Below are 115,343 nucleotides of genomic sequence, written 5' to 3' on the forward strand. Positions count from 1 at the left end.
GGCACCTTCAGGTTCGCCTCGCTGCAATCTGAAATCAGCAAACAATTGCTGGCGAATCGGGGGTTTGAATTCTCCGAGTTGAATACCCTGGTACTCATAAAAGATCAAAAGATTTTTACAAAGAGTGATGCCGCTCTTGAAATTGCGCGCAACCTTACCGGGTTGTGGCCTCTTTGTTATGTTTTTAAAATTATTCCGCGGGTTATCCGCAATCCGGTTTACGACTGGATAGCGCGTAACCGGTACCGGTGGTTCGGCAAAAGAGAAACGTGCTGGCTGCCCTCAGTGAAATGGAAAGACCGATTTTTAGATCAGTGATCCGATCGCTATTTTGCCTGTTTAAATAATTCTTATGAAAGCATACATTTTTCCGGGCCAGGGTGCGCAGTTCAGCGGCATGGGTAAAGACCTGTACGAATTGAACCCCAAAGCAAAATTCTATTTTGATAAAGCAAACGAAGTGCTGGGTTTTGCTATTACCCAAACCATGTTTGCCGGTACTGCCGAGGAACTGAAGCAAACCAAAATAACGCAGCCGGCCATATTTATTCATTCGGTTGCTGTGGCGCTATCGAGCGACTCCTTCCGTCCGGATATGGTGGCAGGCCATTCGCTTGGCGAGTTCTCGGCTTTGGTAGCAAACCGTTCGCTTGGGTATGAAGACGCTCTGGCCCTGGTTTACAAACGCGCTATGGCTATGCAGAAGGCCTGTGAGATTACTCCTTCAACTATGGCGGCTGTGCTTGGACTGGATGATAACGTTGTTGAAGAAGTGTGTGCTTCGGTAACAGGCGAAGTAGTGGTGGCGGCAAACTATAATTGCCCGGGGCAATTGGTTATATCGGGTTCTATTAAAGGAATTGAACTTGCTTCCGAAAAATTAAAGGCAGCCGGAGCCAAACGCGTATTGCCCCTTCAGGTAGGCGGTGCTTTTCATTCGCCATTGATGGAACCGGCCCGTAAAGAACTTGCTGCAGCCATTGAGGCGACTACTTTTCATAAGCCGGTTTGCCCGGTATATCAAAACGTAAATGCAATGCCGGCTTCGGATGTTGATACCATTAAAAAAAACCTGATTGCTCAACTTACGGCCCCGGTTCGTTGGACACAGTCTGTTCAGCAAATGGTTAAAGACGGAGCAAAAACATTTATCGAATGCGGTCCGGGCAAAGTGCTGCAGGGCCTGGTTAAGAAGATAGCGCCCGAGGCGGAAGCCATGAGCCTTTAGGTAATCCGGGTAACCGGCAGGTTATCGGTACATTCAGCAAGCAACTGGTTTACAGATTTACCAATTACCGGATGCATAAAATCCGGTGCAATTTCATTGAGCGGCTCAAGAGTAAAGCGCCTGCTTTGCAGTGCCGGATGTGGAAGAGTTAGTTCGGGCGTGTTAAGTATTTCATCATTATAAAACAACAGGTCTATATCAATTACACGCGGGCCGAATTTATCGTTGCTCCGAATCCGGCCCAGTACAGTTTCAATAACCAAAGTATTGGCAAGCAACACCCGGGGCTGTAACGTAGTGTTTATTTCAACCACCTGGTTATAAAACATCCCCTGGTTTTCATTGCCCCAGGGTGCCGTTTCGTAAACTGATGAAGCTGTAACTATTGGCCCTACCTGCCGACTGATATGCTGCCGTGCGTTTTCGAGGTTTATCAGCCGGTTGCCCAGGTTGCTTCCTAAAAGCAGGTAAGCCTTGTTCATGGCACCAACTTACTTTTTAAATCTGTTGTACGTAGTTTTGAGCCTCAATAAAATTTAGGATATGAACTTTTTTAAAACGTTTCTGGCCTCTATGCTGGCCCTTACCGTGTTTTCTATTATCAGTGTGGTTTTATTTTTTATGGTGCTGGGAGTTCTTTCAGCGGATGAAAAGGTCGTACTGAAGAACAATACCGTGTTACACCTGAAACTTGATGCTGAAATTACCGAACAACAAGTGGAAAATCCGTTTGAAGGAATGCCGGTTTTTGGTAATGAAATTCCAACCATCGGTCTGCTTCAACTGAAGGAAGCCATTAAGCATGCTGCTGCCGATGACAAAATTGCCGGCATTTACCTGGATGTAAACTACCCGATGGCCGGCTTTGCCACCATCGAAGAGATTCGCCAGTCGTTAATGGATTTTAAGGCCAGCGGCAAATGGATAGTTGCTTATTCGGAAGTGATGTCGGAGAAAGCGTACTACCTGGCCTCGGTAGCCGACCGTGTTTATCTGAATCCGGAAGGAGAGTTGGAGTTTAACGGACTTACCGTTGAAATCAGCTTTTTTAAACGACTCTTCGATAAACTGGAAATTAAACCCGAGATCTTTCGGGTGGGCGATTACAAAAGCGCGGTTGAGCCTTACCTGCTCGACAAGATGAGCAACGAAAACAGGCTTCAATTAACCGAATTGGTTCATTCTATTTATGGGTACATGCTTAATCAGATCTCAAAATCCAGAAATGTGCCGGTCGATCAGCTAAAAACTATTTCGGATAAAATGCTGGCCCGCAATGCCCGTCTGAGTCAGGAATACGGTTTGGTTGATTCATTGCTTTATTACGATGAGGTTTTGAATGATCTCCGGAAACGCCTGAACCTTAACGAGACTGAAAAAATCAACACCATCGGGTACAAGCGGTACAGTAAAAGTTACACTGCAACCGGGTCATCGCCTAATGAAATTGCTGTAATCGTAGCCGATGGAGCCATTTTGCCCGGTAAAGCCGATGAGGGTGTAATTGGCTCCGAAACATTTGCTGAGACCATTCGGAAAGCGCGCGAGAATAAACGGGTGAAGGCCATTGTATTACGCATTAACTCGCCAGGAGGAAGTTTTCAGGCATCGGATGTAATGTGGCGTGAAGTGACCCTGGCGGCAAAGCAAAAACCGGTAATTGCCTCTATGTCTGATTACGCAGCATCGGGCGGTTATTACCTGGCTATGGGCTGCGATACCATTGTGGCCCAGCCGCATACCATTACCGGTTCGATTGGTGTATTCAGTGTGCTGTTTGATGCCAGCGGATTTCTGGGTAACAAACTCGGTATTACCTTCGATGAAGTAAATACCGGTGAATATGGTGAAATGGTAACACTCAGCCGGCCATTAACACCGGGCGAAAAGAATGTGTGGCAGCAACGCACCGAAGAAATTTACGAGACCTTTACGGGTAAAGCGGCCCTGGGCCGGAATATCAGTAAGGATCAGATTAAACAGGTTGCCAGCGGCCGCGTGTGGACAGGCCAACAGGCAAAAGATCGCCAGCTTGTTGACGTGCTTGGCGGCTATGAACAGGCCCTGGCTATTGCAGCCGATGCAGCCGGCTTAGGCAATGACTATAAGGTACGCTATTATCCCGCCCGTAAGTCAATTATCGAGCAGTTCCTTGGTTCGCTTGAGGATAACGCCAAAACACAACGGTTGAAACAGGAAATGGGTGCTTACTATGTGGTATTTAAGCAATGGCAGGTCTTAAGGCAGCATAAGGGCGTGCAGGCCCGCATGCCTTTTGAATTGCAGATTAATTGAACCTTCCTTTTTTATTCAAGGTGAAAAAAATGTCAAAAACAGCCATTTTTTGATGTAAGGTTTATCCCTGTTTTTGACAAATAACATGGCGGAAGTAACACTTTAATGGGCCTGATTACATTGTTATCAACAGGTCTTCATTACGGCTGACCTAAAGGTAATGGATATGAGTTGACAATTAGAGCACGTGAGCCGATCGGAGTTGCTGTATTCGGAGCATTAGAACGCTTTTAATTTCAATGCAAGTTATAGGATGGATACCGCTACCAGGGATTTGATTCCAAAGATTGTTACCGCTGGACTCGTCTAGTGGGTGTTGTCGGTATTGAGTGAGGTCCCTCTTTTATCTTAGAAAGAAGGTGGTTACAGCTTGGTAAATGGGAATTAAGGGAGGTTACATGAGAGTTAAGAGGGCCGGGTGTGTTTCTCTGCAAACCGGAATAATTGCATTTTGAACTACCCTATAAGAGGATAGGCAGATTTTGTGTTTTACACCATTAGCGTTTGTGCTCCCCAATTGCGGTTAGATAAAAAAAACACACCCCGCTGTTCAGCGGGGTGTGTAACTAACTGATTATCAGTTAAATCAGTACTTATCTTCTGCAACAAACCCACCGATGGGTTCATTTTGTACGGCAGCCTGTTCAGCAGCGGGTGCAGTTTCAGTTTTGTTTCCCGTATGCCGTACCGAAATCAGGGTAAACGACAGGGTTACCAAAGTAGCCACCGCCAGGAGGGTGATGATTTTTGTTTTCATAATAACAATGTTGATAGTTATTAATCTGTTATCAACTGACTTTAGGATAATAAGGACTGCTATTAATGGCCTCCTGTGTTAGGATTACCACCACCGTTCTCAAGCGTGGTTGAGGGAGCAATTTCTTCTTCAGCACAGGCGGTAACAGTAAGTGAAACAGTCATGATGAACATTACGATGTAGAATAACTTTTTCATAGTAGTGGGGTTTATGGTTTGTTAGTTTTTGTTTTTGTTTTGTTTAAATTGTGAGCCAAAGATGGTTGGCTGAAATGAATCTTTTTCATGTAATAATTTTCTTTAATTACGCGTGTACCAAATAAATTTTGTTTGTTCTGCCATTCGCAGCCTGGTGTTGGTTGCGCTATTTCTTTCAGCCTTTAAATCGGTTGCCCAACCTCAGCATCAGGTTGATTCGCTTAAAGCCAAACTGCGCAGCAGTTCGGATGAACAGCGGTTTGAGATCTTGGCTGAATTATCCCGGTTACACTTCGATACGGATTACGAAGCAGCGCTGAATTATAATAACATGGCCTATGCATGGGCTTCGGAACGGGGCGATAGTTTAAAAATGGTAACAAGCGCAAGGCGTATCGGTCAGTTATATAACCGGATGGGTAAATCTAAGGAAGCGTTGGAGACACTATTGACGGCCTTGGGGGTAGCTCACCGAAATAATTTTGCAGAAGAGTACAAAAGAATATTGAACAATATTGCAGTCGCTTACTCTTATCGTGCTGAGTATGACAGGGCATTAGAATATCACTTTAAAACCCTTGCCTTGCGCGAAGAAGACGGGGATATTGGAGAAATTGCTGTTTCTCTGAATAATGTCGGGTTTGTATATTTTAAGTTAAGAAATTATCCCAAAGCGCTTGAATTTTATACCAAAGCTTTGGAGTACCTCGAAAAGTCAACCGATAAGAGTTTTCTTGGTCAGCAGCTAATCAACATCGGGTTGTGCCATAACCAGTTGAAGAACTTTAACCAGGCATTCGAAAGTTTTCAAAAGGCTTTCGAATCGTGTGGTAGTAATTGCCAGGATGTTATTAAGGTCTCCGGTTGGTTTGGTATGGGTGTGGCTAACTTTGGCCTCGAAAAGTATACCGAAGCCGTTGAATACTTTAATCTGTCACTGCAAACAGCAAAAGCCACCGGCAACACCCGGTATGAAGGCGAGAACCTGGTTTATCTGGGTAAGGTTTATATCGAGTTGAATAAACCGGCTGAAGCCGAAAATGCCCTGCGCCAGGCCGAGCAGATTGCCTCGAAAAATATATACAATGAGTTATTAATTGATACCTACCGGCAGTTCTCTGTATTATATAATCAGGTGAACGATCATGTTAATGCCTCGGCTTATCAGCGAAAATACATCACACTCAAGGACAGTGTGTACAGCGAACAACTGATTGATAAAATAGCCGAGCTGCAAACCGACTTTGCCGAGCGAGAAAATCTGGCCACCATTGCCGCCAAAGAGGAAGTCATCATCCGGCAGCGAACACTCAATTTTTCCATCGGTATCATCGCAGTGCTGGCGGCCCTGCTGGTGTTTGTTCTGTATCGCAGTAACCGTACGGTGCGAAGGGTTAACATGGCGCTCAGCGAGGCTAAAACCGAATTACAACTACTCAATGCCGACCTGGATAAGAAAGTGAAGGAGAAAACGGCCAGCCTGCAAAAGGTTAATGAAGAGTTGGATAATTTTATCTACAAAACTTCGCATGACATCCGCGGGCCGCTTGCCAGCCTTAAGGGCATCTGTAACCTGGCCATTATGGAATCAAAGGACCCGGTTACGCTGGATTATTTAAAGAAACTGGATGAAACTGCAGAGAAGTTAAATAAAGTTTTAACCCGGTTAGTTACTGTAAACCAGATTAACAGTTCAAGATTTGACTTTGAATCCATTAACCTGGGCGCTCTGGTGGATGAAATCATCATGGCTGAATCTAAACGTGGACTGCCGCCCCGGTTTGTTATTAAAAAGGAAATTGATAAATCATTAACCTTCTTCAGCGACAGGGAACTGGTGCGGATTATATTGGAGAACCTTATCGATAATGCCATCAAGTTTTATAATGATTCCGATCGAATTGATCCTTTCGTTAGAATTAAAATTAATCAGCATAACGGGCACCTGCAGGTATTCGTCATCGACAACGGTGTTGGCATTTCGCGTGTTGACCCCGACAAGATTTTTCAGATGTTTATGCGTGCCTCCGAGCGTTCAGAGACCGGGGGAATTGGCCTTTACCTTACCAAACTGGCTACCGAGCGACTCGGAGGTTCCGTCAGCCTGGGGATGACGTCCGAAGGCTACACCGAATTCCGGGTGAACCTGCCTGTTGCTGCGCAACCCGCTGAAGCGTAACCGGATTTTTATTCTCCCATTCAATTCTCATCTTTGCACACCCGTTTTTACGAGGTTTTATGACCAAGATTTACAAACGCACAACTGTAACGGCTGCTTTGCCGTATGCCAATGGCCCGCTTCATATCGGGCATATTGCCGGTGCGTACCTGCCCTCCGATACGTATGTGCGTTACCTTCGGCTGAAAGGTGAGGATGTGATTTTCATTTGCGGTTCCGATGAACACGGAGTGGCCATTAACCTGGGCGCAAGGAAGGAGGGTGTGTCACCAAAGGCTTTTGTTGATAAGTATCACGAATTGATGAAGAAAGCATTTGATGATTTTGGAATTACTTTCGATATCTATTCCCGTACCTCCAATTCGGTTCATTATAAAACAGCTCAGGATTTTTTTACTACCATCCATCAGAAAGGAATTTTTCTTGAAGAAGTTTCCGATCAGTATTATGACGAGCAGGAGGGGCTTTTCCTGGCCGATCGGTACATTACCGGCACCTGCCCAAATTGCAAACACCCCAATGCCTATGGCGACCAATGTGAGAAGTGCGGCTCAAGCCTTAGCCCCCGCCAACTGATTAACCCCCGTTCAACCATCTCCGGAAAGCCACCGGTGCTCAAACCAACAAAACATTGGTACTTTCCGCTGGATAAGTACGAAACGTGGCTGAAAGAATGGCTCATTGAGGGACATAAAGCGGATTGGAAAACCAATGTATATGGTCAATGCCGCTCCTGGATCGACCAGGGCCTGCAGCCACGTTCCATTACCCGCGACATGGACTGGGGAATACCCGTGCCGCTGCCCGATGCAAAAGGCAAGGTGTTGTACGTGTGGTTCGATGCGCCCATCGGCTACATATCGGCCACCAAAGAACTAAAAGGTACCGACTGGGAAAAATACTGGAAGGATCCGGAAACGCGGCTCATTCATTTTATCGGCAAGGACAATATTGTCTTTCATTGCATCATCTTTCCGTGCATGCTTCGGGCCGAAGGCAGTTTTATTGTGCCTGATAATGTGCCGGCTAATGAGTTTCTTAACCTGGAAGGCGAAAAGATTTCAACTTCGCGAAACCATGCAGTGTGGCTGCACGAGTACCTTTTGGAATTTCCGGGCCGCAGAGATGAGTTACGCTATGTACTCACATCCATCAGTCCCGAAACCAAAGATGCCGACTTTACCTGGAAGGATTACCAACAACGGGTGAACAGCGAACTGGTGGCCATTCTTGGGAATTTTGTAAACCGGGTAATGGTGCTTACCTGGAAGTATTTTGATGGAGTGGTGCCATCGGATAAAGAAATTGCGGGTACAACACCGGCCAGAAAGAAAATTTTAAATGCGTACCAGCAGGCACATACCGAATTGAATCAGTCGGTTAAGGAAATTGTCCGTGGACTTGAAGAATTCCGCTTTCGCGAGGCCCAGTTTCACTTAATGAACCTGGCGCGCATCGGTAACAAATTTCTGGCCGATACAGAACCCTGGAAACTGGCCAGCCAGGATAAGGAGGCTGTGGGCGCTATCCTTAATTATGCACTTACTGTTGTTGGAAACCTCGCGGTGGCCTGTCAACCGTTTTTGCCTGACACAGCCAAGAACATGCTGCGCCAACTTAATGGTGTTGATATGGTTAAAAAATGGAATGAATTATGGAAAAAAGGTGAGTTGGTAAACACAGTTACCGAGGGTCATAAACTCGGCAAACCTGAGTTGTTGTTCCGAAACATTGACGATGCGGAAGTTGAACAGCAAATTGAAAAACTTAAAAAGCCGAAGTCAGCCATGACCGAATCAACAGAATTAAAGCCCCTAAAGCCTGAAATTACTATTGATGATTTTGCTAAACTGGATATCCGCATTGGTAAAGTGTTGGCCGCTGAACGGGTAGAGAAATCCGATAAGTTGCTGAAGCTCACCATTGATACGGGTGTCGATCAGCGCACCGTGCTTAGCGGAATTTCCAAACATTACACGCCCGAGGAAATTGTGGGCAAACAGGTTACCCTGATAGCCAACCTGGCACCTCGTAAAATGATGGGCATGCAATCGCAGGGCATGGTGCTGATGGCCATAGACTGCGATGGCAAACTAAAACTGCTGCACCCGGATGCGGTTGTGACTCCCGGCTCCACAGTCAGTTGATTTTTATAGCCGCTTTTTTCTGATAAATTCAGTCATTATACAGGCTCATCGTTTTTGCCACTCCAAGGGTAATGAATGACAGTACCATCTCGCAGGCTTTGTCAATACAGGCGGGCAGTTGCTTGAACTCTTCTGGTGTAAAGTTGCTCAGCACGTAGTCGGCCTGGTGTCCGCGCGGATAGTTATTGCCAATACCAAAGCGGAGCCTCGGATAATTCGGGTGGCCCAGTAATTCTTCAATATTCTTTAATCCGTTATGCCCAGCTGCACTGCCCTGTGCCCGCAGGCGCAGGCTGCCAAAGGGCAGGGCGATATCATCAACAATTACAAGTAGTCGTTCCGGTTCCACCCCAAGATTGTTGAGCCAGTATAAAACAGCTTTGCCGCTGAGGTTCATGTAGGTAGAAGGCTTGATTAAATGGATTTGCTTCCCTTTAAACCGGAACTCAGCTTTTTCGGCATAACGCACCACTGCAAAATCAGCATTGTGCTTATCAGCAAGCTGGTCAAGTACCAAAAAGCCAATGTTGTGGCGGGTTAATTCATACTCCGGACCAATGTTGCCCAGGCCGGCAATCAGGTATTTCATGTTGTAAAGCAATAAAAAAATCCTGTCTCTTTTCAGCGACAGGATTTTTGGTTTTTGGATTTAACTCTGAATTATTTCTTGCCCTCGTCTTTTTTAGGAGCTTCGGCTTTTTTAGTCTCAGCACCGGCAGCAGGGGCAGCGTCCGCGGCACCGGCAGCAGGAGCGGCAGCACCTTCAGCAGGGGTTGCAGCGGCAGCAGCAGCGGCCTCTTCGGCAGCCATCTTGGCGGCACGCGGCACTTCAACAGCGGCAATAGCCGATTGCTTGGGATCCAGAAACTCCAATCCTTCCATTTTCATATCGGCTACTTTAATGGCGTGGTGGAAGTCAAGTGTGGAAACATCCACATCAATGTGGTCAGGCATATCTTTCGGGTAGCCGTACACTTTGAGGGAGGCTTTCTTGCGCACAAGCGTACCCCCTTTATCTACTCCGGGTGCTTTACCAACCATCCGGGTAGGGATGTTCATTTTAATTTTGCGGCCTTCTTCAATCTGCAGAAAATCAGCATGTAAAATGATTTCACTTACCGGGTGAAACTGTACTTCCTGCAGAATGGCTTTGCATTCATCTCCCTCAATATTCAGGTGTACAAAGTGCGCTTCGTTGGTATACACCAACTCGCGGAATAAAATCATCGGGGCATAAAAGTGAACTTGCTTGTCTCCACCGTACAACACGCAGGGAACATTTCCTTCGTTGCGCAGTTGTTGTGCTTGCGACTTGCCGAGATTCGCTCGTTTATACCCTACAATCTCAACAGTTTTCATGGTTTTATATAGTTTAGTTTTACAATAGTTTACAAACGGATAAATAATGAACTAATCGATTCGTGATCGTGGATTTTCCGGATAGCCTTAGCAAAGAGATCGGATACGGTGAGCACCCGGATTTTTGGTGAGGTTTGTTTTAACGGCAGGGTATCGGCCACTACAATTTCTTCCAACACCGATTTTTCAATGTTTTCGTAGGCTTTGCCCGACAATACGGGGTGCGTGCAGGCAGCCCGTACGGATCGGGCACCTTTTTCTTTAAGCAGTGCAGCGGCTTTGCAAATGGTACCGGCTGTATCTACCAAATCATCTACCAGCACAACATCTTTACCTTCTACTTCACCTATCAGGCGCATGGACTCTACCTGGTTAGCTTCTTTGCGGTACTTATCGCAAACAGCCAGTTCGGCATCAAAAAATTTGGCAAAACTGCGGGCGCGTTTTATGCCGCCCACATCGGGCGTTGCAAACATAATGTTGGCTAAGCCAAGCGATTTTAAATAGGGTACAAAGATGTACGAGCCATCCAGGTGGTCAACGGGAATATCAAAAAAGCCTTGTATCTGGTCGGCATGTAAGTCGCATGTCATAATCCGGTCGGCACCGGCTGCGGATATCAGGTTGGCAATGAGTTTGGCTGCAATGGAAACACGCGGCTTGTCCTTCCGGTCCTGCCGGGCATAGCCAAAGTAGGGGATAACCACATTGACACTCGAAGCGCTGGCCCGCTTGGCGGCATCCACCATCAATAATAGCTCCATCAGGTTATCCGATGGCGGAATGGTTGACTGGATGATGAACACTTCGTGGCCGCGAACCGATTCAGCAATGTGGGGTGACATTTCACCATCGCTGAATTGCTGATAGTTAACCACGCCCAGCGGTTCGCCATACGCATGCGCGATTTTTTCTGCCAGGTAGGTGGTGGCTCTGCCGCTGAAAATTTTTACTGCCATGAAGTAATTTAAAAACCCGGCTTTAACCGGGTGCTTTGTTGTCCGACAAGGATTCGAACCCTGACTAAAAGAACCAAAATCTTCTGTGCTACCGTTACACCATCGGACAATCCAACCGGGCCAAAAGCCTCAAAAAAGGCTAAAACCCTTAAATTTTGGATTGCAAAGGTAGAATTATTTTTGTGAAATACGACCCCGGGTATCAGAAGATTTTCGACCTATAAATCCGATGGTTTTGATGAGGCCGTGCCCTCAATAAATCCCTCGGCCCAGAAGCGATATTTATCCAGAATTGAAATGACTGCATTACGGAGCTGCCGGTTGTTATTGTAATCAATCGAACCGTAAACGGAAGTGGCATATCCCTGCCAGATGGACCGGTTCTGTCGCCTGTCAAAAAACTGGATGAGCAACGTGCCGGTGTTCATGTTGAATTTCTTCGGATCGTATTTGAGATTCTCGTCCTGCGATTTTATCCATTCTTCAATTTCGGGCTGTATGTAGCCATTAAACCGCAGGCTGTCAGGGAACATTTTAAAGCTGATGAGCAGATGAGGGCGGTTGTCGGTTTGGCGATACCCCAAAAACTTCATCCGTGAGATAATTGAGCTTTCAATGATGTTGTTGGTTAAATTTTCATCGGGTTGGCCGGTGGGCCGCATGATTTCGAACGTACGGTATTTTTTAAACTGGCCTTTATAGCTATAGTCGTACTCTACGGGTAATTCCTTATACCCCAGGCATGCGCCAAGCAGGAAAACAATACCAACAGAAATGCTGGTGATTTTCATACCCGCTGATGATTTTATTGATACCAAGGTAGACTATCAGACACAGCCTGCCAAACGGAATGTCACTTAGTTTTACCGGTGTTCGAAGCAATCCAGTTTCTGGCATTTACAAAGGCTTCCAGCCAGGGCGAAATCCGGTCGGTTTTCCGATCGGCCGGATAACAGGGCCAGTTCCACGGAAATAATGATCGTTCAATATGCGGCATAATGGCCAGGTGGCGGCCATCCTTCGAGCAAACGGCAGCAACTGCCCCGTCCGAATCGTTTGGGTTGCCCGGGTATTCGGCATAAGAATAATGTGCAGCCGGTATATAGGCCGGTGCATCCGAAAGTTGGAAACGGCCCTCACCATGTGCTACCCAAACCCCCAGGCGGCAACCGGCAAGTGAGTTGAGCATTATGGAATTGGTTGATGGAATGGTAACATTAACAAAGGCTGATTCAAATTTTCCGGAACCGTTCACCTGCATTTTCGGATGCTTTTCTCCGAGTTCCGGATAGATTAAACCGAGTTCCATCATCAACTGGCAGCCGTTGCAAACGCCAAGGCTCAGGGTATCCGGGCGGTTATAAAAATTATCCAGCGCCTTTTTGGCTTTTTCATTGTACAGAAAGGCACCGGCCCATCCTTTTGCCGAACCGAGTACATCGGAGTTTGAAAAGCCGCCAACAAAAACAATCATGTTTACATCGCTGAGGTCTTCCCGTCCTGAAACCAGGTCGGTCATGTGCACATCTTTTACATCAAAGCCGGCCAGGTATAACGAGTAGGCCATTTCACGGTCGCCATTAACACCTTTCTCCCGGATGATGGCCGCTTTGATTCCGGTGCGGTTGTGTTTGGTTGCCGCAATATTGTAACCTGTTAACTGGCCATCAAACTTTAGCGGAAATTGGTAGTGAAGGGGTTGGTGTTTATAATTTTTAAAGCGTGTGTCGGCATATGAGACCGGACGCTGTTTTTGATCCAATAAGCAGGAAGTCTGGTACCAGGTATCACGAAGGGTATCAATTTCCAGGTGCAGGGTGCCCTGGTGATGCAAGATGGAAAGGGTTCGATTCAGGTTCAGTGTGCCAATTCGTTCAAACCTGATACCCTGCTTTTGCAAGAGAAGTTCAACGTCCTGGCTGTTGTTAACCTGTATGACAACACCCGGATTTTCAGCAAACAAAATTTTTACCAGGTCATCGTGTGTTGAACGGAAGTCAAGATCCAGTCCAACTTCTGGAACCGCGAAGCTCATCTCCAATACAGTAGTTATCAGGCCACCTGATGAAATATCATGGCCGGCCAGCACATAACCTTGCGTAATCAAATCCTGCAAGGCGGTAAAGCATCGAACAACATAGCCTGCATCGGTTATATCGGGTGTTTGCGTACCAAGTTGATTAAGCACCTGGGCCAGTGCACTTCCACCCAAGGCCCGCTGGCAATTTGAAAAGTCAATATAAACAAGTTGCGTACCCTGAATTGGGCGGAGAGCCGGGGTTATGGTTTTGGTAATATCGTTTACCTCGGCTACGGCCGATATGATAACCGTGCCGGGTGAGAGTACGGTATTACCCTCAGGGTATTTTTGGGTCATCGAAAGCGAGTCTTTGCCGGTGGGGATGTTAATTCCCAGTTTTATTGCAAAGTCGCTCACTGCACTTACTGCTTCGTACAGCCTAGCATTTTCACCGGGTTGCCTTGCCGGCCACATCCAGTTGGCGCTTAGCGAAATGCCTTTAATGCCGTAAGTTAACTGAGCCCACAAAATGTTTGTTAACGCTTCGGTAATGGCCAACCTGCTGCCGGCAGCCGGGTTAATTAAGGCAGCCGCAGGTGCATGACCGATAGCGGTGGCAACACCTTTCAGGCTGGTGAAATCAAGCGCCATAACCCCCAGGTTATTGAGCGGTAGTTGAACCGGCCCGCAGGTTTGCTGGGTGGCCACTTTGCCGGTTACTGAGCGGTCAACCTTATTGGTGAGCCAGTCTTTACAGGCCACCGATTCAAGTTGAAGTACCTGGTGGAGGTACTCGGTAATATTAGCAACGTAATAGGTGATTTCTGCAAAAAGAGCCGGCTGTCTGGTATCGGTTAAAACGGTTTTAGGTGAAGAACCCAGCAGGTGCCTTACAGCGAAATCAATTGTTTTTTTATCAGCGCCTTGCCTTATAAAATGCAGGTGGTTATCGCCCGTGGCATGGCCGATAACATACATGGGGGCGCGTTCACGTTCGGCAATTTGTCTGAGCGGTTCCAGGTGTTGTTCCTGAATGGCCAGCCCCATACGTTCCTGCGATTCGTTGCTGATGATTTCTTTATCCGAAAGGGTAGGGTCGCCCACCGGAAGTTTATCAATGAAAATGGTGCCCCCGGTTTCTTCGAGCAGTTCCGACAAGCAGTTGAAGTGTCCGCCCGCGCCATGATCATGAATGGAGATGATCGGGTTGTTATCCATTTCAGCCAGTGCGCGTATGGCGTTCATCACACGCTTTTGCATTTCGGGATTTGAGCGTTGGATGGCATTCAGTTCAATGGCATTAGCGTACTCGCCAGTGGCTACAGACGACACCGCCCCGCCACCCATGCCGATGCGGTAGTTGTCGCCACCGAGCATAACAATCTTATCACCCGGCTTTAGCGAATCTTTCTTGCTGTCTTTCAGTTTACCAAATCCGATGCCTCCGGCAAGCATAATTACTTTATCGAACCCGAACTGACGGGCGTTTTCAAAGTGCTCAAATGTGAGCACACTGCCGTTGATCAGGGGTTGGCCGAATTTGTTACCAAAATCAGAAGCGCCATCCGAGGCTTTAATCAGAATTTCTTCCGGAGTCTGGTAAAGCCAGTTGCGTTCAGGAAATTTCTTTTCCCACGGTCGCCCATGATTCAGGCGCGGGTAGGAGGTCATATACACAGCTGTTCCGGCAAGCGGCAACGCACCCTTTCCACCAGCCAGGCGGTCGCGTATTTCGCCACCCGAGCCGGTGGCGGCACCGTTAAAGGGCTCAACGGTGGTAGGAAAATTGTGCGTCTCGGCTTTTAACGAAATTACAGAGTCAACATCTTTTATTTCGAAGAAGCCGGCTGCATCCTGCCGTTCGGGTGCAAACTGTTCAATACGCGGGCCTTTAATAAAGGCCACGTTGTCTTTGTAAGCCGATACGAGGTAATTCGGGTTTTGCTTTGATGTTTCTTTAATAAGTTGAAAAAGTGTTGCTGGTTGTTCCTTTCCATCAAGAATAAAGGTGCCATTAAAAATTTTATGGCGGCAGTGTTCAGAGTTAACCTGCGAGAAACCGAAAACCTCGCTGTCGGTCAGTTTGCGTCCAAGTTCCTTGCTCACGTTTTCGAGGTAGGCCACTTCTTCGGGGCTAAGTGCCAGCCCTTCTTTTAAATTATAGGCCGCAATGTCATCAACGTCCTGTACGGGCTCGGGCACATGTTGGATGGTAAAAATTTCCTGATCGAGACCCTTATAAAGTACCTGCAGCATCCGGTCGTGCTGCGCCTGACTTGATTTTACTTCGGTGAATTCTTCAATACGGGTTATTCCTGCAATGCCCATGGTTTGGGTTATTTCAACAGCATTGGTGCTCCAGGGCGTTACCATCTCCTTTCGGGGACCGATGAAATAGCCCTGCAGAACTGATTCGGTTAGCGGCAACGCATCCCCGAATAACCATGTAAGTTTTTGAATATCAGTATCTTGTAAAGGCGATGTCAGACCAACTGCATAAATTGTGTTGGGGGCCGACCGGAAGAATGAAACCATCGAAGCGGGGTGGACTTTTGGAAAGCCCAAAAATAACGGTTTTGGTTTTTCTGTTATGATTTATTTTCAACCGATTACTGACTACATGCACTAAATCCACCTCATATTCGTCTCTATCGAAAAGCGGATGGTCGATGGACCTGACTATGCACCTTAAGGAAGAAGCATTTATTAAAGAACGCAGCCGACTTTTAAGCTTTATACGCCATCGCGTTGCAAGTCTTGAGGATGCCGAGGATATTCTTCAGGATGTTTTTTACCAGTTTCTTGCTGGTTTTGAAACCATCCAGTCGGTGGACAGCATTACAGCATGGCTCTTTTCTGTTGCCCGTAATAAAATCATCGACCGATACAGGCGCAATAGCAACCAGCCTTTAAAAACTGATTTTACGGGTAATGGAGGTACTGATGAGGAAGGTCCGCTTTTGCTCCTGGAGATTCTTCCTGATTTTGGTAATTCTCCGGATGAGGTAATGATGCGTGAAGTACTTTGGGATACGCTGACAGACGCATTAGCTGAATTACCGACCGAACAGCGGGAAGTTTTTATTCAGAACGAACTGGAAGGAAAAAGCTTCAGGGAAATGGCTGAAGAAACCGGAATTTCTGTTAACACCCTGCTTTCACGAAAGCGCTATGCCGTGCGGGCTTTGCGCCATCGGTTGCAAACCATTTATAATGACCTATGAATTAGAACAATAATGCAAGTTGGTATGAAAAAATTTGTGAAAATACTCTTGATTATACCCCTGGTGGCAATTGCCGTGGCTGTGTTTGGCTGGCTTACCATGATTCTATGGAACTGGCTGATTCCTGTGTTGTTTGGCGGGCCGGTTGTTACCTTTTGGCAGGCCCTGGGCCTGCTGGTATTGTCCAAAATTCTCTTTAGCGGACTTGGCAAGGCTGGCGCACCTCACTGCGGTTATCGGAAGCGGGATTGGAGAAAAAAAATTGGCGACATGACACCGGAAGAGCGGGAGCGGTTTAAAAGAAAATTTGAGGATCGGTGGTGCAGAGGTACACCTCCTCAGGCAACTGATAATCAGGAAGGTTAACCAATCCGCACTGGCTTAACAAAAACTTTTTTTGGCAAAACCTAAACCCCGGGCTTTTGTTTGGCGTTAAAGGAAACGTTGGAAACTTTTATAATACTAATAGTTTCCATAGTTTTGCACCCCGTTATGGAAGAAAAAGACATTAAAGATAAAATTCTCAAAGGCGCAGAGGATTTATTTATGCGCTACGGGGTGCGGAGCATTTCCATGGATGATATCGCGCGCCACCTTGGGGTTTCTAAAAAAACGCTGTACCAGCACTTTGCTGATAAAGATGAGCTGGTGCTGATGGTTTCACGCAGTCACCTGGAGCGCAACATTACTCAGTTTGACGGTATTCGCGATGACTCAAAAAACCCGATTGAAGAATTGGCGCGGATTTCTGTATGCCTAAAGCAAAGTATGGAGGCACTAAATCCAACCCTACTGTTCGACCTGCAAAAGTTTCATCCAAAAGCCTGGAGTGAGTGGATCAATTTTAAGGGTAAATACCTGCGCGAGTCCATTGTGCGTAATCTGAATCAGGGAATTACAGACGGTTACATCCGGCCGGATGTGAACCCCGAAGTGATGGCCGCGATGCGCATTGAATTGGTACAACTTGCCTTTAACCCCGATATTTTTCCTTCAAACCGTTTCCGGCTGGCCGAGGTGCAGGAGCAGATATTCGACCACTTTGTTTATGGGCTGGTTACTGACAAAGGAAGAAAACTCTATCAGAAACTAAAGGATATAAATTATCAACCCGCTGCCACATGATAAAGAACCATTTACTTATTGCCGCCTTTACATTAGTAAGCCAGGCCTTGCCGGCCCAGCAAACACTAACGCTGCAACAGTGCATTGATTATGCGCTTGAAAACAACCCGAACATTAAAAGTGCACGTGCCGGTGTTGATGCTTCGCAGGCGAAAGTGGGCGAGTACCTTTCCAGCGGTTTGCCGCAACTTACCGCGGCCGCTGATTTAGGCGATAATTTTGTAATCCCAACCACGTTTGTACCCGCTCAGATATTTGATCCGGGCGCACCGGAAGGTGCTTTGGCACCTGTGCAGTTTGGTACCAAATACACCGGCCGGGCAAGCATCGACCTGCAGCAGATGATTTTCAGTGGTTCCTACTTTGTAGGGCTAAAGGCAGCGCGTACCTACACCGAATTGTCCAGGCGCGAACAAGCTGCTACCGAAATTGACCTGGTGGCCAATATTAAAAAGGCTTACTACTCAGTTCTGGTAAACAAGGAGAGGAATGAACTGGTGAAAAAAAACTACCAGCGCCTTGATTCGCTACTGCGCCAAACACGCATTATGTACGAAAACGGATTTGCCGAAAAGATTGATGTGAACCGGATACAGGTGCAGTTCAATAATATCTCACAAGCCATCAAAACATCAGCTACTGCCCTGGATATCAGTTTAAAACTGCTTAAATTTCAAATGGGCATGCCGGTAAACGAACCGCTTACTCTGGCTGACGATCTGCAGACGATACATTTTGAAGCGCTTCGTGAAGATTTCAGTTCGAACTTCAGTTACCACAACCGCATAGAATACAGTCAACTTGAAATTAACAAGGCCCTGGTGGGTCTGGATATCAAAAATACCAGGGTCCAGTATCTGCCCTCGCTTGATTTTTACGGAAGTTATGGCGCCAGCTATGGTACGGCTGTGTTCAGCAACTTTGTGGCATTTGGTGAAAACTGGCGAACGTTTGGCGTTTATGGCCTGCGGATAAACATGCCTATTTTCGATGGCATGCGAAAAAGCAAGATCATCCAGCAAAAGAAATCGCAAATGCGGCAGGTTGAAAATGCCCAGCAGTTGCTGAAGAGCCGGATTGACCTTGAACAGGCACAATATAGCCTGGAGTTTGAAAACAACCTGACTGCGCTGAAGGCACAGGAAGAAAATATGAAGTTGGCGGAAGAAGTATATAACGTGGCTGTGTTAAAATATCAGCAAGGAGTTGGTTCAAACATTGAAGTAATTGATGCAGACGCGGCCTTTAAGGAGGCGCAAACAAATTACTTCACGGCTTTGTACGATGCCCTTATTTCCACTGTTGACCTTGAAAAAGCGTACGGTAAAATTGTAGTACCCACAACCAAAAAATAAACAACAACCCGGATGAAAAGCAGAATATACATTGTCCTGATTACTCTCTTTGCTGTCGCCTGCAGCAAACCTAAGGTTTCTGATTTGGAAGCAAAGAAGACAGAACTGGAGGCCGCCAGACGACAAGTGGCCAACCTGAATGAAACGATTGTTAAACTTGAGAAGGAGATTAGCGCCTTAGACCCGGAGTTTGCCCGGCAGAACAGCAAAGCAATAATGGTATCGACCTTCGTGGCTGAAAAACGCCCGTTTGAACACAAAGCCGAAATGCGCGGAACTGTTGAGTCGAGAAAAAATGTACTCATTGCTGCCCAAACTGGCGGTGAAATAAAGCGCGTGCATGTTCGCGAAGGGCAACATGTTACCAGGGGGCAGACTCTCATTTCGCTTGATGCCGAAATCGTACTGAATACCATTGCTGAATTAAAAACGGCACTTGAACTGGCCACTTCCGTTTACGAGCGGCAGGCAAAGCTTTGGGAACAGAAAGTAGGCACTGAAATTCAATACCTGCAGGCCAAGAATAACAAAGAATCGCTGGAGCGTAGATTAGCTACCGCAAACGCACAACTCGACCAAGCCATTGTAAAAGCTCCGTTTGCCGGAACGGTTGACCAACTGCCTGCAAAACAAGGTGAAATTGCTTCGCCTGGCATGCCGTTGGTTCGATTGGTTAGCCTTGATGATAATTACATTAAAGCCGATGTTTCCGAACGCTACATTGGTAAATTCAAAGCCGGTGATCCGGTAGAGGTTTACTTCCCCGCCAATAACCAGCGATTGAAATCCACCATCTCATCGGTCAGCCAGGTTATCAACCCGGAAAACAGAACCTTTGTGGTAGAAGTGCACCTGCCTAAAGTAAATTTTGTGGTAAAGCCAAACCAGGTGGTGGTTCTGCAACTTCGCGATTATGTAAGCGAAGCAACGCTGGCTGTGCCTACTCGCATTATTCAAAAGGATGACGAAGGCCAGTTTATTTTCGTTGTCGACAGCCGTGGCGATAAAATGCTTGCCCGTAAAGTACACGTAACAACAGGAATTACATCTAAAACCGAAACCGAAATACTGGAGGGCCTGGAAGGCAACGAGATGATTGTAAATGAAGGTTACCGCGATTTAACCGAAGGCGTTGAAGTAGTGTTGGCCGGTACCACCAAAAATCTTAACGGAGTTGCCAAAAACTGATTTTGACCTTACGTTATGAGCGATAGCAATAAACAACTTAAAGTTGATAAAGAGTTTGGCCTGTCAACACTGGCGCTGAACAACCGTACCTCGGTCATGTTCTTGGCCTTTCTGATTACAGTCATGGGTATCATGACCTACATCAGCTTACCCAAAGACAGCTACCCTGAAATTGAGCAGCCGGTGGTGTATATCGGTACCTCTTATCCGGGCAATTCGCCCATTGATATGGAGAACCTGGTAACCCGGCCCATTGAAAAGGAGCTTAATACCATTTCGGAAGTGGACAACATCAAATCCACTTCCGTACAGGATTATTCAACTATTATCATTGAGTTTGATCCTAAAACTTCGGTGCAAGATGCACTGACCAAAGTAAAAGACGCGGTTGATAAGGCCAAGCCCGAACTGCCCAACGACCTGCCTGCTGACCCGAACGTTTTTGAATTAAACTTTTCGGAGTTTCCTATTTTTAATATTAACCTCTCCGGAAATTTTGAATTGGAAGAACTAAAGCGCTATGCCGAGTACCTGGAGGATGAAATTGAAAAGCTTTCCGAAATCTCGAAAGTAGAGATAAAAGGTATTGATGAAAAGGAGGTAAAGATAAAGGTTGATCCTTACGAGTTGGAGGCGCGCGAACTGAACTTTGGTGATATTGAAAATGCCATACAGGCTGAGAATGTTACCCTTTCAGGGGGCAATATCCTGGATGACGGTATCCGCAGAAACATCCGGGTGGTGGGTGAGTTTAACGATCCGCGTCAACTGGAAGACATCGTGGTTAAGCACGAAAAGGGAAACATTGTTTACCTGAAAGATGTGGCCCATGTGGAATTTGATTATAAGGAGCGGCAGAGCTATGCCCGCCTGCAAAAACAACCGGTGGTAATGGTTGATGTAATTAAACGAAGCGGCCAGAACCTGCTGATAGCCACCGAGAAAGTAAACGCCATCCTGGCCAAAGCCAAAGCCGAAGTATTCCCGGCCGGGTTGAATGTTACTATCACCAACGATCAATCATCCTTTACCAAGGAAATGGTAAGCAGCATGGAGAACAACATTATTTCCGGGGTAATTGTAGTGGTAGGTGTGCTTATGCTTTTCCTCGGCATCCGCAATGCCTATTTCGTAGGTATTGCAATTCCTTTATCCATGTTCTTATCGTTCCTCATCCTGGGCTTTATCGGCTACACCATTAATATGATGGTGCTGTTTGGCCTGATCATGGCGCTGGGTATGCTGGTGGATAACGGTATTGTGGTGGTGGAAAATGTGTACCGCTTGTACGAAGAAGGATACGATTTGAAGAGTGCGGTGCGGCTGGGCACCGGTGAGATAGCCTGGCCTATTATCTCCTCAACTGCTACCACGTTGGCTGCCTTTTTACCGCTTGCGATGTGGCCGGGTATTATGGGTGAGTTTATGAAGTACCTGCCCATTACGCTGATTGTTGTTCTTAGCTCATCGTTGTTTGTAGGGCTTGTGGTAACCCCGGTAATTGCTTCGCTGTTTATGAAACATGAAAGCGACAGTGCTACCAAAAACCGGAAGGTGACACACCGCATTGTGTTGGCTCTAGTAGTTGCTGGCGCACTTTTTATAGCACTAAAGGTGTATTGGTTCGGTAACCTCCTGTTGATTGGTGCTGCATTGACCTTGCTTAATATCTATGTATTTGCTCCGTTAACCCATGCTTTTCAAACCCGCCTGCTCCCCCTGTTAGAAAGGCGATACGCCAAGCTCATTCAACATGCCTTGAAGGGCTCTAATCCCAAAACTTATTTAATAGGCACTATCCTGTTGTTGTTTCTTTCTATCGGGTTACTGGTTGTTTTTCCGCCCAAGGTTATCTACTTCCCCATCAACGAACCAAAGTATATCAATATCTTTATTGAGTACCCCACCGGTACCGACATTGAAGTAACCAACAAATTAACCGAGCGGATTGAGGACCAGGTAATTGAATTGGTTAAACCTTATGAATCTATTGTTGAATCGGTAATCGGTAACGTAGGGCAGGGCACGGGCGATCCGAATGATCCATCCAATATCGGCATGTCGGATACGCCCAACAAAGCACGTATAACGGTAAACTTTGTTGATTTTAAATACCGTAATGGCCAAAGCACAAATGCCATTATGGAAGAAGTGCGTAAGGCCATCGGGCAGTACCCCGGAGTAACAGTAACAGTTGATAAAAATTCGGACGGTCCCCCGGCCGGAAAGCCCATTAACATTGAGATTTCCGGTGATGATTTTCCGACACTGGTGCAGATAGCCGAAGATATGCGCAACAAAATCAATGAATCAGGCATACAAGGAATTGAAAAACTCAAGTCTGACCTGGAAACCGGAAAACCTGAACTGGTTATTGATATTGACAGGGAAAAAGCCAGGCGGTTCGGGCTCTCTTCCTACTCTGTTGCAAATGAAATACGCACCTCGCTTTACGGTAAGGAGGTATCGAAGTTTAAGCAGGGCGAAGAGGATTACGACATCCAACTTCGGCTTGACGATAAATACCGCTACGATTTGGATGCGCTTATTAATAAAAGCGTAACCTTTCGCGATCAAAGTACCGGTAAAATCTCTCAGGTGCCAATCTCCTCTATTGCGAAAACTGAGTTGAGTTCTTCTTATGGCTCGGTTCGAAGAAAAGACCTGAAACGGGTAATCACCTTAAGCTCGAATGTATTGGGCGGTTATAATGCAACCGAGATCAACAACCAGATAAAGGAATTGCTGGCCGACTACCGGATGCCCCCCGGGTATTCATTTAAATTCGGTGGCGAACAGGAAAAGCAAATGGAAGAAATGAGTTTCCTTACGGGCGCATTGGCAATGGCTGTGTTCATTATCTTTTTAATTATCGTTGCACAGTTCAACAAAATAACAGCCCCGTTGATTATCATGACTTCCGTACTCTTCAGCACCATTGGGGTATTTTTAGGGCTGTTTATTTTCAGGATGGACTTTGTGGTAATCATGACCATGGTGGGCCTGATTTCATTGGCCGGTGTAGTGGTGAACAACGCCATCGTGCTGATTGACTTTATTGAACTGAAGAAAAAGCGGTTGAAAGAAGAGCTGAACGCAGATAAGCTGCCGATGCCGGTGGTAATTGATGCTATTGCCGAAGCCGGTAAAACACGCCTGCGCCCCGTGTTGCTAACAGCTATCACTACCATTTTGGGGTTAATGCCGTTGGCTATCGGTATCAATATCGACTTTATCAAGTTCATCACCAGTTACGATGCCGATTTTTACATTGGCGGTGACAGTGTCATCTTCTGGAGCCCGCTATCGTGGACGATTGTGCACGGCCTGGCCTTTGCCACCTTCTTAACCCTGGTGGTGGTGCCGGTTATGTACCTGCTGGTTGAAAAACTTAACCGCAGGCTGGGCATTGGTTAACCAAACGTAATGGTAAAGTTCATGGCACTGTTTTTCATTCTGGTTGTTCTGGTGTTGATTGATCTTTACGTCTACCAGGCTGTTGCAACCATCAGCAAGGAGTGGACAGCAGGATGGAAAACTTTTGCAAGGCTCGGTTTCTGGTTTTTTACCGCACTTACCCTGCTGGCCATATTGTGGTATGCCTATGGTGATCCATATAGATATGGATCGCAATTGCGTAACCTGGTACTTACCGGAATTTTTATTGTTTATTTCTCCAAAATCTTCGGGGTACTTTTTGTTTTTTTTGATGATGTTCAACGGAGCATCCGCTGGCTGGTAAACTACTTTAAACAAGACGCCCCATCGCATGGTGGTAAAGTCATCCCACGATCTGAATTTTTAGCCAAGGCAGCAGTTATAACGGCAACCATTCCGTTCGCGGCCATGACCTACGGCATTATTTCAGGTGCCCATGATTACCGCATTCGCAGAAGGACAATTAGGCTGCCCAACCTTCCGAAAGCCTTTGACGGTATTCGCATCGGCCAGCTATCCGATATTCATTCGGGTAGTTTTTTTAGTAAGACATCCGTAAGGGGTGGCATTGAAATGTTTTTGCGCGAGAAGCCTGATTTGATTTTTTTTACCGGTGACCTGGTAAATAACGAAACCAGTGAAGTAGCTGATTACATTGATTTGTTTGCTAAACTAAAAGCCCCGCTGGGTGTATTTTCGGTTACAGGCAATCACGATTATGGCGATTATAAATCGTGGGTGAGCCGGGAGGCCAAGCACAAAAACTTTAGTGATTTGATGGAAGCCCACCGGCTGATGGGATTTGACCTGCTAATGAATGAGTACCGGCTCATCAGGGAAAACGGTGAAGCATTGGCCATTATAGGCATTGAAAACTGGGGAGCCGGCCGGTTTGCCAAGTACGGAAAACTGGATGAGGCCTATCGTGGCAGTGAAGAGGCGCCTGTAAAATTATTGCTTTCGCATGATCCCAGCCATTGGGACGCCCAGGTAAGACCCAACTACCCGGATATCGATGTAGCTTTTGCCGGGCATACTCACGGCTTTCAGTTTGGTGTAGAGATTGGCGACTTCAAATGGAGTCCTTCCCAATATGTGTACAGGCAATGGGCCGGTTTGTATCAAGAAGGTAACCAGTACCTGTATGTGAATCGCGGTTTTGGCTACATTGGTTATCCTGGCAGGGTCGGGATTCCCCCTGAACTCACTATCATTGAATTGAAGCGTGCTTGAGTACGATACTCAGGTGCCTGGCTGTGAGGCCTCCATCTCGCGCCTGCGTTTGGCATCAATGGAATATTTGCCGGCACCAAAAATGGTAAAGATGATAAGCCCGGCCAGCACAATCAGTGAGATTTCAAGCTCCATGTGATTGCCCACGCTCAGAAAGCCTTTGGGTGCATTCACAAAAACTACTGCACCAATCAATACCGGCAGGTTAATAATACTTACGATGCGGGTAAACAACCCAACAGCAATCAGCGGCCCGCCAAGAATGTGTGCAAAAACTACATAGTGAGCCAGCGTTGCCCCTGCAAACCAAACATTGAAACCGGAGGCAGTCATTTCCAACTCATCCATATTAGTGATAAACTCAAGGCCCTTGTAGGTAATAAACAGGCCGAGAATAATCCGGAAGAAGTCAAGAAAGCCGGGGCGGTGAGCGTTACCCCATTTTTCAACATCGGTAACTACACTCATACGGGTAATTGGTTGGTTTATACAAAGTTTAAGAAATGTTTTGCGAAAGGTCAATTCCGGGTTCTGTTTTCTTTACAGCCAAATAAAAAAGCCCGGCTTGGCCGGGCTTTTTTAATGGTTATCCTGAAATCCTAATAATCGTCCCGATTAAAATTTTTTCTGAATCCACCGCCACCCCGGTTTCCGCGAGGGGCATCGGTACGCGGACGGGCCTCGTTTACCACCAGGTTTTTGCCCATAAAATCGGCACCGTTTAACTGGTTAATAGCGCTTTGGGCCGATGACTCATCGGCCATTTCAACAAACCCGAAACCGCGGCTTCGGTTGGTAAATTTGTCAAGGATGATTTTAGCTGAGCTAACCTCACCAAACTGTTCGAAGAGTCCCTTCAATTCTGCTTCCGTTGCTTTAAAAGGGATGTTGGCAACATAAATGTTCATTTGTTAACTGATAAAGTGAATAATTAATTGTTGTTTGATGAATCTTTCTGAAACTCAGTTCGGTAAGAAGATGGGCTCCGGATTAATTGATCAAATCAATGTAAAAATAACCAGAATATGTTATGGTTCAACGGGTACAGGTTGTTTTGAAGTTGCTTACCGGGAAAAAGGCTTTAAAATGGTTTTTATGAGGTATGGTCAGCAACGATAACCCACTTGCCTTTAATTTTTTTCCATAATAAGGTAAAATGCCCGCCCGGATTGTCATGTGTGCGTTTCAGTTCCCATTTTCCAATAACAAAGGCTGTAGTTGGCGAAAGTATCTCCACGGATAGGAGTGTAAAGGTAAGTTGTCCCATGGCCTCGGGTGTTGGGTACCCCTTCTTGTAATTCTCCAGGGTGGTAGTCCAGCCATAGGTAATGCCGTTCCTTCCGATAAATTTCAGGCTGTCGGATTTCCAGTAGCCTTCCATAAATGCTTCAATATCGGCCCGGTTCCAATCCGCTTGCTGTTTTTGCATAATGTTTCGGATGATTTCTGCATCATTTGGTTTTTTTTGTGCGGCTGCGAGGGTGTAATTCAGAAGCAGAAGTGTTGCAAGTAAAAGTTGTGTTCGGAAAGTAAACATGAAATGGTGATTTGGTTTAATTATGATCTTTAACGAAGGTAATGAATTTGAAAATGCATTATAATCCGAAACCACAATCAATACGGGTCAACATCCACCACGGTGCGTACATTCCTGAAGGCACTGTTTTCGCTTAGTGTGCCGATACCGGCTGTCAGTATCCGTTTTATATCCTGCAGGTTTCCGGTATGGCGGGGAATTTTGATGAGAATACTCATCAGATACTGGTTTCTGATTTTTGATACCATGGGTTCACCAGGCCCCAGTATTTTTACCCCGGTAAGTTCATGGCGCAGCAGTTCGGCCAGTGCAGCAGAGGCTTCGTTAACCGTTTTTTTATCAGTGTGCTTAAGAGTCAGTTCAATCAGGCGCGTAAAGGGCGGGTATTGGTGTGCTTTTCGATCGTCCAGTTCAAGTGTATAAAATTCGTTTACCCGGTGGTTAAGCACAACGTTAAGTAAAGGGTGTTGTGGTTGCGAGGTTTGTATAATTACCGTGCCGGGTTTATCCTTTCGGCCGGCCCGTCCGCTAACCTGGGTGAGCAGTTGAAAGGCCCGTTCGTGTGAGCGGAAGTCGGGGAAATGAAACATCCGGTCGGCATTAAACACTCCAACCAAACTAACGCGGCCGAAGTCAAGTCCTTTGGTAACCATTTGGGTGCCGACCAAAATGTCGGTTCGGCCCGCTTCAAATTCGCTGATGATATTTTCGTAACCGGATTTTGAGCGGGTAGTTTCCAGATCCATACGCTGGATGGCGGCTTCCGGGAAATGCAGGCGAAGCTCTTCCTCCAGTTTTTCGGTGCCATAGCCTGACGTGAGCAGTCGCCTGGACGAACAATTACGGCATGCCGTGGGCATTGGCTCTCTGTATCCGCAGTAATGGCAAACCAACGCACTTTTATATTGATGATACGTTAGGCTTACCGAACAGTTGGTACACCGCGGTATCCACCCGCAGTCTTCACATTCCAGCAACGGTGCATAACCCCTGCGGTTTTGAAAAACAATTACCTGTTCTTTACGTGCAAGCGTTTCTTCAATGGCCTTGAGCAAGGCAGAGGTAAACTGCCCTTTGTTCTTCTTTTCTCTCCGTTCCCGGCTCAGGTCTGCCAACGCAATTGTTGGAAGCCGGGCCTCACCAAACCGGGAGTGTAATTGTACCAGCCCGTATTTGCCGCTGTGCGCCAGCCAGTACGACTCCAGCGAGGGAGTGGCCGAGCCGAGCAGTACGCGTGCATGGTGCAGCTGGCCCATAATCAACGCCACATCGCGCGCATGGTAGCGGGGGGCCGGCTCTTGCTGTTTAAAGGAAGTATCATGCTCCTCGTCAACTATAATCAATCCCAGATTATCGAAAGGCAGAAAGACAGCTGAACGCACACCCACTACGAACTTAACCTTTCCGCTCAGAATGCCCCGCCACACTTCCACGCGTTCGTTATCGGAAAAACGGGAATGGTAAACGCCCATCATGTTGCCGAACACTTTTTTCAGGCGCTGAACAATCTGGGTGGTCAGCGCTATTTCCGGCAGCAGGTAAAGTACCTGCGAGCCTGCATCCAACGCCTGCTTTATCAGACTGATGTAGATTTCGGTCTTACCGCTGCCGGTAATGCCGTGAAAAAGTGTGACGTTGCTTTTTTCAAACGACTGCAGAATTTCATCACGTGCGCGAAGTTGGTCATCGCTAAGAGTATTTTCAGGTTGTTCTCTGCTGGTGTCTTTATCAAACCTCGAAATAATAACCTCAAACTCTTCAAAGATGCCGTGCTTGATCAGCGTATTAAGCGATGATTCAGATGAATGGCCCTCCAGTAATTTTTTGCGCGAAAGGCCGGCTTTATTTTGCCCGGCATCGTGCATTACCGGCACTTCCTGCAGGTATTTCAGCACCAGTGCTTCCTGCTTTGGCCTGGAAGCCAGCGTGTTGAATAGTTCATGCAGTGCATCGTTCGACAGGTAATGTTGGGCTAACCGTACTTTCCGCTCGGTTTTAGGTTTATATTTTTCATGCACTTCTTCAAATAGGATGACGGCTTCCTTTCTTACCAGTGATTTAAGAATGGCATAAATCGTTTTTACGCCCAGTAATTTTGATATTTCCGAATAGGTCATCGGGCCGTGCTGAAGCTGCTTTAGCAGCATCTCTTCTTTTTCGGTAAACTCAAACAGTGTTTCACTCCAGTCGAAGGCGGGGTGGAGTTGTGCCTTGGATTCGCTGGAAAGTTTTAACCCGGAGGGCAGGGCGGCATTCATTACTTCACCCGGAGCGCACAGGTAGTATGCGGCAATCCAGTTGAAAAGGTTTAACTGGAGTGAATTTACGGTGGGCTCGTCATCGAGCAGTTCCAACAGGTATTTTACTTCATACTCCCTTGGCGGATTCTGATGAACAATGCTGATGATACCGGTGAGGATTTTACGGTCGCCAAACGGAACAATGGCACGCTGCCCCGGGGCGATACGTTCGTTAAATTCCAGTGGCACGCGGTAAGTGAATAGCTTGGGTACGGGTACCGGCAGAATGAGTTCGGCAAAAAGTGTAATCCGTTCGGGATTTTCTAAAGGGAGCTGCTTGGTCATTGAAAGCCTTCCGGCAAATCTAATGGAATCGGATTCAATTTTTTATACCGTATAATCAGCAGCCACTTGCCTGATGGCATCATTTACTGAATGAACAGGCTGCTTGCAGGTTTTGTTGTAGCACACGTACACCGTGGTTTTAATGCCGGTTTCCTTACCCTGAAGGAGTGGCAGGCGGCTGGCAACTGCAGTGCCCGTGACGAGTGAAATCGGATGAAAGTGCTTTTTGAACTCATTTTTATATAACTGGTATTCTTTTCCGACAAAGGCTACCTCGGCAATTTCCTTATTGGCCCATAACCAGGCCATCGCCCAGTTGCTCATGTAGTTGGGCTCTTTCAGAATCAGTTCATGCATGCCGTCCACCATGTTTTTGCCGAGGGCTATCCAGTCTCCACGGTCGAGTAATCTTCCAAGCCACAGAAGATTTTGTGCCATTACGCTGTTTGATGCAGGGATTACGTTATCGAACAGTTCTTTCTTTCTGGCTACAAGTTGTTTGGCATTTTTTGAGGTGTAAAAGAAAAAGCCATCAGCCGTATCGTAAAAGTCGGCAATTACCTTTGTTGCAAACTGTTTCGCCTTTTCGAGCCAGTCTTCATCAAAGTCGGCTTCGTATAATTTCAGGTATGCCTGGATTAGGAAAGCGTAATCGTCTAAAAATCCCCCGGTGGCTGAACGTTTTGTATTCCAGGTACGGTATAGTGTGTTGCCCTCAATTAGTGTATTTTCAATAAAGCGTATGGCATTTCGGCCCAGTTCAAGAAAGGCGTTATCTGTAAAGGCGTGATAGGCATCCACCAGGGCGCTGACAGCCATGGTGTTCCATCCGGATAGAATTTTAGTATCAAGGCTTGGCTTTATCCGGTGGTTTCGTTGTTGAAGCAGTTTTTCTTTATAACGAACAAGATTTTCCGATGGTGGTAATTCTCCGGCATTTCGGTACAGGATGTTGGTGCCATGCTCCCAGTTTCCGTTTTGTGTTATGTTGAAGTGCCTGCACACTTCGGCTGCTGCGTTTCCCAGGATGTCCGAAACCTCCTGATATGTCCATACATAAAATTTTCCTTCAACCCCTTCGCTGTCGGCATCCAGGGCTGAATAGAAGCCACCGGAAGGATGAGCCATTTCGCGTTTAAGCCAATTTACAGTTTCGTACACGGCCTGTTTATACTCCTCATCACCGGTAACCTGGTACGCTTCAGCGTACAGACTGATGAGTTGCGCGTTATCGTAAAGCATTTTTTCAAAGTGAGGCACAAACCACCGGCTATCCACCGAATAGCGGGCAAAGCCCCCGCCAAGCTGGTCGTAAATGCCGCCATAAAAAATGTGTTTCAGGGTGAGATTAATTTGATTGAGCGCCTGTGGATTTTTGGTTAAATAATAGTACCGAAGCAACCAATGCCAGATGGAAGGCATGATGAACTTGGGAGCTTTTTCAAGGCCGCCATCGTGGCGGTCAAAGGTCGCTTCTATATGCCGGTAGATTTGCTGCAGGCTGTCATTGAAAGCCTCTTCTGCCTGCTTTTTGAATTTCGATACTTCCGATACGGCCAGCAGCCGTGTAAGTTCATCGGCAGTTTGGATGACTTCGTTTTTTCGTGATTGGTAAGCCTTATGGATATTGGTAAGCACCTGCGCCCAGGTGGGTGGCGGAAAATAGGTGCCGCCATAAAACGGTTTTTGGTCAGGTGTCAGGAACACGTTCAACGGCCAGCCCCCGTTAATACCCATGGCCTGTACGGCTTCCATGTACACCTGGTCGATGTCGGGCCGTTCTTCACGGTCAACTTTAATGCACACAAAGAATTCATTCATCAGGGCAGCGATGTCGGCATTTTCAAAACATTCGCGCTCCATAACGTGGCACCAGTGGCACGCGGAGTAGCCGATGCTGACCAGTATAGGCTTATCTTCCTGCCGGGCTTTGGTAAGGGCCTCGTGGCCCCACTCATACCAGTTAACCGGATTGTAGGCATGTTGCAGTAAATACGGGCTGGTTGCCCGGATAAGGCGGTTGGGTATGCGCGAAGAGTCACTCACAGTAACTGGGCTTTAAGCTGATTCAATTCTTTTTCAACATTCACCAGGTTTGCCAGGGGCTCTAATTTTTTTAAAGTGTCTTTTACAAATTGCTGGTGGGCTGCACTGGCCGGATGAAAGGGCTTATGCCCAAGCGCCTGCAGTATGCCGGTCCATTCTGCGATAAATTTTTTTGTGGGCTCATCTGCAAAGGCATGTAAAAACTTTTGCCAGATGTATTCTTCGGCTTCGAAGGAGGGATGAATCATATCGGATTTGTAAAAGCGGTAATCGCGCAAATCGTCCATCATAATTTCAAATGCCGGAAAATAGTGCACCCGTTCATACCGCTCACTTAACGTATGGCAAGTCAGGCGTAACACCGATTTACTCACGCTGTTCATTTCCAGTGTGTCTTTCAGGTGCCGCACCGGGCTCACGGTAAGAATCAGGTTAATGTGGGCGTTAAAGGTCAGCAGTTCGTTGTAAAAGGTCTCGAACGATTCCAGAAACTTCTTCTGGGTAAATAGTTCTTTTTTGAAATTAGAAGAGGGCACTTTGTGACAGTTGGCAACGATTTCACCGGTATCAATTCGGGTATACACCCAGGCAGTGCCATAGGTGATGAGCAGCCAGTTGGCATTTTTTAAAAATTGATGGCTGGCACTGATGATGTTGCTGAGTTTTTGTTTAAGGTTGTCTTTATCCGGAGAACCAAAGGCAGAGTGAAAATCGTAATTCAGGTGAATGCCCTGGTTCATTAAATAGGTGCGTTCAGGCGGCAATTGGTTGTGTAGGGCATACAATAATGCTTTGTGTATGGCGTGCGGGTTATAGCTGACACCAAAGGAATTGGAAAGGCACTCAAACTTGTGTGTGGTAAGCCGGCTGCCTATGGCATCAGCAAAGCATGAGCCTGCTGTAACTAACCGATGCTTTAGCGTTATACGGTCTCTCGATTGCTTTGGAATAAGTTCAGTGCGAAACATGTTCAAAGCTACGAAATAAAAAACCCTGACGGGTGGCGTCAGGGTTTGAGCGTTTTGCTTTTGAGGTGTTATTCCGAAACGACTTTCACCTTGATTTCGTGTTTCACTTCCTTGTGCAAATCAAGCGAAACCGAATAGGTGCCGAGTTGTTTGGGCTGTTCTTTAAATACCACTTTCTTGCGGTCGATGTCAAAGCCTTTTGCTTTCAACGCATCGGCAACCTGCAAAGCTGTAACAGCACCAAAAATTTTGCCGCTTTCTCCGGCTTTGGTACCGATTTCCAGTACCAGTTCACCGATTTTGGAAGCCAGCGCTTCAGCATCCTGTTTGATTTTAGCAGCTTTGTGAGCGGCCTGTCGTACATTTTCTTCGGCCATGCGCTTGTTGGAGTTGTTGGCAATCAGCGCCAGCCCGTTCGGGATAAGGTAGTTGCGACCGTAGCCGGCCTTTACCTTCACGATGTCGTTTTTATAACCCAGTCCCTGAACGTCTTGTTTTAATATTACGTGCATTTCTTCTTCAGTTAAAAGGTTACGAGTTATTTCAAGGAGTCACCGGTATAAGGAAGAATCGCCATATGACGTGCCCGCTTTACAGCCTGGGTAACTTTCTTCTGAAACTTCCAGCTTGTTCCGGTAAGCCTGCGGGGAAGAATCTTTCCCTGCTCGTTGATGAATTTAATCAGGAAATCGGGATCCTTATAATCAATGTACTTGATTCCGTTTTTCTTAAAGCGGCAGTACTTGGCTTTAGGTTCTACGCGCTTAATGGGTTCGTTCATCAGTGTCATCAGGCCAACTCCTCCTCAGTTTTTCTGGGTTTTTTAACGTCTTTGTTTTCTTTCTTCTTGAATTCGCCTTTGCGCCTGCGCTCGTTGTAGAACAGGGCGTGCTTGTCAAGGGTAATGGTCAGGAAACGCATCACTGACTCATCGCGTCTGTACTCCGTTTCGAGTGTGTTCACCACGTCAGGAGTTGCCGAAAACTCGATGAGGTTGTAGAAACCGGTGGATTTGCGCTGGATGGGGTAGGCCATTTTGCGCAGGCCCCATTGCTCAACGTTTATAACATCAGCCTTGGCTTTCTTCAACACCTTCACGAATTTATCGACAGTATCCTTCATCTGGTCTTCAGACAAAACGGGATTCAAAATGAATACTGTCTCGTAGTTTTTCATTGATTTTTACGTGTTTTTAAGGTTTTGAGCCTGCAAAGGTAGGGAATTGCCCCGAATTTGAAAGGGCCTGCCTGAAAATTGAAGAAATGGCTTAAAAGCCTGTTGCCGGCCTATTTTACTACAAACTTGCCGCTGCCCATCAGGTAATCTTCGCAATACACCTCCAGTGTATAGGTTCCCGGGGCATAGTCAGACCCTTTATCGTACAGATAGGTGAGCCGCTGGCGGGTGTTGTCGAACAGGATTTCCTGGGCGGCTGTGTAAAACTCTTCCTTACCGTTGTAGATGAATGTGCCGGAACCGCGCGATACATCGAACAGCACCTGGTTATTCTCATCAATTATCCGGATCATGATTTTCTTGCCTTCTATAGGGGCTACGTTGTTTTCAGCCAGGTTGAATTCGATTTTCAGTTTTCCTACCTGTCGGCTTCGGAAGGGCGATTCGCGCTCTTTGCCCCGGTCGTTCAGCGCTACGATGCGGATATTCTCTGCTTTCAGTTGCGAAGCAAGCGCCACTTTGCCGGCCAGTTCCTGCTTGGTTTGGCTTAACCGGTTGAGCGAGTCGCCTAACTGATTCTTTTCGGTTTTAAGCGTAACATTCTCGTTCAACAGGGCTTTGTTTACGTTTTTAAGCCGTTCAATTTCCTCGTCTTTATTCTTAAGCAGGAGTTCATAGCCCTCCACCTTGTCTTTCAGTTCTTTAATCAGTTTGCCGGAAGCCTGTGTTCTGCGTTTCAGTTGTTCTTCAATTTCGGCTTTGGCCTGTTGCAGGTCGGCCACATCGCCACCGAGTTTTTTTACTTCTTCAATCTTCTGGGCAAGTTCTACCTTCAGTTCTTCCATGCGTTGCATGGTGGTGGCCAGTTCCTCTTCGGTGGTGCTGAGCTGGGCCTGGATTTCGGTTCGCTCCTGGTGGTCGAGGTAAATTTTAATAACCTGAATAATGATAATAATCGAAAGCAGGGCAATAACAATGGTTGCCTTGTTCGACTTTTTAGGAACTTCAGGTGCGGGGGTGGTTTTCTCTTCGCTCATAAAACGGGTATAGCACATGCAAAAATAGCTATATCGGCATGTAATTCAAGTGCTAAAACCGCAGTACAACGTGTTGTTTGTTCAGTGATGGATCGAGGAACAAAATGCCACAGCGAAACAAGTCGATACTTACATACACCAGGGGATTCTTCCGTATTTGTTTCCACGCCTGCTCCATTTCAGGTGTATCGTGAATATCGTCAACAAGTACCATGCTTTTGTGGTGTGATTTTGACAGCAGCAGTTCAAAATACCGCAGCGTAGGTTCCAGCCGATGGTTGGCATCCATAAAGGCCAGGTCAACTTTCGGAATGCGCGAAAGGGTACTGTACAGGGTTTGGTCAATATTACCCCGGATCAATTCAATGTTCTTTGCCCCTGCAAATTCAAAACTGAGTTCAGCCACATCGGCAATCCGGTCAGCACCTTCAAATGTGTATACGGTTGATTCGGGGTATTGGGCAAGGTAAAGCGTGTTGATGCCAAAGGAGGTGCCCAGTTCAACAATGGTTTTTGGTTTACGCGCCATGATAATGCGGTGGTACAACGAAGCGTGCTTGGCCGGAGTAAGGCTTGTTTCGGCAATCTCGCTTATTTTGCGTGTGCTGGCGTTGGTGTGCTTGGAACCTTTTCCGAAATCAGTCACCTCAATGGTACGCTCATCTTTCAATAATTTTTTACGAAGGTTTTCAATGGCAATTAACTCACCGGTTTCGCGCCTGATGGTATTGGTGTAAAAGTCGAACAGGAAGGGCGCATGCAACGAATGTTCATCTACGGCATCAAGCCAGTAGTTGAGATAAGTTTTTATTTTGAAAAAAGGTGACACTCAGTTCAGGCGGAGGGGAGCCACCATGGTAAACTCGGGGATGCGAATGGATAACCGGGTTCCATCTACCACGCGTTCCATCAGGTAAGTACCCACCATTTTGCCAATGCCCGATTTCAGGTTGCAACCTGAAACATACTGGTGTGATTGGCCTGGTTCCAACACAGGCTGTTGCCCTACTACACCTTCGCCTTCCACTTCACGGGTGCTGAAGCCGGCATCGTAAATATGCCAGTGCCTGCGCAGCAACTGGATGGTAAACTCGCTTTGGTTTTCGATAGTAATGCGGTAAGTAAAAACATAGTGGTACTGACTCGGACTGGAATAGGCCGGCTGGTATTCGGTTTCAACGCTTACGCGGATGCCCTGTGTTATTTCAGTTACCATCCGGCCAAAAATAAGGGATTTTTAGTCAACCCCTGAAACTGTTCAGCGGTTGATTTATATTTCCGGAAATACGCTGAAAATGGATGTCAGGATTGCGCCCGGTTGGAAATCAAGGTTATCGGATGAGTTTGTTCAACCGTATTTTCAGCAACTGGCTGCTTTTGTAAAATCCGAATATCAATTGGCAACGGTCTATCCGCCAGGTCGGCAGATTTTTAATGCTTTTGATGCCTGCAGTTTTGAGGATGTGAAGGTGGTTATTCTGGGGCAGGATCCGTACCATGGACCAGGGCAGGCAAACGGACTTTGTTTTTCGGTCACCGATCAGGTACGCATGCCGCCCTCGCTGGTAAATATTTTTAAAGAGATACAAACAGATTTAGGAAAGCCTTTTCCGGCCAGCGGAAACCTGGAGCGCTGGGCCCGACAAGGTGTGCTGCTGTTAAACGCAACCCTTACCGTACGGGCATCATCGCCCGGTTCACATCAGCATAAAGGCTGGGAAATTTTTACCGATGCGGTGATTAAACTTATATCTGCTGAAAAAGAGAATGTGGTTTTTTTATTGTGGGGTGCGTATGCACAAAAAAAAGGAGAGGTGATTGACCGCTCCAAACACCTGGTGCTGATGGCACCACATCCATCGCCCTTTTCGGCCGACCGGGGTTTTTTCGGGTGCCGGCATTTCAGCAAGACAAATGCTTATCTGAAAAGCAAAGGATTAAGGGAGATAGATTGGTAGTAAATCTTTTAAAAGCAGACGCTAAACCGATTAGGATATTACCTACATGAAGTGTCAGACAAAAAGCTGAGTCTACTCAATCATCTTAAAAAACCTGTTCCACCGTATTTTATGCAGTAGGCCGGCATTGGAGTCTATAGAAAGCCAGATGAAAAAGGCTTTACCCACTACGTGATCTTCCGGAACAAAACCCCAGTACCGTGAGTCGAGCGAGTTGTGGCGGTTGTCACCCATCATAAAGTAATAGTTCTGCTTAAAGGTGTACTCGGTTACCTCTTTTCCATTGATGTAGAGTTTCTTGTCTTTGATTTCAGCATCGCTGTTGTGATCGTAATTGGCAATGATAAATCCGTACAAGGCCAGGGTAGAATCGTTGATGGCAATGGTAGTGCCCTTGGCGGGTATCCATAACGGCCCGAAGTTATCGAGCGTCCAGTTCAGGTTGTTTTTAAAACCCGCACCGAAGCCATAATATTCAGAGAACGGAAACAAACCAAAAATCTGATCCTGTTTTTCGCGCTCAACGCTTTTAATGTAAGGCAGCGCCTTTATTTCTTCGGCTTTTTCGGGCGTAATCCACATGATATACTCTACTGTATTTTCATCCGGCCGCCCGATGACGTTGTAATCTTCGGGGCCCAGGTTTAGTTTATCCAGGTTCCGTTCGTTAATGATGGCGGTGGCCTTAACGTGATAAGCCCATTGCGTTAACGGGTGGCTGGCCAACGGTTTATTGTTTACAAAAACCTGCGCATCTTTAACGGTCAGCGTCTCGCCAGCAGCTGCCACGCAGCGTTTGATGTAATTTGTTTTAATGTCAACCGGATAATCTTTCCCTTCATTAAGTTGTTTTGGCGGGATATTAAACACCACCACATCGCCACTTTTAATGGTGGTAATTCCGGGCAGGCGGGTTTGGGGCAGTTGTATCCAGTCCAGGTACGAAGGGATGTTGGTAAACCAAATCTTCTGGTGTGTAAGCGGAATTTGCAGCGGGGTTTTCGGGGTACGGCTGCCGTAATGAAATTTACTTACGAAAAGAAAATCGCCAACCAAAAGCGAGTTTTCCATCGAGGGTGTTGGGATGGTATAGGCCTCCATGATCAGGAAGCGGATTAGTGTAGCGGCCACTACAGCAAAAGCAATGGCCTCTGACCATTCAGCCAATGGTGACTTTTTGATTTGCGGCAGGTCGTTGAGTTTGCCCTGGTATTTTACTTTGTTATCGAATCCCAACCAAAGCAGGTAAAAGAATCCGGTAAAGATGATGAGTATCTGGCTCCACAGCGAGGGCTTGCCAAAGCAGCGGAGCATATCGAAGATGATAACATAATAAGCAAATACATTGACAACCGGTATGAGCAGGTAAATAAACCAGAGTTTCGGTTTGCCCACAATGTTGTGCATCAGCACATATTCAGAGTAAAAGGGTATCAGCGATTTCCATCCTTCAATACCGGCTTTTTCGAAAAGGCGCCAGTAGCCGATGGTAACACCCACACGGATAAGGATGAAGGTTAACAGGATTGCGTTCACGTCAGGTAAGTTTTAAAAAGTTGCAAATAAAGCGATTATCTATAATTGTAAAAAGTCGCCCATCGTCAGTACGCCTTTCTTGCCGGGCAACCACTCCGCCACCGCCACGGCTCCCAGCGCAAAGCCTTCGCGCGAGTGGGCTTCGTGGCTGATTTTGATCGTGTCAACCGGGCATTGGTACTTAACCACATGCGTGCCGGGCACGTTGGCAATGCGGTGTGAAAGAATAGGTAGTTCATGTTGTTTACCAGGGGTGTGATTGACCCAGGTTGTTTTGGATGGGAGGTGTTTTATAATGCCTTCGGCCAGGGTAATGGCCGTTCCGCTGGGAGCATCTTTTTTTTCGGTATGGTGAGTTTCATCAATCTGAACCTCATATGAGTTATAGCCGGCCATTAACCGGGCCAGGTATTCATTCAGTTTAAAGAACATGTTCACACCTATGCTAAAGTTAGACGCATAAAAGAAGGTACCATTACAGTCACGCGTTAACTTTTCGATGAGGCCTTTCTTATCAAGCCAGCCTGTGGTGCCGCAAACTATTGGAAGGTTATGCTGCAGGCACCAGGTAATATTTTCAACGGCAACCTCCGGGCTTGAAAATTCAATAGCTACATCGGCCACAACATGGCCGGGATTGTAACGGTTGCCTGAAGTAATGCGGTCAACGATCCGGTGTCCGCGCTTCATGGCCACCTGTTCAACGGCTTTACCCATTTTGCCGTAACCGAGCAGGAGAATATTCATAGTAAAATTTAACTGATGTGATTGCTGCTGCAAGTAATTACATCCCAGGCCAACCTCCAAGGAGTCAGAAACGAATTACCAGAGAAAGTCCGGCTGTTGTGCCGGTGAGCAGGTTGTTTTCGGCTGTAGGCCTTATGCTCACCTGCAGGTTGGGGTTTACATCAAACTCTTTCAGGTGGGCGTCTACGTGGGCATCCACCATTTGCAACAGGTATACCCCGGCCATCACGATAATCATAAAATCGCGCTCCCGCCTGTAACGGTCAACAATTGTGCGCAACTGGTTTTCCGTAAAACCACTTGGGCTTAGCGATACACCCGTATCAAGCACATAAAAGAGTTCGTTTTTATATTTCAGATAGCCTTCCTGGTAAAAGTTTATGGCATAGCCAGTAGCAAAAAGGCCTCCGTAAACTAATGGTAGTTTCCAATACTTTTTTGTGTATACCTGGCCGGCACCGGGTAATACGGCAGCATACAATAATGCTTTGCGCGGACTGTACCGGTCAGCATAGGATTTAATCAGCACAGTGTCTCTATTGGGCATAACCACGCGCACTGAATCCTTGTGCTGGGCGTATCCGCCAGAAAGGATCACGCAAAAGAAAACGACCGGCAAAGTTTTCATGTATAAGTATAAGCCTGCATACAACGGCTACTGGATTTTTAGAATGTCCAGAATCCGGTTCAGATCTTCAATGGACAGGAAGGGAATTTTTATTTCACCCTTTTTGCCATCGCTCTTTACAGCAACACGGGTGCCAAAGTGGGAGGAGAGCCGCGACTGCAGTTGGGCTATCTCACGGGTAGCCGGAGAAACCGTGGCGGCTTCGCGTTTTTCTGTTTTTTTTGAGCCTATTTCACGCACTAACTCTTCAACTTTTCTTACCGACAGATCATCGCTAAGAATTTTATTGAAAATGAAGAGTTGAGTATCAGGGTTCTCAACATTAATTATTGCCCGGGCATGCCCCATGCTGATTTTATTGTCTCGAACAGCTATCTGTATATCCGGGGGTAACTTCAGCAGCCGCAGGTAATTGGTAACCGTGGCCCGGTTTTTACCTACGCGGTCGCCCAGTTCTTCCTGTTTCAGGTTGCATTCTGAAATCAGGCGCTGGTAACTCAGGGCAATTTCAATGGCATTCAGGTTTTCGCGCTGGATGTTTTCAATCAGCGACATTTCCAGCATCTGCTGGTCATCGGCCAGCCGTACATAAGCGGGTATTGTTTTTAAGCCGGCCAGTTTTGAAGCCTGCAGTCTTCGTTCACCAGAAATAAGCTGATATTGATTGTGTGTCAGTCTGCGCACGGTAATCGGCTGAATGATGCCGTGTACTTTAATGGAGTCGGCCAGTTCGTTCAATGCGTCCTGATCGAAATGTGTGCGAGGCTGGAACGGGTTCACTTCAATCTGCTCCACGGGGATTTCCAGGATTCCACCGGCAGGTGTATTATGTGCAACAGGCACATCCGTTTCCAGCCGGTCGTCCACATTGCTGTCGCTGAGCAGGGCGTTGAGCCCTCGGCCTAATGCTTTTTTTTTGGTCATTTCGATAAGCCGTTTTTATCCAGAATTTCGTGGGCCAGGTTCAGGTAGCTGATGGCGCCTTTGCTTTCGGCATCGTGCACAATAACCGGAATACCAAAGCTGGGCGATTCGCTTAGTTTTACATTTCGCGGTATTATCGTGTTGAATGTCATCTTTTTAAAATGCGTTCGCACCTCTTCCACCACCTGGTTGCCCAGACTGGTACGCGAGTCGTATAACGTAAGCAATATTCCTTCAATTTCCAACTTCGGGTTAAGCCGTGTCTGAATAATCTTTATCGTATTCAATAGTTTGCCGAGTCCCTCCAGGGCAAAGTATTCACATTGCACGGGAATAATCACCGAATCGGCAGCAGTGAGGGCGTTGATGGTAATCAGCCCGAGCGAAGGAGAGCAGTCGATAACGATAAACTCGTAGTCGTTTTTAATTTTCTGCAACGCATCGCGCATTTTTTCTTCGCGGTGTTCAATACTTACCATTTCCACTTCGGCACCCACCAGATCAATGTGCGAAGGAAGTACATGCAGGTACTTAAGTGTTTCATTACCGATGATGGCTTCCTGCGGATTGGCTCCGTCAATCATGCATTCGTAAATACCGGTTTCTACTTCTTTCGGGTTGATGCCTAATCCGGATGTAGAGTTGGCTTGCGGATCGGCATCAACAAGCAGGGTTTTATGCTCTAGAACGGCCAGGCTGGCGGCCAGGTTAATGGCTGTAGTGGTTTTACCTACACCACCTTTTTGGTTGGCAATGGCGATAATTTTTCCCATCTGGGTAAGGTTAAAAAATGAGTCCGGATGTTTTCAGCCGGACTGCAAATATAGAGGAAGGTTATTGGGGCGTGGAACGCTGTGGAACGTATTTTTCCACATTCCATGCACAGCACAATGTTTATTTCTTTTTATTCTTTCGCTGTTCTTCCGATTTTTTTCGCGCCTCTTCGCTGGCCTTCATCGCCTCTTCGAGTTTGGCCATAAACTTGGATTTCTTTCCGCCACCGGCAGCCAGGGTGCGTCTGTGCTCATCCATAATCCGTTTGATTTTATCCTCGTCTACAAACCGCCTGATGATGGCCTGCTGCCCAAAGGTGATGATGTTCGACATGAAGTAGTAGAAACTAAGGCCGGCCGGGAATGAATTAAGCACAAACAGAAACACCACCGGCATAATATACGACATGGATTTCATGGGGCCTGTTACTGACGAAACCTGGTTGTTTTGCCAGGTGATTACTAACGTTGAGATTGTCATTAGTAGCGTAAAGAGTGACACGTGATTACCGTACAGCGGAATGGTAAACGGCAGGTTGAGTACCGAATCGTAGGTGGACAAATCATCGGCCCAAAGAAACGATTGCTGGCGCAGTTCAATACTGTTCGGAAACAGGTAAAACATTGCAAACAGAATGGGCATCTGCAACAAAATGGGTATGCAGCCGCTGATGGGGTTTACCCCGGCCTGCTGATACAGCTTAAGTTGCTCCTGCTGCACCTTAGTCATGTCATCGCCAAACTTGTCTTTAATTTCATCCAGTTCAGGCTTCAGCACTTTCATTTTGGCCATGCTCAGGTATGATTTGTACGAGAGCGGCAGCAAGACAATGCGCAACAGGATGACCAGGATGATAATGATTAAACCAAAATTGTTAATGACTTTGGTGAGAAAGTGGAAGACAGGGAAAATCACAAATTTGTTTATCCAATATACCGGAGGCCAGCCCAAGTACACGTTTTTGGCAAAATCGGGAGCCACCTTGCCGATGGTTTGGTAGTCGTTTGGACCAAAATAAAATGAATATGTGCCGCCTTTGCCAGCCAGATCTGTCAGGGGAATGAACACGCGAATATTGGCGCGTTTTACCACCGAGGTATCGGCTTCGTTCACGGCTGTTTCAATTTCTCCACCCGGAAAACCTTTGGGTGAAATAATCGAGCTGAGGAAAAATTTTTGCTTTAGCGTTACCCACTGCACATTCCCTGAAAAAGTTTCACTTTCGGTAGAGGTGGATCGGGGCGCAAGTTCATCCATGCTGCCGTTGTAGTGATAGGTGATGGTAGTGTTAATCCGGCTGTCGGCCAGGTCGCGCTCCAGCAACCGCAAAAAATTGTTCCATTGAAAGGTGAGGTGATCGGAAAGTTCGTTCTCCAGCCCTTCCGTTTTGATGGTGTATCCGATCTGATAGCCTCTGGCCGGGATGGAATACCGCTGCTCGAAGGAGGCATTTTCATTAAGGCGGATGGTAAAGGTGAGCAGGGTGGTATCGCCACGCGTGGTTTGGCTTGCCTGGTAATGCAATGCGTACAGATTTAGGTCGCCACCGAGGCGGTTGGCGATGAGTTGAAACGTATTGGATCGCGGGTCAACTAATGTTAATGGCTTACCGGCATAGGTCTTATAGTTTTTTAATTCCAGTTCCCGAATAACACCGCCTTTGGTGGAGAAACTGATTTTCAGATCCTGTGTTTCGACCGGGATGAGGCGTTCTTCCCCGGAAAGAAACCCGGCCAACTTGCCGAATGAGGCGGATGTCGTGCTGTCGGGTTTGGATGGTTCCGGTGCCTGATTAGTTGAATCGGTTTCGGCAACAGGCTGTTTAGACATAGCCGGTTGCTCTGTTAGCGGTTCGGGCCGGGGAGCAAACCAGATAAAATAGCCCAGCAACACAACAGCAATAAGGGTAAGGCCGATAGCCTGATTTCTATCCATCGTAAACAATTACAGGTTAAAGAAGTGATTTTTTATATTCAATGGCAGCGGCCACAAACTTAACAAAAAGCGGGTGCGGGTTCATTACGGTGCTGCGCAGTTCAGGATGATACTGTACACCAATGAACCACGGGTGATCTTTCAGTTCAACAACTTCCACCAGGTTCGATTCCGGATTGATGCCCACAGCCCGTAATCCAGCAGCTTCCAGCTGGTCTAAATATTTGTTATTGAATTCGTACCGGTGGCGGTGGCGCTCCATAATTGTTGTTTCGCCATAAATCGTTGCAGCTTTGCTTCCTTTCTTTAGCCGGCAAGCATAAGCCCCCAACCGCATGGTGCCGCCCTTGGCAGTAATTTTTTTCTGCTCTTCCATTAAATCGATTACCGGGTTTTTTGTTTTTGGGTTCAGTTCGGTTGAACTGGCCTCCAAACCCAGCACATGGCGGGCAAATTCAATAACAGCGCATTGCATGCCCAGGCAAATACCGAAAAACGGGATTTTATTTTCCCGCACATGCCGGATGGCCTCGATTTTTCCTTCCATACCGCGCTCGCCAAAACCGGGAGCCACTAAAACTCCATGTAATCCTTTTAATATTGAGTTAACACTTTCTTTATCCAGATCCTCAGAAGAAATCCATTTAACATTTACCCGGCAATCGTTTTGCGCACCAGCATGCACAAACGCTTCGGCAATCGACTTGTAGGCATCGGGCAGGGTAACGTATTTACCCACCAGTCCGATGGTAACTTCTTCAACCGGGTTTTTGAGTTTACCGAGGAAATCCTTCCAGTGCTCCAGGTCGGGCTCCGATTTGGACGTCATTTTTAATTTTGCCAGCACCCGCTCATCCAGTTTCTCTTTGCGCATCAGGATGGGTACATCGTAAATCGTGTCGGCATCGATGGCTTCAATAACCGAGTTAAGGTGTACGTTACAGAATAGCGCCAGTTTCTTCCGGATTTCAAGTGGCAGGGGCCGTTCGGTGCGGCATACCAGAATATCGGGTTGCACCCCCGAAGAGAGCAGTTCCTTAACCGAATGTTGTGTGGGTTTGGTTTTTAGTTCACCGGCTGCCTTCAGGTAGGGGATGAGGGTGAGGTGAATGACCAGCGCATTGTTTGAGCCGATGTCCCACTTTACCTGGCGCACGGCTTCAATAAAGGGCAGGGATTCGATATCGCCCACCGAGCCGCCAATCTCGGTGATGATAACATCGTACTTGCCGCTTTCGCCCAGCAAAAAGATGTTGCGCTTGATTTCATCGGTGATATGGGGAATGACCTGCACCGTTTTGCCGAGGTATTCGCCCTGGCGTTCTTTGGTGATGACATTATTATAAATGCGCCCGGTGGTAATGTTGTTGGCCTGGCTGGTGGGTACATTTAAAAAGCGCTCATAGTGGCCCAGGTCCAGGTCGGTTTCAGCGCCATCGTTGGTCACATAGCACTCACCATGTTCGTAGGGGTTGAGGGTACCGGGGTCTATATTAATATAGGGATCAAACTTCTGGATGGTTACGTTGAACCCCCTGGATTGCAATAACTTACCGAGTGAAGCGGAGATGATGCCTTTGCCGAGGCTTGAGGTTACTCCTCCCGTAACGAAAATGTATTTGGCGGTGGACATGCAGCGGTTGTTACGGGGTGCAAAGGTAACGGAATACCGGGAATAAACTAACCCTTATCGGGTATACCTGCAAGTGGTGGTTACACCCTAAACGGGTACTGTATATAGAGGCTGATTATAACCTCCATGTCTGCACGTTTGGCTGAAATCGATAGGTTGAGTATTTTAACGGAATTATAGCGAGTGTCAATGGTGCATAGATCTTTCCGATTTCTTGTCATTGCAATTCTACTGTTAGGTTTTACTTCTGCCTTTGCGACTGTTCCTGTGGCGAGCAATGTAAGACTAACTGGTGGAATGAAAAGCGGGTTAACATTAACTGTTTCGTATGATTATTTTGATGCCGATGGTCATGCGCAGTCGGGTTCTACAATAACGTGGATTCGATATGATGACAATTGTGGTAATAATCCTTCAATTATATCATCAGGTGCTTCGTTGACATTAAACATTAGCGGGGGGTTAATCAATGCACATATTGCAGTAAGGGTTACGCCTCGTGACGCTAATGGTGAGGTTGGATTGCCAGTAGAATACAGACCCTGGTCTTGTGCTCCACCAGCTCCGGGTCAGGATATAGGACCCAACCCAGTTTTGTCAGGCGCTGTTTTTAATTGCAGTAAAGCTGATGGTATTGGGGTGCCGATTCCAGGTAATATTATACTTAATCCTTCTTCGTTATGTTCACCACGAAGTCTGGATTGGCAGGTAGAGTATACTGGCATAAATTATAATTCTACAAATCCTCCTAGAATAATAATTGACTGGGCTGATGGTTTGGTTGAGACGCTGAATCCTACTTTGGTTAATACCTTCGAGACAAATCTTGCCAAACAATTGTGGCGAGTAACACGTAACCATGTGTATAATTACCCGACAACGGGAGGAACCAGTAATGCGTCAGCCACGGCTGGGGAACGTTGCACATATACGATGCAAGCAACCTGGGGTGTGGGAGCTACAAGTTGTTTGGCCAGTGGTGTTCAAACTCAAAAGTTTACAGTTTGGGATAGAGAAAATAATGTACAATTAGGAACTCACGACATCAACCACGATCCTACAAGTACTGGTGTCGAGGTTGGAGAGAATGTAAATGTTTGTCAAGGTGATACGAATCCGATACGGTTAGTTGATGCTACTGATTTTAACTGTACACCTCCTCTTGAGAACCCACAGCCTAACAATCAGGCACGATGGGTTCAGTTTGTTTATGGTACTGCCTCTACAATCACTGGAAATGTAATTATCAATGGAGTTTCATATACACCTGCGCAGTTGCCGGTTTGGGGACGAGTAATTTATCAGGCTGCCCCGACTCTTGCCCCGATACATATAACAGATAATATCCAGATGCCAGCATCAGCTGTTGCCGGACAGGTATTCACTGTTACTATGCGAACGTGGAACATCTGTAATAATTTCGACCGGAATACTTTTGATGGTAATGGATTGAACCCTCCTCAAGCGGTACCTGATAATGTGTTTAACTTCAGGGGTTCAGCAAGTTATCAATCTCAGGCCCCCACTATTCCTGATGTTAATAACTATTTTGCTAATGCCGCTCCGGTTACCCGAAATTACACCATTACCATTATCACAAAACCCAATCCACCAACGGTACCCAATGTTGATGTTTGTGAAGGGCAGAGCCGAACGATAAGCGTAAATCCGGTTATTGGAGGTTTAACCTACCGGTGGTACCGCAGTTTAGCTGATGCGCTCAGTAACACCAATGTTATCGTAACAGCAAATTCATTTACTCCGGCTTTGGGTGGCGGTGCTACTCAAATTAACCCGGGCCAACGAAAACATTTCTGGGTAACAGCCACTGCGGCTAATGGCTGTATTAGCGATCCAACCGAAGTAACAATTACCCTTAGACCCAACCTAAGCCAGCCACCCGTCATTACCGGACCTACAAATCTATGTCCATCATCAACCTATGTATACACATTACCTGCTCCTCCAGGGAATGTCACGATAACTGATGCTATTACCGGAAATTTTCAATTAGCAACAGAATTTTTGTGGACGGTACCTGTTGCGGTTGGTACAATTTCCTCCGGACAAGGAACCCAATCACTAACTATCAATAGTGCAGCGGCAGTGGGATCAGGCAGTATATCCGTTGTACAGCAATATGTTTCGCCCCCAGTTACCACTGTTAATGGTTCGCAATGCCCAAGTACAGCCCGAACGCTGGCGGTGAATGTCCGTGCACGGCCCACCGTCAACATCACCCCTGATCCCGCAAATGTCTGCGAAGGCAGTACAATAACATTAAATGGTAACCCGACAACCAGTTTTGGCTCAATATCCGGCCATACATGGGGAGGCTCAACGGGAATTCTTGACAACTCAACCATTCAAACGCCAACAGTACAGGCTTCAACCGCTCCCGGCTCATATGGTTTAACCTATGTTGCCACAGCGGATTTTGGTGGTGGAGTATTTTGTTCTTCATTGGTTGATAACTCAACGGTAAATGTTTCAGCCAACCCTACTCCGGCTGCTGCAGGACCCGATCAGTTCCTGTGTATTTCTTCGCCTTTGAATGCCACCCTTGCGGGAAGCAATCCCGCACCCGGTACCGGCACATGGACACGTGTGAGCGGACCCGGAGGAGCCCCTACGTTTACACCAAATGCCAATACACCAAATGCTGTTGTCACGGTTTTTGCTAATGGTATCCATACGTTCAGGTGGACGGTAGTTAACGGATCTTGTTCATCATTTGATGATGTTGTGATTGACTTCGGTACCACCCCTCCTGTATCCAATGCCGGTTCTGACCAGGATGAGTGCGGCCTTTCGGCAACTTTAAACGGTAACGATCCGACTTTTGCTACTGGCACATGGACGCAGACTGCCGGGCCGGGCACTTCTTCGTTTGCTCCTAACGCCAATACCCGCAATGCCGTTGTTACAGTTACTTTGCCAGGTACTTATACCTTCCGCTGGCGATTGACTTCCGGTACATGCCCGCCTTCGGATGACTTTGTTGATATTATATTCCGCGACCCGCCAACGGTCTCTGGCCCGGCTGATTTTACTCATTGCTTAAATAACCCGCCAACCGCTCCCTTCTTCGTTAATCTATCCGGTACATTTGGCGGAGGGGCCTCGCAGGCGCGCTGGGAGGTGGTTTCCGGTACGGGTGTATTCTCCTCAAGTGGTAGCGCTACGGGTGTTTTTGACAACACAAGTCCGGCTACCGATACGTACCAACCTTCGGCCGGTGATTTTACCGCTGGCTCTGTTACGTTACGCCTCACCACCAATGATCCGGTAGGTGCCTGTCTCGCAGTTAATGATCCCGTAGTTATTACATTTGATCGCCTGCCTTCTCCGGCCGCTGCGGGTCCTGATCAGCAAACCTGCGATCCGACTACCAACCTGGCGGCAACCGCAGCCAATAATGGCGGTACCGGAACCTGGAGCATAGGCAGTGCGCTCTATTATCAAACGTTTACTTATCCGAATGGTACGGGGTTATCTGGCCCTAACCCCCATGCTACGGTATTTAACCATCCGGATGGGTGGAGTATAACAGCCCCAACTGCCAATACGCTGCTGGCTGCCGATGATTACCTGCGGGTGCAGAGCAATGTGATGGAGGCCCAGGATGTGAATGCCGAACTGGTATGGCGTTCACCCATTATCAATATCACCGCGCAGCCTAATGTTACCATCTCCATTCAAATGGCTGAACTGGGTACCATGGAGCCTACAGATTATATCCGCGCCTTCTACCGGATTAACGGTGGTGCCGAAATACTTTTAGGCGAAATTGTTGACGACAGCGGGGTGGATGGTGCTTTTAATACGTTTACCGTAACCGGACTGACTGGAACAACACTCGAAATCGTTGTTCGTGTTTTAAATGATGCCGGAGCAGAATTTCATCGCTTTGATAATATTTTTGTATCCGGCTCAGGCGTTACCCCTCCGTTGATAGCCGACATCAATAGTCCCACTTCGGCTGTTTCTAACCTGCCGGTTGGCAATACCACGTTTACCTGGACGGTAACCAGCGCCTTAGGCGTTTGCAGTTCGTCAAATGACCAGGTAGTAGTAACCCGTCATGCAACTCCGGTAAACAACAATCAAACACCGGCTTTATGCGAAGATGCCCCAACCCTTGGAACGGCTACCGTTACACTGGCTTTCCTGACCAGTTTGAATGATGCCATTACCGGTATACCCGGTTCGGTTGGTCGTACAGTTCAGTTTTTTACTGATCCGGCCCGTACGATACCATACCCGGTATCAGCATCGCTTGCTAACCTCGATGTTGTTTATACCCGGGTTACACGAACCGATGTATCACCCGGCTGTATAACTGACGGAACAGTTACCTTCACTGTGCGGTCGCGCCCTGCTGCCATCAATCAAACACCTGAGTTTTGCGAAGACCTGCCGGTTGGCAGCAATACCCGCGCAGGTATTAACCTCACTACCTTTGATAACGCGGTTAAAAACGGAGTGGCGGCCAACACGGTGGCCTGGTTTGCAGATGCAGGAACAACCATTCCGGTTCCGGATCCGACTAATGTCACCGCTAATGACGGTACTTCTTTCTTTGCCCGTGTAACGGATACGTTTGGTTGTACGAATGTGGCTGAGGTTGAGATTACAATTAATCCTCGCCCTGGCCCCAACCCGATTATTGGCGCCAGCAACGTGTGCGTTGACCCTACTGCCATCAACCTGTATCAGATTACAACAATAAATGCCGGGGCTACCTACTCCTGGAGTATCCCTGATCCTCCGTTTGACCTCTTTGCCGGTGCGGGCGTGAATGATTTCTTTGCTTTGCTGGCGTTTCCGGTTATTGTTAACCCGGGACAGGATATTTCAGTTACAGAAACTTCAAACAAGGGATGTGTTGGTCTTCCTAACATAAAGAATATCACGGTAGAAAGCAGCCCGCCACCGATTGTAATTACCGGTCCTACTGCCGTTTGCGAAAATGAGGCTGGTGTCGTTTACAGTGTTCCAAATCTGGCCAATACAACGTACGCGTGGACGGTGCCTCCGGGTTCATCCATCATCAGCGGACAAGGCACCAGCACGATTACTGTAAATTTTGGTATCGTTGCCGGATTAGTTGAAGTGGTGCCGACCACAACCACCGGCTGTGCCGGAAATCCGGCAAGTCTGGGTGTAGCCATTAACCCGCGCCCGAGCCTCAACCCACTTTCCAATACAGTATGTAGCGATACGCAGGCTGGAATCACGTTAGCAGGCCCCGGTGCCGTAACCTTTAATATCACCAACGTAAGTGTGCCACCGGGCTTATCGCCAGCTTCTCGACCGCTGGTTAATAATGCACCAAGCAGTGAAATATTTGGCGACATCTGGACAAACACCACAGGTGGAAATCTTACCGTTCAATACACTGTAGCTCCGGTCAGTCTGGCCGGGTGTGTGGGCACCGCTCAGATCGTAAACCTTACGGTACGTCCTGAGCCGGTACTTGCTCCAAACCTTAATGATGTAATATGTAGTGGTACCGAATCGGTTTCCATTATTTTGGCTGTTGCACCCGGCAGTTCAACCGCTGATCAGTTTGAGATTACTTCAATCAATACAAACGGGTTAACTGCTGTTGCAGGCAACCCGACAACGGGCATTTTTACTGCTTCGGTTTTATTGGATGACCGTTGGGAAAACCTGACGGGCGCTCCGGTGGTGGTGGAATATTTTGTACGACCGATTAACTCGGTAACGGGTTGTATAGGCGATCCGCCAATTCCTGTTATCGTTACGGTTAACCCTGAGCCAGTGGTAAATTCACCTACCAGCGAAACGATTTGTAGTGGCACATCGCCAACGATAACACTTACTTCTACCATCGGTGGAAGTTCATTCACGTGGACTGTAAAGAGTATTTCAGGACTGATAACCGGGGCTTCAAACGGAACCGGAGCAACCATTACCAACATCCTTGTTAATAATGGTGTAGTACCGGGTACGGTTACTTATGAAGTTAAAGCAACCACACCTGCTGCCCTTGGTTCATGCGAAAGCGATCCGGTTGATGTAGTGATCACCATCGATCCGGCTCCTACAGGCAACAACATCAATCAAACCGTATGTTCCGATACACCAGGCGGCAATACCTTCTTTATTGATCTAACCACATTGCAACCGTCAATAAATTCCGGAGGAGGAATAACCTTCAGCTGGTTTGAGGATCTTGCACTGACAACACCCATTGCCACACCCAGTGCCTATACGCTTACCAATGGCGTACCGGTATTTGCCGAGGTGGATAACGGACAATGTACCAAGGTGGCGCAGGTTCTGTTTGTAATTAACCCAACTCCTTCGGTTACGACCAGCATCACTTCGAATTTCAATGGCTTCAATGTTTCCTGTACCGGTGCCAGCGATGGGCAGATAACAGCTGTTCCGGCTAACGGTGTTGGGCCTTATCAGTTCAGCATTGATGGTGGTGCAACGTTTTTTGCCAGCCCGATTTTCAACGGATTATCGGCTGCCGGAAGCCCGTATGTAGTACGCGTACGCGATGCCAACATGTGTATCAACAACTCGGCTCCACTAACCCTTACGGATCCTCCGGCATTATCCGGAGTTGCGGCAATCACTTCGAATTTTAATGGTCAGCATGTATCGTGTAATGCCGCTTCCGATGGCGTAGTAACTATTACACCTGCCGGTGGGGCAGGAGGCTATACCTTTAAGTTGCTGGAACTGCCCAGCAATACATCGGGCGATGCCAGTGGTGTTTACACCGGCTTACGTGCAGGCACATACACATTTGTTATAAAAGATGTAAATAACTGCCAGTTTACTACAGCTACAGTTACCATTAACGAACCGGCACCAGTAACGGCAACAGCAACCCTCACTGCTCCGGTTAGTTGTTTTGGTAACAGTGACGGACAAATCAGTGTAGTGGGTGGTGGAGGCACATTGGTTGGCCCGACTTATACCTTTACACTTAATCAGGCTCCGTTTACCTCCAACGGAACAGGTGTTTTCACTGGTCTTGCGGCAGGTAATTATACAGTAACGGTTCAGGATGACAATGGCTGTACACGGGTTTCAAACACAGTAACCGTTACACAGCCACCGGTACTGACCGCATTCGCTTCGGTAACCAGCAACTATAACGGAGCCAAGATTAGCTGTGCCGGAGCTAACGATGCACAGGTTACAGCTATTGCTAACGGTGGTAACGGGGGATATACGTTTACCCTGGTGCAGGATCCAGGCAACTTGACTGGAACAGTAGATGGTTCTTTTGAAAACCTAGGTCCCGGCAACTACTCTGTTTTTGTGCAGGATGCCGGAGGTTGTACAGTTACATCAGCGCTGGTAAATGTTACCGAACCTGCACCGGTTATAGCTTCGGGATTGATTACGGGCACCATTTCGTGTAATGGCGCAAGCGATGGACAGATTACAATCAGTGGAACAGGCGGAACCGGAGCCTATACGTTCGAACAGATTAACCCGGCTGGTCCAACCAACGGCAGTGGCATCTTTAGCGGCCTGGCCGATGGAACTTATGATTTCGAAGTGCGCGATTTGAATTTGTGTTCCGATCTTGTTCAGATAACCATTAATCAACCGGCTGCCGTTACTGCAAGTGCTTCAGTAACCAGCAACTACAATGGTTCGCAGGTAAGTTGCAATGGTGCAAGCGATGGTATTGTTACCGTTACCGCAAGCGGTGGCACCGGATTATTGCAGTATGTTTTTGATCAGTTTGTATTCACTAATACAACCGGTCAGTTTTCGGGCGTGTTTACCGGTGTTCCTGCCGGCACAGGCTATACGTTTACCGTCCGCGACTCCAAAAACTGTACGGTAGTTACCCTTCCTATTGACGTTACGCAACCTACGCCAGTTTCCGGAAGTGGTTCGGTAACGAGCAACTACAATGGCCAGCACATTACCTGCGTGGGTGCGAGTGACGGAATTATAACCGTAACACCGGCTGGTGGCACAGGGGCCTACACGTTCAGGCTTGATCAGAATCCGGCTAATACTTCCGGTGATGCTACAGGAGTTTATACCGGTGTAGGTGCTGGTGTTTACACAATAACTATACGCGATGCCAACAATTGCTTTGTGGTGACAGCGCCTATTACCGTTTCCCCTCCACCTGCCTTAACGGCTACGATGGCAGTAACCAGCAATTATAATGGCCGTCAGATCAGTTGCAATGGCGCAAGTGATGGTATTCTTACAGTTACAGCAGGCGGTGGCGTACCGGCTTACAGTTACCTGCTTGTTGAAATTCCTGGTAATGTAACAGGTGCGGCCTCGGGTATCTTTACCGGTGTTCCGGCCGGAACCTATACGGTACAGGTTACCGACCTTAATGCTTGTGTGCGGGTTACCTCTCCTGTTACGGTTACCGAACCGGCTGTGCTTAACGCCAGTTCGGCCGTAACCAGCAATTATAACGGGCAACAGATAAGCTGCTTTGGTGCCAGCGATGGTACCATTCGTGTAACACAAACCGGTGGTACTCCGGGATATACGTATTCGTTTGTTGAAATACCGGGTAATACAACCGGAGCAGTCAGTGGAATTTTTACCGGTGTTCCGCAAGGCACCTACACCTTTATTGTACGCGATGTAAACCTGTGTCAGGTCACAACGGCACCAATTACAATTAACCAGCCATCGGCTGTAACAGCAAGTTCAGCCGTTACCAGTAACTATAATGGTTCACAGATAAGCTGTAACGGAGTAAGCGATGGTGTAATTACGGTTACCGGAGGTGGAGGTACAGGTGTACTCCAATATGTATTCGATCAGTTTCCGGCTAATACAACCGGTCAGTTCTCCGGCATTTTCATTGGTGTTCCGGCAGGTGCGGGCTACACCTTTACTGTTCGCGATGTAAACAACTGCCAGGTTGTAAGTGCCCCGATTTCAGTTACTGAACCCACGGTTGTCAGCGGCAGTGGTGCTGTAACCAGCAATTACAATGGGGAGGATATTCGATGCGTAGGCTCAACCGATGGTGAAATAACCGTTACACCGGCCGGTGGAACTGGTGCGTATACCTTTAAACTAGACCAGGCGCCCACCAACACATCGGGTGACCTTACCGGTATATATACAGGCGTTGGTGCCGGAACATACACGGTAACCATCCGCGATGCGAACAGTTGTTTTGTAGTAACTGCACCGATTGTGGTAAGTCCTCCTGCTGCGTTAACAGCCACCATGGCGGTTACCAGCAATTACAACGGGGCACAGATAACCTGTAACGGGGCCAGCGATGGCATCCTTACGGTAACCGCGGGTGGCGGTGTGCCCGCCTATTCGTATATACTATCTCCTCCAATCAATACCACTGGTGATGTAAGCGGCATCTATACCGGCATACCTGCCGGAAGTTATACGGTGCTGGTAACTGATCTGAATGGTTGCCAGCGTACAACCTCGGCAACGATTGTAACACAACCGGCTGTACTTGTGCCATCATCAACCATAACCAGCAACTACAACGGCCAGCATGTAAGTTGTTTTGGTGCGAGCGATGGCATTATTCAGGTTACTCAAACCGGTGGAACGGCCACTTATTCCTATCAGTTTATTGAAATACCGGGTAACGTAACCGGTGCTGCATCTGGTATATTCACCGGCATTCCGGCAGGTACGTATACCTTCCGTATTACCGACATTAATAACTGTACGGCTGTTACAGTTCCTATCACAGTTAACGAGCCTCCTGCTTTAACAGCCAGCGCATCAATTACGAGCAATTATAACGGACAGGATATTAGCTGCAATGGTGCGGGCGATGGTATTGTGACGGTTACATCTGCCGGAGGAACGGGGTCGGCTATTTATGTGTTTGACCAGTTTCCGGTGGCAAACCAAACCGGCCGCTTCTCAGGTGTATTTACCAGTGTTGTTGCTGGGCCGAATTATACCTTTACAGCAACGGATGTGAATGGATGTTCGGTAGTTACTGCGCCAATTACCGTAACCGAACCGGCCGCGCTTACCGGAGTTGGCAATGCAACCAGTAACTTTAATGGGTTTAATATCAGTTGCTTTAACCAGACTGACGGACAGCTTACCATAACCTTTGGAGGTGGAACAGCTCCACTCAACTTTACATTGCTGGAAAATCCGGGCAACACAACCGGTCAGCTTACAGGTGTTTTTGACAACCTGCGTGCAGGCACATACCGGGTACGGATACAGGATGTTAACGGATGCTTATTGACAACTGCACCGGTGGCTATTACGCAGCCTGCTGATCTCAATATTTCCATTGCCATTACCTCCAATTACAACAGCTTTAATGTGAGTTGCTTTGGTGCCAGCGATGGTGAGATTTCAGTTACCTCATCGGGTGGCGGGGCAGGCGGTTATACCTTTGAGTTGTTCAAAGGTGGGGTGCCTACGGGAAATGTAACTGGCCAACTTTCCGGAATATTCACCGGACTAAACTCCGGTCTTTATGATATTAACATTACGGATGTCAATACCTGTGTGAAGAAATCGTTGCCAGTGGTTATTGTCGATCCGTTGCCATTGTTTGAAGGTATTCTTGGGTTCGACCAGGGCATTTGTTTAGGCCAGGATGATCCGAATCCGTTTGTAGAGTTGGCTCCGGCATTTGGAAGCATCGGTAACTATGTTTATCAGTGGCAGGAGTCAACCGATGGTATCAGTTTTACCGATGTATTGGGTGCTACCAGTGCAACGTTTGACCCGCCTTCCTCGTTGCTTGTTAAAACCTACTACAAACGGGTTATTACTTCGGGTTGCGAAACCCTTGAATCGAATGTTGTTTCAGTAACCGTTAACAGCATTCCAACGGCAACCCTTTCGCCATCTCATTCTCCGGTTTGTGAGGGAGAGTTCTTTATCCTGAATTTCACCTTCTCCAACGGAACAGCTCCTTATTTCTTTGACTATAACAACGGGACTACGTTTGTAAATGATCGCATCGGTGCAGACGTGACTCCGGTGCCTGTTTTGAATTACATGAACACCACTACGTTTACGTTAACCGAGCTGCGCGACTTTAATGGCTGTTTTGCCACTACGTTGCCGATTGCCGTAACCGTGCCGGTAAGCAAAATCAATCCGAACTTTACAGTGTTAAGTCCTCCGGCCCAGTGCAGTGGAAATGACTTCACGTTCCAGTGGACGGTTGATCCGGATATTGAGTACACCTGGATATGGAGCGATGGCCAGCAGGATGTGATAGCCCCGAATTCTTTACCGAACGGAACCAATACCATTACGCATAACTTTGTCAGCTTCAACACGTCAACCAACACCAACTTCCCGGTCATCCTCTCGGCTGTGAACAACGTGGATGGGTGCGGACCGAAGCAGACCAGCCAAACCATAACCATTTTCCCGAACATATTAATCAACATGTTCCCGAATAAAACCGAGATGTGCAGCGGGGATCAGGTAAATATTGTTAATCCTACATTGGGAGGTAACTCACATAGCTGGCAGGTTATTCGTCAATCCGATAATGTGGTTGTGGAGAACAGGGGTCCTTTTGTGGCAGCAGCCAATCAGACCTTTACCATCACCAACCAAACAACGTCAAATCCGAATATTTACAATATCGTGTATACGGTATCAAACGGAAGTTGTACTGCTCAACAGACTATCCCGGTTACCGTTTATCGCGAGATTGTTGCCGGTTTCGATGAAGGCGTAGTGCCTCCGTTTATTGGTGGTAATGCAACGGTTACATATACCAATACTTCCTCGCCAATTGACATAACCAACTTCAGTTATGATTGGGAATTTGGTTTATCAGCTACCCCGTTAACGCAGTCGGGCATAGGGCCGTTTACGGTAGATTATTCTTCACCCGGCTTAAAGACCGTGCGGTTAACTGCCGTAAACACCGTGGCACAATCCAATGGAGTAACATGCTCAAGCATCTATGAAGAAGATATTAATATTCTTCTTCCTCCTTTAGTGGCAGGGTTTACTTTTGAGCCGGCTAATGCATGCTTCCCTACACAAATCCGGATTTTAACCAATACCTCTACAGGTGATCAGTTTCAATGGCGCGTAGTTGATCAGGGAGGACGTACAGTGGGTACATCCACTATTCCATTGCCGGTGTTTGATATTGTAAACCCTGGTACGTATACCATCTTTTTAACAACAACTAACAGCATAACGAGTCAAACGGCATTTGCCGATAACTCGGGTACAGGCCCGAATGCCATGCCGGGTGTAGTTCCTGTTAATGTATACAACCTGCCGTTGGCCTCTTTCCAGGCCAGGCCGACAACCTTGTTTGTACCTGATACAGAACTGGTAACCTTTAATTTCAGCACGCCATCCGCTCCGGCTGCCGATTCAGTTAACTTCTGGTGGAATTTTGGTGATACCAATGATATTATCAAACAAAACTTTGGTGACCCCGATCCTACTTATCGTTATCCGGTAGAAGGACTTTATACGGTTACCATGGTAATGCGTGAAGTCCGGGGTGATGTGGTATGTGCTGATACGGTAACCCAACAAATCATTGCCCGCGAAGGCGGCCTGGTAAAGGTGCCAAATGCGTTTACTCCTGATCCGAGCGGACCTAATGGAGGCATTCCCAACAGCGGTGCGGCCGTTAATGATGTATTCCTGCCACTGGTTAGGGGAATCAATGTAAACGAACCTGGTACATTCCTGATGCAGATATTTGATCGCTGGGGTACCATGATTTTTGAAAGCCGAAACGAACCCGGTGCACCGGTACCCATCCGGGGTTGGGACGGTTACGATCGGAATCAACGACTGTTACCGGCCGGGGTGTATGTATTTAAACTTGTCCTTCGTTTGTCTGACGGCCAGCAGGTAACGCAGGTTGGAGATGTAACTTTGATTCGATAGTTTTAGGCTATGCAGAAAATATTGAAATACGGATTTGCTCTCTTTCTGTGTAGTGCAGGTATTGTTGCTTCTGCTCAGGACCTTCAGTTCTCTCAATATTACAATGCCCCTTTGTATCTGAACCCGGGCTTTGCAGGCATCACCCCACAACAACGCCTGGTGGCCAATCACCGCATGCAGTGGCCCAACCTGCCACAGGCTTTCGTTACCTATGCATTTTCCTATGACATCTTCGTGGAGGAACTTCGCAGTGGTTTTGGTTTGTTAATGACCACCGATAAAATGGGTTCGGCCGGGTGGCGGACAAATTCACTGAATTTCCTGTATTCGTATAAAGTTAAACTGACGGAAAAACTGGTTTTTTCTCCGGGACTTAATTTTGCATATGGAACAAACGGTATTGATAGAAGTAAAATCAGGCTTGGCGATGGTTTGGAATTCGAACGGGATGGTCAATATTATTCTATCGATCCGGACCAGGATAAAATCGGCCAGCAATCGTATTTTGATGTTGGGGCCGGTGCCTTGCTTTATACCCGGTCGCTGTGGTTTGGCGCTGCCTTTACACATATGAATGAGCCAAACTTATCCGTATTGGGCGATGTAAGCCGTTTACCAATGAAAATGAATTTGCACATTGGCTACCGTATGGATCTTTCCGGTGGTGGCCCCCGCTCAACCATGGTTCGTAATTCCTACCTGACCTGGTCGGCTATGTACAGGCAGCAAGGCCCAACATTTAATCAGTTTGATATTGGCGTGAACTATCACATCGATCCGGTTTCGGTAGGCTTTTGGTATCGAGGAAAACCCTGGCAAAAGTCGGTAGCCGGAAGTATTACACAGGATGCTGCCATTGTTCAGTTAGGACTCTACATGCGCAACCTTACCATTGGTTACAGTTATGACTTTACCGTTTCGGAACTCCAAACAACCTCGGGTGGAGCGCATGAAATTGCACTGATTTACGAGTTCCTCTCCAAGCCAGTGCAGCGTTCGGTAAAGAAAAAATACCGCCTTATTCCCTGCCCGACTTTTAATAGCAAGGAAGGCTTCTGGAATTAACCCAAACGGTACTCACAACATTTGAGTAATTTTGGCTCGTGATGAGTCAATTTAATTACGCTGCAGTTTTAAATAATCCTGTTTTTTCCAGAGTGGGCGAAGTGGCCGATAAGCTGGGCCTGGAGACCTACGTGGTTGGCGGCTTTGTGCGCGATGCGATCATGGGACGGTCATCCAAGGATGTTGATTTTGTTTGTGTGGGCAGCGGTATTGAACTGGCAACAGCCGTAGCTAAAAGCCTGGGCCCTGATGTGCATGTGCATGTGTATAAAAATTTTGGCACAGCGCAGATTCCCTATCAGGAGTTTAATCTTGAATTTGTTGGTGCCCGGAAAGAATCGTATCGCAACGATTCGCGTAAGCCCATTGTAGAAGATGGTACCTTGCAGGATGATCAGCGCAGGCGTGATTTCACCATCAACGCCATGGCCTTTTGCTTAAACCACAATCAGTTTGGTGAACTGGTGGATCCGTTTGACGGAATAACGGATATCAAAAAGAAAATTATTCGCACACCAACGGATCCGAAAATTACTTTTTCAGACGATCCCCTGCGCATGATGCGCGCCATTCGCTTTGCCTCACAACTTGGATTTGACATTGAGCCCGATACGTATGCAGCCATTGTTGAAATGGCCGATCGGATAATCATTGTTTCGCAGGAGCGCATTACGGATGAACTCAATAAAATTATTCTTAGTCCGGTTCCCTCATACGGTTTTAAATTACTTTTTCACAGCGGTTTACTAAACCGGTTCTTTCCTGAATTAGTGTTGCTTCACGGTGTGGAATATGTCGGCAACAAGGCCCATAAGGATAATTTCTTCCACACGTTGCAGGTGCTGGATAATGTGGCGAACGTGTCGGCCGATTTATGGCTGCGCTGGGCAGCCATCCTCCACGATATAGCCAAGCCGCAAACCAAGCGATACGATAAAGAGCATGGCTGGACCTTTCACGGCCACGAGGATAAAGGTGCGCGCATGGTGCCCGGTATTTTCAGGCGATTGAAACTGCCGATGGATGAGAAGATGAAGTTTGTGCAAAAACTGGTGCGCCTTCACCTGCGGCCCATTCCACTGGCCAAAGAAGTAACCGACTCAGCCATCCGCAGGCTGTTGTTCGATGCAGGTGATGATATTAATGCCTTGATGAAATTATGCCGGGCCGACATTACCTCAAAAAATATCGATAAAAAAGGTCGTTTCCTTAAAAATTTTGACCTGGTAGAGCGAAAGATGACCGAAGTAGAAGAGAAAGACAGGATAAGAAACTTTCAACCACCCGTTACCGGAGACGAGATTATCCGGATGTTTAACCTGACCCCGGGCCCCCTAATCAAGGAGATAAAAGAGGAGATAAAGGAGGCTATTCTTGACGGTACCATCCGTAATGACAGAAACGAAGCAATGGAGTTTATGCTCAAAAAAGCCCGGGAACGGGGCTTGGAGCCAGTGAGTTAGTGCCCGTGCAACCTTTCATTGGCTGGGTTGTCATTCTTAAACTGAAATTATCACTTGAGATCTGAATCACTGAATCCTCACTTTGAGTTGATTGAACGCTGTAAGCGAGGCGAGGAGCAGGCGTATTTTAAGTTGTATCAGCTATATGCTAAATCCATGTTTAACACGGCCGTACGGATAACCGGACAAGCTGATGAAGCGGAAGATGTGCTGCAGGAAGCGTTTATCAGTGCATTTAGAAACCTTGCAGAATACCGTGGAGATGCCAGTTTCGGTTCGTGGCTGAAGCGGATCGTGATAAACAAGGCAATCAACACGCTTAAAAAACGAAAGTTAGATTTAGTGCCGGAAGATGAAACATTTGATGTTGCCGAAGAGCCGGAGACACACTATAAGCCGGAGTTAACCGTTGAACGGGTACGTGCTGCCATCATGCAACTGCCGGATGGCTACCGGGCGGTGTTGTCGCTGTATTTGCTGGAAGGTTATGATCACCAGGAAATTGCCGGCATTCTTCAGATAACCGAGTCAACATCCAAATCGCAGTTGAACCGGGCTAAGAGCAAATTAAAACAACTATTAACCGTAAACACGTCAGACTATGGAAAACAAAATTGAAGATTTTATACGGACTAACCGTAACGAGTTTGATGATCGCAACCCATCTGCAGCGGCATGGTATAAAATTCAGCCTACCTTAAGCCGTAACAGGGGATGGATTTATGCTTTGCCTTTTTGGCGTGCGGCTGCCGTAGTGTTTATGGTAACCTCGGCCTGGCTGCTGGTGCAAAGGTTTTGGGATAATCAAAGGCAGCATGCAGTGTTGCGCGAATTTCAGGATGTGGAGTCTTTTTATATTGAACAGATTGCCGAAAAAATCGAACTGATTGAGGCTAACAATGAGGCAGAGAATGGATTGAATGGCTTTACGCACGATTTCCGGCAACTTGAAGCCATGTATCAGGTGCTGAAGGAAGAGATGAGACATAGGCCGAGTAAGCAGGTAAAAGATGCCCTGGTGCTTAACCTGCTCGTGCGGATTGATTTATTGAATCAGCAGTTACACAAACTTGAGAAAGCCGATTGGACGGAGAACGATAAAAAACCGGCAGCCATTTAGCTTTAGTATGCTGTCGCCAGTTCAAAGGGTTCTTTAGCCGAGTCAATTACTTTGCCGTTCTCACATTTTAATACGCGGCTTGGAAACTTTTTTATAAGGCCGTAGTCGTGTGTAGCCATCAGCACGGCTGTTCCGCTGTTGTTGATTTGTTGAAATAACTTCAGGATGCCATGCGATACCTCCGGATCAAGATTTCCGGTGGGTTCATCGGCAATCAGAATTACCGGTTCGTTAATCATGGCCCGGGCGATAACCACGCGCTGTTGCTCTCCACCAGAAAGTTGGTGGGGCATTTTTTTCTCTACAGCGCCAAGTCCAACCTGCATTAACACTTCGCTGAGCCGTGCTTTGATCTTGGCCGTATCGCGCCAGCCGGTAGCTTTCATAACAAACAGCAGGTTATCGGCAACGGTGCGATCGGGAAAAAGCTGGAAATCCTGGAAGATAATTCCAAGTTTTCTGCGAAGAAGAGGAACCTGCGATGATTTAATTCCCCTGATGTTGAACCCTGCCACGCTGATATCGCCAAGCCGGAGGGGCAAATCGGCATAGAGGGTTTTTAGCAGGGAGGATTTTCCTGACCCGGTGCGTCCTACCAGAAAAACAAACTCGCCTTTTTCAATATCAAAATTAATATCGGCCAGCACGGTGTTACTGTCCTGGAAGATGTGCGCATCTTTAACACGAATAACCGGGTCGGTGGAGAACATAAATTTTAACCGTTAGCTTTTTTATGGTCAGCCAGAAATTTCTCCAGGCCAATATCGGTTAACGGATGTTTCAGCAGGCCTGTTATTACGGCCAGGGGGCATGTGGCTACATCAGCACCAATCTCGGCACATTTAATCAGGTGCATTACATGGCGGATGGATGCGGCCAGTATCTCGGTTTCAAAACCGTAGTTATTGTAAATCAGCCGGATTTGAGCGATAAGCTCAAGGCCATCCTGCGATACATCATCCAGGCGTCCTAAAAATGGTGATACATAACTTGCACCGGCTTTGGCGGCCAGGATGGCTTGACCCGCAGAAAACACCAGCGTGCAGTTGGTGCGGATGCCCTCCGATGAAAATTTCTTCAGCGCTTTAACGCCATCTTTAATCATGGGCACCTTTACTACAATTTTGTCATCAATTTTAGCCAGTTCCCTTCCTTCCTTAAGTATGTTCTCATAATCCGTGGCGATTACCTCGGCACTTACATTGTTATCGACAATATTGCAGATGGCCTTGTAATGCGCTTTGATGTTGGCTTCGCCCGTTATGCCTTCTTTGGCCATCAGCGAAGGATTGGTGGTTACGCCATCCAGTACGCCTAAATCGTAAGCTTCTTTAATTTCGTTCAGGTTGGCGGTATCAATAAAAAATTTCATGGGTTGTAGTGGTTTGTCTGTAAAATTAACAATCGGATAAATAAAAAATGGCAAACCAACATCGCACCGCTACAACCGCCTACCCTTGCTACCTTCCGGTCCTGGGGGAGTTCAGCAGGAGCTGGTCGTGCCGGCTTGCCGGGCGCAAATATACTTTAATTTTAACTTTGAACCTTGAACTTTTGAACTCGCCCCTCACACCAGACCGGACAGATAGAGGTTAAATTCAAGCGGATTACAAGGCTCAAATGCATCGGCTTTCAGGTCATCAAAAATATGTTCATCAAACTCCAGTTCCCGCAGGGCTGTTTCACCTTTCGGAGTGCGTGTAATTTCAGTGCCCGTGTAATGGATGGGATTTACCTTTACCAGGATAAGGTTGCCGTTTAGTGTTTTTTTAAAATACTGGTGTACGATATTCTGGTTTTTTGCCATGATCCCTTAGCTTCGTTCCATGCAATTGCCTATGCCTGAATCCATTGTGGCCGGTAACCTTGTTCTCAGGCGGCTAAGGTACGAAGATGCCGAAGAAATTTTCTTTACCTATGCCAGTAAGCCAGAAGGCACCCGCTATGTGTCGTGGCCAACGCACCAGCGATTAAAAGACACCCGCGATTTTCTGCGCTATGCCGTTAATTCCTGGAACAGGGGACTTGATTATTCCTTTAGTATCCGGTTGGCTGATTCCAACCGGCTTGTAGGGAGCATTGGCGCGATTAACGATACAGGTAAAATTCAGTTCGGTTATTTCATTGCCCCTTCGCAGTGGGGGCGGGGTTATGCCACCGCGGCAACAAAGGCTTTGCTTGCTGTTTTGAAGTCGATGCCGGGTATAAAAAGCATTAAAACTTTTGTTGATGCCGAAAATGCCGCGTCCATACGGGTATTACAAAAATGCGGACTTGTTGAGGAAGCACGCATACCTGCCTACTACCGGTTTGTAAACCAGAATAACCAGGCTAAGGAGTGTATTCTGTTTAAACTGGAACTGCCGGCTCCGGTATCGGGAGATTAATTTCAGTGATTAGTTCTGCTTCCAGTTGGTCAGCCCATGCTTCGAGGTAACAAATTACATCATCCTTCACATTGAACGACAGGTTGCGCCTGGCATTGGGCAGGTTCCGTTTCACCGAAGGACCGGAAAGGCGCTCCAGGTGTTTAAGGTCGTCAATGTCAAATCCAAACTTCAGCACGGTGGCAATAAGTTCATCCATAGGCAGGCCGCTGGCCGGGCAATAATCGTTTAACTGCTCGGTCCAGTCGCCATGGCGCTGCATGGCCATTCTATGAATTTCGTCCTTGCGTAGCCGGGTTATTTGTTGAGCCAGAAACCCGCAGTTACAAAGACCCATGTGGCCCCATTGGTAGGCCGTGCTTTTTCTGAGGGCTTCGGCTGTTTTGCGGAGAATGTCAATAACTTCGGGGGTAACGTGTGCCATACATCCGGAACAGTTTTAACCGGAATAAGTTACAAAAAGTACCGGGGAATTTTGTATTTCAGTGATTGTTGCTATACTTGCGCAGCAAGAGAATTAGAATACTATATGGGCAAGGGTGATAAAAAGTCGAAGAAAGGCAAGCGCTGGATAGGTTCGTACGGTGTATCCCGCAACCGAAAGGCTATTAAAGCCCGGTTAAAGCGCACTGCATCGAAATCAGCAAAACCAGTGGCGGAAGGTGCAACAGCCGGAGCAACTTCAAAGCCGCGTAAGGTATCCCGCAAAAAGGCATCAGCATAATTGATTAAAGGCTATGAAAGGAATGATGAACACAGCATGGTGGTGGCATATATCAGGATTTGATATGTGAACAGCCGCATTGTGTTTATTGTATAAGCCCGGGGGCCCGCTGTTCACAGCGGGCCCCCGGTGTTTTTATACAGTTAATCAAAGCCCATGAACAAGAAATTTAAACTTACTACCCTTTACAAACGAATATTAGCCGATACACTTACCCCGGTTAATATCTACCTGAAATTTCGAGATGAATTTTCAGACTGCATTATGTTGGAGAGCTCTGACTACCATGGGCAGGAAAACAGCCTTTCGATGATCTGCTGCCAACCGTTGGCCAGTATCAAGGTGTATAACAACACGATTTTAACCTCGTTACCCGATGGCCGGTTAACCGCCAAGCCAATTCGGAGCGCCTCCGAAGTGCTGGCATCGCTTGAGTTGTTCAGGCGAACCTTTGTGGCCGATGCAGCGGGTGCGCCAAATTTACCCGGTGCCGGCTTGTTTGGTTACATGGCCTATGATGCCCTGAAGTTTTTTGATAGTGTTCCGGTAACTGCGCGGCAAGCGTTATTGCCCGAAATATGGTACACCCTTTACCAGGTGGTTATCATTATTGATCATTTTCACAATGAACTTACGCTTACCGGTAATTTTGTCGATGGGAAAACCGATGCAGGCCTGCTTGATCGGATTGAGAAGCTCATTTACAGGGAGCGCAGTGCGGTGTACCCGTTCAGGCGCGTGAGTAGCGAAACAGCAACGGTTACCGGCCCTGAATTTCTGGCAATGACACGTAAAGCCTTGCAGCACTGCCATCGCGGTGATGTGTTTCAACTGGTGCTCTCCAGGCGATTTACCACCACATTTCAGGGCGATGAGTTTAATGTATACCGCGCCCTGCGTTCCATCAACCCTTCGCCTTACCTGTTTTATTTCGATTATGGCAATTTTAAACTCTTTGGTTCTTCCCCGGAGGCGCAACTCCGCATCCAGAAAGATGTAGCAACTATTTTTCCGATTGCCGGCACCTTCAGGCGTACCGGTGATGATGCAACCGATGCTGAACTGGCCAGGCGTTTGGCAGCCGATGCCAAAGAAAATGCCGAGCACATCATGCTTGTTGATTTGGCCCGTAACGACTTAAGCCGTTATGCCGAAAAGGTTCGGGTTGAAGTTTTTAAGGAAATTCAATACTACTCCCATGTCATCCACCTCGTATCCAAAGTCAGCGGAGTGCTGTCCTCAAAAGAAAGTGCGATTCAACTGGCGGCTTCAACCTTTCCTGCCGGCACCCTTTCGGGTGCACCAAAACACATGGCAATGAAACTTATTGATGCCTATGAACCTGTTAACCGTGGCTTTTACGGTGGGGCTATCGGGTATATCGGTTTTAACGGTGACTATAACCATGCTATAATGATTCGAACCTTTATGAGTAAAGACAACAGGCTGATTTACCAGGCCGGTGCCGGTATTGTGGCACAGTCTGATCCGGAAACGGAATTACAGGAAGTTAATAATAAGCTTTTTGCACTGCGCGATGCGGTGCAAATGGCCGAAACCATAAGCCGATGAAGATTCTGATTCTCGACAATTACGATTCATTTACCTATAACCTGGTACACATTGTCAAGGAGTTGGGTTACACCTGCGAAGTGTTCAGAAATGATGCCATCGCACCCGAACAGGTGAGTGTCTATGATAAAATTTTATTATCGCCTGGTCCGGGCATACCCGATGAAGCCGGCATATTAAAGGAAGTAGTTCGAATGTATGCCTCCTCAAAAAGTATTCTTGGTATTTGCCTTGGCCACCAGGCAATTGCCGAGGTGTTCGGTGGCACCTTGTATAATATTCCCAGGCCCCTGCATGGCGTTACTTCTATAGCAACTGTGTTGCAGCCGGATGAGTATTTGTTTCAACGTATTGAACCGCGTTTCCAGGTTTGTCATTACCACTCGTGGGCGGTTAACCCGGAAAATTTACCCACCTGCCTGGAAGCAATTGCTGGTAATGAAGAAGGACTGATTATGGGTATCAGGCATACCGCGTACGATGTCCGTGGTTTGCAGTTCCACCCGGAGTCGATCATGACACCGGCAGGCCCTGCTATTATCAAAAACTGGCTAACCCAACGTGTATGAAAACTGTATTAAACGATCTGACTCAACTGGAGCGCCTAACCGCGTATGATGCCAGGCAGGTATTGATGGAACTGGCTTCGGGTAAATACAATGCAAGTCAGTTGGCGGCCTTCCTGACGGTGTACATGATGCGCCCGATAACCCTGGATGAACTGCGCGGCTTCCGCGATGCCATGCTTGAATTGTGTGTTCCGGTAACGCTTGATAAACCCGTGATGGATGTATGCGGAACCGGTGGAGACGGAAAAAATACATTCAATATCTCTACGCTCTCTGCTTTTGTTGTCGCAGCCGCTGGCCAGCCGGTAGCCAAGCACGGCAACTATGGGGTTTCATCGCCTTGCGGCTCCTCCAATGTGCTTGAATATTTCGGCTACCGATTTACAGGAGATGCAGATACGTTGAAACGAAGCCTGGATAAGGCAAACATCTGTTTTATGCATGCCCCGTTGTTTCATCCGGCTATGAAAAGCGTGGCCCGGGTAAGACGGGAGTTGGGCGTGAAAACATTTTTTAACATGCTTGGACCGATGGTTAATCCGGCTTTTCCTCAAAAACAGTTTATCGGGGTTTTTAGTCTTGAACTGGCACGGCAATATGCTTACCTCTATCAGCAAACTGATAAACAGTTTATGGTTGTGCATTCAACTGATGGTTACGATGAGATTTCGTTAACCGGTAACTTTAAATACTTCAACAATTCAGGTGAGGGGTTGGTTGCTCCCTCCGATCTGGGCTTCATTCCTGTGGAGGCTTCTGCTATTTCGGGCGGGGCAACGGTTGAAGAATCGGCAGCGATTTTTCTTAACGTATTGAAAAACCAGGCTACCCCGCAGCAACTGGCTGTGGTGATTGCCAATGCCGCCATTGCACTGAACTGTGCTAACCCAAAAGTTGCTATAGAAGACGCTTTATTCAAGGCGCGTGAGGCACTGGAATCCGGAAAGGCCTACCAGGTATTTCAACTATTTATCAATCTGCCATGAAAAAAGATGTATTAGGCGAAATTATTGCGGCTAAACGGCAGGAGGTGGAACTGAGGAAACAACAGGTTCCGGCTGGCTATCTCGTCAGGTCTGAAGAGTATAACCGAACCTGCTATTCGTTAAAGCAGCAACTTCTCAACAGAGGTAGCAGCGGCATTATTGCTGAATTTAAAAGACGATCGCCTTCAGGTGGATTTAGTAATACTGTTGCCGGGCCGGAAGCAGTTGCACGGGGGTACCTGCGGGCCGGAGCAGTTGCTGTATCGGTACTTACCGATACTTCGTTTTTTGGCGGGAGCCTCACCGACCTGCAGGTTATCAGAAAAGCAGTACCATGCCCGATTTTGCGAAAGGATTTTATTATAGATGAATACCAGGTGCATGAGTCTAAGCAGGCCGGAGCCGATGTTATTCTTTTGATTGCTTCGGTGCTGACGCCCGACCAGGTGCTTTCGCTAACGGCATGCGCCCATCAGGCAGGTATGGAAGTTGTGCTTGAGGTGCACAACGAAGAGGAACTTGATGCGAACCGGAATACTCAGGCAGATATTATTGGGGTGAATAATCGTGATTTAAAAACCCTTCATGTTTCTGTCGAAACGTCCATCCGGCTGGCCGGAATGATGCCCGCCAACTGTGTACGTATAGCCGAGAGTGGAATAGAAAACCCTTTTGAGGTGATTGGCTTGAAACGGCTTGGTTACCATGGATTCCTTATCGGGCAGCATTTTATGCAGCAACAGGATCCGGCTGCGGCCTGTTTTGAATTTATTCAAGGGGTAGAGCAAACCGGATCAAACAAATAAAATCATGGATCGGTTAAAAATTAAAATTTGCGGTATGCGCGAAAGTGACAATTGCAATGCGGTGGCCCGATTGAAGCCCGATTTACTTGGCTTTATCTATTATCCGCACTCGCCACGGTTTGTAGGAATGGATTTTACCATGCCGGTTGGGTTGCCCGCCTCAGTGATTAAGGTGGGTGTATTCGTAGATGAAGATCCCGTCCGTATAAAAGAAATTGTTCAGCGTTCTGGCCTTAATGCAGTTCAGCTGCATGGAAATGAATCACCGGCAACATGTGCTTTGTTAAAAGAACAGGTTCCGGTTGTAATTAAGTCGTTTGCCGTTGATGACGCTTTCTGTTTTGATAACACCCGCGCATACACCAGGTCGGTTGACTACTTTCTGTTTGATACCCGTGGCGAAAAACCCGGGGGCAATGGACTGACTTTTAACTGGAGCGTATTGAAAAATTACCGGTTTCATACACCGTTTTTTCTGAGTGGCGGCATTCATCCAAACAACATTTCACAAGTAAGTGCTCTAAAACATCCCCGGCTTGCCGGAGTCGATCTGAACAGCGGATTTGAAGTAAGACCCGGCAAGAAAGATCCGGATGCTTTGCGCAGCGCTTTTCATCTGTTAAACAAAGAAATATGATGCGGTACAACGTTGATATAAACGGATATTACGGAGATTTTGGTGGTGCTTTTATACCTGAATTACTGCACGCTAACATCGAAGAACTCAGGCAAAACTACCTGACCATAGTGAATGACGAATCGTTTAGCACCGAGTTTACTCGGCTGTTACACGATTATGCCGGCCGTCCTACACCTTTATACTTCGCTTCGCGGTTATCGGAAAAATACCATGCGCGTATTTACCTGAAGCGTGAAGATCTGTGCCATACCGGTGCGCATAAAATCAATAACACCATCGGGCAGATACTGTTGGCCAGGCGCTTAAATAAGCAGAAGATAATTGCTGAAACAGGTGCCGGCCAGCACGGTGTAGCCACCGCCACGGTATGCGCATTGATGGGAATGCCCTGCACCGTGTACATGGGGCAACTGGATATGGAACGGCAGCGGCCCAATGTAGAACGAATGAAATTGCTGGGCGCACTGGTAGTGCCGGTCACTTCCGGTAACAAAACCCTTAAAGATGCTACCAATGAAGCCCTGCGCCATTGGATTGGCCATCCTAAGGACACGCATTATATAATCGGGTCAGTGGTAGGTCCGCACCCGTATCCGGATATGGTTGCCCGATTTCAATCGGTAATCAGTCATGAAATGAAGTACCAGTTAATCGAAAAAGAAGGTAATCCTTACCCCGATTATGTAATTGCCTGTGTTGGCGGAGGCAGCAATGCGGCCGGTTGTTTTTATCATTACCTCGATGATGAGCCTGTTAACCTGGTTGGCGTTGAAGCAGCGGGAAAGGGCGTTGATACGGGGCAGTCGGCTGCAACCACGGTACTTGGCCGACCCGGCATTTTACATGGCAGTAAAACGCTGCTTATGCAGACCGATGATGGCCAGGTGGTTGAGCCATATTCCATTTCGGCAGGCCTTGACTATCCGGGCATTGGCCCGCTTCATGCTGAGTTGCACAGAAATGGCCGTGTTACGTTTATCCATGCATCTGACGATGAAGCGATGCTTGCCGGCCTGGAGCTTTGCCGGATGGAGGGTATTATACCGGCTATTGAAAGCGCGCATGCGCTTGCGGCATTAGCGAAACTTAGTTTTGATAAAGATGACGTAGTAGTTGTCAATCTATCAGGAAGAGGAGATAAGGATCTGGAAACCTACATCCGGTGGAATGATGAAAAATGAGTATGCAGTAATCTGTTGTAGAATGAGTTATGTTTGCTTTCTTCTTTCCGTTTTATAATTAAAATATTTTATAGTATGGATTCTAATAAATCATTTCTTTTTTACCTGGTGGTAGGTATGCTTACGGGCTGCAGCGGCCCACAAAAGCAAAATGAAACCACGTTTGATGTTGAGGCTTACAAAAAAGAAATTGCAGGCTGGCAACAGCAACGCAATGCTTACCAGGTTAGTGAAAACGGCTGGGTGAACCTGGCCGGGTTGTTTTGGTTAAAGGAAGGCATTAATTCATTTGGAAGCGCAAAATCAAATGACCTGGTATTTCCTCAGGGTAAAATTCCTGAACAGGCGGGCTATTTTGTTGTGCAAGGTAATACAGTTACGGTAAACGGAAACAACGGAGTTATTTTCACGCGTAACGGAAAGGAAAGCAATGGCGGCATTTTGTTTCATCCGGATTCAGCGCAGATTACCATGGCCTATGGGCCCCTGCGCTGGTTTGTAATTAAGCGGGAGGCTAAACTGGGTATACGCCTGCGTGATCTTGAACATCCGCTGCTGAAAGAGTTTAAGGGAATTGAGTTTTACCCAGTTGATCCGGCCTGGCGCCTGGAGGGAACGGTAGAGTGGGCCGATTCGTCACGAACTATTGAAATCACCAACGTATTGGGTCAAACACTGCAGCAACGATCGGTAGGAACCTTGGTATTCGATTATGCGGGAGCAACCTACCGCCTGGATGCGCTTGATGAAGGCAACAATGAATTCTTCATCATTTTTGGCGATGAAACAAACGCCCGCGAGACCTATGGTGCCGGCAGGTACCTGTATGTGCCGCTGCCCGACAGTACCGGCCGGGTAGTTATTGATTTCAACAGAGCATACAACCCGCCTTGTGCCTTTACCGAGTTTGCCACATGTCCTTTGCCTCCGAAACAAAACATATTGCCTTTTCCTGTAAAGGCCGGTGAAAAGAATTATGGTGATCACTAAATTTCAAAATCGCCTGGATGAACTGTTTTCCACCAGGAAGCAGGGCATTCTTTCCGTTTTTTATACAGCGGGGTTTCCCCGGCTGGACGATACAGTGCGAATTGCCCGTGAACTTGAGCAGGCCGGTGCTGATATGATTGAAATCGGAATACCCTTTTCGGACCCGATAGCCGATGGACCGGTTATTCAACACAGTAATACTATAGCGGTTGGTAATGGTATAACGCTAAGCACAATTTTCCGGCAGGTTGAAGTCATCCGCAACACCGTACAACTGCCGATTGTACTGATGGGTTACCTGAACCCGGTTATTCAGTTTGGGATGGAACTTTTTGTTTCCGAATGCTCCCGTACCGGAGTTGACGGTGTTATCCTTCCGGATTTGCCGCTTGATGAATACTTGGCCCGGTATCAGGAATTATTCGGGCAGCACAGGGTTTATTTGTCGTTTCTTATTACTCCGACAACACCCCCGGATCGAATACGGCTGCTGGATGAGTTTAGCAGTGGTTTTATTTATGCCGTTGCAGCTTCCGGCACAACCGGAGCAAGAGCGTTATTTAGTGCTGATCAGCTAACGTATTTTCAGCAATTAAAGGATATTAACCTTAAAAACCCTTTCCTCATCGGCTTTGGTATATCCAATCAGGCAACTTTTAGGGAGGCTTGCCGCTATGGAGCAGGTGCTATCGTTGGAAGTGCGTTTATTCAGGCACTTTCAGAGAATAAGCAGATTGACAAATACATTAAATCCATGAGGAGCTAAATAAAAAGTCCCGGGTAGCTCCGGGACTTTTACGATGTGCAGCAGTACCGTAAAAACGTTTCGGGTTTGTTGTTGCAGGTCTTAAAGAGCCTTGAAGAAAACGTTTCGGCTAACAACTGCTTCAGGTACCCGCCTTAGTGTACTTCAATGGCTTTCGGTTTTACCTTGGCCTCCACTTCTTTTGGAAGTACGAGACGGAGAATGCCATTTTCATACCGCGCATCAACTTTATCGGTCTTCACATTTTCAGGTAATGTGAAAGAACGGCTGAACTTGCTGTAGTTGTACTCTTTGCGGGTGTAGTTCTTTTCTTTGCTTTCTTTTTCCATTTCCTTTTCGCAGGCGATGGTCAGAACGCCATTTTCCACCGTAATGTTGAAATCTTTTTTGTCGAGACCAGGCGCAGCCAGTTCAATCTCAAACTCCTTTTCTTTTTCAACAACATTAACAGCAGGTACAACGTGCATCCGCTTCATCCAGTCGGCATCGAAGAAGCGATCGTTGTCAAAGAAGTCGGTCAGCCAACCTTCGTTAAACAGCGAAGGAAATCCGGTTCTTTTCATCAGTGTCATACTTCCTCCTTTTTTTAATTTGTGGTATGAAGTAAAAACCGGATTACAAGAAATGCCATGACTCACAACATATCCGGTGGCTGATATTTATCAGGTTTTTTGTGATCTACGTACTTGTTAAGGTTTATTTAATTAAGAGGTCCTTCGCCACGCTTTTGGGCGTGGCTCACGACTATAATTCGTTTCGTTATGCTGAGCGCAGCGAAGCATCTGTTGTTTTCATGACCCAACTATGAGGTCCTTCGCGCAGCTCAGGACTACAATTTGTTTTGTTATATTGAACGTGGCGGAACATCTCTTATTCTGTATTCAATTTAAAAGGGCCTGACTTCATTTTTTTTGTTATGCTGAGCCGCGCTCCGGGCGTGGCGAAGCATCTCCTACGTACTTGTTAAGGTTTATTTAATTAAGAGGTCCTTCGCCACGCTTTTGGGCGTGGCTCAGGACAGCAGTATGTTTTTTGCAATGTTGACCCACGCGCCAACGTGGCGAAGCATCTCTTGTTTTGTTGCACCTGCCTGCAAACAGGCCTCAGCGGTAAGGTTAACGCATTTACTCTGAAGGGCTAAAGTTAGGCACCGTAATAACCGGCCCGAAGAACAAAGCGTTCAGAAACAGTTTATTGGTACCATACCAGGTGCCTCTGAAATTCGGGTTATCCGAAAACATGATGATCCGACCCTGGCCATCGCCACTTAAAAGAATGGCGGCCGAATTGGCTACTTTGGGTGCTGTAGCTTTATGCAGGTAGCCGCCAATCAATGGGTTGGCCTTGTATTTTGCTACCGTGGTGTATGGGTTTTTGCTGGGTTGCAGAAAGGTTAAGCCATTACGGTAAACAGCTACATTTCGATCGGTGTATCCAAAGCCAATCGGGTTGGTAATGTCCAGGTCAACCTGAAAGATGGAGCCACCAATATTACGTGCTCCTTCTTTATTGGCAGCATCTTCATAATTAACACGCGGCTTGTTTTTAACCGTATCGGTGGGCACCAGCTTTTCTTTGGTAAGCCCCTGTTTAATGGCCCATTCGCTGGCGGTTTTAAAAGTGATGAGTGTGCCTCCGTTTTGTATCCAGGTTTTAAACTTATCGACCGTGGGCTTATCAGTAGGATAAGTTCCGCTTACCATTACCACTACATTGTAGTCATTCCAGTTTACCCGCCCGATGTTTGAAACGTCAACTTTGGTAATCGGCATCCCAATGCGTTGGTCAAGCAGGTGCCACACTTCTCCCGCTTCATAGCCAGAAACGCCATTACCAATAAGCATGGCTGCGCTAATTTTTTTTAACGGAACGGCAAACCCCGAACCCAGGTCAATGCCTTTAACATTGTACCCGGTTTCAACCGAATAAACTTCGGTAGCGCAGGCAGTGCTTACTTGCTTCATCCGGTCGTAAAGCTGGTCGGCATTTAGTGCTTGCTGCTGCACCGGTATGATAAATGTGCCTTGACGGAAATTTTTTTCCTTTCCGTTAATAAGTGCGCTAAATGATTTAAAAGCAGTTTTAACAATTACGTGATGCTGCTGGAGTTGATGCAGTACTTTATGGGCCTGGTAATCGGTTTGCTCTATCAGGTAGGCGTAGTTGCTCCGCGTGACCGGTGCCGCAGTTTTTTCCAAATCTTTTGCAATGCGCTCTCCTTTTGTAACCGGTCCGCGAATTTCACTATGTGGCATATTAAAAGCGTGCACCAGCGACCAGGTGGAAGCATCGTAAAAAATACTATCGGTATAGGTAATGTCTTTTTCAAAAGCCGAGCGTACCATGATGTAGTTGGGTTGTTCGGTGGGCACGATGTAGGCTTTTCCTTTTTCAAAGCTTTTGCCTGCTATGGCCATATCGCGTTGCAGGTCGTACACTTCGATGTCGTGCATGCGAAGCAGGTTAACAAAGGCAAAGGTTCGGTTTATGTCGCTGGCATCGCCAAACACATAGCCCTTAACCGGGTTGGCTTTGGCTTGATTGGCCGTTGTACGGAAGAAGTTTAACCGGAGGTTGATTAGCGTTTCTCGTTCGGCCAAAGAGGCACGGATGGTTGCCAGTGAAGCAACAAATTGATTTCGGATGGTAAATGCAAACGTAATCGGAATGGTGGTTGTTTCCTGCAAGTGTCCGCGGGAACTGGCCTGCTCGAACAGAAATCCGGCACCTCCGTAAAAGTTTACATAGCTGGAACCATAACCCGGATAGAGTTTGTCGAAGGCTTCCTTTGTAAAGTATTGCGAGCCGATGCCATCCATGGCTTTGGCAAAGTATTCACCAAATTTCGGATACAGCACATCGTAAAGTTGGGCAGGAACAATAGGGTTGTTGCTGCTGTATTTTCCGGGGTCAAAATAAAAGGTGGAGTTGGTGCCCATTTCATGGTGGTCGGTCATCACGTAAGGTCGCCACTGGTGAAAGAGTTTCAGCCGGTTACGGCTTTCGGGATGCACACCCAGAAACCAGTCGCGGTTCAGATCAAACCAGTAGTGATTGGTTCGGCCCCCCGGCCACACTTCATTGTGTTCACGATCCAACGGATCGCCAACCAATGCAGAGGCTTTATGCATGTTGGCCCAATGGCTGTGTCGGTCACGGCCATCGGGATTATAAACCGGGTCGAGCAGAATAACCATGTTCTTCAACCAGTTCAGTGTTTCTTCATCTTCGCTTGCGGTGAGGTAATAAGCGGTAAGCATGGCGGCTTCGGTGCTGGATGGTTCGTTACCGTGCACGTTGTATCCCAACAATATGATCAGCGGAACATTGTTGTGCTGTGTTGATGTATTTCGCTGCAGGTGCTTTTGCCGGATATCTTCCAGGTTCGCATGGTTTTCGGGTGAGGTGATGATGGCTGTGATTTGCGGGCGGTGTTCGTAGGTTTTTCCGATTTCCAGTAGTGTCATCCGGTTGGAGAGGGCATCCAGGGTTTTAAAGTACTCGACCACTTTATCATGACGAGTATGATGGCTGCCGATCGGGTAGCCGAGAAATTGCTCCGGAGCAGGAATCTGGCTGTTTAGTTTTTGAGCTTGTGGATAGAAGTAGCCCGGCTGGGCAACAGCAACATAAATAATCAGTACAAAAGTTATGGTTAGTAAGTGCCTCATAATTGGTTGATTAAAGTTTTTTTGTCATTCTGAGCGTAGTATTTTGTTATTGCTTCGCCACGCTCCGGGCGAAGCATCTCTTGTTTTCATGACCCGAATATGAGGTCCTTCGCGCAGCTCAGGACTACAATTTGTTTTCTTTATATTGACCGTGGCGAAACATCTCTTATTCTGTTAGTCAATTTAAAAGGTCCTGACTTCATTTTTTTTGTTATGCTGAGCACAGCGAAGCATCTCTTGTTTTCATGACCCGAATATGAGGTCCTTCGCGCAGCTCAGGACTACAATTAGTTTTGTTATATTGAACACGCTCCGGACGTGGCGAAGCATCTCTTGTTTATCCAAACGGGACTTTTTACTTCCCAACCGGAGGCGGCCCGGGAGGAATCAGCCCGCTGTACACATGGTCGCCTTTGCGTTGTTTAAACTCCGCTTTCACGGCCTCCACTTTCTTTGGGTCTTCAAACAAATCCACCATCGTTAACGCCAGCGTTTTTGATGCGTGCATCATGCCCTTATGCCCGATGGACATACCACCACAGGCCACTACAGCCCACGAATGCCACGGTGTTCCGATGGGCGCGGTGGCTGCACTTAGGCGTATGGTGGGCACTACCCAACTCACATCGCCTACATCGGTACTGCCGCCACCCGCATTCGGGTCTGTTGCTTCCAGAGGCTCAACTTTACTGTGTAATCCCACTTGCGGTTTGCCGGTAGCCTCCTGAATTTGTTTAGCAAAGGCAACTTCAGTATCGGTGTACGTTATCGGACCGAGATACTCCAGGTTTTTTTGGATCAGTTCAGCGCCAGTGCGGTTAACCAGAATTTCATAAATGCCCGATACCAGGCTGACCTTGTACTCCACGTTGGCCATGATTGCCGCACCTTCGGCCATTTTCATCACACGTTGGTACACGTCATTCATGGTTTCGCGTTTCGGATCGCGTACACGCACCCATAAGCGCGCGTAATCAGGCACCACATTCACCACCTGGCCGCCATCCTGAATATGGTAGTGAATGCGGGTACTGGGGCGGATGTGTTCGCGGTAGTAATTTATCCCTGACGTATATAATTCAAGCGCGTCTGATGCGCTTCGGCCATTCCACGGATCGGCTGACGCATGGGCTGCCTGGCCGTAAAACTCAACAATAAAATCAACCAGCGACAAACCGGTTTGTACCGCAGCCTTCGTTTCGGCTCCCGGATGCCAGTCGAGGCACACATCTACATCTTTGAACAGCCCGGCACGGATCATCCACAACTTGCCGAAGAATTTTTCCTCTGCGGGTGTTCCGAAAAACTTTATCGTACCCTTCAACTTACCCTGTTCAATTAACTGCTTAATGGCAACAGCCGCGCCCAAGCTGGCAGTACCAAACAGGTTGTGCCCGCAGCCATGGCCGGGCTCTCCTTTTTCCAGCGGATCCTTGGTTGGAACAGCCTTTTGTGATAACCCGGGCAGTGCATCAAACTCACCCAGAATGCCGATAACCGGACTGCCGCTTCCGTAGGTGGCTACAAAGGCGGTGGGTATCTCAGCCACACCCCGCTCCACTTTAAAGCCGTTGGCTTCCGCATAATCGGCCAAAAGTTTCGCAGATTGGTTTTCATTAAATGCGGTTTCAGCAAATGCCCATATCTGGTTGCTGGTGCTAATCATCTTATCCTGTTGGCTTTCAACAGCCTGAACAACAAGCCGTTTATTGGGCGACACTTTTTGACCGGGGGCAAACAGGCTGAGCGTACACAGCAAAAGGGTAAGGGTTACAATCCGAATCATAGCTATTTTTTTACAACCTATCGATTTCCGGGTAAGCTTCAAAATATCTTAACCTGTAAAAAAGGTTTCTTGATGCATGGTTGCTTTAATTTAAAAGCGGTTTTAAACATTCTTGTAATGTTTTGTGTTTACCGGCTACAAATGCGCGTATGCGAGTTACTTTAACGTTGATTATGCTGGTGCTCAGCATGGTCATTGCTTATAGCCAGGACAAGGCCACACTGAGTGGTTACTTAAAGGATGCATCGGATGGTGAAGCGCTTATCGGGGCTACTGTCTTCGTTCCTTCGCTCAATACCGGCATAACCACCAATTCGTACGGATTTTATTCAATTACACTCACCAAAGGCACGTACGAGGTTGTGTTTTCTTATATCGGGTATGCTAAAGAATCCCGAACGGTGGATCTGCAGCAAAACGTGCGGCTGGATATCGAACTGAAATCACAGAGCAGTCAACTGCAGGAGGTGATTATTTCGGGGGCAGCGGAGAAATCTGCGGTGCAGTCGGTTGAGATGAGCGTGAATAAAGTTGACATTACCACCATCAGTAAAATTCCGGCCTTTCTGGGCGAGGTGGATGTTATAAAAAGTTTACAGCAGTTGCCGGGTGTGGCTACCGTAGGGGAGGGTGCATCAGGTTTTAATGTGCGTGGCGGAAATGTGGGACAGAACCTCGTGTTGCTGGATGAAGCGGTTGTGTACAACTCGGCTCACTTACTGGGTTTCTTTTCGGTGTTTAACCCCGATGCGGTAATGGATGTAAAACTTTTTAAGGGCGCCATACCGGCACCGTATGGCGGACGCATTGCGTCATTACTGGATGTCCGGATGAAAGAAGGGAACAATAAAGAATATGAAGTAAATGGCGGCATTGGCACCATCTTTAGTCGGTTGGCATTTGAAGGACCAGTACGCGAGGGTAAGGGCTCATTTATCGTGGCGGGTCGCAGATCATACATCGATATTTTAGCCCGGCCGTTTGTTGATGTGCTGCAGGATGGCGCCAAACTTAACTTTTACGACTTGACCGGTAAAGCCAACTTTAACATTAACAGCCGTAACCGGTTGTTTCTATCGGGTTACACCGGCCGCGATGTATTTTTCTTTGATGCCAACCAGGGCTTTTCGTGGGGCAACAACACGGCTACGCTGCGCTGGAACTCCATTATCAACGACCGCCTGTTTGCGAACTTTTCCGGCATTTTCAGTAAATACGATTATGCCCTGCGCTTCGGTGAGGATGATCGGGATTATTTCAGATGGAATTCTTCCATCACAAACTTCACGTTTAAGCCGGCATTCAGTTACTTCATCAGCAGTAACAACGAATTAGCCTTCGGGGCTGAGGGTAATTACTACTCGTTTCAACCGGCCAACGCTTTGGGTGCATCCGGTGGTGAGGTGATTGACATCAGTCTTTCAAGAAAATATAACTTGGAAGCGGCTGTTTATATCAGCAACAACCAGCGCATTAACGAAACCTTTTCTGTAGAGTACGGTATCCGGTATTCACATTTTTGGGCTTTCGGACCCGGCAATCAATTCATTTATAACGACACCACAGCGGGGGTGCGCAGAACTGTTGTAAGCAGCAGAGCCTTTAGCCGTGGTGAGGTGATGACGGAATACGGAAATTTTGAACCGCGTGTGTCGGTGAAGGCGCAACTTACACCGTCCAGTTCCATTAAGGCGAGCTACATCCGAATGGCACAGTACCTTCACCTGATTTCAAATACCACTGCGTCCAATCCGTTGGATGTGTGGACACCCAGTTCGAACAACATTAAGCCTGAATTGGGTGATCAGTACACGGTGGGTTATTTCCGTGACATCGGCAAAAAGCAGGTTTATGAGTTTTCGGCAGAAGCCTATTACCGGTTAGCCAAAAACCAAATCGATTACATTGACGGGGCCGACTTGCTGATTAATGAATTTTTGGAGGGCGACCTGTTAACCGGAAAGGGCCGTGCTTATGGAATGGAATTGTATTTACAAAAGAAAACAGGTCGGTTTAATGGTTGGGTAGCGTATACCCTGGCGCGAACCGAATTGCAGGTAGAGGGTATTAATCGGGGCAAGTGGTATCCTACGCGGTTCGATCAAACGCATAACCTTAAAGTCACCGGATTTTATGAGGTAAACAAGCGGCTTTCGTTGTCTGCCAATTTCACCTTGCTTTCAGGAACGCCCACCACCTTCCCTAACTCACGATATGTTATTCAGGGTATTCTGATTCCTTACAATGAAACCGACTCCCGTAACAATTTCAGAATACCCGCTTTCCACCGCCTTGATATTTCTGCCCGGCTGCAGGGCCGCACAGTAAAGAAAAACGGTAAGGTCAGAAAGAATACTGATTACTGGGTGTTTGGCTTGTATAATGTTTACGCCCGTAAAAATCCTTTCTCCATTTATTTCGCACAGGCCGATGATCGCACAGCGCCCGGTCAGGCCATAAACAGTCAGGCAACCCAACTGGCTATTATTGGCACTGTTATCCCTTCCATATCATATAACTTTAACTTTTAGCAGGATGAAAGCCGTAACGAAAATAGCATTGCTAGCTGCTGCTGCGATTTACTGGGCGTGCGAAACCGTGGTTTTCCCGGATCTGAATCCAGCCACACCAGTTTTGGTTGTCGATGCCTGGATTACCAACAAGGCGGAATCCCAGCTTATTAAACTAACTAAAACCCAACCGTATTTTGAAAACACCCTGCCGCCCGGTGTAAGCGGAGCACAGGTGGAAATTGAAGATAATGAAGGAAACCTTTTTGTATTTGAGGAGAGCGACACACTGGCCGGGCTGTATGTTTGGACACCCGGCTCCGGTGAAGTGTTTGGTGAAACCGGGCGCACCTACACCTTGCGCATCACGGCCGAAGGCGAGACGTATACATCTATTACCCGGATGGGGCGCGTGCCGCCCGTTGATAGCATTACGTTTCGGAAAGAACCCGGCAATCAATTTGTGACTGATTTATACCTGGCCGAGTTTTGGGCAACTGATCCGCTTGAGTCGGGAGATACTTACTGGATTAAAACCTATAAGAACTCAACGTTGCTGAACAAACCTTCTGAACTTAACCTGGCCTATGATGCTGGTTTTTCAAAAGGGGGGAATTTCAGCGGGTTGGTTTTTATTGCTCCTATCCGTACAGGCATTAATCCTTTCGACCAGGATGAAAAAGGTTCTATTTTATCTCCGTATGTGGTTGGCGATTCACTTTATGTTGAAATTCATTCCTTGTCGGAGGCTTCCTTCGATTTTCTTAACCAGGTAGCGTTGCAAACCGACCGGCCCGGTGGTTTTGCAGAATTGTTTGCAACTCCGCTGGCCAATGTTTCAACCAATATTAATAATGTCAATCCTACCGGTATGAAGGCCGTGGGATTTTTTAATGTTGCGGCCGTATCGGGGTTGGGAAGAAAGTTTGCCAGCCTGGACGATGTAACCGACCCAGATTAGATTCAAGAAATTATTAACACCGCCACGTCTGAAGCCTCTGCATTTTTAAATTCCTTATCTTTCGACAACACAACCATCGGTTGATTATGGATGAATTGGAAAGTGTGACGAAGAAGGGTATTTCAAAAAGAGCTGGTATTGAGCAGGCTGTTTTGTGTAAAGCTTACGAACTGATGTGTACGGCCAGGCGCATGGCCGATTTGTACGATGAAAACCGGGAGGTTTGCAGTAAGTATGTGCATAGCACGTCACGGGGGCACGAAGCCATTCAGTTGGCAGCCGGGTTGCAACTTAAGCCGTGGGACTATGCCTCGTTGTATTACCGCGATGAATCGATGCTATTAGGCATGGGGTTGGAACCTTACGACCTGATGCTTCAATTAATGGCCAAACGCGATGATCCGTTTTCGGGCGGGCGCACATACTACGGCCATCCATCGCTTAAACGGGACGGTTATCCAACTATTCCACACCAAAGTTCAGCCACCGGCATGCAGGCCATTCCGGCAACGGGCATGGCACACGGTATTGCCTACCTCGAATCGCAAGGATTGCTCAAAGGAAAAAATAAGCCGGTCGTATTGTGTTCATTAGGCGATGGGTCGGTAACAGAAGGTGAGGTAGCCGAGGCTTTTCAAATGGCCGTGCTTAAGAAGTTGCCAATTATTTACCTGGTACAGGACAACGACTGGGGTATTTCAGCTACCGGGTCTGAAATGCGTGCCATGGATGCGTACGACTATGCCGCAGGATTTAAAGGCATGGAACGGGTGCGAACAGATGGTTCCGATTTTGTCAACTCATACGAAGTTCTTGAAGAGGCCATTCAGTTTGTAAGAACAACACGTGCACCTATTCTTATTCATGCCAAATGCCCGCTGCTGGGGCATCATACCTCGGGCGTTCGTAAGGAATGGTATCGCGGTGACGACCTTGCTGTTCATCAGCAGGAAGATCCGTTGGTGAAACTCCATCAATATCTTATCGAGCAGGGCGTTTCTGAAAAAGAGTTGAATGCCCTAAAGAAACGAGCTGCCCTTAAGGCTGAAAGTGACTATGCGAAAGCGTTGGCTGCGACTGATCCGGATCCGGAAGATTTCAATACGCATGAGTTTGCGCCTACACCCATAATTGAGGAAAGAGGCACCCGTAAACCAAAGGGCTCAGAAAAAGTTGTGATGGTGGATGCAGCCCTGCATGCGGTAGATGAAATTTTGAAAAAACACCCCGAAGCGTTGTTCTATGGGCAGGATGTGGGGCGCAGGCTTGGCGGTGTTTTTCGTGAAGCCGCCACGCTTGCACAAAAGTATGGCGATGAACGGGTGTTTAACACACCCATCCAGGAGGCCTATATTGTCGGTTCAACAGCCGGCATGTCGGCCGTGGGGGCAAAGCCAATTGTTGAAATTCAGTTTGCCGATTACATCTGGCCGGGTATCAACCAGTTGGTTGAAGAACTTTCAAAAAGTTGTTACCTGTCAAAAGGCAAGTTCCCGGTGCAGGCGTTGATACGGGTGCCCATTGGTGCCTACGGAGGCGGGGGGCCGTACCACTCCGGTAGTGTTGAATCTGCATTACTTACTATCCGTGGTATTAAGGTGGTATACCCAAGCAACGCGGCCGATATGAAAGGACTTCTAAAAGCCTCGTTTTATGACCCGAATCCGGTTGTATTGCTTGAACATAAGGGACTGTATTGGAGTAAGGTGGCCGGCACAGCCGATGCAAGAACGGTTGAGCCGGATGAAGACTACATTATTCCTCTTGGTAAAGCCAATTCCGTGCTAAAAGCCGATAATCAAAAAATCAAATCGGGCGAAACGGTTGTTGTTATTACCTATGGCATGGGCGTTTACTGGGCCGGGCAGGCTGCCAGGAATTTTGACGGGCAGGTTGAGATAATTGATTTACGGACCCTCAATCCACTTGATTGGCAAGCCGTTGTTTCATCGGTAAAAATACATGGTCGTGTTCTGGTGTTAACAGAAGAACCGCTATTAAATTCCTTTGCCGAATCGCTTGCCGGCAGAATTCAAAAGGAATGTTTTCAATACCTTGATGCCCCGGTATGGACGCTGGGTGCAGCAAACCTTCCTGCCGTGCCGCTTAATGTTGAACTGGAAAAGATGATGCTGCCCAGCGTAGATAAAGTACAGGCGGCCCTGCGCGATTTAATAGCCTATTGAAACCTAGAATGGAAAGCCGACCCCAATATTGTAAATGACGGGTTCGCGGTTAATACCAAACGGCCCGAGGAATTTGATTTTGTTGAGTACAAAACGGTCGCCTTCCGGGCGGGCCGGGTCATACACTTTCATCCCGACATCAAACCGAAGGATGAGGAATGAAAAGTTAAAGCGGAAACCAAAACCGGTACCTATGCCGAACTCTTTATAAAATTCAGTGAGTTTAAATTGTGAATTCCCGTTTTCAACTACGTTATCATTTTCATCAAGTTTAACGCGGGGTTTAAAAGTCCATACGTTGCCTATATCAAAAAATATGGCGCCTTCAAAAAATCCAAATAATTTCCTTCGCAACTCTACGCTGTTTTCCAGCAGGATTTCTCCGGGAACTTCAAACCGGTAACTATACAAGCCGTCTTTTTCCGGGTTGGTGCTTTCATCGGGCCGGTAGCTACCGGGCCCGAGCCTTCGTGGGCGCCAGGCCCGTACACTGTTACTTCCACCGGCAAAGAAATATTTTTCGTATGGCAATGCCTGATTATCTCCATATGAATAACCCACTCCGGCATTAAACCGGAAAGCCAGGGTTGTGTTTTTATTTATAATGGTAATCCGTCTGATGTCGGCATTAAACCGGAGGTATCGAAAAGTTTGAAGGTTACGGTTTTCAATAACCGGAAAGGTATAAAGGCCTTGAAAAGTACCACCGCTTTCAACGGCCCACCGGAAATAAATTGAATTTTCTTCCAGGTTGCCGTAGTTGTTGTGATTCCACGACATGGCAAATCCGGTACTGCTTACAAATGACGGATCAAAACTAAACTTTAGGGTGTTGCCCTGGTAGACGAACAGGCTGTCCAGCAGGTTGTCAAAATCGGGCCTTAGTTTTGAGTTGATGATGCTGAGGCTGGCAAAGGTGAAGTCGAACCTGCGGATGCGGGAATTGTCCCAACTATAGGTGTAGGTAAAAGAGGTGTTCGATCGCTGGTATTCAGGGCGGTCGGTATAATTAAAACCGAGTTGGGCCTTGGTGCGGGGGTTCAGTTTACCGAACCGGTACCGGGTTTCTTCCCGGAGCGGAATAAGAAATTGTGGAAAGGTAATGGAAGCATTAATGCCGGCATCAACGCTTTGATACACGCTGCCCAGTTCGGTGGCCGCAGCAACACCCTCATAGCCGATGCGGCCGTTCATTTCGAAATTTTCCAATCCCCTGAAAATGTTTCGCTTTTTGAAATTCAGGTTATAGTAAGGTCCCGGAAATCCTTGTGTAACACTAAGGCCTACCTCGTGCGACCACTGATACCTATCGAAGGTACTGGTAAAAATATTGGCGATAAACTGCCCGCCTGTAGTATCGAAATTTATATTAACAAATTTAAAGACATCCAGATTGGCCAGTTGTCGCTGTGTGTTGAAGGTATTGGTGCGGCTATAAGGTTTGCCTGGTTCAATGAAAATACGCTGACTGAGAATTTTAATGTTATAGGAATTTTCGTAGCTGTTAAATCGGATGTTGCGAAAGGTTAGTTGCTTGCGGTTCATGCCGGGCACGGTAATGCCTGCATCGGTTGTAAAGTTAATTTCGGTGATATAGAATTTGCGGTGGTAGCCTCGTTTGGCCGGATCTTTTATACTTATTTTAACAATTATCCTGCGGTCCGGTAAGGAGGCGGTATCTACTTCATAAAGAATATATTGCCTGCTGAAATCATAGTACCCCTGGTCCTTCATCAACAGGTCAATGCGTTCACGTTCTTTGGTAAAATTTTCCTGGTTGTAACGCTCGCCTTTAACCAGGTAACTGTTGATGGAGTGTTTTCTCAGTAACTCCAGGATGGCCGTATCCCGTGCATCAAATAAAATACTATCAATAACATAAGCTTTACCGGGGTTGGCGCGGTAGCGGATGTTGATACCGTTTTTTAACTGAAAGCCGAGCGGGGTTGCTTTTTCGGTTTCATACCGAACCACGTTATTAAAATAGCCGTTGGTAAACAGGTAGTCTTTAATCCGGTCTACGGCAAGATTTACTTTTGAAGTATCAAAAATGCTGAGTGGTTCGCCCCACTGCATAAACAGATTGCCGTTTTGCAGTCGGTCGTTGTATTTTTCAATTTTTTGCTGTTTGCGAAACTGCAGGTTGTTGATTCGTTTAAGCTTCGTTGTCCGGGCGATTTTAGTATCGAACTTTTTATTTTTTTTTTCTATTTTCTTTTCAAATTTTTCCGGTTTGAAATTACGCTTACCGGTGTAATACATCGACACCAGCAGGTGCATTGGCATAAAGAGAAGTTTCCGGTTGGTTTCAATGCCGGTAAGTTCTTCCAGCTTCGATCTGTTAATGTTTTTTGGTGCGGTTACCTTCTGTTTGTACAACAGCCGTTCGCCTTCTTTCAGATGCCGGGTACCCAAACAGCTTTGCAGCAGGATGGTGAAGAGAATAAAAAAATATTTACTTTTCTTGCGGTTCAAAATCATTAAACAATGCTTTCCAGGGCCCGGATTAAGTTCATCAAATCCTTGCAATTAAAGAAATACCGAAAACAGGAACAATGTTTTGTGGTAGAGGGGGCCAAGGGTGTGCAGGAAGTTTTGCTATCGGATTTTAAGGTAGAACTACTGTTGGCTACCCTGCAGTTTCTGGATGAAAACCGGAAGCTTACCGCGGGTTTTACGGGCGAACTGCTGGAGGTTTCGGTTGATGATTTACAAGGCTTGGGCGAGTATAAAACCAACCACTTGGCCCTGGCGGTGGTACGCATGCGCGAAATGAAGGCGCCAATCCTTAAACAAGGCCGGTTTTACCTTGTACTCGATGATATTCGCGACCCGGGTAATCTTGGCACTATCCTCCGCATAGCCGATTGGTACGGAATTACCGACATCATAGCTTCATCTGAAACGGCCGAGGTGTACAACAGTAAAGTTATTGCGGCCAGCATGGGTTCGTTTACACGGGTAACGGTGTTCTATACCAACCTGGTTGAGTACTTAAGGAAAGTGAATATGCCGGTGCTGGGTACTTTTTTAACTGGCGAAAATATACATCACATCAGTAAGCTAAATGGCGGTTTTATTGTTATCGGCAACGAAGCCAATGGTATTTCAAAAGAAGTAGAGACGCTGGTAACCAGACGGATTACCATACCCCGCTGCGGCAAGGCTGAATCGCTCAATGCGGCAGTGGCAACGGCTGTAGTGTGCGATAACCTTGTGCGCCTGTCAGGGTATTAAAAGAATCCTTCGCTTTTACTTGCAGCTTCTTCCGATATTTTTTCGGCTTCTTCTTTGCCAAGGTACCGGTCAATAAAAAAATGCCCCAGGTAAACCAAAGGCGTCATTGCGATGGCAGCAACAAATTTGAAGATGTAGTTGATTATGCCTACCGATAGCACCTGCAGAACCGACCACTTGCCAAAAATGTAAAATGCAATAAATAACACCACAAAGCTATCAATCAGTTGCGAGAAGAGAGTGGACCCGGTTGCCCGCAGCCAGATCATTTTGGAGCCGGTTAACCTGCGCAGGCGATGAAACACATACACATCCAAAAACTGCCCGATCAAAAAAGCAGTAAGCGACCCGATAATGATGCCAAGCCCCTGCCTGAAAATGGTGCCGAAGGCCAGGTTAATATCCAGTCCCTCTTCGGCATAGAGGTCGACCCAAAAAGTTGCAGGAGGCAACAGAGTGGCTGCGCCTATAATAAAAAAAGCAAAAGCAATAAAACCGGCTGTTAAAAAACTAATTCTGCGTACGCCTTCTTTTCCAAAATATTCGTTGATGATGTCGGTAGTGACAAACACAAACGGCCAGATAACCACCCCGGCTGTCAGGTTGAAATCCAGCGTATAACCGAACAGGTTCAGGTTGGCCGGTTCCATGCCCAATGTTCGTTCCAGTGAAAAGATTTTTGTTCCCACCATTTCGGCAACCAGGGCGCAGGTCAGGAAGTATCCGGACAGCATGATGAATAGTCTGTTTTTCTTTTCGTTTATAGAAGTATTCATTCAGGTATGGTAAAAATTTCGCCTTCGGTAGCGAGGTAAGTTTCAGGAAAAACGGCACGAGCCTCTGCCAGCAGGTGGTCCGGTTCACGGTACCGGGCTGAGAAGTGTCCTATCAGCAGCTTACCGGCATTTGCCTTCAATGCAATTTGCGCGGCCTCCAGCGAAGTGCTGTGCAGGGTTTCGGCTGCTTTGGATTTATCATCTTCAATAAATGTAGCTTCGTGATAGAGAACGTTTACTTTGCTGATTTGTTCAATAATGGATTCAGTATAGGCCGTGTCGGAACAATACGCATAGCTTCGCGATTGATGCGGTGGGAGTGTCAGGTCGGAATTTTTGTACAACACGTTTCCGGCTTCGTCTTTGAGATCAAAGCCTGCCTTCAGTTCATTCATCCGGTAATGGGGTAAGCCTTCGGGCAACCGGTCCTTATCAATTCTTCTTGGTTTTTCTTTTTCCCGGAATAGAAATCCTGTACAGGGTAATTTATGGTACAGCGGGATGGTTTCAACCGTGAGCCATTTGTTTTCAAAAATTGTTTCCCGGCTGTCGGGGGAGAGTGTATGCAACCGGATGTTGAAATTGGGCACCGACCTGGAGTAGCGCAACTGTACTGTCATAATTTCGTGCAGGCCGTGTTGACTGTAAATGTGGAGGTCTTTTTCGCGATGGTGCAGGTGCATGGTGAAGAGTAAACCCATCAGGCCGAGGTAATGATCGCCATGCAGGTGCGAGATGAAAATATGATCAATGCGGTGGATATTACCATTAAAGCGAGCCAGTTGCATTTGTGCGCCTTCTCCACAATCCACCAGGAAATGTTCGTTTTGGATTTCTACCAATTGTGCTGAGGGGTAACGCCCGTAAGCAGGCACGGCCCCGCTGGAACCGAGTATGGTGATTTTGAAGCTCACAGCCAAAAATAAAAAACCAAAACCGGTTTGGTTTTGGTTTGAACTACTTTATTTGGCGATGTTTTAGTTCCCGTCAGTTTTCTTAAGGTCGCGCTCAATTTCATGCATGAAAACGGCATCAATGGCTTCTTCCACGGTAGGCAGAATGTTCAGTACGCTGTCGAGTTGTGAAATCTTAATCAGTTTCATGGTGTGGTCGCTCAGGTGGGCGAGTATAAAAATTCCTCCGTCTTCCTGGACGATTCTATTACCAACCAGCAGTGCGCTAAGACCAGAAGAATCAGTGTATTTTACTTCAGCCAGATCTAAGATAATATTCCTTACACCTTCGGCATGCAGGGTGATCAATTCCGACTTCAGGCCGGGCGCCACGCTGCTGTCCATCTTCTCCTCGTGCAGGCGCAGCAAACTGTACTTTTCCTGTTTATCAATCGTGTATTTCATCTTCTTTATCGTATTAAACCTGTGCCTGCAAGTTAACGGAATTTAGCGAATTAAGGATATGCTGCTCAATCCGATCCGTGATGTTGTTGTAATTGATGGGTTCAAGATCTTCACCGGTTACCTGCCGGTACAATTCGCGGTATCGGTCGGAAATTGACTGCACAATCACAGGGGTCATTTCCGGAACGGTTTGCCCTTCTTTGCCCTGGAATCCGTTTTCGATAAGCCACTGCCGCACAAATTCTTTCGAAAGTTGTTTCTGTGGTTCGCCCTTTTGCTGGCGCCCCTCATACCCATCGGCATAAAAGTAGCGCGATGAATCGGGCGTATGCACTTCGTCAATCAGGTATATGGTGCCGTTATGTTTACCAAATTCGTATTTGGTGTCCACCAGTATAAGTCCGCGGGCGGCTGCCAGTTCGGTGCCTTTGCCGAACAGGGTAAGCGTGTATTCTTCAAGCTGCTGGTAATCGGATTCGGTTACCAGTTTTCTCTTAATAATTTCTTCCCTCGAAATATCTTCGTCATGCCCTACATGGGCTTTGGTGGTAGGCGTAATGATTGGGTTAGGAAGTTTGTCATTTTCCTTCAGGCCTTCCGGTAGCGGCACCCCACACAACGTGCGTTTACCGGCTTTGTATTCGCGCCAGGCGTGGCCGGCCAGATAACCGCGCACAACCATTTCTACCGGAAAGGTTTCGCATTTAAAACCAATGGTTACGTTGGGATCGGGCGTGCTGATTACCCAGTTCGGCACAAGTTTTTTGGTAGCCAGCAGATTTTTTGCGGCAATCTGATTTAAGATTCTGCCCTTATCGGGAATGGCTTTGGGCAGGATAACATCGAAAGCTGAGATGCGATCGGTGGCCACCATTACCATAATGTTGCCGAAGTAATACACATCGCGCACCTTGCCGCGGTAAAAGCCGGTTTGACCGGGAAAACTGAAGTGGGTTTCTTTAATGGCCTGCATGGGCCTGCAAAATAGCGCAGAAAGGGTAAAGCCTGAAATGAACGCAGGATAAAGTTTTACACTTCTGTCTGATATGAGGTCCTTCGCGTTGCTCAGGACATCAATATGTTATATTGAGCCAGGGCGAAGCATCTCCTGAGGCTAATCTAAGAAATAGCAAAGTTAATTTTCTTCAATCAGAATACCGGCTTTAAACACATAGGTTTTTACCAGGTTTCCTTTTTCGTCAAACTCCTTCCACTCTTTGTGTTTTTTGTCGGCAACGTATTCGCCCTGTTCTTTTACCTGGCCATTTTCGTAATAGGCTGTAAAGAGTCCGTGCTTACGATGTGATCGGCACTCTCCTTCGGATTGCAGTTTACCGGAGGGATAGTAAGTTTTAAACGGGCCATTCAGCAGATTGAATTTCCAGGTTTCTTCGCGGGCCGGTTTGCCATTGGAAAAGTATTCGTACCGCATGCCGTTCAGTTTTCCGGCTTCATAGGTCTCTTTCAGTTTTTCGGTTTTTCCGTCAGGGTAATAATACGTCCATTGCCCGTGTGGTTGCTGGTTGCGGTAGCGTTTCTCTGAAATGCGTTTGGCCGAATCGGTAAATTCTTCCGTTACCCAATCAATACCGTTAAGGGCAAATTGTTCTTTTCGGGCAAGCACGCCATTCGGGTGATACGTTAGCCCTGTTCCGGTTTTAAAACCTTCCTTGTATTTAAAGCGGTGTTTAACCGTGCCGCTGGCATAGTAACCTGTATTGTCGCCATGGAGCCGGCCGTTCATAAAGTTTCCTTCCAGCAGTAAATGCCCTTCCTCATCGTAGTTTTTATACTGACCATTTTTTGATCCATCCTTCATGGTGGAAACAGTTTCAAGTTGGCCGTTGGGATAGTAGGTTTTGTAAAAGCCGGTGAGGATGCCGTTTTTATAGTTTGCTTCAATGGCTACGATGCCATCTTCATAAAAACTGCGGGTAATGCCGTTGGGTTTACCGTGTGCATACTGGATTTCTTTTTTTAATACACCGTGCGGATAGTACTCGCGCACCACGCCATCGGGTTTGCCTTTTTTAAAAACGGTTTCGCTTTTAATTACCCCGTTGTCGTAAAACGACTGTACACTATCAACCAGAATATCGTTTTGATAGTAGGCCTTCTGAATTTTTTTACCCGATTCATCAAATACTTCTACAGGCCCGTGGCGCATGCCGTTAACATACACCAGTTTGCGGGCAGGCAGGCCGGTTTCGTGGTATTCGGTAAACACCCCCGACTTTTTCCCGTTTGAAAAGTTTCCTTCAACGGCCAGACGACCGTTGGGGTAGTAGCGCTGGTATTTGCCGATGATCTTTTCGTTATCGTCTTTGGCAACGGTATAAACTTCCTGCAGTTGGGTACGGCTGCCGTCATAATATGTGCGCACTTCGCGCTGGGCGGTGGCAGATGTACTAAGCAGAAGGAATGAGAAGATCAATCGGTTCATACCTATTGTAAAACTAAATCAGCCTTGCAAACAACGCAAGGCTGACTGGTTTGTTGTATGGGCTTTTGAGAGCTTTACATCTTCTCAATCACCATGGCTGATGCACCGCCACCACCGTTGCAAATTCCGGCAACGCCTATGGCCGAATTATTTTGCTTCAGCACATTAATTAAGGTAGTAACGATACGCGCACCCGATGCACCCAGCGGATGACCGAGGGCCACGGCTCCGCCATTTACATTGACCCGATCAGGATCCAGCCCGAGTTTAATGTTGTTGGCGATGGCTACGGCCGAAAAGGCTTCGTTGATTTCGTAGTAGCCCACATCTTTTTTATCAACACCTGCATGCTTTAACGCTTTTGGAATGGCCAGGGAAGGGGCAGTGGTAAACCACATCGGGTCCTGGGCGGCATCGCCAAAGCCAAGAATTTTGGCAATAGGTTTTAAGCCCAGTTCTTTTGCCTTTTCCTTACTTACCAAAAGCATAGCCGATGCGCCATCGTTAATGGTAGAGGCGTTTGCCGCAGTAACAGTACCGTCTTTCGTGAACACGGGTTTCAGGCCTGGTATCTTTTCAAAGTTTACATTTTTGTATTCTTCATCTTCTGAAAAGACAGTAACATTTCCTTTCCGGTCGGTAATTTCAACCCCTACAATTTCATCTTTAAATTTATCAGCGGCCCATGCGGCTGCCGAGCGCCTGTAGGAGTTGATGGCATAGTTATCCTGATCCTGCCGGGTGATGTTCATTTCTTTGGCGGTGTTATCGGCACACACGCCCATGGCGCAATGGTTGTACACATCGGTGAGGCCGTCATACGTTAGTCCGTCAATCACCTCACCGTTTCCATATTTGTAGCCGTACCGCGCTTTGAGCAGGTAGTACGGTATGTTGCTCATGCTCTCCATACCGCCTGCAATTATCACATCATTAACGCCCAGCATAATTGATTGTGCTCCGAGCATAACAGCTTTCATGCCTGAGGCGCATACTTTGTTAACCAGCGTACAGGGTATTTCGTAACCCAGGCCAGCGCCTACGGCCACCTGTGTTGCAGGGGCCTGCTTTAAGCCGGCCGAAATAACATTGCCGATGTACAGTTCCTGTATTTGTTTCGGGTCGATGCCTGCTTTTTGAATGGCTCCCTTAACGGCTATGGAACCAAGTTGTGTAGCAGGGATGGAGGCCAGGCTTCCGCCAAAACTTCCGATGGGGGTGCGTACGGCTGAGATGATGTAAACTTCTTTCATAATCGGGTTACGGGTTTCGTGTTACGGGTTACGGGTTAAAACAATAATAGCGGTAACGTGTACCCCGCATTTTGTTTACCAGTCTGGTTTTCCTTTATCTTTTGGTTTTGTTGGTTTGCGTTTGTTTTGCTGAAGATACTGCATTTCCTGGTTCTTCATGGCCTCTAAAAGCATTTTGGCTTTTTCTTCACTGATCTTTAACTGTTCCAGTTTTTCGCTAACCGAAGAAGGGGCTTCTTTCTTTTCATTATCCTTTTTCTCTTCGGCTGACTGCTCTTCCTGTTTTTGCTCGCCCTGCTTTTTCTGTTCATCTTTTTTTTGCTGATCGCTTTTCTGATGATCCTGCTTTTGCTGGTTATCCTGATCTTTCTTCTTGTCCTGTTTCTCCTGTTTTTTCTGATCCTGCTGCTGGTCTTTCTGCTGTTGATTCTGATTTTGCTGCTGCTGTTGTTCCTGTTTTTTCTGTTCGTCCAGTTTCTTTTTCAGTAGTTCGTAATTATAGCGTGCATCATTGTTGTCGGTATTGGCTTTGAGGGCTTCTTTAAAAAAATTCAACGCTTCTTCGGCTTTCCCTGCCCGGTTGGCCATCACACCCAATTGCTGCTGGGCGGTTGACCGGATGGAGGGTGTTGCACTGGCGGTTAATTGCTGATAGGTAGTCTTAGCGCGTGTAGTATCATTGAGTTGAAAGCGGGCATGGGCCAGATTTAAAAGCACTTCATCTTCCTGCACACCGAGCGAATCGGTAAGGTATTGGTACAGGGCGGCTGCAGTTTTATAATCGCCTGATAGATAGGCGCTCCGGGCCTTTTCTTTGGTGCGGTTGATTTTCCCGATTTTTGCCGGGTCGGTTATTACCACCGCCAGGAACAATAAAACTGCAACGGGCTTCATATCCGGATTGCTTTTACAGGTACTAACACATCAACGGCCAGTAAAATTACAGCCAGAGCCAGAAAGTAAAAATATTTATTGGCGGTTATATCAATAAAACGTGCATCCATCAATTCGCCTTCAATCCGGTCGATAGTATTGATAAGCCGGGCGATATCGTTACGGTTTTCATTAATTTCAAAATACTGGCCACCGGTTTTACCGGCCAATGTTTTTAATGCATCCGGGTTTAGCCGCGTTACAACCGTATTTCCACTCCGGTCAGTTTTAAAGCCTGTACCGGTTCTAATCTGGCCGCCTTGTTTGGTGCCCACGCCAAGGGTAAATAGTTTATAACCTTTTTTTTCGATGTCTGCCAGGGCTGCATCGGTCTCGTCTCCGAAGTCCTCGCCATCACTGATGAGCAGAATTACTTTTGAAGTAACTTCGCTGGCCCGGGTGTTATCTTTCTCCAGTTTATCCATGGCCATGCGCAGGGGAGGGCCAAAATCTGTTCCGCCTGATGGAACCAAGGCAGTATTCATTGCTTCAATAAAAAGATATAGCGCGGTTTGATCGTAAGTAAGCGGGCACTGCATAAAGGCTTCGGAAGAAAATATTATAATGCCCATGCGGTTTGAATTAAATGCCTGAACTACCTTCTTGAGTTCATTCTTTACTTTTTCCAGTCGGGTAGGGGCGATGTCCAGCCCGTCCATTGATTTAGACAAATCAACACAAATCATAATGTCTTTTCCGACTGATTTTACTTCGCGTTTATCCTCGCCAAAAGACGGGCCCAATAAGGCAGCTATGAGTAACGCAAAGATGAGACTGCGCAGGATAAATTTTAAAAAGATGATTCCGAATGGTGATCCTATAGCGCGGGCAATACGGATTACCCGAAGGATATACAGCAGGTAAAGCACACTAAATGCTGCAATGAAGATTATTTCCGTTAATCCGAATTCTCTGTACCAGCTCACATCCTTACCTTAGTCAGGTTGCAAATAACAATTAAGTAGGATTTCGGGCAAATACCTTTTTATCCGACCTTGAATGAGGTCATCGACACGGAACCCATAACCGTTTTATCGTTAAAGAAGGAAATGCTATCCGTTTCGTCCTTCAGGCCAAGGATATAAATCATGGGTAAATAATGATCGGGAGTAGGAATAGCAAGTTGGGCAGCCTTGCCCAGCGACTCGTACCGGAGCAGCGGCTGATGGCTGTTTCGTTGAATGAAGTCCTTAAATTTTTCATTGGCTTCAATGGCCCAGTCGAACCCCGCATCAGGCAGGTTCCAGTTCATGATGCGCAGGTTATGTACCATGTTGCCGCTACCAATGATGAGTACACCCTTTTTTCTGAGTTCACTTATTTCACGAGCCAGTTCGTAATGATATTCCGGTGGTTTGCTGGAATCAATACTCAACTGGAATACCGGTATTGTTGCTTCGGGGTACATCTGCCGCACCACCGACCAGGTGCCGTGGTCAAGTCCCCATTCATGATCAAGCCCAACGGTTGTTTTTGTTACCCGGTTTGCGGTATGCCTGGCCAGTTCCGGACTGCCCGGGGCAGGATACTGAACATCGAACAGGGCTTTCGGAAAACCATAAAAGTCATGGATTGTTTTTGGTTTTTCCATAGCCGTAACCCACGTACCCTTTGTGTACCAGTGTGCCGAAATGCAGAGCACGGCTTGTGGTGCAGGAATTTCTTTTCCGATAGCGGCCCAGCCCCGGCTGAACTCATTGTCTTCAATGCCGTTCATCGGTGAACCATGACCGATAAACAGCAGGGGCATGGTTGTGTTTTCTTTGTAAAGTTTGTCAGTATATTTTTTCAGATCGTTTAGTGTGGCCATGCCCAATAATGAGGTTAACAGGTTAAGAAACTCAATCCGGTTCATTTTCAGGTTAAACAGGCGCTGTCAGGCCAAAGTTCATGATGTCATTCGGTAGAATGTTGTTAACCCTTATATTTGCAATTCTTTAAGCGGTTTATTCATCCGGAGAGGTGGGTGAGAGGCTTAAACCAGCAGTTTGCTAAACTGTCGTACATGTAAAAGTGTACCGGGGGTTCGAATCCCCCCCTCTCCGCAGGGTTTTTTATGACCCTTTTTTCTTTGACATAATGGTCCCGTAGCTCAATGGATAGAGCAACTGCCTTTAAGGATGGAGCCTCTTGTCAGAAACAAAATGACGGGAGTGGATGGCGCTGTTTCGGTGAACCCTTCGCGGGCTGCATGGCAACACCGAGGAAATTTCTGGTTTTCTTTATTTTTAATTTATGAAGAATCATCATACCAAAAGTAAAGGAGACCTGGGAGTGTTAAAGGCGCAAGCTGATTTATGTGCCAAGGGATTTTTAGTGTGTCTTGCCACTATCGGAGCATGCACCTTTTGATCTGGTGGCATATAAACAGGGGGTTTTTAAACGAGTTCAGGTTAAAGCACGGACAATCAAGAAAGGAAGAATTGACGTTAGATTTGAACACTCATATGCTGACAGCCGGGGTGTTCATACGAAACGTGTAAATTTTAATGAATTTGATCTTTATTGTGTTTATTGTCTGGATAATGATACCTGTTATTATTTTAACCCCAGGTATTTCTCAAAAAATATCTTCCTCAGTTTGCGGGTAGATCCTCCCAAGAATAATCAGAACCGGTTAGTTAACTGGGCCGATGATTATCGGGAAGTTCCGTAGAGACTATACGCGTCACACCTGAAATGGTGAAGATATAGTCCAGACCCCAAATCCTTTATTTTTAAAAAAAGGAGCGATGAAAATCGTAGTTGGTATGCTAAGCAGTAGGTTGCTGGTTCGACCCCAGCCGGGATCGCATAAAGATTGAAATGGATTGGAGTGCAGGTTTATATTTCTAATTTTGCACTCCTTTATTTTCGGGGTGTAGCGAAGCCCGGTATCGCGCTTGGTTTGGGACCAAGAGATCGTCAGTTCGAATCTGGCCACCCCGACATTGTTAACCTTATTTTGTTTCGTTGAAACAGATTCTTGAGCGCTACACAAAAGACCAGGTAAAAAAGGCCGCGCAGGTTAAAGCAATTTTTTTTGATGTGGACGGTGTGCTTACCGATGGGAAAATCATTTACGATGACAGCGGCCGCGAAATCAAGGAATTCAATGTTAAAGATGGCCTTATCATCAGCCACCTGAAAAAAGCAGGCATTATTGCAGGGGCGATTTCGGGCAGGGAGAGTGCGGCTGTTTCTAAACGTTGTGCCGAATTAAATCTTGATTTCTGCCATCAGGGTATACTGGATAAAGGATCGGTCTGCGAAAAACTGATGGCGCATTTTAAACTCAAAGCAAAACAGGTTGCCTTTATTGGTGATGACATTAATGATCTGCCGGTTTTTAAGAAAGTAGGCTTTCCCGTTTGCCCGGCCGATGCCATGTTTTACCTTCATAACCGGGTCGCTTTGGTTACCTTTGCAAAAGGAGGCAAGGGTGTGCTGCGCGAAGTGGCTGATCTTGTACTGGCAGCCAAAGGTCAACTTAAAAGTTTGAACATAAAATGATGGAAAAGTTCAGGTCAGTTGTTTCGGTGACCGATAGCATAAGTCTTGGTTCTGATCGGCTTGTGCTTTTTGCAGGCCCGTGCGTTGCAGAGAGTTACGACATCTGTATGGAGACCGGTACACAGGTGAAGGCAAGCTGCGAAAAGCTGGGAATTGATTATGTGTTCAAAGCTTCGTTTGACAAGGCCAACCGGACTTCCGGTGGTTCATACCGGGGTCCTTCGGTTGATATGGGACTGGAGATCCTTGCTATGGTAAAAAAAGATTTGAAGGTCCCTATTGTAACGGATGTTCACGAATCCTATCAGTGTGCCGAAGTTGCATCGGTAGTTGATGTGCTTCAGATACCGGCATTTCTATGCCGCCAAACCGATTTACTGAAAGCCGCAGCCCGTACCGGCAAAGCTGTGAAGATTAAAAAAGGCCAGTTTATGGCGCCTGAAGACATGAAGTATGCAGTGGATAAAGTTCGCAGCGAAGGCAATGATAACGTTTTTCTTACCGAACGTGGGGCGAGTTTTGGGTACCATACCCTGGTTGTTGATATGCGATCGTTGCCCATTATGCGGCAGTTTACCCCGGTAGTTTTTGATGTGACACACTCGGTGCAGCAACCCGGGGGCAAAGGCGGCTCTTCGGGCGGACAGCGCGAGTTTGCTCCCTTTCTTGCCCGCGCGGCAGCAGCAGCCGGAGTAGATGGATTTTTTATTGAAACACACCCTAATCCCGAAAAGGCCCTCAGCGATGGCCCTAATATGATTCCACTAAGCGAAATGGAAGAATTTTTGACCGTGTTGAAGAAGTTCTGGGATTTGAATAGGTCACTCACTCATTAGAATTTCTTCTTACCTGTTGGCCATTGGGTACTTTTAGTATATTTGACTTTAAAATCTACCAATTTAGTGGAGTTCACAGTTCTTCAAGCCTATGTATTGGCCGTAGTGGTGCTGTTGATTGTGGCGCTGTACCGCGAATGGTTTAACCCGGCTCTTACCTTCTTCATTGCCATACTGGCATTTTTACTGGCCGGTGTTTTAACACCCCAGGAATTGCTTCGTGGACTAAGCAACCAGCAGATTATTTTGATATTTCTGCTTATTCTTATTACAGCCGGTATCCGATCGGTGTTTGGTGGTGCCTGGTTTGCAAACCTGTTCAGATCAAATCAAAGTCCGCGGAACTTTTTACTTAAGATGACGACCTTCTCGGCATCTGTTTCGGCATTCCTCAACAACACACCCATTGTTGCATTCCTGATTCCGTATGTTAAAGATTGGGCCGACCGTACCGGTACACCGGCTTCCAAGTTGCTGATTCCGTTATCGTATGCTACCATCCTTGGCGGGATGATTACCGTTATCGGTACATCAACCAACCTGGTATTACTCGGACTTATTTCGCAGTATAACCTGCCCTTGCTGTCGTACCGTGATTTTCTGTTCCTGGGCATTATCGTCACCCTTGTCGGGATAGCCTACCTGTATTTCATCGGTTACCGGCTCCTGCCTGATCACGGCAGTAAACTCAGTGCGGTCCGTCAAAATTTAAAAGAATACCTTGTTGAAGCAGAAGTACATCCGGGCTCCTCGCTGATTGGTAAATCGGTGAAGGAGGCCGGTTTGCGTAACCTGAAAGATCTTTTTCTGGTTGAGATCATCCGGCATGATGAAGTGATTTCACCGGTTTCGCCAGAAGAGGTGCTTGCGGCTGGCGACTCGCTTTATTTTTCCGGTAATACACAATCCATTTATAATCTTATCCGGCACGATAACGGTTTACGCATAGCCCAGGATGCCTCTGTTGAACAGTTCAATTTTGTAGAGGCCGTTATTCCGGCCAGTTCAACCCTGATCGGCATGCGAATTAAAGATTCCGATTTCCGGAAGAAGTTTAATGCTTCAATTGTTGCAATTCATCGCGATGGCAAGCGCATTTCGGGCCGGATAGGCGAGAGGCAATTGATGGGTGGTGATTTTCTGTTACTGCTATCGGGGAACCATCAGCACTCCGGTTTGCATGAGAAAGATTTGTTTTTTGTTTCGGCTCCAAAAAAAGTTGAGTCAAGTCGTTCCACACTACGCGTTGGAGTGGGTGTCGGAAGTGCCGCTTTATTGATAGCCGGTATTACCGGGCTTATTCCATTGTTTACCTCATGCCTGATTATTCTTACGGCTATGATACTGTTTAAAATTCTTAATCTCGAACAAATTACCCGCAACCTCGATTTTAGTTTGCTCATGGTATTGGTGTGTTCGCTGGCCATTGGTGTTGCTCTCGAAAAATCAGGAGCGGCAAATCTGGTTGCTGCGGGTTTAATTACTGTAAGCAAATCATTGGGTAGTGTGGGTGCGCTTACAGCATTGTTCCTTGTTACCACCCTGGTTACAGCGTTGGTTACCAATCCGGCAGCGGTATCCATTATGTTCCCTATAGCCATGGAGTTGTCAGGACAGTTGCAGGTATCATCCACACCTTTTTTTGTGGCTATTGCCTTTGCTGCATCAGGCGATTTTATGACGCCCATTGGCTACCAGACAAACCTGATGGTGTATGGCCCGGGGGGTTATTCGTTTAAGGATTTTACCCGGGTGGGAACTCCCTTAACTGTATTGTACGCCACCATCTGCATTGTCTTTATTACCTGGTACTACCACCTATAACCGCGAACAACTAAGAACCAAGAACCAAGAACTAAGAACTAAATGAACCTCCATCCCATTTCAACACGGGTCACCAAACCGGATCGCGAAAAGTTGCTGAATCAGCGGGCAAAAGTGATTTGGTTTACAGGCCTTTCCGGTTCGGGCAAATCCACGCTGGCCGTTCGGCTGGAAGCTCAGTTACATGAACGGGGATTTAAAACCTACCTTCTTGATGGGGACACTATCCGTAGCGGATTAAATAACGACCTGGCCTTTGATGAAGCCGGCCGAAGAGAAAATATCCGCAGGATTGGCGAAGTGTGCAAGCTGTTTATGGATGCCGGAGTGATTGTGTTATCGGCATTTATCTCACCATTTAAATCCGACCGGGAGAAAGTCAGGAAGATTGTGGGTAACGAAAATTACATCGAAGTTTTTGTAGATGCTCCGCTGGAGGTGTGCGAACAGCGCGATGTAAAAGGGTTGTACCGCAAAGCAAGAGCCGGGGAGATAAAGGAATTTACGGGTATTGATTCACCTTATGAGATCCCGGACAACCCCGACATTGTTTTGCAAACCCACAAGCTTACAGTTACCGATTCGCTGCAACAGCTTGAGCGCGTCATCCTTCCGAAAATCCGTCAATCATCAATCTAAAATCTTCAATCTAAAATCGAATGAACCAGTACTACCTTAGTCACCTGCAGGAACTTGAAGCCGAAGCCATTTTTGTTATCCGTGAAGTAGTTGCCCAGTTTGAGCGGCCGGCTTTATTGTTTTCGGGAGGGAAGGATTCGATTGTGCTGGCATATTTATCGCGCAAAGCATTTTACCCGGCACGCATACCATTTCCGCTGGTGCACATTGATACCGGTCATAATTTTCCTGAAACCATGGAGTATAGGGATTGGCTGGTGAAAGAGTTGGGTGTGCAGTTGGTTGTCGGGTTGGTTCAGGAAAGTATCGATACGGGGCGTGTAAAAGAGGAGACAGGTTATTATGCAAGCCGGAATGCACTGCAAACCGTTACGCTGCTCGATACAATTGAAAAATACAAGTTTGATGCGGCCATGGGCGGGGCGCGCAGAGATGAAGAAAAGGCCCGTGCCAAGGAGCGTTTCTTTTCGCATCGCGATGAGTTTGGCCAGTGGGATCCGAAAAATCAGCGCCCGGAACTTTGGAATTTATTTAACGGAAGGAAAAATATGGGTGAACATTTCCGGGTATTTCCGATTTCGAACTGGACGGAGATGGATGTTTGGCAGTACCTGTTTACGGAGAACATACCGATTCCGAAGTTATACTATGCCCATGAACGTGAAGTGATTGAACGCGATGGCGTGCTGCTTTCCACATCACCCTGGCTGAAACTGAAGCCGGATGAAAAACCTGTGATAAAGCGTGTCCGGTTCCGCACCTGTGGCGATATGCCGATAACCGGGGCGGTGGAATCGGAGGCCGACACCATTGAAAAGATTATTGCCGAAGTGGCCGCTTCGCGTAAAACCGAACGGGGAACACGGGCGGATGATAAACGCGGTGAAACGGCTATGGAGGACAGGAAAAGGTCGGGATATTTTTAGTCACCAGTTGCCGGTTACCGGCTCATAAAACAAAACATGGCTGTATGAAAAGCTTTAGAGATTTAGAAATTTATCGGGAGTCGAAGAGACTGGCTATTGAGGTACATAAACTTTCCATACAACTTCCAAAGTTTGAGTTATACGAAGAAGGGAGTCAAATAAGGAGGTCTTCAAAGGCTGTAACTTCAGCAATAGTCGAAGGATATGGAAGGAGACGATATAAGTCGGACTACATCAAGCATCTAATCTATGCTCAATCAGAGTGTGATGAAACAATCATTCATCTGGATTTTTTATTAGAAACCGAATCACTAAACGATCAGAAGTTATATAAAAAACTGACTGAGGAATACCAGGTTTTGAGTAAGAAGATAAATAAGTTTATTCAATGGGTTGAGAACAACATGGAATAGACTTAAAGTTTAATTTAAACAGGCAACCAGAAACCAGTAACCGGTAACCAATTAAGCATGAACCAACTCCTCCGTTTCACTACAGCCGGCAGCGTTGACGATGGTAAAAGCACATTGATCGGTCGGCTGCTGTACGACAGTAAATCTATTTTTGAGGATCAACTCGAGGCCGTGCAGGCTTCCAGTTCGAAGAAAGGCTTTGATTATGTGGATCTTTCATTGCTTACAGACGGCCTGCGTTCCGAACGCGAACAGGGTATCACCATTGATGTGGCGTACCGCTATTTTGCTACCCCCAAACGAAAATTTATTATTGCCGATACACCCGGGCACACTCAGTACACCCGCAACATGGTAACAGGCGCCTCAACGGCTAACCTGGCCCTTATACTAATTGATGCCCGCAAAGGATTGGTAGAACAAACCTACCGCCATTCGTTTATAGCTTCATTACTGAAAATACCGCACATCATTGTATGTGTAAATAAAATGGATCTGGTGAATTACGATGAGACGGTATTTGACAAAATTGTTCACGACTATAAAGCATTTTCTTCCAAGCTGGAAGTTTCCGATATCCAGTTTGTGCCCATCAGTGCCCTGCATGGCGATAACGTGGTGAACCGGTCGGAGAATATGCATTGGTACCAGGGGGCTACGTTGCTGCACATGCTGGAGACTGTGCACATCGAAAGTGACTATAACCATATTGATGCCCGCTTTCCGGTCCAACAGGTTATCAGGCCGCACACAACCGAACATCAGGATTTCCGCGGCTATGCCGGCCGGGTGGCCGGAGGCATTTTCAGAATTGGCGATGAGGTATTGATTTTGCCTTCGGGCTTTTCGTCACGCGTCAAATCCGTTCAACTGGGTGATCAGCAGCTATCTGAAGCTTTTGCACCGTTGTCGGTGGTAATCGCTCTGGAGGATGAACTGGATATCAGCCGGGGTGATCTCATCTGTAAGCCCAACAATCAACCGCAACTTACGCAGGATGTTGACCTGATGCTGTGTTGGATGAACCAGCGCCCGGTAAATCTTAATTCAAAATTTGTTGTTCGGCACACCACACTGGAGACCAGAGGTGTATTGAAGGAAATTCAGTATAAACTGGATATTAATACCTTGCAGCGGATGGAAGGGGTTGAGCAATTGGTGATGAACGATATAGCCCGGATTAAGATTCGTACAGCAAAAGCTATTGCCTGCGACAGTTACCGGAAAAACCGTATTACGGGAAGTGTTATTTTAGTGGATGAGGGAACCAATGAAACGGTGGCTGCAGGGATGATTGTGTGAGTTGCTTCAGGTTGCCGGTCGCCTGTCGCCTGTCGCTGGTAACCGGAGACCGGAAACATGCAACCTGGATTTACAAAATGAAAGGATTTGAATTATTAAAAGTTGGTATTCATGCAGCCGGATGTGCCTGCAAGGAAATTCTGGAGATATATCATTCAGAAAACTTTAATACCGAACTGAAAGCGGACCGCTCGCCATTAACTATGGCCGACAAGCGGGCGCACTCAACTATTCTTTCTGCGCTGGCCGAAGCCAACATACCGGTGTTGAGTGAGGAGGGAAAGGATGTTCCGTATGAGCTACGCAGAAACTGGGAATACCTTTGGCTGGTTGATCCACTTGATGGCACCAAAGAATTTTTAAAGCGCAATGGTGAGTTTACCGTAAACATTGCTCTTATACATAACCAGCGCCCGGTACTTGGTGTGGTGGCCGTTCCGGTAAGCGGAGATGTGTATTATGCAGCCGAAGGCAACGGAGCTTTTGTAAAGCGAAACGGAAAGGCCATTCAATTGCCAAAGAGGTCACCGGTTAACCTGATGCAACCCGGCATCCGGGTTGTGGCATCGCGGTCGCACCTGAATGATGAGACGAAAGCGTTTATTGATTCATTGAATAACCCCACGCTGGTATCAAAAGGCAGCAGCCTGAAGTTTATGCTGCTGGCCGAAGGCATAGCCGATGTTTATCCGCGGTTTGCCCCCACGATGGAGTGGGATACTGCCGCAGCGCATACTATTGTGCGGGAGGTGGGCCTCTGCGTTCTTCAGAGAGATGCTGAGACGGAACTGGTTTACAATAAACCGGATTTGATAAACCCGCATTTTATTTCTGCTTAGGATACAAACGCCTCACAGAATTTTTCGGGAGTATATACAGGAAGTTCAGTCGCAGCAAATTTTCTGTAATCCCGAATGTTGCGGGTCAGGAAGAAATCTGCTGAGGCTTGTAATGCGGTAAAATACTGTAAACCATCTTCTTTGTCTTTAAAAGAGGATTCTAACGCGCGCAAAATACATGATTTGCCACTCTGAACTATTCCAGTGGCCTGAACAAAATCGATAAGTCTGGATTTTCCATCCTTGAGTTTGTATATGTCGAACGTTAAGTAAATAAGATTAGCAATACTGATCTCAGAAATCAGTAGCTGTACCCGGTGCTGTGCGGCCAGTTTGAGTACATTGACAGATGACTCAAAAAAAGGTTCACGCTTCGAAATGATATCGAAGGCAACATCGGTATCAAGGAACACATCAGGAATACTTGCCGGCAACATGTTTTCTAAGAAGTTCTTTATCCTTCAAAGATTTTACCGGTTTGGCTGCCTTAAGTCTTCGAAGAAGTCGTTCGGCTGCCCGTTGCGGCTCCGATTTTACAGAAGCCTGTCCGGTATCAAAAAAATCTTCAAAAAGCTGGGAGATGGATTTTCCGGTACGCCTGGAATATCGCTTAGCTTGGTCAATAACACTTTTACGAACCGTTAAAGTTAATTTTGTTTTCATACAACACGTGTGGTAATCAAATATACGTGTACCCATAACAAGGAGCAAGACTGGCCGGGTTTTTCGTTCTGAGAATAACCCAAAACATGTACATTTGTGGGGTTTACTGCAAGAATATGGGTAAGAAGCAACGCGTTTTGATTACCGGTGGTGCCGGTTTCCTCGGCTCCCACTTGTGCGACCGGTTTATAAAGGAAGGTTTTCATGTCATCGCTATGGATAACCTGATTACCGGTGACCTGCGAAATATTGAACACCTCTTTAAACATCCCGACTTTGAATTTTACCACCACGATGTCTCCACCTTTGTACACGTGCCGGGCGAACTGCACTACATCCTGCACTTTGCCTCACCGGCCAGCCCCATTGACTACCTGAAAATTCCTATCCAGACGTTAAAAGTGGGTTCGCTCGGAATCCACAACCTGCTGGGTCTGGCGCGGGTAAAAAAATCACGGATACTGATTGCTTCTACCTCCGAAGTGTATGGCGATCCGCTGGTACATCCGCAACCCGAAGAGTACTATGGCAACGTAAACCCGGTTGGCCCCCGCGGGGTGTATGACGAAGCCAAGCGTTTTCAGGAGGCGATGACGATGGCGTACCACACCTTCCACGGATTGGATACCCGCATCGCGCGAATCTTTAATACCTACGGTCCGCGTATGCGATTAAATGATGGCCGGGTATTGCCGGCATTTATAGGGCAGGCCCTGCGGGGAGAAGATCTGACTGTATTTGGCGATGGCTCGCAGACCCGATCGTTCTGTTTTATCGATGACCAGGTTGAAGGATTGTTCCGTCTGCTTATGTCGGACTACCACCTGCCGGTGAACATCGGCAATCCGGAGGAGATCACAATTATGGATTTTGCAACGGAAATTATAAAGCTAACGGGTACACCCCAGAAAATTATCACCAAACCCCTCCCGGTTGACGACCCTAAGCAACGCCAGCCCGATATCAGCAAGGCAAAGGAAATTCTTGGTTGGGAACCCAAAGTATCGCGGGCCGATGGGTTGAGGATTACCTACGAGTTTTTCAAGTCGCTGCCCAAGGAGATTTTGTTTGAGCGGGAGAATAAGAGTTTTGAAAAGTATATAAGGTAATATTTCTCTGCACATCAAATCATTGATTACCTCTCTTTGATGCCCCGAATTAAGGTATATTCCTATATTTGTAGCTCAATTTTTAATAAGACCCTGATGATGAGGATTTTTTGGTGGTTGTTTTGTTCCTCCCTGCTGTTCAGTTCCTGCGTTACCAACAAGAAGTACGTACTCCTGCAAAAAGATGATGTGAATAAAAAGGATTTACCCAAGGATACTGTGGTAAGGACATATGATTTAAAAATGTACGAATACCGTATTCAACCCGAGGACAATCTTTCAGTGAGGTTTGAGAGCCTGACGCCTGAAGAGTTCGATATTTTTAATCGGAGCATTCAAGGTAACACGAATTTCAATCTTACTCAGGGTAATGCCCTCCTGATAGGTGAATTGGTTGACCCGAATGGGGAGATCAGTTATCCGGTTATAGGTAAAGTAAAAGTTGCAGGGTTAACCGTATATGAGGCACAGGATAAATTACAGAAACTGGCCGATGAATATCTCAAGTCTCCCGTTGTAAAAGTGCGACTGATAAATTTTCGTTTTACCATTCTGGGCGAGGTAAAACAGGAGGGTACTGTTACCCTTCCAAATAACCGCGTTAATTATATAGAAGCAATTGGATTGGCTGGGGGGCTTACCGACCTGGCGGATAAACGAAACATTAAACTTATCAGGCAGGTAAATGGAAAAGCAGAAGTACGCTATATTGACCTACTGGATGAAGATTTTGTAAATAGACCGGAGTATTTCGTTTATCAAAATGACATACTTATTGTGCCCTCCCTGAGGCAGCGACCGTACCAGACTTACTTTGGTAAGAATCTTTCATTATTCATATCCTCACTCTCATTGTTTCTTATCACTATAACATTAATTAACTCGATTGATTAATGGCTGAGTCATTTTTAGAACAGGATATCCGTCAGTCCCCTCAAAGCACTACACTTGATTATAAGCGGGTGCTTTACCGGGCACTACAGTTTTGGTACCTAATTGTTTTATCTATTGTAGTAGCTGTTAGTATAGCTTTTTTATACAATCGTTACTCAGTACCTGTTTTTGAGATTAACGCGTCTATTATAATCCGAGAAACTCAGGAGCCCAGTGAAGGTAAATTTCTTTACAACAATCCAATTGTAAGTCCATACAGGAATTACTACAATGAGATTTATATCATTCGTTCTATTCCATTGATTGAACGGGTTATTGATAGTCTTAATTTCGGGGTTCTCTTTTACCGTCAAGGTAAAGTTCTTACCATTGATGCCTATCACCATGTGCCCGTTGAAGCTAAAGTGATTGCAGGTGCAGAAAACGGATCGCACGCTTTTGATCTTACAATTATTAATGAAAGCCAATTTATTCTGTCCGTTGATAATCAGGTTACATATCAATTTGGTGATACAATAACTATTGATAATTTGAAATTTATCATTGTTCGCAAAAATGGCCGTAAACTTGAAACCTATTATAACGATCCCTTTTTGTTAACTATCCACAGTACGTTGGCTGTTTCACGAAGCTATGCATCAAGGCTCGAAGCAAAATGGGCTGAACAAGGTGCTTCTGTAGTAAATCTGCGCATCCTGGGTCAGAACCAACAACGGGAACTTGATTTTATGCGCGAACTTATTTCTGCCTATCAGTACTATGACCTTGAAAAGAAAAATCAAACAGCTACCCGAGCTATACGATTTATTGATCATCAATTATCATCAATTCGCGATTCTTTGCGTTTTTTTGAGATACAGCTCGAAAAGTTTAAAGACAAAAATGTGGTTACTGACCTGGGCACGGAAGCCCTCAGGGTTTTTCAAAAACTTGAACAACTTGAAACCCAAAAAACAGCCATTTTGATAAATGAGAATTACTATAAATACCTTCGTGATTACCTAAGTAAGAGCACAAATCATGATCAAGTAATTCTGCCAACTTCTGTTGGTATACAAGATCCAGTACTTACCAACCTGGTAGCCAGTATGGTTGAATTGCAACTCGAAGTTAAACTTTATGGTGATGTTGACCGTATGCGTAATCCATTTATTGCGGACAAACAGTCCCGGTTGAGCGCCATTAAAAGAGACATTCTGGAATCACTTGCCTCACTAGAGGCAACAGATAAAATCAAATCCGACCAGTTAAACAAGCAGATAAGTGATGCCGAGAAACAACTGGCCTACCTTCCCGCTGCCGAGCGGCAACTGGTTACCATCCAGCGCAACTACACATTGCTTGAAAACCTATATGTTTTTCTGATGCAAAGAAAATCTGAGGCTGAAATATCCAAAGAATCTAACGTGACAGATATTCAGGTAGTAAATGACCCTCAGGTTAGCGGCCCTATTTCGCCTAAAAAAGTTCAGAATTATACAATTGCTTTTGCTGGCGGATTAATTTTGCCGTTTGCATTATTCATACTGTTTGAAATTATGAATACTCGGGTTCAATCGAAAGAAGATATTGAGAAGATTACACACATGCCGTTTATAGGCGGAGTTGGCCATAATACCACTGAAGGTAACCTGATTGTCTACGAGAAGCCAAAGTCTGCTGTGGCCGAATCATTCCGTGCACTCAGGTCCAACATTGGTTATTTTACAGGATACCAGGATAAAAAGATAATCCTCATCACCAGTTCTATCAGTGGTGAAGGCAAAACCTTTACATCCGTTAACCTGGCTACTGTGCTTTCACTTTCCGGAAAAAAAACCGTTATTATAGGTGCCGATATGCGAAAGCCTAGGCTTTATACTGATTTTAAACTAGAGAACAATATCGGTTTAAGCAATTACCTTGCTGGTATAGCCAATTTAAAAGAAATTGTTCAGCCAACACCTATTGAAAACCTGTACTTACTCAGCAGTGGCCCCGTGCCTCCCAATCCGAGTGAATTATTAATGCGCCCTAAACTTGCTGATCTTTTCGGAGGACTTTTAAAGGAGTATGATTATGTGATTATTGATTCCCCTCCCATTAACCTGATTGCCGATGCTTTTGAATTGGCTAAGTATGCGCACCATACTCTCTATGTAGTGCGTCAGAATTACACACCAAAGGAAGCACTAAGGATGGTTGCCGACTATTACGGAGATGGCCGGTTGAGAAATATCAGTGTCGTATTGAATGATATTTTTAAATCAGGGCTAGGATACGGTTACGGATACGGTTATGGTTACGGCTATAGCTATAATTACTATGGATATGGTTATCACAGTAAAGTCCAAGATAATTATTACGAAGATTAAGTGCCCATTGTAAATGGTTACGACCCTGATAAAGCGTCATAAGGAATTTATAAAATTGGTTTATGTCCGTTACCGTAAACCAATTCTGGCCGTTTACCAGACACTTCACCGGTTTGGCAAAAGCCGAAAATGTTATGTTTGCGGAGAGACATTCGGGCGGTTTACCCGATATAAAGGCGGTTCCGCTTTTTTTCCGGAATGGATATCCATGTTGCAAATGGTAGGTAGCGATGTAGATAATTTCGGCTGCCCGTATTGTAATTCTTTTGATCGGGAACGACATTTATTCATGTATTTCGATAATCTTAATTTGTGGCTTCAGATTAAGAACTGCAACGTACTACATTTTGCACCTGAAGCCCATCTTTCTAAACGAATTGAAAGAGAAGGCCCTGCCATGTACATTAAAGCTGATTTGTTTCCTGCAAACGAGTCTATTAGCAAAGAAGATGCTACCGACATTTCGTTTTCAGACAATACGTTTGATATAGTAATTGCCAACCACGTTTTAGAACATATTCCTGATTATGAGAAGGCGTTAAGGGAAATTTGGAGAGTGCTTAAACCGGGAGGTACTGCGATTTTGCAGACCCCTTTTTCAAATGTGCTAAAGAATAATTTTGAAGACGCGGGTATTAATACCCCGACCTTGCGGTCGTATTTTTATGCCCAGCATGATCACGTACGTGTATTTGGTAAAGTTCAGTTATTCAGGTCGATGAAAAAAGCTGGATTCATTTTTCGGATTGCCCACCATAATGACCTGTTTCGTAGTGAAGAGGCCTATTACTATGGGGTAAATGCCTTCGAAGACTTACTGAGGCTTGTAAAGCCGGAAAAATAATTCAGCTACATTCTGATTGTAACTTGGAATTATGAATATTGATCAGTTTCTTGTTAAAGTTAAATCAGCAATTCAGAAAAATCTGGAAGGTGTAATTGCGCTAAGAGACCGAAGATCGCTTAAAGATGATTTAAGTTATGTTACCGATGGCGATTTATTTGTTCAATCTCTTATTCTAGATATTCTAAAGGAGGAATCAAAGGTAACGATTGTAACAGAGGAAAGTCAAGCAGAGGTAAGCCACAAAGAGGAGGAGGGGTTTATTGTTGTAATTGATCCAATTGATGGAACAGAAAATTTTACCTCAGGATTAGCCGAATGGGGGGTTTCGATTGCCTGCTTTTTGGATTACCAGCATGTCGGCTCACTTCTTGGTTGCCCTGAGTTGAACCTTTGGCTTAAGACGGGTGATAACGTTGAAAGGTTTAACTCCAGAATCCGGGGTTTATCTAGCTCCTTAACATTGGACGAACTTGTTAAAGCAACACAGGGTCACGAGTACAGAATCTTGGGTTGTTGCGTTTACAACATGATCAATGTAATTCGCGGATCGTTTTTATCTTTCGAAAATCCAAAAGGCGCAAATAGCTGGGATATCTTGGCAGGACTTAATTTAGCGTTAGAGAATAATTTAATAGTAGAAGTTGATGACAAGCCGTATACTGGAGAATATCTTCAGGCAAATAGAAAGTACCGATTCCGCGTGGAGCACCGATAATGTATTCATTATCGGTAAAGGCCCAAGCATAGATGAACTGGAAGGTTTTGAACTACCACCCGGTTTAGTTATTAATATTAACGATTCTGAAAAGATCATTCAGGGGCATATTGGAGTTTTTAGCGCTAACTGGGTTCGTCACAGCCTAAAAGAACACGGGTTTAAATGTTGTTATTACCTTGCAGGAAAACCACTACCTGTTCAGGTTCCGCATGATTTGGTTTTACCTATCCCGCTTGAAATTGATTCGGAAGAATTGATTCTTTATCGTTTTGGAATGGAGGAGTATTATGATGAAGGATTTGTTTTGCTTAATGCCCTTAAAATATGCCGGCAACTCTCCAGTCACTTTAAGAAGAAATTGAATATTTACCTGCTAGGATTTGATTTCTCAACAGCTAAAGGTGAAGTTAGTAAAAACCTTGGAGTTGATTATGCGAAAGAATCAGAGCCCGACAGGGAATTGGTAGTTCATTCGCAAGAATATGATTACCTGCAATTGGTGAAGTTCTTTCAGGATAATCCGGTACTTCATCTTTTACATGTGGGCAATAAGGAATATAGTAAATTGACAACTTCCCAGTTCAAAGAAAAATTCTCCTCGAGAATTGCAATACCTGCAAAAGCAGAAACTGAGCCGAAGCGAGTACCCGAGAATACCGTATTGATTGTGGCTGAACTAACCAATAATCACCTAGGTGATACCCAGCGATTAGTGGAAATGGTTGAACGGGCAAAGGAGGCCGGGGCCGACTTGATAAAAATTCAGAAACGTGATGTGGATACATTTTATTCGGCTGAGAAATTAAGCAGTTATTATTGGTCTCCTTTTGGTAAAACTCTGGGCGATTATCGGAAAGGAGTTGAACTGGATGAAGAAAAATTAGAAATTCTAGATAAGACCTGTCGGTCATTGAAGATTGACTGGTTCTGTTCGGTACTCGATTTTCCTTCATTTGAAATAATCAGGAAGTTTAACCCTAAGTTGATAAAAATACCCTCAACAATATCCAATCATCATGAATTTCACCAACAAGTTGCCCGTGCTTATAATGGACCCATCGTAATATCGACAGGGTATACCGATCAGCGGTATGAGGATTATGTGCTAGAAACTTTTGCAGGTAATGAAAAAATTTACTTGCTTCATTGCGTTTCAGCATACCCAACCCCTCTTCACGATTGTAACGTTTCAGTTGTTAGGCACTATGCGGAGCTGGCCAAAAAGTACCCATCACTTATTCCTGGGTATTCAAGTCACGATATTGGATCGTTTGGTTCTATGCTCGCTGTGGCCAGTGGAGCAAAAATGATTGAAAAGCACGTAAAACTGGGAGATGTGAACTGGGTGCACTTTGATAAAGTAGCCCTTGATTTGAAAACGGATACCTTTAAAAAGTTTGTTAAAGACATCCGAAGCACTGAACTGGCGCTTGGCTCACCTGTTAAGAGGGTGCTTCCTTCCGAACATCATAAATATGAGGTGGTAAATCCTAAAAGGGTTTAAAATGAAACGAAAAATTAAGGCATTGATTCCGGTGCGTTCAGGCTCGTTGCGTGTTGAAAATAAAAATATCAGGCCTTTTTGCGGAAGTACCTTGCTTGAAATCAGGGTAAGGCAATTGCTGTCTTTATCGTTTTTGGATGGCGTTGTTGTAAGTTCAAACGATTCAGAAATGCTCCGAATTGCCCGCTCAATGGGGGCAGAAACGCATCAACGTGATCCCTATTTCGCATCGAATACGGTGTCAATGAGTGAAGTGTACGAGAACATGGCATCAGCCATGCAGTGCGATGATATACTTTACGCACTGGTTACTACACCACTGGTTAGATCCGAATCTTTTAATAAGGCGTTTGAGCTGTACCATACATTGCCGAAAGAGTATGATTCAATTACCACCGTAGCTGATGTGAAGGAGTTCCTTATATTGAACGGTAAACCCTTTAATTATGATGGAAAAAAAATACCTCGTTCTCAGGACTTGCCTGATATTATGAAGCTTACATTTTGTATTTCTATCTTGCCCAGGGATATAATGATTGAGAAAAAAAGTTGTTTAGGCAAAAGTCCGTATTTCTTCCGTTTGCCGCAGGAAGAATCCATTGATATTGACACGCCTTTTGATTTTAAAGTGGCCGAATTACTTTACGGCCATTTTTTCATTAATAATCAGTGAATAGATCGAATATGCTGAAGCAATTCGTTAACAGTTTGTTTGGTTTTTTCGGATTGAAACTTTCCCGGCTTAATCGTGCACGCAAGTATCTGCCTAAACCAACAATTGACAATGTGGAGATTGTAGCCTGCTTATTGGCACTTACTGATAAAGAGATCACCCTTGTTCAGGTAGGTGCTTGTGATGGTGTTACCAGCGATTCTGTTTATCCTTATTTAAAATCAGGGAGAATTCGTGGATACCTCATAGAACCGTCAACTGTGAATTTCGAAAAACTTGAGATATTTTATAAGGGCATAAAGAATGTAACATTGATAAAGGCGGCTGTAGCCGAAAGTAACGAAAACAGGTTACTTTATACCATTAAAGATGAAGGGCGATGGCAAAACAATGGATGGGCCCGTCAGTTAGCATCCTTTTATAAGGACCATCTCTTAAAACATGGTATTCATGAGAATGAAATTCAGGCTGAAAGTACCACTTGTCTCACATTGAAATCAGTTATCGAGATTTATGGAATTGACACTTTAGATATTTTGCTTATTGATACTGAAGGATATGATGGCGAGATTGTTAAAATGGCCCTGGAGAGTGGATTAAATCCGCCCTTCATTGCATTTGAAAATGCACAACTTGTGCAAAATTATTCGCAGGAACAATTAGACTCATTGTATAACATACTTGCATCATGCAAGTATGTTTGGACGCATGATCGCATTAATACTCTGGCCATCCGGAAAGATTTTTTAAAGGGGTAAATGTGAAAAGTTGTATAATGGATTTTATTATTAAACTTTTCCGTTTTGTTTATGGCCTTTTGCTTTTTTCTATTTTTAGGCGCACAATTAACCTGGAAAGGCTGTTACTTGGTAAGCGAGTTGCCATTATTGGAGCTGCAAACTCAGCCTTCCACACAGGTAAAGGTGAATACATTGATGGTTTTGATGTAGTAATCAGAGTGAATAAGGCTCCCTTATTGTTAAAACAAGGTGAATGGAAAGAGGATATCGGCACAAAAGCGGACATTTTGTTCCATAGCTTTTACGAAAATGAGAGAAGCGGTGGCGGGCCGTTAAACCTTGCGCTTTATGATTCACTAAATATCCGATACTTGATAAATCCAATTTCAGAATTCAGTGGTTATCGGGTGATCTTTAATTTTTATAAAAAGTATTTATTGACCAGAACTGTTTTCACATTGCCCAGGAAACTATTTAAGAAAATAAAATCTGATTTGGGTACATATAAGCCTACTATTGGGTTTTGCGCCCTTTACGCGGTACTTCATACCAATTTTTCCGAATTGTATATTACAGGCTTTACATTCTTTAGAACTGCTTTCGGAGAAGGATATAGAAATGAAATGAGAGAGCCTGGCCAGGTCAGAGAATTTATAAAATCAGCAGGTTTACATGATCCCGAACTTGAACTTGCGGTATTCAGCGCGCTTTTGCATAAAAATAGAAAAAAGCGAATTGTGCTTGATAGTAGTCTATCTGAAATCGTGAAATCAGCAGAATAATTTTGTGATTAAAACTTCAATTTTTATAGTTCCACGTCTAAGCACAGCATGGCAGGGTAACGAAGCCGGCTGGATTACTTCATCAGGTTGGGCAAGTGCCGGTGAACAGTTATGGGGAGAGGCTTTGGTTGCTACGGTAGATGGAATTTTTAATCCTGCTGAAGCAAGACTGTTTCCCAGGCCCGTTAGCTCCTCATTGAACAAGGAGAATTATTCATTAATCAGAAAGTCCATTCCTGAATTTCTCATTACTGCATACAAGGACTGGCGTCTTTATCAATCCAAAAAAGGAGCTTGGCCAATTGAGAACGGAACAGTTTTATACAATAAGAAGGTTGTTTTGGTTTGGGAGCGCCATGATTTATTCCATGGGCCTGGAAGAAGTTTAGCTGATAAATTTAAGGCTCCTTTAGTTGTATCGGTTGAGGCACCTGTGGTTTGGGAGGCTGAAAAATGGGGTGTTAACAGACCGGGCTGGGGTAAGTGGCTGGAAACCAAGTTTGAGGCAAAATCATTAAAGAATGCTGACTTGGTTTCCTGTGTTTCGGATGAGGTAAAGCAAAAAGTAATTCAACTTGGCGTTTCTTCTAATAAAGTTATTGTATCTCCCAATCGGGTAGATGGCAGTCTGTTTCATCCACAGGTGGATGGCAGTTTAATTGCTCAAAAGTTTAACCTCACAAACAAGCGTGTAATCGGGTGGACCGGAAGTTTCCGACCTTTTCATGGATTAGACACAGTAGTTAAGGCTTTTAAAATGGTTAATAACCGCTATAACGACACTGTGTTGATTCTTGTTGGTTCAGGGCAGGAGCATTCACGAGTTCAAAAATTGGTGTGTCGGCTGGGATTAGTTGACTCTGTAATCTTTACAGGTAGACAACCTTTTACGGTTATCCCTCAAATAGTAAGTAATTTTTATATCTCCATCGTTAGTGCGTCTTCTGCTGAAGGATTTCATTACTCCCCTTTAAAATTAAGAGAGTACCAGGCGGTAGGCAGTGCTGTTATTGCTCCGAAGGCTGGAAACCTTACCGAGTTATTTAGCGAGGGTCGTGATTTGCTTTTTTATAATGCCGGAGATGAGAATGACCTTGCTGAAAAGATTTTTTTGTTATTAGAGAACAAGACACTTCACAATTCGCTTGTTAAGAGAGGCACCCAGTTGATTGAAGAAGACGGTACTTGGTTGCATGAATTAAAAAGAGTAGCAAAATTACTCAACATTGAACAATGAGTCAGTTGAGGCAGAAAGCAACACAGTCTTTCCTTTGGGATATGCTCTCTATTTTTGCAAAACAGGGGGTTTCCTTCATAGTTTCTGTTTTTCTTGCCAGACTTCTGCTTCCGGCTGAGTTTGGGTTGGCAGCCATGGCGCTTGTGTTCATAACCATCTCCCAGGTTTTTGCTGATTTTGGCCTGGCTTCTGCGCTTGTTCAGAATAAGGAAAACACCTCTCTAACTTATTCTTCAGTGTTTTACTTTAATCTGATTATTGGTCTTCTTCTGTTTGTATTTTTTTGGTTGCTGGCACCCTTCATCGCTGCATTTTATGATGATGCCCGAATCACCATGCTGGTTAGGTACCTGTCGCTCGGATTTATAATTAATGGTTTTAACTTGGTGCAGCAAACCATTCTGCGTAGAAACCTGGAGTTTAAAAAAATTACTTTACGAGCATTTGTAGCTCAATTTATTAGTGGAAGTCTCGCAATAGTTCTTGCTTACCGGGGTTGGGGCGTGTATGCACTGGTGGTACAAAATTTAACGGGGGCGGCAATTGGTACAGCCCTGCTTTGGCAGGTTACCGAATGGAAACCAAAATTAGAGTTTTCATGGCCCGAAATAAAAAAGCTAAGTGGCTTCAGTACATATGTTTTTCTTAACCATGTAACCACTAAGCTTGCATCGCAACTTGATACGCTTGTAGTGGGTAAAGTATTTAGTGCAGCTACTCTGGGTTTTTACAGCCGGGCCACTTCACTTAATTCGTTGGTTACCACGTTTTCTTCAACCAGCATCAGTCGGGTGTCATTTCCGGTATTAAGCAGGCTTCAGGATGATCCGCTGCGGTTTACCGGTGTTTATTTTAAACTATTAGAGTTTGTTGCGTTCGTATCGTTTGGGCTGAGTGGTGCCCTTATTTTTGCCGGTGGTGATCTGATAACCATATTGTTTGGTCGTAATTGGGAACCTTCCGTTATTATCTTCCAGGTATTGGTGTTAAAGTCCTTTACCTATCCTGTCAGTTTATTGATAGTAAGCGCATTTTGGGCCGCTGGCAAAGCAAAAGAAAGTTTTTGGTTTGGTAATGCAGGCAAAACCATCGGTTTACTACCTC

At 46.4% G+C, this 115,343-nt stretch carries 95 protein-coding genes, 3 tRNA genes, 1 other RNA gene and 2 pseudogenes (2 of these 101 cut by a window edge); 54 read left to right on the forward strand and 47 right to left on the reverse strand.

The window, feature by feature from the left end; translation table 11 throughout:
- Together HRU69_09875 and fabD are read left to right on the forward strand one after the other, a co-directional pair.
- Positions 1-318, forward strand: partial view of a thiol-disulfide oxidoreductase DCC family protein gene (locus HRU69_09875; GenBank protein QOI97778.1) — the 3' portion only. Its footprint begins 114 nt before the window's first position; the window shows 318 of its 432 coding nt (coding positions 115-432); its start codon lies beyond the left edge, outside the window; it ends in the stop codon at positions 316-318.
- A 34-nt stretch (positions 319-352) separates the two neighbouring features.
- The gene (gene fabD, locus HRU69_09880; protein QOI97779.1) at positions 353-1,228 is read left to right on the forward strand and encodes an ACP S-malonyltransferase; all 876 of its coding nucleotides are present in this window, start codon (positions 353-355) and stop codon (positions 1,226-1,228) included.
- On the opposite strand, the gene folK is transcribed toward fabD, so the two are convergent.
- Positions 1,225-1,710 (reverse strand): 2-amino-4-hydroxy-6-hydroxymethyldihydropteridine diphosphokinase, encoded by a 486-nt coding sequence (folK, locus tag HRU69_09885; GenBank protein QOI97780.1) that lies wholly within the window; start codon positions 1,708-1,710, stop codon positions 1,225-1,227. The genes fabD and folK overlap by 4 nt on opposite strands.
- A 61-nt stretch (positions 1,711-1,771) precedes the next feature.
- Here folK and sppA point away from each other — a divergent pair, with 61 nt between their 5' ends.
- Positions 1,772-3,523 carry a signal peptide peptidase SppA gene (gene sppA, locus HRU69_09890; protein QOI97781.1) on the forward strand — a complete coding sequence of 584 codons (1,752 nt, stop codon included), beginning with the start codon at positions 1,772-1,774 and terminating at the stop codon, positions 3,521-3,523.
- Positions 3,524-4,109: 586 nt separating this feature from the next.
- On the opposite strand, the gene HRU69_09895 is transcribed toward sppA, so the two are convergent.
- Complete coding sequence (locus tag HRU69_09895; protein QOI97782.1) at positions 4,110-4,280, reverse strand: hypothetical protein; 171 nt, start codon at positions 4,278-4,280, stop codon at positions 4,110-4,112.
- Between the two features lie 309 nt (positions 4,281-4,589).
- On the opposite strand from HRU69_09895, the gene HRU69_09900 reads away from it, so the two are divergent.
- Together HRU69_09900 and metG are read left to right on the forward strand one after the other, a co-directional pair.
- Positions 4,590-6,656, forward strand: coding sequence for a tetratricopeptide repeat-containing sensor histidine kinase (locus HRU69_09900; GenBank protein QOI97783.1), 2,067 nt, complete (start codon positions 4,590-4,592; stop codon positions 6,654-6,656).
- 59 nt (positions 6,657-6,715) lie between these two features.
- Positions 6,716-8,803, forward strand: coding sequence for a methionine--tRNA ligase (gene metG / locus HRU69_09905; protein QOI97784.1), 2,088 nt, complete (start codon positions 6,716-6,718; stop codon positions 8,801-8,803).
- A gap of 28 nt (positions 8,804-8,831) precedes the next feature.
- Here the strand turns inward: metG and HRU69_09910 are convergent, their stop codons facing one another.
- The 6 genes from HRU69_09910 to purL form a co-directional block, all read right to left on the reverse strand.
- Entirely contained in the window at positions 8,832-9,392 is a 561-nt protein-coding gene (locus tag HRU69_09910) for an aminoacyl-tRNA hydrolase (protein QOI97785.1), read from the reverse strand.
- A gap of 71 nt (positions 9,393-9,463) precedes the next feature.
- Positions 9,464-10,162, reverse strand: a complete 699-nt coding sequence (locus HRU69_09915; GenBank protein QOI97786.1) for a 50S ribosomal protein L25/general stress protein Ctc — start codon at positions 10,160-10,162, stop codon at positions 9,464-9,466.
- Between the two features lie 29 nt (positions 10,163-10,191).
- The gene (locus HRU69_09920) at positions 10,192-11,121 is read right to left on the reverse strand and encodes a ribose-phosphate pyrophosphokinase (protein QOI97787.1); all 930 of its coding nucleotides are present in this window, start codon (positions 11,119-11,121) and stop codon (positions 10,192-10,194) included.
- Between the two features lie 38 nt (positions 11,122-11,159).
- Positions 11,160-11,230 (reverse strand) — tRNA-Gln (locus tag HRU69_09925).
- Between the two features lie 109 nt (positions 11,231-11,339).
- Positions 11,340-11,912, reverse strand: a complete 573-nt coding sequence (locus HRU69_09930; GenBank protein QOI97788.1) for a DUF4136 domain-containing protein — start codon at positions 11,910-11,912, stop codon at positions 11,340-11,342.
- 62 nt (positions 11,913-11,974) lie between these two features.
- Positions 11,975-15,676, reverse strand: coding sequence for a phosphoribosylformylglycinamidine synthase (purL, locus tag HRU69_09935; protein ID QOI98888.1), 3,702 nt, complete (start codon positions 15,674-15,676; stop codon positions 11,975-11,977).
- A gap of 134 nt (positions 15,677-15,810) precedes the next feature.
- Between purL and HRU69_09940 the strand changes: the two genes are divergently transcribed.
- The 7 genes and pseudogenes from HRU69_09940 to HRU69_09970 all read left to right on the forward strand — a co-directional run bounded on the left by HRU69_09940 (position 15,811) and on the right by HRU69_09970 (position 24,704).
- Positions 15,811-16,365, forward strand: coding sequence for an RNA polymerase sigma factor (locus tag HRU69_09940; protein ID QOI97789.1), 555 nt, complete (start codon positions 15,811-15,813; stop codon positions 16,363-16,365).
- A 24-nt stretch (positions 16,366-16,389) separates the two neighbouring features.
- A pseudogene (locus tag HRU69_09945) lies at positions 16,390-16,665 on the forward strand (hypothetical protein).
- A gap of 192 nt (positions 16,666-16,857) precedes the next feature.
- Complete coding sequence (locus HRU69_09950; GenBank protein QOI97790.1) at positions 16,858-17,490, forward strand: TetR/AcrR family transcriptional regulator; 633 nt, start codon at positions 16,858-16,860, stop codon at positions 17,488-17,490.
- A complete protein-coding gene (locus tag HRU69_09955; protein ID QOI97791.1) occupies positions 17,487-18,845 on the forward strand; it encodes a TolC family protein in 1,359 nt (452 codons plus the stop codon). Before HRU69_09950 ends, HRU69_09955 begins: the two co-directional genes overlap by 4 nt.
- Positions 18,846-18,857: 12 nt before the next feature.
- Positions 18,858-20,033 (forward strand): efflux RND transporter periplasmic adaptor subunit, encoded by a 1,176-nt coding sequence (locus HRU69_09960; GenBank protein ID QOI97792.1) that lies wholly within the window; start codon positions 18,858-18,860, stop codon positions 20,031-20,033.
- Positions 20,034-20,048: 15 nt separating this feature from the next.
- Complete coding sequence (locus HRU69_09965) at positions 20,049-23,450, forward strand: efflux RND transporter permease subunit (protein ID QOI97793.1); 3,402 nt, start codon at positions 20,049-20,051, stop codon at positions 23,448-23,450.
- A 9-nt stretch (positions 23,451-23,459) separates the two neighbouring features.
- Entirely contained in the window at positions 23,460-24,704 is a 1,245-nt protein-coding gene (locus tag HRU69_09970) for a metallophosphoesterase (protein QOI97794.1), read from the forward strand.
- 9 nt (positions 24,705-24,713) lie between these two features.
- On the opposite strand, the gene HRU69_09975 is transcribed toward HRU69_09970, so the two are convergent.
- From HRU69_09975 to apaG, 12 genes are all read right to left on the reverse strand, one after another.
- Entirely contained in the window at positions 24,714-25,172 is a 459-nt protein-coding gene (locus HRU69_09975) for a DoxX family protein (protein QOI97795.1), read from the reverse strand.
- Positions 25,173-25,303: 131 nt separating this feature from the next.
- The gene (locus HRU69_09980) at positions 25,304-25,612 is read right to left on the reverse strand and encodes an RNA-binding protein (protein ID QOI97796.1); all 309 of its coding nucleotides are present in this window, start codon (positions 25,610-25,612) and stop codon (positions 25,304-25,306) included.
- Between the two features lie 185 nt (positions 25,613-25,797).
- The gene (locus tag HRU69_09985) at positions 25,798-26,241 is read right to left on the reverse strand and encodes a nuclear transport factor 2 family protein (protein ID QOI97797.1); all 444 of its coding nucleotides are present in this window, start codon (positions 26,239-26,241) and stop codon (positions 25,798-25,800) included.
- A gap of 77 nt (positions 26,242-26,318) precedes the next feature.
- On the reverse strand, positions 26,319-28,826 hold the full coding sequence (priA, locus tag HRU69_09990; GenBank protein QOI97798.1) for a primosomal protein N': 2,508 nt from the start codon (positions 28,824-28,826) through the stop codon (positions 26,319-26,321).
- A 42-nt stretch (positions 28,827-28,868) separates the two neighbouring features.
- Positions 28,869-30,854, reverse strand: coding sequence for a thioredoxin domain-containing protein (locus tag HRU69_09995; GenBank protein ID QOI98889.1), 1,986 nt, complete (start codon positions 30,852-30,854; stop codon positions 28,869-28,871).
- A 14-nt stretch (positions 30,855-30,868) separates the two neighbouring features.
- Positions 30,869-31,840 carry a GSCFA domain-containing protein gene (locus HRU69_10000; protein ID QOI97799.1) on the reverse strand — a complete coding sequence of 324 codons (972 nt, stop codon included), beginning with the start codon at positions 31,838-31,840 and terminating at the stop codon, positions 30,869-30,871.
- A gap of 68 nt (positions 31,841-31,908) precedes the next feature.
- Positions 31,909-32,352, reverse strand: coding sequence for a 50S ribosomal protein L9 (locus tag HRU69_10005; GenBank protein QOI97800.1), 444 nt, complete (start codon positions 32,350-32,352; stop codon positions 31,909-31,911).
- Positions 32,353-32,378: 26 nt separating this feature from the next.
- Positions 32,379-32,630 (reverse strand): 30S ribosomal protein S18, encoded by a 252-nt coding sequence (locus tag HRU69_10010; protein QOI97801.1) that lies wholly within the window; start codon positions 32,628-32,630, stop codon positions 32,379-32,381.
- A complete protein-coding gene (locus HRU69_10015; protein QOI97802.1) occupies positions 32,630-33,016 on the reverse strand; it encodes a 30S ribosomal protein S6 in 387 nt (128 codons plus the stop codon). Before HRU69_10015 ends, HRU69_10010 begins: the two co-directional genes overlap by 1 nt.
- A gap of 110 nt (positions 33,017-33,126) precedes the next feature.
- Entirely contained in the window at positions 33,127-34,053 is a 927-nt protein-coding gene (locus HRU69_10020) for a chromosome segregation protein SMC (GenBank protein ID QOI97803.1), read from the reverse strand.
- Between the two features lie 52 nt (positions 34,054-34,105).
- Positions 34,106-34,882, reverse strand: coding sequence for a class I SAM-dependent methyltransferase (locus tag HRU69_10025; GenBank protein ID QOI97804.1), 777 nt, complete (start codon positions 34,880-34,882; stop codon positions 34,106-34,108).
- Positions 34,883-35,269 carry a Co2+/Mg2+ efflux protein ApaG gene (gene apaG, locus HRU69_10030; GenBank protein QOI97805.1) on the reverse strand — a complete coding sequence of 129 codons (387 nt, stop codon included), beginning with the start codon at positions 35,267-35,269 and terminating at the stop codon, positions 34,883-34,885.
- A gap of 79 nt (positions 35,270-35,348) precedes the next feature.
- Between apaG and ung the strand changes: the two genes are divergently transcribed.
- Positions 35,349-36,011: a uracil-DNA glycosylase gene (gene ung, locus HRU69_10035; GenBank protein ID QOI97806.1), complete on the forward strand. Its 663-nt coding sequence runs from the start codon at positions 35,349-35,351 to the stop codon at positions 36,009-36,011.
- A gap of 72 nt (positions 36,012-36,083) precedes the next feature.
- Here ung and lepB read toward each other — a convergent pair whose 3' ends face one another.
- The 7 genes from lepB to HRU69_10070 all read right to left on the reverse strand — a co-directional run bounded on the left by lepB (position 36,084) and on the right by HRU69_10070 (position 44,188).
- A complete protein-coding gene (gene lepB / locus HRU69_10040) occupies positions 36,084-37,325 on the reverse strand; it encodes a signal peptidase I (protein ID QOI98890.1) in 1,242 nt (413 codons plus the stop codon).
- Between the two features lie 261 nt (positions 37,326-37,586).
- Positions 37,587-38,294, reverse strand: a complete 708-nt coding sequence (dapB, locus tag HRU69_10045; GenBank protein QOI97807.1) for a 4-hydroxy-tetrahydrodipicolinate reductase — start codon at positions 38,292-38,294, stop codon at positions 37,587-37,589.
- A gap of 64 nt (positions 38,295-38,358) precedes the next feature.
- Positions 38,359-38,922: a hypothetical protein gene (locus HRU69_10050; GenBank protein ID QOI97808.1), complete on the reverse strand. Its 564-nt coding sequence runs from the start codon at positions 38,920-38,922 to the stop codon at positions 38,359-38,361.
- Between the two features lie 27 nt (positions 38,923-38,949).
- Entirely contained in the window at positions 38,950-39,846 is an 897-nt protein-coding gene (locus HRU69_10055; GenBank protein ID QOI97809.1) for a ParB/RepB/Spo0J family partition protein, read from the reverse strand.
- On the reverse strand, positions 39,843-40,619 hold the full coding sequence (locus HRU69_10060) for a ParA family protein (GenBank protein QOI97810.1): 777 nt from the start codon (positions 40,617-40,619) through the stop codon (positions 39,843-39,845). Before HRU69_10060 ends, HRU69_10055 begins: the two co-directional genes overlap by 4 nt.
- Positions 40,620-40,740: 121 nt before the next feature.
- Positions 40,741-42,555: a membrane protein insertase YidC gene (gene yidC / locus HRU69_10065; GenBank protein ID QOI97811.1), complete on the reverse strand. Its 1,815-nt coding sequence runs from the start codon at positions 42,553-42,555 to the stop codon at positions 40,741-40,743.
- 16 nt (positions 42,556-42,571) lie between these two features.
- Positions 42,572-44,188 (reverse strand): CTP synthase, encoded by a 1,617-nt coding sequence (locus tag HRU69_10070; protein QOI97812.1) that lies wholly within the window; start codon positions 44,186-44,188, stop codon positions 42,572-42,574.
- A 1,350-nt stretch (positions 44,189-45,538) separates the two neighbouring features.
- On the opposite strand from HRU69_10070, the gene HRU69_10075 reads away from it, so the two are divergent.
- From HRU69_10075 to HRU69_10095, 5 genes are all read left to right on the forward strand, one after another.
- Complete coding sequence (locus tag HRU69_10075; protein QOI97813.1) at positions 45,539-57,064, forward strand: gliding motility-associated C-terminal domain-containing protein; 11,526 nt, start codon at positions 45,539-45,541, stop codon at positions 57,062-57,064.
- Positions 57,065-57,073: 9 nt separating this feature from the next.
- On the forward strand, positions 57,074-58,129 hold the full coding sequence (locus HRU69_10080; protein ID QOI97814.1) for a type IX secretion system membrane protein PorP/SprF: 1,056 nt from the start codon (positions 57,074-57,076) through the stop codon (positions 58,127-58,129).
- A 41-nt stretch (positions 58,130-58,170) separates the two neighbouring features.
- Complete coding sequence (locus HRU69_10085; GenBank protein ID QOI97815.1) at positions 58,171-59,592, forward strand: HD domain-containing protein; 1,422 nt, start codon at positions 58,171-58,173, stop codon at positions 59,590-59,592.
- Positions 59,593-59,748: 156 nt separating this feature from the next.
- Positions 59,749-60,210, forward strand: a complete 462-nt coding sequence (locus HRU69_10090; protein ID QOI98891.1) for an RNA polymerase sigma factor — start codon at positions 59,749-59,751, stop codon at positions 60,208-60,210.
- Complete coding sequence (locus HRU69_10095; protein ID QOI97816.1) at positions 60,194-60,712, forward strand: hypothetical protein; 519 nt, start codon at positions 60,194-60,196, stop codon at positions 60,710-60,712. The genes HRU69_10090 and HRU69_10095 overlap by 17 nt, the downstream gene beginning before the upstream one ends.
- Positions 60,713-60,714: 2 nt before the next feature.
- On the opposite strand, the gene HRU69_10100 is transcribed toward HRU69_10095, so the two are convergent.
- From HRU69_10100 to HRU69_10115, 4 genes are all read right to left on the reverse strand, one after another.
- A complete protein-coding gene (locus tag HRU69_10100) occupies positions 60,715-61,422 on the reverse strand; it encodes an ATP-binding cassette domain-containing protein (GenBank protein QOI97817.1) in 708 nt (235 codons plus the stop codon).
- Positions 61,423-61,427: 5 nt separating this feature from the next.
- Positions 61,428-62,084: a fructose-6-phosphate aldolase gene (fsa, locus tag HRU69_10105; GenBank protein QOI97818.1), complete on the reverse strand. Its 657-nt coding sequence runs from the start codon at positions 62,082-62,084 to the stop codon at positions 61,428-61,430.
- A 43-nt stretch (positions 62,085-62,127) separates the two neighbouring features.
- Positions 62,128-62,227: signal recognition particle sRNA small type (gene ffs, locus HRU69_10110), an RNA gene on the reverse strand.
- A 52-nt stretch (positions 62,228-62,279) separates the two neighbouring features.
- Complete coding sequence (locus HRU69_10115; GenBank protein QOI97819.1) at positions 62,280-62,519, reverse strand: hypothetical protein; 240 nt, start codon at positions 62,517-62,519, stop codon at positions 62,280-62,282.
- Positions 62,520-62,538: 19 nt separating this feature from the next.
- Here HRU69_10115 and HRU69_10120 point away from each other — a divergent pair, with 19 nt between their 5' ends.
- On the forward strand, positions 62,539-63,099 hold the full coding sequence (locus HRU69_10120; protein ID QOI97820.1) for a GNAT family N-acetyltransferase: 561 nt from the start codon (positions 62,539-62,541) through the stop codon (positions 63,097-63,099).
- On the opposite strand, the gene HRU69_10125 is transcribed toward HRU69_10120, so the two are convergent.
- Entirely contained in the window at positions 63,062-63,523 is a 462-nt protein-coding gene (locus HRU69_10125; GenBank protein ID QOI97821.1) for a hypothetical protein, read from the reverse strand. The genes HRU69_10120 and HRU69_10125 overlap by 38 nt on opposite strands.
- Before the next feature lie 105 nt (positions 63,524-63,628).
- On the opposite strand from HRU69_10125, the gene HRU69_10130 reads away from it, so the two are divergent.
- The 9 genes from HRU69_10130 (at position 63,629) to HRU69_10170 (ending at position 71,333) form a co-directional block, all read left to right on the forward strand.
- Positions 63,629-63,823, forward strand: coding sequence for a 30S ribosomal protein THX (locus HRU69_10130; protein ID QOI97822.1), 195 nt, complete (start codon positions 63,629-63,631; stop codon positions 63,821-63,823).
- Between the two features lie 156 nt (positions 63,824-63,979).
- Positions 63,980-65,395 carry an anthranilate synthase component I family protein gene (locus HRU69_10135; GenBank protein QOI97823.1) on the forward strand — a complete coding sequence of 472 codons (1,416 nt, stop codon included), beginning with the start codon at positions 63,980-63,982 and terminating at the stop codon, positions 65,393-65,395.
- Entirely contained in the window at positions 65,392-65,964 is a 573-nt protein-coding gene (locus HRU69_10140; protein QOI97824.1) for an aminodeoxychorismate/anthranilate synthase component II, read from the forward strand. Before HRU69_10135 ends, HRU69_10140 begins: the two co-directional genes overlap by 4 nt.
- Positions 65,961-66,950, forward strand: a complete 990-nt coding sequence (trpD, locus tag HRU69_10145; protein QOI97825.1) for an anthranilate phosphoribosyltransferase — start codon at positions 65,961-65,963, stop codon at positions 66,948-66,950. The genes HRU69_10140 and trpD overlap by 4 nt, the downstream gene beginning before the upstream one ends.
- Positions 66,947-67,756 carry an indole-3-glycerol phosphate synthase TrpC gene (gene trpC / locus HRU69_10150; GenBank protein QOI97826.1) on the forward strand — a complete coding sequence of 270 codons (810 nt, stop codon included), beginning with the start codon at positions 66,947-66,949 and terminating at the stop codon, positions 67,754-67,756. Before trpD ends, trpC begins: the two co-directional genes overlap by 4 nt.
- A 4-nt stretch (positions 67,757-67,760) precedes the next feature.
- A complete protein-coding gene (locus HRU69_10155; protein ID QOI97827.1) occupies positions 67,761-68,393 on the forward strand; it encodes a phosphoribosylanthranilate isomerase in 633 nt (210 codons plus the stop codon).
- Positions 68,393-69,577 carry a tryptophan synthase subunit beta gene (gene trpB / locus HRU69_10160; GenBank protein QOI98892.1) on the forward strand — a complete coding sequence of 395 codons (1,185 nt, stop codon included), beginning with the start codon at positions 68,393-68,395 and terminating at the stop codon, positions 69,575-69,577. The genes HRU69_10155 and trpB overlap by 1 nt, the downstream gene beginning before the upstream one ends.
- Positions 69,578-69,652: 75 nt before the next feature.
- Positions 69,653-70,567 (forward strand): DUF1684 domain-containing protein, encoded by a 915-nt coding sequence (locus HRU69_10165; GenBank protein QOI97828.1) that lies wholly within the window; start codon positions 69,653-69,655, stop codon positions 70,565-70,567.
- Complete coding sequence (locus HRU69_10170; GenBank protein QOI98893.1) at positions 70,554-71,333, forward strand: tryptophan synthase subunit alpha; 780 nt, start codon at positions 70,554-70,556, stop codon at positions 71,331-71,333. Before HRU69_10165 ends, HRU69_10170 begins: the two co-directional genes overlap by 14 nt.
- A gap of 134 nt (positions 71,334-71,467) precedes the next feature.
- Here the strand turns inward: HRU69_10170 and HRU69_10175 are convergent, their stop codons facing one another.
- The 3 genes from HRU69_10175 to HRU69_10185 all read right to left on the reverse strand — a co-directional run bounded on the left by HRU69_10175 (position 71,468) and on the right by HRU69_10185 (position 76,790).
- Complete coding sequence (locus HRU69_10175; GenBank protein QOI98894.1) at positions 71,468-71,896, reverse strand: Hsp20/alpha crystallin family protein; 429 nt, start codon at positions 71,894-71,896, stop codon at positions 71,468-71,470.
- A gap of 561 nt (positions 71,897-72,457) precedes the next feature.
- Positions 72,458-75,004 carry a zinc carboxypeptidase gene (locus tag HRU69_10180; GenBank protein QOI97829.1) on the reverse strand — a complete coding sequence of 849 codons (2,547 nt, stop codon included), beginning with the start codon at positions 75,002-75,004 and terminating at the stop codon, positions 72,458-72,460.
- Positions 75,005-75,359: 355 nt separating this feature from the next.
- Positions 75,360-76,790 (reverse strand): amidohydrolase, encoded by a 1,431-nt coding sequence (locus tag HRU69_10185; GenBank protein QOI97830.1) that lies wholly within the window; start codon positions 76,788-76,790, stop codon positions 75,360-75,362.
- Between the two features lie 149 nt (positions 76,791-76,939).
- Here HRU69_10185 and HRU69_10190 point away from each other — a divergent pair, with 149 nt between their 5' ends.
- From HRU69_10190 to HRU69_10200, 3 genes are all read left to right on the forward strand, one after another.
- Positions 76,940-79,321, forward strand: coding sequence for a TonB-dependent receptor (locus HRU69_10190; GenBank protein ID QOI97831.1), 2,382 nt, complete (start codon positions 76,940-76,942; stop codon positions 79,319-79,321).
- Between the two features lie 4 nt (positions 79,322-79,325).
- Positions 79,326-80,261, forward strand: a complete 936-nt coding sequence (locus tag HRU69_10195; protein QOI97832.1) for a DUF4249 domain-containing protein — start codon at positions 79,326-79,328, stop codon at positions 80,259-80,261.
- 86 nt (positions 80,262-80,347) lie between these two features.
- Positions 80,348-82,447, forward strand: a complete 2,100-nt coding sequence (locus tag HRU69_10200; protein QOI97833.1) for a tungsten formylmethanofuran dehydrogenase — start codon at positions 80,348-80,350, stop codon at positions 82,445-82,447.
- 3 nt (positions 82,448-82,450) lie between these two features.
- On the opposite strand, the gene HRU69_10205 is transcribed toward HRU69_10200, so the two are convergent.
- Positions 82,451-84,928, reverse strand: a complete 2,478-nt coding sequence (locus HRU69_10205; protein ID QOI97834.1) for a BamA/TamA family outer membrane protein — start codon at positions 84,926-84,928, stop codon at positions 82,451-82,453.
- A 6-nt stretch (positions 84,929-84,934) separates the two neighbouring features.
- On the opposite strand from HRU69_10205, the gene HRU69_10210 reads away from it, so the two are divergent.
- Entirely contained in the window at positions 84,935-85,684 is a 750-nt protein-coding gene (locus HRU69_10210) for an RNA methyltransferase (protein ID QOI97835.1), read from the forward strand.
- On the opposite strand, the gene HRU69_10215 is transcribed toward HRU69_10210, so the two are convergent.
- The 9 genes from HRU69_10215 to ygiD form a co-directional block, all read right to left on the reverse strand.
- Positions 85,681-86,460, reverse strand: coding sequence for a queuosine precursor transporter (locus tag HRU69_10215; protein QOI97836.1), 780 nt, complete (start codon positions 86,458-86,460; stop codon positions 85,681-85,683). The genes HRU69_10210 and HRU69_10215 overlap by 4 nt on opposite strands.
- Positions 86,457-87,374: a ribonuclease Z gene (locus HRU69_10220; protein ID QOI97837.1), complete on the reverse strand. Its 918-nt coding sequence runs from the start codon at positions 87,372-87,374 to the stop codon at positions 86,457-86,459. The genes HRU69_10215 and HRU69_10220 overlap by 4 nt, the downstream gene beginning before the upstream one ends.
- 63 nt (positions 87,375-87,437) lie before the next feature.
- Positions 87,438-87,818: an STAS domain-containing protein gene (locus HRU69_10225; protein QOI97838.1), complete on the reverse strand. Its 381-nt coding sequence runs from the start codon at positions 87,816-87,818 to the stop codon at positions 87,438-87,440.
- A gap of 13 nt (positions 87,819-87,831) precedes the next feature.
- Positions 87,832-88,791 carry a phosphoribosylaminoimidazolesuccinocarboxamide synthase gene (locus HRU69_10230; GenBank protein QOI97839.1) on the reverse strand — a complete coding sequence of 320 codons (960 nt, stop codon included), beginning with the start codon at positions 88,789-88,791 and terminating at the stop codon, positions 87,832-87,834.
- A 162-nt stretch (positions 88,792-88,953) separates the two neighbouring features.
- A complete protein-coding gene (locus HRU69_10235) occupies positions 88,954-90,261 on the reverse strand; it encodes a toxin-antitoxin system YwqK family antitoxin (GenBank protein ID QOI97840.1) in 1,308 nt (435 codons plus the stop codon).
- Between the two features lie 74 nt (positions 90,262-90,335).
- Positions 90,336-91,514 (reverse strand): acetyl-CoA C-acyltransferase, encoded by a 1,179-nt coding sequence (locus HRU69_10240; GenBank protein QOI97841.1) that lies wholly within the window; start codon positions 91,512-91,514, stop codon positions 90,336-90,338.
- Between the two features lie 75 nt (positions 91,515-91,589).
- Positions 91,590-92,408 carry a tetratricopeptide repeat protein gene (locus HRU69_10245; GenBank protein ID QOI97842.1) on the reverse strand — a complete coding sequence of 273 codons (819 nt, stop codon included), beginning with the start codon at positions 92,406-92,408 and terminating at the stop codon, positions 91,590-91,592.
- Positions 92,405-93,373, reverse strand: coding sequence for a VWA domain-containing protein (locus HRU69_10250; protein QOI97843.1), 969 nt, complete (start codon positions 93,371-93,373; stop codon positions 92,405-92,407). The genes HRU69_10245 and HRU69_10250 overlap by 4 nt, the downstream gene beginning before the upstream one ends.
- A 59-nt stretch (positions 93,374-93,432) precedes the next feature.
- On the reverse strand, positions 93,433-94,257 hold the full coding sequence (ygiD, locus tag HRU69_10255; GenBank protein QOI98895.1) for a 4,5-DOPA dioxygenase extradiol: 825 nt from the start codon (positions 94,255-94,257) through the stop codon (positions 93,433-93,435).
- Positions 94,258-94,403: 146 nt separating this feature from the next.
- Between ygiD and HRU69_10260 the strand changes: the two genes are divergently transcribed.
- The 11 genes and pseudogenes from HRU69_10260 to cysQ all read left to right on the forward strand — a co-directional run bounded on the left by HRU69_10260 (position 94,404) and on the right by cysQ (position 102,718).
- Positions 94,404-94,492, forward strand: a tRNA-Ser gene (locus HRU69_10260).
- A 190-nt stretch (positions 94,493-94,682) separates the two neighbouring features.
- A pseudogene (locus HRU69_10265) lies at positions 94,683-95,103 on the forward strand (hypothetical protein).
- Positions 95,104-95,301: 198 nt separating this feature from the next.
- Positions 95,302-95,375, forward strand: a tRNA-Pro gene (locus HRU69_10270).
- Positions 95,376-95,399: 24 nt separating this feature from the next.
- The gene (locus HRU69_10275) at positions 95,400-95,939 is read left to right on the forward strand and encodes an HAD-IIIA family hydrolase (GenBank protein ID QOI97844.1); all 540 of its coding nucleotides are present in this window, start codon (positions 95,400-95,402) and stop codon (positions 95,937-95,939) included.
- Positions 95,939-96,775: a 3-deoxy-8-phosphooctulonate synthase gene (gene kdsA / locus HRU69_10280; protein QOI97845.1), complete on the forward strand. Its 837-nt coding sequence runs from the start codon at positions 95,939-95,941 to the stop codon at positions 96,773-96,775. The genes HRU69_10275 and kdsA overlap by 1 nt, the downstream gene beginning before the upstream one ends.
- A gap of 96 nt (positions 96,776-96,871) precedes the next feature.
- Positions 96,872-98,599, forward strand: coding sequence for an SLC13 family permease (locus tag HRU69_10285; protein ID QOI98896.1), 1,728 nt, complete (start codon positions 96,872-96,874; stop codon positions 98,597-98,599).
- A gap of 42 nt (positions 98,600-98,641) precedes the next feature.
- On the forward strand, positions 98,642-99,238 hold the full coding sequence (gene cysC, locus HRU69_10290; protein ID QOI97846.1) for an adenylyl-sulfate kinase: 597 nt from the start codon (positions 98,642-98,644) through the stop codon (positions 99,236-99,238).
- A gap of 20 nt (positions 99,239-99,258) precedes the next feature.
- A complete protein-coding gene (gene cysD / locus HRU69_10295) occupies positions 99,259-100,164 on the forward strand; it encodes a sulfate adenylyltransferase subunit CysD (protein ID QOI97847.1) in 906 nt (301 codons plus the stop codon).
- Between the two features lie 44 nt (positions 100,165-100,208).
- Entirely contained in the window at positions 100,209-100,577 is a 369-nt protein-coding gene (locus HRU69_10300) for a four helix bundle protein (protein ID QOI97848.1), read from the forward strand.
- A gap of 57 nt (positions 100,578-100,634) precedes the next feature.
- On the forward strand, positions 100,635-101,879 hold the full coding sequence (locus HRU69_10305; protein ID QOI97849.1) for a GTP-binding protein: 1,245 nt from the start codon (positions 100,635-100,637) through the stop codon (positions 101,877-101,879).
- A 77-nt stretch (positions 101,880-101,956) separates the two neighbouring features.
- Positions 101,957-102,718, forward strand: a complete 762-nt coding sequence (gene cysQ / locus HRU69_10310; protein ID QOI97850.1) for a 3'(2'),5'-bisphosphate nucleotidase CysQ — start codon at positions 101,957-101,959, stop codon at positions 102,716-102,718.
- Here the strand turns inward: cysQ and HRU69_10315 are convergent.
- Positions 102,715-103,155 (reverse strand): PIN domain-containing protein, encoded by a 441-nt coding sequence (locus HRU69_10315; protein QOI97851.1) that lies wholly within the window; start codon positions 103,153-103,155, stop codon positions 102,715-102,717. The genes cysQ and HRU69_10315 overlap by 4 nt on opposite strands.
- On the reverse strand, positions 103,133-103,381 hold the full coding sequence (locus HRU69_10320) for a hypothetical protein (protein QOI97852.1): 249 nt from the start codon (positions 103,379-103,381) through the stop codon (positions 103,133-103,135). The genes HRU69_10315 and HRU69_10320 overlap by 23 nt, the downstream gene beginning before the upstream one ends.
- A 116-nt stretch (positions 103,382-103,497) precedes the next feature.
- Between HRU69_10320 and HRU69_10325 the strand changes: the two genes are divergently transcribed.
- The 11 genes from HRU69_10325 to HRU69_10375 form a co-directional block, all read left to right on the forward strand.
- Positions 103,498-104,490, forward strand: a complete 993-nt coding sequence (locus HRU69_10325; protein ID QOI97853.1) for an SDR family oxidoreductase — start codon at positions 103,498-103,500, stop codon at positions 104,488-104,490.
- Positions 104,491-104,586: 96 nt separating this feature from the next.
- The gene (locus HRU69_10330) at positions 104,587-105,384 is read left to right on the forward strand and encodes a polysaccharide export protein (protein ID QOI97854.1); all 798 of its coding nucleotides are present in this window, start codon (positions 104,587-104,589) and stop codon (positions 105,382-105,384) included.
- On the forward strand, positions 105,384-107,738 hold the full coding sequence (locus tag HRU69_10335) for a polysaccharide biosynthesis tyrosine autokinase (GenBank protein ID QOI97855.1): 2,355 nt from the start codon (positions 105,384-105,386) through the stop codon (positions 107,736-107,738). Before HRU69_10330 ends, HRU69_10335 begins: the two co-directional genes overlap by 1 nt.
- 13 nt (positions 107,739-107,751) lie before the next feature.
- A complete protein-coding gene (locus HRU69_10340) occupies positions 107,752-108,582 on the forward strand; it encodes a methyltransferase domain-containing protein (protein QOI97856.1) in 831 nt (276 codons plus the stop codon).
- 31 nt (positions 108,583-108,613) lie between these two features.
- Complete coding sequence (locus HRU69_10345) at positions 108,614-109,300, forward strand: inositol monophosphatase (GenBank protein ID QOI97857.1); 687 nt, start codon at positions 108,614-108,616, stop codon at positions 109,298-109,300.
- Positions 109,230-110,807, forward strand: a complete 1,578-nt coding sequence (locus HRU69_10350) for an N-acetylneuraminate synthase family protein (GenBank protein QOI97858.1) — start codon at positions 109,230-109,232, stop codon at positions 110,805-110,807. The genes HRU69_10345 and HRU69_10350 overlap by 71 nt, the downstream gene beginning before the upstream one ends.
- A gap of 1 nt (position 110,808) precedes the next feature.
- Positions 110,809-111,480 carry an acylneuraminate cytidylyltransferase family protein gene (locus HRU69_10355; protein QOI97859.1) on the forward strand — a complete coding sequence of 224 codons (672 nt, stop codon included), beginning with the start codon at positions 110,809-110,811 and terminating at the stop codon, positions 111,478-111,480.
- An 11-nt stretch (positions 111,481-111,491) separates the two neighbouring features.
- The gene (locus HRU69_10360) at positions 111,492-112,238 is read left to right on the forward strand and encodes an FkbM family methyltransferase (GenBank protein ID QOI97860.1); all 747 of its coding nucleotides are present in this window, start codon (positions 111,492-111,494) and stop codon (positions 112,236-112,238) included.
- A 17-nt stretch (positions 112,239-112,255) separates the two neighbouring features.
- A complete protein-coding gene (locus HRU69_10365) occupies positions 112,256-113,002 on the forward strand; it encodes a glycosyltransferase family 29 protein (GenBank protein ID QOI97861.1) in 747 nt (248 codons plus the stop codon).
- Positions 113,003-113,006: 4 nt separating this feature from the next.
- Positions 113,007-114,239: a glycosyltransferase family 4 protein gene (locus HRU69_10370; GenBank protein QOI97862.1), complete on the forward strand. Its 1,233-nt coding sequence runs from the start codon at positions 113,007-113,009 to the stop codon at positions 114,237-114,239.
- A protein-coding gene (locus HRU69_10375) for a lipopolysaccharide biosynthesis protein (GenBank protein QOI97863.1) crosses the window boundary here: on the forward strand, positions 114,236-115,343 show its 5' portion. The gene runs 374 nt beyond the window's last position; only the first 1,108 of its 1,482 coding nucleotides appear in the window; the start codon lies at positions 114,236-114,238; its stop codon lies beyond the right edge, outside the window. The genes HRU69_10370 and HRU69_10375 overlap by 4 nt, the downstream gene beginning before the upstream one ends.

The organism is Flammeovirgaceae bacterium (assembly GCA_015180985.1).
Classification (GTDB): Bacteria; Bacteroidota; Bacteroidia; order Cytophagales; family Cyclobacteriaceae; genus UBA2336.

Bases quoted from the DNA above. Each gene is read 5' to 3' on its own strand.
- fabD (QOI97779.1), top strand. From the start codon at position 353: ATGAAAGCATACATTTTTCCGGGCCAGGGTGCGCAGTTCAGCGGCATG.
- folK (QOI97780.1), bottom strand. From the start codon at position 1,710: ATGAACAAGGCTTACCTGCTTTTAGGAAGCAACCTGGGCAACCGGCTG.
- sppA (QOI97781.1), top strand. From the start codon at position 1,772: ATGAACTTTTTTAAAACGTTTCTGGCCTCTATGCTGGCCCTTACCGTG.
- HRU69_09895 (QOI97782.1), bottom strand. From the start codon at position 4,280: ATGAAAACAAAAATCATCACCCTCCTGGCGGTGGCTACTTTGGTAACC.
- metG (QOI97784.1), top strand. From the start codon at position 6,716: ATGACCAAGATTTACAAACGCACAACTGTAACGGCTGCTTTGCCGTAT.
- HRU69_09910 (QOI97785.1), bottom strand. From the start codon at position 9,392: ATGAAATACCTGATTGCCGGCCTGGGCAACATTGGTCCGGAGTATGAA.
- HRU69_09915 (QOI97786.1), bottom strand. From the start codon at position 10,162: ATGAAAACTGTTGAGATTGTAGGGTATAAACGAGCGAATCTCGGCAAG.
- HRU69_09920 (QOI97787.1), bottom strand. From the start codon at position 11,121: ATGGCAGTAAAAATTTTCAGCGGCAGAGCCACCACCTACCTGGCAGAA.
- HRU69_09930 (QOI97788.1), bottom strand. From the start codon at position 11,912: ATGAAAATCACCAGCATTTCTGTTGGTATTGTTTTCCTGCTTGGCGCA.
- purL (QOI98888.1), bottom strand. From the start codon at position 15,676: ATGGTTTCATTCTTCCGGTCGGCCCCCAACACAATTTATGCAGTTGGT.
- HRU69_09940 (QOI97789.1), top strand. From the start codon at position 15,811: ATGGACCTGACTATGCACCTTAAGGAAGAAGCATTTATTAAAGAACGC.
- HRU69_09950 (QOI97790.1), top strand. From the start codon at position 16,858: ATGGAAGAAAAAGACATTAAAGATAAAATTCTCAAAGGCGCAGAGGAT.
- HRU69_09955 (QOI97791.1), top strand. From the start codon at position 17,487: ATGATAAAGAACCATTTACTTATTGCCGCCTTTACATTAGTAAGCCAG.
- HRU69_09960 (QOI97792.1), top strand. From the start codon at position 18,858: ATGAAAAGCAGAATATACATTGTCCTGATTACTCTCTTTGCTGTCGCC.
- HRU69_09965 (QOI97793.1), top strand. From the start codon at position 20,049: ATGAGCGATAGCAATAAACAACTTAAAGTTGATAAAGAGTTTGGCCTG.
- HRU69_09970 (QOI97794.1), top strand. From the start codon at position 23,460: ATGGTAAAGTTCATGGCACTGTTTTTCATTCTGGTTGTTCTGGTGTTG.
- HRU69_09975 (QOI97795.1), bottom strand. From the start codon at position 25,172: ATGAGTGTAGTTACCGATGTTGAAAAATGGGGTAACGCTCACCGCCCC.
- HRU69_09980 (QOI97796.1), bottom strand. From the start codon at position 25,612: ATGAACATTTATGTTGCCAACATCCCTTTTAAAGCAACGGAAGCAGAA.
- HRU69_09985 (QOI97797.1), bottom strand. From the start codon at position 26,241: ATGTTTACTTTCCGAACACAACTTTTACTTGCAACACTTCTGCTTCTG.
- priA (QOI97798.1), bottom strand. From the start codon at position 28,826: ATGACCAAGCAGCTCCCTTTAGAAAATCCCGAACGGATTACACTTTTT.
- HRU69_10000 (QOI97799.1), bottom strand. From the start codon at position 31,840: ATGTTTCGCACTGAACTTATTCCAAAGCAATCGAGAGACCGTATAACG.
- HRU69_10005 (QOI97800.1), bottom strand. From the start codon at position 32,352: ATGCACGTAATATTAAAACAAGACGTTCAGGGACTGGGTTATAAAAAC.
- HRU69_10010 (QOI97801.1), bottom strand. From the start codon at position 32,630: ATGACACTGATGAACGAACCCATTAAGCGCGTAGAACCTAAAGCCAAG.
- HRU69_10015 (QOI97802.1), bottom strand. From the start codon at position 33,016: ATGAAAAACTACGAGACAGTATTCATTTTGAATCCCGTTTTGTCTGAA.
- HRU69_10020 (QOI97803.1), bottom strand. From the start codon at position 34,053: ATGAGCGAAGAGAAAACCACCCCCGCACCTGAAGTTCCTAAAAAGTCG.
- apaG (QOI97805.1), bottom strand. From the start codon at position 35,269: ATGGTAACTGAAATAACACAGGGCATCCGCGTAAGCGTTGAAACCGAA.
- ung (QOI97806.1), top strand. From the start codon at position 35,349: ATGGATGTCAGGATTGCGCCCGGTTGGAAATCAAGGTTATCGGATGAG.
- lepB (QOI98890.1), bottom strand. From the start codon at position 37,325: ATGCTCCGCTGCTTTGGCAAGCCCTCGCTGTGGAGCCAGATACTCATC.
- dapB (QOI97807.1), bottom strand. From the start codon at position 38,294: ATGAATATTCTCCTGCTCGGTTACGGCAAAATGGGTAAAGCCGTTGAA.
- HRU69_10050 (QOI97808.1), bottom strand. From the start codon at position 38,922: ATGAAAACTTTGCCGGTCGTTTTCTTTTGCGTGATCCTTTCTGGCGGA.
- HRU69_10055 (QOI97809.1), bottom strand. From the start codon at position 39,846: ATGACCAAAAAAAAAGCATTAGGCCGAGGGCTCAACGCCCTGCTCAGC.
- HRU69_10060 (QOI97810.1), bottom strand. From the start codon at position 40,619: ATGGGAAAAATTATCGCCATTGCCAACCAAAAAGGTGGTGTAGGTAAA.
- yidC (QOI97811.1), bottom strand. From the start codon at position 42,555: ATGGATAGAAATCAGGCTATCGGCCTTACCCTTATTGCTGTTGTGTTG.
- HRU69_10070 (QOI97812.1), bottom strand. From the start codon at position 44,188: ATGTCCACCGCCAAATACATTTTCGTTACGGGAGGAGTAACCTCAAGC.
- HRU69_10075 (QOI97813.1), top strand. From the start codon at position 45,539: ATGCCAGCATCAGCTGTTGCCGGACAGGTATTCACTGTTACTATGCGA.
- HRU69_10080 (QOI97814.1), top strand. From the start codon at position 57,074: ATGCAGAAAATATTGAAATACGGATTTGCTCTCTTTCTGTGTAGTGCA.
- HRU69_10085 (QOI97815.1), top strand. From the start codon at position 58,171: ATGAGTCAATTTAATTACGCTGCAGTTTTAAATAATCCTGTTTTTTCC.
- HRU69_10090 (QOI98891.1), top strand. From the start codon at position 59,749: ATGTTTAACACGGCCGTACGGATAACCGGACAAGCTGATGAAGCGGAA.
- HRU69_10095 (QOI97816.1), top strand. From the start codon at position 60,194: ATGGAAAACAAAATTGAAGATTTTATACGGACTAACCGTAACGAGTTT.
- HRU69_10100 (QOI97817.1), bottom strand. From the start codon at position 61,422: ATGTTCTCCACCGACCCGGTTATTCGTGTTAAAGATGCGCACATCTTC.
- fsa (QOI97818.1), bottom strand. From the start codon at position 62,084: ATGAAATTTTTTATTGATACCGCCAACCTGAACGAAATTAAAGAAGCT.
- HRU69_10115 (QOI97819.1), bottom strand. From the start codon at position 62,519: ATGGCAAAAAACCAGAATATCGTACACCAGTATTTTAAAAAAACACTA.
- HRU69_10120 (QOI97820.1), top strand. From the start codon at position 62,539: ATGCAATTGCCTATGCCTGAATCCATTGTGGCCGGTAACCTTGTTCTC.
- HRU69_10125 (QOI97821.1), bottom strand. From the start codon at position 63,523: ATGGCACACGTTACCCCCGAAGTTATTGACATTCTCCGCAAAACAGCC.
- HRU69_10130 (QOI97822.1), top strand. From the start codon at position 63,629: ATGGGCAAGGGTGATAAAAAGTCGAAGAAAGGCAAGCGCTGGATAGGT.
- HRU69_10135 (QOI97823.1), top strand. From the start codon at position 63,980: ATGAACAAGAAATTTAAACTTACTACCCTTTACAAACGAATATTAGCC.
- HRU69_10140 (QOI97824.1), top strand. From the start codon at position 65,392: ATGAAGATTCTGATTCTCGACAATTACGATTCATTTACCTATAACCTG.
- trpD (QOI97825.1), top strand. From the start codon at position 65,961: ATGAAAACTGTATTAAACGATCTGACTCAACTGGAGCGCCTAACCGCG.
- trpC (QOI97826.1), top strand. From the start codon at position 66,947: ATGAAAAAAGATGTATTAGGCGAAATTATTGCGGCTAAACGGCAGGAG.
- HRU69_10155 (QOI97827.1), top strand. From the start codon at position 67,761: ATGGATCGGTTAAAAATTAAAATTTGCGGTATGCGCGAAAGTGACAAT.
- trpB (QOI98892.1), top strand. From the start codon at position 68,393: ATGCGGTACAACGTTGATATAAACGGATATTACGGAGATTTTGGTGGT.
- HRU69_10165 (QOI97828.1), top strand. From the start codon at position 69,653: ATGGATTCTAATAAATCATTTCTTTTTTACCTGGTGGTAGGTATGCTT.
- HRU69_10170 (QOI98893.1), top strand. From the start codon at position 70,554: ATGGTGATCACTAAATTTCAAAATCGCCTGGATGAACTGTTTTCCACC.
- HRU69_10175 (QOI98894.1), bottom strand. From the start codon at position 71,896: ATGAAAAGAACCGGATTTCCTTCGCTGTTTAACGAAGGTTGGCTGACC.
- HRU69_10180 (QOI97829.1), bottom strand. From the start codon at position 75,004: ATGAGGCACTTACTAACCATAACTTTTGTACTGATTATTTATGTTGCT.
- HRU69_10185 (QOI97830.1), bottom strand. From the start codon at position 76,790: ATGATTCGGATTGTAACCCTTACCCTTTTGCTGTGTACGCTCAGCCTG.
- HRU69_10190 (QOI97831.1), top strand. From the start codon at position 76,940: ATGCGAGTTACTTTAACGTTGATTATGCTGGTGCTCAGCATGGTCATT.
- HRU69_10195 (QOI97832.1), top strand. From the start codon at position 79,326: ATGAAAGCCGTAACGAAAATAGCATTGCTAGCTGCTGCTGCGATTTAC.
- HRU69_10200 (QOI97833.1), top strand. From the start codon at position 80,348: ATGGATGAATTGGAAAGTGTGACGAAGAAGGGTATTTCAAAAAGAGCT.
- HRU69_10205 (QOI97834.1), bottom strand. From the start codon at position 84,928: ATGATTTTGAACCGCAAGAAAAGTAAATATTTTTTTATTCTCTTCACC.
- HRU69_10210 (QOI97835.1), top strand. From the start codon at position 84,935: ATGCTTTCCAGGGCCCGGATTAAGTTCATCAAATCCTTGCAATTAAAG.
- HRU69_10215 (QOI97836.1), bottom strand. From the start codon at position 86,460: ATGAATACTTCTATAAACGAAAAGAAAAACAGACTATTCATCATGCTG.
- HRU69_10225 (QOI97838.1), bottom strand. From the start codon at position 87,818: ATGAAATACACGATTGATAAACAGGAAAAGTACAGTTTGCTGCGCCTG.
- HRU69_10230 (QOI97839.1), bottom strand. From the start codon at position 88,791: ATGCAGGCCATTAAAGAAACCCACTTCAGTTTTCCCGGTCAAACCGGC.
- HRU69_10235 (QOI97840.1), bottom strand. From the start codon at position 90,261: ATGAACCGATTGATCTTCTCATTCCTTCTGCTTAGTACATCTGCCACC.
- HRU69_10240 (QOI97841.1), bottom strand. From the start codon at position 91,514: ATGAAAGAAGTTTACATCATCTCAGCCGTACGCACCCCCATCGGAAGT.
- HRU69_10245 (QOI97842.1), bottom strand. From the start codon at position 92,408: ATGAAGCCCGTTGCAGTTTTATTGTTCCTGGCGGTGGTAATAACCGAC.
- ygiD (QOI98895.1), bottom strand. From the start codon at position 94,257: ATGGCCACACTAAACGATCTGAAAAAATATACTGACAAACTTTACAAA.
- kdsA (QOI97845.1), top strand. From the start codon at position 95,939: ATGGAAAAGTTCAGGTCAGTTGTTTCGGTGACCGATAGCATAAGTCTT.
- cysC (QOI97846.1), top strand. From the start codon at position 98,642: ATGAACCTCCATCCCATTTCAACACGGGTCACCAAACCGGATCGCGAA.
- cysD (QOI97847.1), top strand. From the start codon at position 99,259: ATGAACCAGTACTACCTTAGTCACCTGCAGGAACTTGAAGCCGAAGCC.
- HRU69_10300 (QOI97848.1), top strand. From the start codon at position 100,209: ATGAAAAGCTTTAGAGATTTAGAAATTTATCGGGAGTCGAAGAGACTG.
- HRU69_10305 (QOI97849.1), top strand. From the start codon at position 100,635: ATGAACCAACTCCTCCGTTTCACTACAGCCGGCAGCGTTGACGATGGT.
- cysQ (QOI97850.1), top strand. From the start codon at position 101,957: ATGAAAGGATTTGAATTATTAAAAGTTGGTATTCATGCAGCCGGATGT.
- HRU69_10315 (QOI97851.1), bottom strand. From the start codon at position 103,155: ATGTTGCCGGCAAGTATTCCTGATGTGTTCCTTGATACCGATGTTGCC.
- HRU69_10320 (QOI97852.1), bottom strand. From the start codon at position 103,381: ATGAAAACAAAATTAACTTTAACGGTTCGTAAAAGTGTTATTGACCAA.
- HRU69_10325 (QOI97853.1), top strand. From the start codon at position 103,498: ATGGGTAAGAAGCAACGCGTTTTGATTACCGGTGGTGCCGGTTTCCTC.
- HRU69_10330 (QOI97854.1), top strand. From the start codon at position 104,587: ATGATGAGGATTTTTTGGTGGTTGTTTTGTTCCTCCCTGCTGTTCAGT.
- HRU69_10335 (QOI97855.1), top strand. From the start codon at position 105,384: ATGGCTGAGTCATTTTTAGAACAGGATATCCGTCAGTCCCCTCAAAGC.
- HRU69_10340 (QOI97856.1), top strand. From the start codon at position 107,752: ATGGTTACGACCCTGATAAAGCGTCATAAGGAATTTATAAAATTGGTT.
- HRU69_10345 (QOI97857.1), top strand. From the start codon at position 108,614: ATGAATATTGATCAGTTTCTTGTTAAAGTTAAATCAGCAATTCAGAAA.
- HRU69_10350 (QOI97858.1), top strand. From the start codon at position 109,230: ATGACAAGCCGTATACTGGAGAATATCTTCAGGCAAATAGAAAGTACC.
- HRU69_10355 (QOI97859.1), top strand. From the start codon at position 110,809: ATGAAACGAAAAATTAAGGCATTGATTCCGGTGCGTTCAGGCTCGTTG.
- HRU69_10360 (QOI97860.1), top strand. From the start codon at position 111,492: ATGCTGAAGCAATTCGTTAACAGTTTGTTTGGTTTTTTCGGATTGAAA.
- HRU69_10365 (QOI97861.1), top strand. From the start codon at position 112,256: ATGGATTTTATTATTAAACTTTTCCGTTTTGTTTATGGCCTTTTGCTT.